Origin of the sequence: Parasphingopyxis sp. (assembly GCF_028279465.1) — a bacterium.
In the GTDB taxonomy this organism is placed as follows: domain Bacteria; phylum Pseudomonadota; class Alphaproteobacteria; order Sphingomonadales; family Sphingomonadaceae; genus Parasphingopyxis.
This window is the reverse complement of sequence record NZ_JANQNS010000018.1, coordinates 1-115,343: the sequence shown is the minus strand read 5'-3', so window position 1 is coordinate 115,343 and position 115,343 is coordinate 1. Positions and strand designations below refer to the sequence as shown.

The 115,343-nt window shown below is 60.5% G+C and carries 103 protein-coding genes, 1 tRNA gene and 1 riboswitch (1 of these 105 running past the window's edge); of the genes, 45 read left to right on the top strand and 59 right to left on the bottom strand.

The features are described from left to right. The 6 genes from nagZ to tatC form a co-directional block, all read left to right on the top strand. Positions 1–800, top strand: the 3' portion of a protein-coding gene (gene nagZ / locus Q0974_RS14770; protein ID WP_299329195.1) for a beta-N-acetylhexosaminidase. The gene continues 208 nt to the left of window position 1, outside the view; only the last 800 of its 1,008 coding nucleotides appear in the window; the start codon falls outside the window, past its left edge; it ends in the stop codon at positions 798–800. After that, positions 797–1,567, top strand: a complete 771-nt coding sequence (locus Q0974_RS14765) for a ScpA family protein (protein WP_299329194.1) — start codon at positions 797–799, stop codon at positions 1,565–1,567. The genes nagZ and Q0974_RS14765 overlap by 4 nt, the downstream gene beginning before the upstream one ends. Beyond that, positions 1,564–2,142: an SMC-Scp complex subunit ScpB gene (gene scpB, locus Q0974_RS14760; RefSeq protein ID WP_299329193.1), complete on the top strand. Its 579-nt coding sequence runs from the start codon at positions 1,564–1,566 to the stop codon at positions 2,140–2,142. The genes Q0974_RS14765 and scpB overlap by 4 nt, the downstream gene beginning before the upstream one ends. A gap of 26 nt (positions 2,143–2,168) precedes the next feature. Beyond that, positions 2,169–2,426 carry a twin-arginine translocase TatA/TatE family subunit gene (gene tatA / locus Q0974_RS14755; RefSeq protein ID WP_299329191.1) on the top strand — a complete coding sequence of 86 codons (258 nt, stop codon included), beginning with the start codon at positions 2,169–2,171 and terminating at the stop codon, positions 2,424–2,426. A gap of 63 nt (positions 2,427–2,489) precedes the next feature. Continuing rightward, positions 2,490–2,930, top strand: coding sequence for a Sec-independent protein translocase protein TatB (gene tatB / locus Q0974_RS14750; RefSeq protein WP_299329189.1), 441 nt, complete (start codon positions 2,490–2,492; stop codon positions 2,928–2,930). Then, positions 2,927–3,709, top strand: a complete 783-nt coding sequence (gene tatC / locus Q0974_RS14745; RefSeq protein ID WP_299329188.1) for a twin-arginine translocase subunit TatC — start codon at positions 2,927–2,929, stop codon at positions 3,707–3,709. The genes tatB and tatC overlap by 4 nt, the downstream gene beginning before the upstream one ends. Positions 3,710–3,731: 22 nt before the next feature. Here the strand turns inward: tatC and Q0974_RS14740 are convergent, their stop codons facing one another. The 3 genes from Q0974_RS14740 to Q0974_RS14730 all read right to left on the bottom strand — a co-directional run bounded on the left by Q0974_RS14740 (position 3,732) and on the right by Q0974_RS14730 (position 5,932). Further along, positions 3,732–3,857: an entericidin A/B family lipoprotein gene (locus Q0974_RS14740; protein ID WP_299329186.1), complete on the bottom strand. Its 126-nt coding sequence runs from the start codon at positions 3,855–3,857 to the stop codon at positions 3,732–3,734. Positions 3,858–4,169: 312 nt separating this feature from the next. Beyond that, positions 4,170–5,732, bottom strand: a complete 1,563-nt coding sequence (locus Q0974_RS14735) for a sensor histidine kinase (protein ID WP_299329184.1) — start codon at positions 5,730–5,732, stop codon at positions 4,170–4,172. A gap of 32 nt (positions 5,733–5,764) precedes the next feature. Further along, positions 5,765–5,932 carry a NepR family anti-sigma factor gene (locus Q0974_RS14730; RefSeq protein WP_299329182.1) on the bottom strand — a complete coding sequence of 56 codons (168 nt, stop codon included), beginning with the start codon at positions 5,930–5,932 and terminating at the stop codon, positions 5,765–5,767. A 220-nt stretch (positions 5,933–6,152) separates the two neighbouring features. On the opposite strand from Q0974_RS14730, the gene Q0974_RS14725 reads away from it, so the two are divergent. From Q0974_RS14725 to Q0974_RS14715, 3 genes are all read left to right on the top strand, one after another. Beyond that, complete coding sequence (locus tag Q0974_RS14725; RefSeq protein ID WP_299329180.1) at positions 6,153–6,956, top strand: response regulator; 804 nt, start codon at positions 6,153–6,155, stop codon at positions 6,954–6,956. A 62-nt stretch (positions 6,957–7,018) separates the two neighbouring features. After that, positions 7,019–7,153: a hypothetical protein gene (locus Q0974_RS14720; protein ID WP_299329179.1), complete on the top strand. Its 135-nt coding sequence runs from the start codon at positions 7,019–7,021 to the stop codon at positions 7,151–7,153. Between the two features lie 99 nt (positions 7,154–7,252). After that, positions 7,253–7,888 (top strand): sigma-70 family RNA polymerase sigma factor, encoded by a 636-nt coding sequence (locus Q0974_RS14715; RefSeq protein ID WP_299329177.1) that lies wholly within the window; start codon positions 7,253–7,255, stop codon positions 7,886–7,888. Positions 7,889–7,900: 12 nt separating this feature from the next. Here Q0974_RS14715 and Q0974_RS14710 read toward each other — a convergent pair whose 3' ends face one another. Next, positions 7,901–8,083 carry a hypothetical protein gene (locus Q0974_RS14710; protein WP_299329175.1) on the bottom strand — a complete coding sequence of 61 codons (183 nt, stop codon included), beginning with the start codon at positions 8,081–8,083 and terminating at the stop codon, positions 7,901–7,903. A gap of 70 nt (positions 8,084–8,153) precedes the next feature. Here Q0974_RS14710 and Q0974_RS14705 point away from each other — a divergent pair, with 70 nt between their 5' ends. The 5 genes from Q0974_RS14705 (at position 8,154) to erpA (ending at position 13,322) form a co-directional block, all read left to right on the top strand. Further along, entirely contained in the window at positions 8,154–10,862 is a 2,709-nt protein-coding gene (locus Q0974_RS14705) for a bifunctional [glutamine synthetase] adenylyltransferase/[glutamine synthetase]-adenylyl-L-tyrosine phosphorylase (protein ID WP_299329173.1), read from the top strand. Between the two features lie 2 nt (positions 10,863–10,864). Continuing rightward, complete coding sequence (bcp, locus tag Q0974_RS14700) at positions 10,865–11,329, top strand: thioredoxin-dependent thiol peroxidase (protein WP_299329437.1); 465 nt, start codon at positions 10,865–10,867, stop codon at positions 11,327–11,329. A gap of 4 nt (positions 11,330–11,333) precedes the next feature. Continuing rightward, a complete protein-coding gene (locus Q0974_RS14695; RefSeq protein ID WP_299329172.1) occupies positions 11,334–12,131 on the top strand; it encodes a ferritin-like domain-containing protein in 798 nt (265 codons plus the stop codon). A 129-nt stretch (positions 12,132–12,260) separates the two neighbouring features. Further along, positions 12,261–12,926, top strand: coding sequence for a M23 family metallopeptidase (locus tag Q0974_RS14690; protein WP_299329170.1), 666 nt, complete (start codon positions 12,261–12,263; stop codon positions 12,924–12,926). Between the two features lie 69 nt (positions 12,927–12,995). Next, positions 12,996–13,322 (top strand): iron-sulfur cluster insertion protein ErpA, encoded by a 327-nt coding sequence (gene erpA / locus Q0974_RS14685; RefSeq protein ID WP_299329435.1) that lies wholly within the window; start codon positions 12,996–12,998, stop codon positions 13,320–13,322. Here erpA and Q0974_RS14680 read toward each other — a convergent pair. Continuing rightward, positions 13,319–13,804 (bottom strand): GNAT family N-acetyltransferase, encoded by a 486-nt coding sequence (locus Q0974_RS14680; protein ID WP_299329167.1) that lies wholly within the window; start codon positions 13,802–13,804, stop codon positions 13,319–13,321. The genes erpA and Q0974_RS14680 overlap by 4 nt on opposite strands. A 61-nt stretch (positions 13,805–13,865) precedes the next feature. Between Q0974_RS14680 and xth the strand changes: the two genes are divergently transcribed. Continuing rightward, positions 13,866–14,639 (top strand): exodeoxyribonuclease III, encoded by a 774-nt coding sequence (gene xth / locus Q0974_RS14675; RefSeq protein ID WP_299329165.1) that lies wholly within the window; start codon positions 13,866–13,868, stop codon positions 14,637–14,639. Positions 14,640–15,389: 750 nt separating this feature from the next. Here xth and Q0974_RS14670 read toward each other — a convergent pair. From Q0974_RS14670 to lptF, 5 genes are all read right to left on the bottom strand, one after another. After that, the gene (locus Q0974_RS14670) at positions 15,390–16,544 is read right to left on the bottom strand and encodes an N-acetyltransferase (protein ID WP_299329163.1); all 1,155 of its coding nucleotides are present in this window, start codon (positions 16,542–16,544) and stop codon (positions 15,390–15,392) included. Between the two features lie 20 nt (positions 16,545–16,564). Then, on the bottom strand, positions 16,565–17,272 hold the full coding sequence (locus Q0974_RS14665) for a sterol desaturase family protein (protein ID WP_299329433.1): 708 nt from the start codon (positions 17,270–17,272) through the stop codon (positions 16,565–16,567). A gap of 207 nt (positions 17,273–17,479) precedes the next feature. Beyond that, positions 17,480–19,015, bottom strand: coding sequence for a polysaccharide biosynthesis protein (locus Q0974_RS14660; RefSeq protein ID WP_299329161.1), 1,536 nt, complete (start codon positions 19,013–19,015; stop codon positions 17,480–17,482). 204 nt (positions 19,016–19,219) lie between these two features. Further along, positions 19,220–20,323 (bottom strand): LPS export ABC transporter permease LptG, encoded by a 1,104-nt coding sequence (lptG, locus tag Q0974_RS14655; protein WP_299329159.1) that lies wholly within the window; start codon positions 20,321–20,323, stop codon positions 19,220–19,222. Positions 20,324–20,326: 3 nt separating this feature from the next. Then, positions 20,327–21,502, bottom strand: a complete 1,176-nt coding sequence (gene lptF, locus Q0974_RS14650; RefSeq protein ID WP_299329157.1) for an LPS export ABC transporter permease LptF — start codon at positions 21,500–21,502, stop codon at positions 20,327–20,329. A gap of 164 nt (positions 21,503–21,666) precedes the next feature. On the opposite strand from lptF, the gene Q0974_RS14645 reads away from it, so the two are divergent. The 3 genes from Q0974_RS14645 to Q0974_RS14635 are packed head-to-tail and all read left to right on the top strand — an operon-like array spanning position 21,667 to position 24,062. Further along, the gene (locus Q0974_RS14645; protein ID WP_299329156.1) at positions 21,667–22,179 is read left to right on the top strand and encodes a DUF2141 domain-containing protein; all 513 of its coding nucleotides are present in this window, start codon (positions 21,667–21,669) and stop codon (positions 22,177–22,179) included. Positions 22,180–22,182: 3 nt separating this feature from the next. Then, positions 22,183–23,157 (top strand): diacylglycerol kinase family protein, encoded by a 975-nt coding sequence (locus Q0974_RS14640; protein ID WP_299329154.1) that lies wholly within the window; start codon positions 22,183–22,185, stop codon positions 23,155–23,157. Between the two features lie 2 nt (positions 23,158–23,159). Then, positions 23,160–24,062, top strand: coding sequence for a hypothetical protein (locus tag Q0974_RS14635; protein WP_299329152.1), 903 nt, complete (start codon positions 23,160–23,162; stop codon positions 24,060–24,062). 8 nt (positions 24,063–24,070) lie between these two features. Here the strand turns inward: Q0974_RS14635 and Q0974_RS14630 are convergent, their stop codons facing one another. From Q0974_RS14630 to Q0974_RS14600, 7 genes are all read right to left on the bottom strand, one after another. Then, entirely contained in the window at positions 24,071–26,029 is a 1,959-nt protein-coding gene (locus tag Q0974_RS14630) for an ATP-binding protein (RefSeq protein WP_299329150.1), read from the bottom strand. Positions 26,030–26,123: 94 nt separating this feature from the next. Continuing rightward, entirely contained in the window at positions 26,124–27,374 is a 1,251-nt protein-coding gene (locus Q0974_RS14625) for an aminotransferase class I/II-fold pyridoxal phosphate-dependent enzyme (RefSeq protein WP_299329148.1), read from the bottom strand. After that, positions 27,374–27,613: an acyl carrier protein gene (locus Q0974_RS14620; protein ID WP_299329431.1), complete on the bottom strand. Its 240-nt coding sequence runs from the start codon at positions 27,611–27,613 to the stop codon at positions 27,374–27,376. The genes Q0974_RS14625 and Q0974_RS14620 overlap by 1 nt, the downstream gene beginning before the upstream one ends. Before the next feature lie 130 nt (positions 27,614–27,743). After that, positions 27,744–28,655 (bottom strand): NAD(P)-dependent oxidoreductase, encoded by a 912-nt coding sequence (locus tag Q0974_RS14615; protein ID WP_299329147.1) that lies wholly within the window; start codon positions 28,653–28,655, stop codon positions 27,744–27,746. Beyond that, positions 28,652–29,776: a glutamate 5-kinase gene (proB, locus tag Q0974_RS14610; protein WP_299329145.1), complete on the bottom strand. Its 1,125-nt coding sequence runs from the start codon at positions 29,774–29,776 to the stop codon at positions 28,652–28,654. Before proB ends, Q0974_RS14615 begins: the two co-directional genes overlap by 4 nt. Then, complete coding sequence (gene obgE, locus Q0974_RS14605; RefSeq protein ID WP_299329143.1) at positions 29,761–30,801, bottom strand: GTPase ObgE; 1,041 nt, start codon at positions 30,799–30,801, stop codon at positions 29,761–29,763. The genes proB and obgE overlap by 16 nt, the downstream gene beginning before the upstream one ends. A gap of 56 nt (positions 30,802–30,857) precedes the next feature. After that, positions 30,858–31,451, bottom strand: coding sequence for a TetR family transcriptional regulator (locus Q0974_RS14600; protein ID WP_299329141.1), 594 nt, complete (start codon positions 31,449–31,451; stop codon positions 30,858–30,860). A 49-nt stretch (positions 31,452–31,500) separates the two neighbouring features. Here Q0974_RS14600 and Q0974_RS14595 point away from each other — a divergent pair, with 49 nt between their 5' ends. After that, positions 31,501–32,367: a metal-dependent hydrolase gene (locus Q0974_RS14595; protein ID WP_299329139.1), complete on the top strand. Its 867-nt coding sequence runs from the start codon at positions 31,501–31,503 to the stop codon at positions 32,365–32,367. 49 nt (positions 32,368–32,416) lie between these two features. On the opposite strand, the gene Q0974_RS14590 is transcribed toward Q0974_RS14595, so the two are convergent. From Q0974_RS14590 to Q0974_RS14570, 5 genes are all read right to left on the bottom strand, one after another. Continuing rightward, entirely contained in the window at positions 32,417–32,965 is a 549-nt protein-coding gene (locus tag Q0974_RS14590; RefSeq protein WP_299329138.1) for a GNAT family protein, read from the bottom strand. A gap of 168 nt (positions 32,966–33,133) precedes the next feature. After that, complete coding sequence (rpmA, locus tag Q0974_RS14585; RefSeq protein ID WP_299329136.1) at positions 33,134–33,400, bottom strand: 50S ribosomal protein L27; 267 nt, start codon at positions 33,398–33,400, stop codon at positions 33,134–33,136. 2 nt (positions 33,401–33,402) lie between these two features. Then, on the bottom strand, positions 33,403–33,915 hold the full coding sequence (gene rplU, locus Q0974_RS14580; RefSeq protein ID WP_299329430.1) for a 50S ribosomal protein L21: 513 nt from the start codon (positions 33,913–33,915) through the stop codon (positions 33,403–33,405). Between the two features lie 307 nt (positions 33,916–34,222). Next, positions 34,223–35,071, bottom strand: coding sequence for an alpha/beta fold hydrolase (locus Q0974_RS14575; RefSeq protein ID WP_299329135.1), 849 nt, complete (start codon positions 35,069–35,071; stop codon positions 34,223–34,225). 191 nt (positions 35,072–35,262) lie between these two features. After that, positions 35,263–36,951, bottom strand: coding sequence for an alpha/beta fold hydrolase (locus Q0974_RS14570; protein ID WP_299329134.1), 1,689 nt, complete (start codon positions 36,949–36,951; stop codon positions 35,263–35,265). Positions 36,952–37,121: 170 nt separating this feature from the next. On the opposite strand from Q0974_RS14570, the gene Q0974_RS14565 reads away from it, so the two are divergent. From Q0974_RS14565 to Q0974_RS14555, 3 genes are all read left to right on the top strand, one after another. Next, a complete protein-coding gene (locus tag Q0974_RS14565) occupies positions 37,122–38,297 on the top strand; it encodes a crosslink repair DNA glycosylase YcaQ family protein (protein WP_299329133.1) in 1,176 nt (391 codons plus the stop codon). Next, positions 38,290–38,898 (top strand): N-acetyltransferase, encoded by a 609-nt coding sequence (locus tag Q0974_RS14560; RefSeq protein WP_299329131.1) that lies wholly within the window; start codon positions 38,290–38,292, stop codon positions 38,896–38,898. Before Q0974_RS14565 ends, Q0974_RS14560 begins: the two co-directional genes overlap by 8 nt. A gap of 144 nt (positions 38,899–39,042) precedes the next feature. Next, positions 39,043–40,533 (top strand): wax ester/triacylglycerol synthase family O-acyltransferase, encoded by a 1,491-nt coding sequence (locus tag Q0974_RS14555; protein ID WP_299329129.1) that lies wholly within the window; start codon positions 39,043–39,045, stop codon positions 40,531–40,533. Between the two features lie 2 nt (positions 40,534–40,535). On the opposite strand, the gene Q0974_RS14550 is transcribed toward Q0974_RS14555, so the two are convergent. Together Q0974_RS14550 and hspQ are read right to left on the bottom strand one after the other, a co-directional pair. Then, entirely contained in the window at positions 40,536–41,237 is a 702-nt protein-coding gene (locus tag Q0974_RS14550; RefSeq protein ID WP_299329128.1) for an alpha/beta hydrolase, read from the bottom strand. A gap of 166 nt (positions 41,238–41,403) precedes the next feature. Beyond that, positions 41,404–41,787, bottom strand: coding sequence for a heat shock protein HspQ (hspQ, locus tag Q0974_RS14545; protein WP_299329126.1), 384 nt, complete (start codon positions 41,785–41,787; stop codon positions 41,404–41,406). A 127-nt stretch (positions 41,788–41,914) separates the two neighbouring features. On the opposite strand from hspQ, the gene Q0974_RS14540 reads away from it, so the two are divergent. Next, positions 41,915–42,004, top strand: a tRNA-Ser gene (locus tag Q0974_RS14540). Between the two features lie 449 nt (positions 42,005–42,453). On the opposite strand, the gene Q0974_RS14535 is transcribed toward Q0974_RS14540, so the two are convergent. The 4 genes from Q0974_RS14535 to Q0974_RS14520 form a co-directional block, all read right to left on the bottom strand. After that, complete coding sequence (locus Q0974_RS14535) at positions 42,454–43,602, bottom strand: alanine racemase (RefSeq protein ID WP_299329124.1); 1,149 nt, start codon at positions 43,600–43,602, stop codon at positions 42,454–42,456. A gap of 173 nt (positions 43,603–43,775) precedes the next feature. Beyond that, positions 43,776–44,147 carry a LysR family transcriptional regulator gene (locus tag Q0974_RS14530; RefSeq protein WP_299329122.1) on the bottom strand — a complete coding sequence of 124 codons (372 nt, stop codon included), beginning with the start codon at positions 44,145–44,147 and terminating at the stop codon, positions 43,776–43,778. A 137-nt stretch (positions 44,148–44,284) separates the two neighbouring features. Then, a complete protein-coding gene (locus tag Q0974_RS14525; RefSeq protein WP_299329121.1) occupies positions 44,285–45,190 on the bottom strand; it encodes a hypothetical protein in 906 nt (301 codons plus the stop codon). A gap of 22 nt (positions 45,191–45,212) precedes the next feature. Further along, positions 45,213–48,194 carry a TonB-dependent siderophore receptor gene (locus Q0974_RS14520; protein ID WP_299329119.1) on the bottom strand — a complete coding sequence of 994 codons (2,982 nt, stop codon included), beginning with the start codon at positions 48,192–48,194 and terminating at the stop codon, positions 45,213–45,215. Positions 48,195–48,451: 257 nt separating this feature from the next. On the opposite strand from Q0974_RS14520, the gene Q0974_RS14515 reads away from it, so the two are divergent. After that, positions 48,452–49,345, top strand: a complete 894-nt coding sequence (locus Q0974_RS14515) for a LysR family transcriptional regulator (protein ID WP_299329117.1) — start codon at positions 48,452–48,454, stop codon at positions 49,343–49,345. Between the two features lie 50 nt (positions 49,346–49,395). Here the strand turns inward: Q0974_RS14515 and Q0974_RS14510 are convergent, their stop codons facing one another. The 9 genes from Q0974_RS14510 to Q0974_RS14470 form a co-directional block, all read right to left on the bottom strand. Continuing rightward, entirely contained in the window at positions 49,396–51,420 is a 2,025-nt protein-coding gene (locus tag Q0974_RS14510) for a prolyl oligopeptidase family serine peptidase (protein ID WP_299329115.1), read from the bottom strand. Between the two features lie 742 nt (positions 51,421–52,162). Next, positions 52,163–54,505 (bottom strand): serine/threonine-protein kinase, encoded by a 2,343-nt coding sequence (locus Q0974_RS14505; RefSeq protein WP_299329113.1) that lies wholly within the window; start codon positions 54,503–54,505, stop codon positions 52,163–52,165. Between the two features lie 2 nt (positions 54,506–54,507). Then, positions 54,508–55,044, bottom strand: coding sequence for an ECF-type sigma factor (locus Q0974_RS14500; RefSeq protein WP_299329112.1), 537 nt, complete (start codon positions 55,042–55,044; stop codon positions 54,508–54,510). A gap of 74 nt (positions 55,045–55,118) precedes the next feature. After that, complete coding sequence (locus tag Q0974_RS14495; RefSeq protein WP_299329110.1) at positions 55,119–55,292, bottom strand: hypothetical protein; 174 nt, start codon at positions 55,290–55,292, stop codon at positions 55,119–55,121. Between the two features lie 27 nt (positions 55,293–55,319). After that, on the bottom strand, positions 55,320–61,850 hold the full coding sequence (locus tag Q0974_RS14490; RefSeq protein ID WP_299329108.1) for an autotransporter domain-containing protein: 6,531 nt from the start codon (positions 61,848–61,850) through the stop codon (positions 55,320–55,322). A gap of 74 nt (positions 61,851–61,924) precedes the next feature. Beyond that, positions 61,925–62,050, bottom strand: coding sequence for a hypothetical protein (locus Q0974_RS14485; RefSeq protein ID WP_299329107.1), 126 nt, complete (start codon positions 62,048–62,050; stop codon positions 61,925–61,927). 15 nt (positions 62,051–62,065) lie between these two features. After that, positions 62,066–62,872 carry an alpha/beta fold hydrolase gene (locus Q0974_RS14480; protein ID WP_299329105.1) on the bottom strand — a complete coding sequence of 269 codons (807 nt, stop codon included), beginning with the start codon at positions 62,870–62,872 and terminating at the stop codon, positions 62,066–62,068. A gap of 51 nt (positions 62,873–62,923) precedes the next feature. Further along, the gene (locus Q0974_RS14475; protein ID WP_299329104.1) at positions 62,924–64,078 is read right to left on the bottom strand and encodes a HAMP domain-containing sensor histidine kinase; all 1,155 of its coding nucleotides are present in this window, start codon (positions 64,076–64,078) and stop codon (positions 62,924–62,926) included. A gap of 74 nt (positions 64,079–64,152) precedes the next feature. Further along, on the bottom strand, positions 64,153–64,830 hold the full coding sequence (locus tag Q0974_RS14470) for a response regulator transcription factor (protein ID WP_299329102.1): 678 nt from the start codon (positions 64,828–64,830) through the stop codon (positions 64,153–64,155). A gap of 135 nt (positions 64,831–64,965) precedes the next feature. Between Q0974_RS14470 and Q0974_RS14465 the strand changes: the two genes are divergently transcribed. From Q0974_RS14465 to Q0974_RS14455, 3 genes are all read left to right on the top strand, one after another. Then, complete coding sequence (locus Q0974_RS14465; RefSeq protein WP_299329100.1) at positions 64,966–65,625, top strand: ABC transporter ATP-binding protein; 660 nt, start codon at positions 64,966–64,968, stop codon at positions 65,623–65,625. Beyond that, positions 65,622–68,099, top strand: a complete 2,478-nt coding sequence (locus Q0974_RS14460) for an FtsX-like permease family protein (protein WP_299329099.1) — start codon at positions 65,622–65,624, stop codon at positions 68,097–68,099. Before Q0974_RS14465 ends, Q0974_RS14460 begins: the two co-directional genes overlap by 4 nt. Before the next feature lie 513 nt (positions 68,100–68,612). Then, complete coding sequence (locus Q0974_RS14455; RefSeq protein ID WP_299329097.1) at positions 68,613–69,446, top strand: MaoC/PaaZ C-terminal domain-containing protein; 834 nt, start codon at positions 68,613–68,615, stop codon at positions 69,444–69,446. 134 nt (positions 69,447–69,580) lie between these two features. Here Q0974_RS14455 and Q0974_RS14450 read toward each other — a convergent pair whose 3' ends face one another. Then, complete coding sequence (locus Q0974_RS14450; protein ID WP_299329095.1) at positions 69,581–70,387, bottom strand: alpha/beta hydrolase; 807 nt, start codon at positions 70,385–70,387, stop codon at positions 69,581–69,583. Positions 70,388–70,596: 209 nt separating this feature from the next. Here Q0974_RS14450 and Q0974_RS14445 point away from each other — a divergent pair, with 209 nt between their 5' ends. After that, positions 70,597–71,661, top strand: a complete 1,065-nt coding sequence (locus Q0974_RS14445) for a hypothetical protein (RefSeq protein ID WP_299329093.1) — start codon at positions 70,597–70,599, stop codon at positions 71,659–71,661. A 64-nt stretch (positions 71,662–71,725) separates the two neighbouring features. Here the strand turns inward: Q0974_RS14445 and Q0974_RS14440 are convergent, their stop codons facing one another. The 3 genes from Q0974_RS14440 to Q0974_RS14430 all read right to left on the bottom strand — a co-directional run bounded on the left by Q0974_RS14440 (position 71,726) and on the right by Q0974_RS14430 (position 74,567). Then, a complete protein-coding gene (locus tag Q0974_RS14440) occupies positions 71,726–72,124 on the bottom strand; it encodes an EF-hand domain-containing protein (protein WP_299329092.1) in 399 nt (132 codons plus the stop codon). A gap of 13 nt (positions 72,125–72,137) precedes the next feature. Next, on the bottom strand, positions 72,138–73,181 hold the full coding sequence (locus Q0974_RS14435) for a TauD/TfdA family dioxygenase (protein WP_299329091.1): 1,044 nt from the start codon (positions 73,179–73,181) through the stop codon (positions 72,138–72,140). An 84-nt stretch (positions 73,182–73,265) separates the two neighbouring features. Then, positions 73,266–74,567, bottom strand: a complete 1,302-nt coding sequence (locus tag Q0974_RS14430) for an MFS transporter (protein WP_299329089.1) — start codon at positions 74,565–74,567, stop codon at positions 73,266–73,268. Between the two features lie 230 nt (positions 74,568–74,797). Between Q0974_RS14430 and Q0974_RS14425 the strand changes: the two genes are divergently transcribed. After that, complete coding sequence (locus tag Q0974_RS14425; RefSeq protein WP_299329087.1) at positions 74,798–75,145, top strand: zinc ribbon domain-containing protein; 348 nt, start codon at positions 74,798–74,800, stop codon at positions 75,143–75,145. Continuing rightward, a complete protein-coding gene (locus tag Q0974_RS14420) occupies positions 75,138–76,280 on the top strand; it encodes a thiolase family protein (protein ID WP_299329085.1) in 1,143 nt (380 codons plus the stop codon). The genes Q0974_RS14425 and Q0974_RS14420 overlap by 8 nt, the downstream gene beginning before the upstream one ends. A gap of 21 nt (positions 76,281–76,301) precedes the next feature. Here the strand turns inward: Q0974_RS14420 and Q0974_RS14415 are convergent, their stop codons facing one another. Further along, the gene (locus Q0974_RS14415; protein ID WP_299329084.1) at positions 76,302–77,987 is read right to left on the bottom strand and encodes a carboxylesterase family protein; all 1,686 of its coding nucleotides are present in this window, start codon (positions 77,985–77,987) and stop codon (positions 76,302–76,304) included. A 167-nt stretch (positions 77,988–78,154) separates the two neighbouring features. Between Q0974_RS14415 and Q0974_RS14410 the strand changes: the two genes are divergently transcribed. The 4 genes from Q0974_RS14410 (at position 78,155) to Q0974_RS14395 (ending at position 83,863) form a co-directional block, all read left to right on the top strand. Then, positions 78,155–79,684 carry an AMP-binding protein gene (locus Q0974_RS14410; protein WP_299329083.1) on the top strand — a complete coding sequence of 510 codons (1,530 nt, stop codon included), beginning with the start codon at positions 78,155–78,157 and terminating at the stop codon, positions 79,682–79,684. A 119-nt stretch (positions 79,685–79,803) separates the two neighbouring features. Further along, the gene (locus Q0974_RS14405) at positions 79,804–81,108 is read left to right on the top strand and encodes a ferritin-like domain-containing protein (RefSeq protein ID WP_299329081.1); all 1,305 of its coding nucleotides are present in this window, start codon (positions 79,804–79,806) and stop codon (positions 81,106–81,108) included. 127 nt (positions 81,109–81,235) lie between these two features. Further along, entirely contained in the window at positions 81,236–82,600 is a 1,365-nt protein-coding gene (locus Q0974_RS14400; protein WP_299329079.1) for a DUF1800 domain-containing protein, read from the top strand. 3 nt (positions 82,601–82,603) lie between these two features. Then, a complete protein-coding gene (locus Q0974_RS14395; protein WP_299329077.1) occupies positions 82,604–83,863 on the top strand; it encodes a DUF1501 domain-containing protein in 1,260 nt (419 codons plus the stop codon). Between the two features lie 72 nt (positions 83,864–83,935). On the opposite strand, the gene Q0974_RS14390 is transcribed toward Q0974_RS14395, so the two are convergent. Beyond that, on the bottom strand, positions 83,936–84,511 hold the full coding sequence (locus Q0974_RS14390; protein WP_299329075.1) for a TetR/AcrR family transcriptional regulator: 576 nt from the start codon (positions 84,509–84,511) through the stop codon (positions 83,936–83,938). Positions 84,512–84,513: 2 nt separating this feature from the next. On the opposite strand from Q0974_RS14390, the gene Q0974_RS14385 reads away from it, so the two are divergent. Both Q0974_RS14385 and Q0974_RS14380 read left to right on the top strand, forming a co-directional pair. Further along, positions 84,514–85,458 carry an SDR family NAD(P)-dependent oxidoreductase gene (locus tag Q0974_RS14385; protein ID WP_299329073.1) on the top strand — a complete coding sequence of 315 codons (945 nt, stop codon included), beginning with the start codon at positions 84,514–84,516 and terminating at the stop codon, positions 85,456–85,458. A gap of 131 nt (positions 85,459–85,589) precedes the next feature. Then, positions 85,590–87,824 (top strand): TonB-dependent receptor, encoded by a 2,235-nt coding sequence (locus tag Q0974_RS14380; RefSeq protein WP_299329072.1) that lies wholly within the window; start codon positions 85,590–85,592, stop codon positions 87,822–87,824. A 74-nt stretch (positions 87,825–87,898) separates the two neighbouring features. On the opposite strand, the gene Q0974_RS14375 is transcribed toward Q0974_RS14380, so the two are convergent. The 3 genes from Q0974_RS14375 to Q0974_RS14365 all read right to left on the bottom strand — a co-directional run bounded on the left by Q0974_RS14375 (position 87,899) and on the right by Q0974_RS14365 (position 89,674). Then, entirely contained in the window at positions 87,899–88,045 is a 147-nt protein-coding gene (locus Q0974_RS14375) for a hypothetical protein (protein WP_299329070.1), read from the bottom strand. Between the two features lie 160 nt (positions 88,046–88,205). Next, complete coding sequence (locus Q0974_RS14370) at positions 88,206–88,766, bottom strand: TetR/AcrR family transcriptional regulator (RefSeq protein ID WP_299329069.1); 561 nt, start codon at positions 88,764–88,766, stop codon at positions 88,206–88,208. Positions 88,767–88,852: 86 nt separating this feature from the next. Next, positions 88,853–89,674 carry an alpha/beta hydrolase gene (locus tag Q0974_RS14365; protein ID WP_299329068.1) on the bottom strand — a complete coding sequence of 274 codons (822 nt, stop codon included), beginning with the start codon at positions 89,672–89,674 and terminating at the stop codon, positions 88,853–88,855. A gap of 221 nt (positions 89,675–89,895) precedes the next feature. Between Q0974_RS14365 and Q0974_RS14360 the strand changes: the two genes are divergently transcribed. The 4 genes from Q0974_RS14360 (at position 89,896) to Q0974_RS14345 (ending at position 93,939) form a co-directional block, all read left to right on the top strand. Then, positions 89,896–91,290 (top strand): DUF1254 domain-containing protein, encoded by a 1,395-nt coding sequence (locus Q0974_RS14360; RefSeq protein WP_299329066.1) that lies wholly within the window; start codon positions 89,896–89,898, stop codon positions 91,288–91,290. A gap of 99 nt (positions 91,291–91,389) precedes the next feature. Further along, positions 91,390–91,698, top strand: a complete 309-nt coding sequence (locus Q0974_RS14355; protein ID WP_299329065.1) for a hypothetical protein — start codon at positions 91,390–91,392, stop codon at positions 91,696–91,698. Next, entirely contained in the window at positions 91,653–92,666 is a 1,014-nt protein-coding gene (locus Q0974_RS14350; protein WP_299329063.1) for a putative sulfate exporter family transporter, read from the top strand. The genes Q0974_RS14355 and Q0974_RS14350 overlap by 46 nt, the downstream gene beginning before the upstream one ends. A 700-nt stretch (positions 92,667–93,366) precedes the next feature. Next, entirely contained in the window at positions 93,367–93,939 is a 573-nt protein-coding gene (locus Q0974_RS14345) for a TetR/AcrR family transcriptional regulator (RefSeq protein WP_299329061.1), read from the top strand. Positions 93,940–94,030: 91 nt separating this feature from the next. On the opposite strand, the gene Q0974_RS14340 is transcribed toward Q0974_RS14345, so the two are convergent. After that, complete coding sequence (locus Q0974_RS14340; protein WP_299329059.1) at positions 94,031–96,466, bottom strand: TonB-dependent receptor; 2,436 nt, start codon at positions 96,464–96,466, stop codon at positions 94,031–94,033. A gap of 206 nt (positions 96,467–96,672) precedes the next feature. Here Q0974_RS14340 and Q0974_RS14335 point away from each other — a divergent pair, with 206 nt between their 5' ends. The 5 genes from Q0974_RS14335 to cobU all read left to right on the top strand — a co-directional run bounded on the left by Q0974_RS14335 (position 96,673) and on the right by cobU (position 101,977). Next, positions 96,673–97,731: a VOC family protein gene (locus Q0974_RS14335; RefSeq protein ID WP_299329057.1), complete on the top strand. Its 1,059-nt coding sequence runs from the start codon at positions 96,673–96,675 to the stop codon at positions 97,729–97,731. Positions 97,732–97,736: 5 nt separating this feature from the next. Beyond that, a complete protein-coding gene (locus Q0974_RS14330; protein ID WP_299329056.1) occupies positions 97,737–98,498 on the top strand; it encodes an SDR family NAD(P)-dependent oxidoreductase in 762 nt (253 codons plus the stop codon). Positions 98,499–98,560: 62 nt separating this feature from the next. After that, positions 98,561–101,029, top strand: a complete 2,469-nt coding sequence (locus Q0974_RS14325) for a membrane-bound PQQ-dependent dehydrogenase, glucose/quinate/shikimate family (RefSeq protein ID WP_299329055.1) — start codon at positions 98,561–98,563, stop codon at positions 101,027–101,029. 250 nt (positions 101,030–101,279) lie between these two features. Then, a complete protein-coding gene (locus Q0974_RS14320) occupies positions 101,280–101,474 on the top strand; it encodes a DUF1289 domain-containing protein (RefSeq protein WP_299329053.1) in 195 nt (64 codons plus the stop codon). Positions 101,475–101,482: 8 nt separating this feature from the next. Then, complete coding sequence (gene cobU / locus Q0974_RS14315; protein ID WP_366943604.1) at positions 101,483–101,977, top strand: bifunctional adenosylcobinamide kinase/adenosylcobinamide-phosphate guanylyltransferase; 495 nt, start codon at positions 101,483–101,485, stop codon at positions 101,975–101,977. Here cobU and cobD read toward each other — a convergent pair. The 12 genes from cobD to Q0974_RS14255 form a co-directional block, all read right to left on the bottom strand. Beyond that, the gene (gene cobD / locus Q0974_RS14310; protein ID WP_299329052.1) at positions 101,967–102,968 is read right to left on the bottom strand and encodes a threonine-phosphate decarboxylase CobD; all 1,002 of its coding nucleotides are present in this window, start codon (positions 102,966–102,968) and stop codon (positions 101,967–101,969) included. The genes cobU and cobD overlap by 11 nt on opposite strands. Continuing rightward, positions 102,965–103,912, bottom strand: a complete 948-nt coding sequence (cbiB, locus tag Q0974_RS14305; RefSeq protein ID WP_299329050.1) for an adenosylcobinamide-phosphate synthase CbiB — start codon at positions 103,910–103,912, stop codon at positions 102,965–102,967. Before cbiB ends, cobD begins: the two co-directional genes overlap by 4 nt. Beyond that, positions 103,909–105,369 (bottom strand): cobyric acid synthase, encoded by a 1,461-nt coding sequence (locus Q0974_RS14300; RefSeq protein ID WP_299329048.1) that lies wholly within the window; start codon positions 105,367–105,369, stop codon positions 103,909–103,911. The genes cbiB and Q0974_RS14300 overlap by 4 nt, the downstream gene beginning before the upstream one ends. Positions 105,370–105,376: 7 nt before the next feature. Continuing rightward, positions 105,377–106,150, bottom strand: a complete 774-nt coding sequence (locus tag Q0974_RS14295; RefSeq protein ID WP_299329047.1) for an ABC transporter ATP-binding protein — start codon at positions 106,148–106,150, stop codon at positions 105,377–105,379. Further along, positions 106,147–107,127 carry an iron ABC transporter permease gene (locus Q0974_RS14290; RefSeq protein WP_299329046.1) on the bottom strand — a complete coding sequence of 327 codons (981 nt, stop codon included), beginning with the start codon at positions 107,125–107,127 and terminating at the stop codon, positions 106,147–106,149. Before Q0974_RS14290 ends, Q0974_RS14295 begins: the two co-directional genes overlap by 4 nt. Further along, a complete protein-coding gene (locus Q0974_RS14285; RefSeq protein WP_299329044.1) occupies positions 107,124–107,954 on the bottom strand; it encodes an ABC transporter substrate-binding protein in 831 nt (276 codons plus the stop codon). Before Q0974_RS14285 ends, Q0974_RS14290 begins: the two co-directional genes overlap by 4 nt. Further along, a complete protein-coding gene (locus Q0974_RS14280; protein ID WP_299329043.1) occupies positions 107,951–109,885 on the bottom strand; it encodes a TonB-dependent siderophore receptor in 1,935 nt (644 codons plus the stop codon). Before Q0974_RS14280 ends, Q0974_RS14285 begins: the two co-directional genes overlap by 4 nt. Positions 109,886–110,048: 163 nt before the next feature. Next, positions 110,049–110,261, bottom strand: a riboswitch (cobalamin riboswitch). A gap of 32 nt (positions 110,262–110,293) precedes the next feature. Beyond that, on the bottom strand, positions 110,294–110,899 hold the full coding sequence (gene cobO, locus Q0974_RS14275; RefSeq protein ID WP_299329040.1) for a cob(I)yrinic acid a,c-diamide adenosyltransferase: 606 nt from the start codon (positions 110,897–110,899) through the stop codon (positions 110,294–110,296). Next, positions 110,896–111,429, bottom strand: coding sequence for a histidine phosphatase family protein (locus Q0974_RS14270; protein WP_299329037.1), 534 nt, complete (start codon positions 111,427–111,429; stop codon positions 110,896–110,898). Before Q0974_RS14270 ends, cobO begins: the two co-directional genes overlap by 4 nt. Next, a complete protein-coding gene (gene cobS / locus Q0974_RS14265) occupies positions 111,420–112,172 on the bottom strand; it encodes an adenosylcobinamide-GDP ribazoletransferase (protein ID WP_299329034.1) in 753 nt (250 codons plus the stop codon). The genes Q0974_RS14270 and cobS overlap by 10 nt, the downstream gene beginning before the upstream one ends. Further along, entirely contained in the window at positions 112,169–113,167 is a 999-nt protein-coding gene (gene cobT, locus Q0974_RS14260; RefSeq protein WP_299329032.1) for a nicotinate-nucleotide--dimethylbenzimidazole phosphoribosyltransferase, read from the bottom strand. Before cobT ends, cobS begins: the two co-directional genes overlap by 4 nt. A gap of 567 nt (positions 113,168–113,734) precedes the next feature. Continuing rightward, a partial coding sequence (locus tag Q0974_RS14255; RefSeq protein WP_299329029.1) for a helix-turn-helix transcriptional regulator occupies positions 113,735–115,343 on the bottom strand: 1,609 nt, incomplete at its 5' end.

Here is a 115,343-nt window from a genome sequence, read left to right as displayed (position 1 = left end):
CCCGTATGAAACCGCCTGTCTGGCCCGAATTTCCGGCTTGGGCGAAATTCGACGCGCTATACGAGAAAGCGCCGATTTCGGCGATTGAGGCGGCGCGGAGCAACGCCCATGCGATCGGCCTGACGCTGGCCGAATGCGGGATCACCGTCGATTGCCTGCCGCTGCTCGATGTCCGCCAGCCCGGCGCGCATGACGTGATCGGCGACCGCGCACTGGGCTTCGAACCGATGCGCGTCGCGGCGCTCGGCCGCGCGGTGCTCGACGGGCTTGCCGAGGCGGGCATCGCGGGTGTGATCAAGCATATTCCGGGCCATGGCCGGGCGATGGTCGATACGCACAAAGCGCTGCCCCGCGTTACGGCGTCGGCCGAGGAACTCGCCACCGATGTCGCGCCGTTCAAGACACTCTCCGGCGCGTCGATGGCGATGACCGCGCATATCGTGTTCGAGGCATGGGACGCCGACCGCTGCGCCACCCTTTCGCCCACGGTGATCGACGAGATCATTCGGAGCGAGATCGGGTTCGATGGCCTGCTCTTTTCCGACGATCTCGACATGCAGGCGCTTGATGGCGATCCGTCCGACCGGGCGGTCAATGTCGTCGCGGCCGGCTGCGATATCGCGCTCAATTGCTGGGGGCGGATGGACGAGATGAAGCGGACGGTCGAGAAGCTCGACGATATCTCGGACGTATCCCGCGCGCGTCTCGACCGCGCGATGGCGGACATCCGGCCCGCCGCGACCACTGATGCGCTCGATGCGCTGATCGAGAAGCGCGACACGCTTCTGGCGCTGGCATGAACGAGGCGGATACGGATATCTTCGAAGAGGCGCCCGAGATCGCCGAGGCCGAACGGCTGACGCTCGATCTCGATGGCTGGGAAGGGCCGCTCGATCTGCTGCTCAGCCTCGCCCGCACCCAGAAGGTCGATCTGCGCGAAATCTCTATCCTCGAACTGGTTGAGCAATATCTGGCGTTCATCGCCGACGCCAAGGCGCTCAAGCTGGAGATTGCGGCCGATTATCTCGTGATGGCGGCCTGGCTCGCCTATCTCAAATCCTGCCTACTCCTGCCCAAGGAAGAGCAGGAGGATCCCAGTCCCGAGGAACTCGCGCTGCGGCTGCAGCTCAGGTTGCAGCGGCTCAATGCGATGCGCGAGGCGGGCGCGCGGTTGATGGCGCGCGACCGGATCGGGCGGGACATATTTCTGCGCGGTGCGCCCGAGGGCATCCGCGTAATCCGGAAAAGCAAATGGCAGGCCGAGCTTTACGATCTGATCGCCGCTTATGGCCAATTGCGCGCGCGGACAGAGCCGGCTGTACATATCATCGCGCACCGGCCGGTGATGACGCTCGAAGAGGCGCTGGAGCGGCTCGAGAAACTGGTCGGGCAATCGCTCGATTGGGCGACGCTGGAGAGCTTCCTGCCAAACAGCGCGGATGGCGCCTATCGCAAATCGGCCCTGGCATCCAGTTTCGTCGCCGCGCTCGAACTCGCCCGGCAGGGCAAGGCCGAGTTGCAGCAGGACGAGCATTTTTCCGATTTGTTGGTGAGACCAGGTACATGACCGAGATCAGCGACGATGTCCGCGCCGTGGAGGCCGCGCTGTTCGCGGCCGAAGAACCGCTGACGCTCAACGATATCGCACAGGCGGTCGGCGAGGATGTCGATGTCCGCGCGGCCCTGACGGACCTCACCGATCATTATGCCGGACGCGGCATCGGTCTCGTCGAGCGGGGCAAGCGCTGGCATTTTCAGACCGCGCCGGACATGGCGCATGTCCTGCGCCGCGAGCGCGAGGAGCCGCGCAAACTGAGCCGGGCGGCGACGGAAACGCTGGCTATCATCGCCTATCACGAACCGGTTAGCCGGGCGGAAATCGAGGCTATTCGCGGCGTGCAAATCTCCAAGGGCACGCTCGATGTGCTGATGGAGGCGGGATGGGTGCGCCCGGCCGGACGCCGGGAAACGCCAGGAAGACCGTTAATTTATGCCACAACCCCTGTTTTTCTCCAGCATTTCGGGTTACAGAATCGGCGCGACCTACCCGGTCTTGATGATCTCAAAGCTGCCGGGCTGCTCGATCCTGTGGATACCGCGCTCGAAGAGCTCGAACTGGAATCCGCTGAACAGGATGACTAACTAGGCCGCGGATAAGGAGAAATTTCATGGCTTTAGGTCCGTGGCAAATAGTCATTATTGTATTGCTCATCGTCCTGTTTTTCGGGCGTGGGCGCATTTCCGACATGATGGGCGATCTCGCCAAGGGGATCACCAGCTTCAAAAAGGGCTTGCGTGACGACGAGAATGAGGGCGAGCAATCGTCTTCGTCGTCGGAACCGCCGCGCATCGCGCCGCAGCCTGCGCCGCCCGCGCCGCCGTCCGACACGACGGTCGAAGCGAAGCGCGAGGATAGCGCCAGCTAATATCTTCGTGCCCGGCCGCAACGGCCGGTCATGTTTTTCGCGCTTTGAGGGTGGTCGGCGCCTATGTTCGATATCGGTGCAATAGAGCTGTTGCTTGTCGCGGCCGTGGCGCTCATCATTATCGGTCCCAAGGATTTGCCGATCGCGATGCGCACGGCGGGACGCTGGCTCGGCCAGTTGCGCGCCATGACCGGGCATTTCAAGGTCGGCATCGACGCGATGATCCGCGAGGCCGAGATCGAGGAACAGGAGAAGGTTTGGGCCGAGAAAAACGCCCAGATCATGCGCGATCATCCGCCGGAAAAATATCAGGACAAGGCGGGCGGCGAGCACTCCGACGACGCCCAGATGAAGCCGCTTGAAAAACCGCAAGCCGCAGAGGCCGCAGCGGAGGCTGAGGGCACCGCAAATCCTGAGACGCCGGCTGCGCGCGATGAGACGGACGAAGCCGAATCCCAACTGCCACTGCTGCCCGACGAACCGGATCCGGATCGCAAGGCATGAACAAGGAAACCGAAATCGATGAAAGCAGCGCGCCGCTGATCGATCATCTGATCGAACTGCGCAACCGGTTGCTTTGGTGTTTTCTGGGTCTCGCGATTGCCTTCGGCGTCTGCTTCTATTTCGCGACCGAGATCTTCGAGTTCCTTGTCCAGCCTTTGACCGAAGCATTCGGGGACGGCCAGGGCCAGCTCATCTATACGCAACTGTACGAAGCCTTTTTTGTCGAGATCAAGGTGGCCGTTTTCGGCGCATTCGTTATCGCGTTCCCGCTGATCGCAAACCAGATCTGGGCTTTCGTCGCGCCCGGGCTATACAAGAACGAAAAAGGCGCGTTTCTGCCATTTCTCTTTGCGACACCGGTGCTTTTCACGCTCGGCGCGGCGCTCGCTTATTATATCGTGATGCCCGTCGCGTTCCGCTTCTTCCTCGGATATCAGGGCGAAGTCGGGGGGCTGGATCAGGAGGCGCTGCCGGCGGTCGGCAGCTATCTCTCGCTGGTCATGCGCTTCATCATCATTTTCGGGATCGCATTCCTTTTGCCCGTGCTGATCCTGCTCTTGAACCGGGCCGGGCTCGTCGATCGCGCGCAACTCGTCCGGGCGCGCAAATATATTATCGTCGGCGCATTCATCATCGCCGCGATCTTCACCCCGCCCGATCCCGTTACCCAGCTCATGCTGGGCATACCGTTATGCCTGCTGTTTGAGCTGACGCTGGTGATCATCTGGTTCACCGACAAACGGCGTCAGAAGAAGGACGCAGAGAAGAAAACCGCCTGAAGAACCCGGGCGATCGTCTGGCCTATTCGGCGACTTCTTCGACCGTTTCGCCAACACTCTGCACATCGCGCCCAATCCCGGCGACGGTGTTGCAGGCGGACAGCGCGAAGCTCGCCACGACCAGCGATGCGATGATGAATTTCGGCATAGGGCGTCTCCGATGATTACAATGCGGCAATGCCGCGCACAGGATGAATAATGGCTGAAACGGCGCCGCGTTCCGCCGGCAGATGAGAATATCGCGCGATCGGAGCGCGTGCCAAATTATTAAGCCCGGAAACGCCTTCCGGGGGGATGGAGACGTTTCCGGGCTAAATGTTTGGACAGCGAGAGCGGGGGGCAAAAAGGTCGCTATCCGAACTACAAAACGACGGGCGGGGCATTTGGTTCCCGAAAAAATCGCCGATAGCGAAAAAAATCGCGAAATCCAATTAAATCAGTAACTTGTGTGTGCGAAAAACTAGGGATTTTCCAGGGTTGGGATCACGACGGTGAATAATGTGCCGGATTCCTCTTCGTCGAGACTGGATTGTAACTGCCGCGCCATGCCGGTGAGGACGCGCCGGTAGCGGGAAAATTCCTCCCGTTTCGAAGCCTCGGCCAGGGCGGCGGAGCGAACCGACAGCCGGGCGCACTGCGCGTCGAGCGCCGTGACGGCAATGGCGATTTCGGCGCGCTCCTCGCTGAGCATCGCGAGTTCGACCAGTTCGGTGACGAGGAAACAGGCCGGCGCGGCGATATCCTGTCCGACGCGGATCGGATCGATATCGAGCGTAATCGCGATTTCGACACTCGCAGGCGCGCTTTGTTGCAGGCCCGATGCGAGCTCGGCAAGAACCGGGCGCAGCGGCAGCCCCGCCTCCTTTTCGAGTTCGGCGAACAGATTGCGCTGGACGATTGCCAGCGCATCCACGCGCCGTTGGATGGACGCATAGGCAGCGGCGCTATCGTCGGACTTGGCCGCCCGCGCATGCAGATTGAGGAGGCTGGCGATGATCTGCAGATTGTTCTTGACCCGGTGATGGACTTCGCGGGTCAGGCGCGTTTGTTCCTTCAGGCCCTCGGCGAGCTGCTCCTCATGGCTTTGCAGTTTTTCAAACGCATCTTCGAACGCATGGCCGAGCTGCTGAATCTCGACCGCCGACACCGGAAGATCGGGTGTTGCGAAGGTCGCAACGCCATCGGCATGCGCGACCACCGCCTCGCGCAATTGACGCAGCGGCCGGATCAACAGGAGTGTGATAGCAATCCAGCCGAGAATGGCGGCAATCGCCCACATGATCACCGGCAGAGCTATCGTGAACAGTTCGGTTGCGGTTAGCGGGGCATTTTCAAAACGGGCGGTGAGTATGAGGCCGGTCTGGCCGATGGGCTTTTCCGCGACGACGACGCGATCGTCCGGAACATGATCGGTCCATGGCCGCACGATGATCGTCTCGTCATTGCGCGAGAGCGTTATCTGATAATTTCTGGCGAGCGCCGCTGGCTGGGGCAACGGGGCAAGCGATTCACGGGTGAGCTCCATCAATCCTGTGACGCTACCCTGCTCAGCGGATGCGGACAGGATCAGCGCGGGCCGTTCGGTATCGAATGCGATCTGCGTCTCCCCCGGGGCGGTTGCAGACGTCGACACCGCGTTCGCGCTCTCTTCGCCGATTACGCACAGGATCTCGTTTGTCTGATCGGATATGGTCAGTCTGGCGACATTCGGTTCGGCGCCGAAAATATCGGCCAGAACCGACCCGCAATTCTCCTCTGGCGCGCTTGTGTCTGCGATACGCGTCAGCGCCGTTTGCAGGTCTTCGCTATGCTCCGAAATCGCCCGATCGAGATGATTGGCGCCGACTTCGGTGAGCAGATTGACTTCGGCGTGGCGATGTTCGCGGGCATCGTTCGCATGATCGATGGAATCGAATATGGCGACGATCCCGAGCGGCAGCAGCGCCAGCCCTAGAAGCATTAAGGTCTTGAGTCCGGTCGGGAGCTTGCGAAAGCGTTTTTCCACGGGTTGTGAAGCGCTCATGCCATTTTCCGTTCGAAAACGGCCCTGTCCGTTCAGTCCAACTTTCCGAGCAGGTCGAGCATTTCCGCCGGGATATCTTCCTTGACGGCGTCCTCATAGGCGGAGCGCAATGCGTCCCCGATATCGGATTTGGATGGATCGCCAGAACCGCCTTGAGGCCGATCGTCAGGCTTGCCCGGTGTCTTGCCGCCAGAAGCCAATCTGTTTCCCTCGAAAATTCCCCCGACCCAAGGCATTACTAGTCACATATGGCCGGATTTCGCAACTCTGAAATTCCGGCTACCGCTGCGCAGCGCCCCATGCGGCGCGCTACGTCCGGGAAGTTCTGCTGGCCGCGCACGGGAACCGCAGCTTTGGTCTTGAGTTATGTTCCCTGTAGCGCGTACGCAGACATGACGCAGGTCCGAGGAGACGATAACCATGGCATCACTGGGCGAACAGCTTGCCCCGCATCTTGCGATGCTGCGGCGCTTTTCCCGCGCCCTGACTGGTAATCAGGAACAGGGCGATGCCTTTGTGCGGCTGACCCTGGAATCGATCGTCGCCGCGCCGGAGCGCTTTCCGAGCGACTTCGATCCGCGTTTGGCGCTCTACAAGAATTTTCTGGAGGTATGGACGTCCACGGACATCGCCGATGTGGCAGCGCCTAGGCATGCCGATGAGCATGCGCGCGAGGCTATTGCCAGCGCGCGGCTCGCGATGATCGATAAAGTCTCCCGCCAGGCGCTGTTGCTCTCCGATGTCGAAGGCTTTGATCGCCGCGATATCGGCTATCTGCTGGAGCGTCCGGCCGATGCGATCGAACCGCTGATCGCCGAGGCGCGCGCCGATATCGAACGTCAGTTGAAGACTGGCGTGCTGATCATCGAAGACGAGCCGATCATCGCCATGGACTTGGAGGCCATCGTTCGCGATCTCGGCCATGATGTGACGGGGATTGCGGTGACTCGGGACGAAGCTGTCCGGGAAGCCGAGCTGCGCGCTCCGGGCCTTGTGCTCGCCGATATTCAGCTTGCCGACGACAGTTCGGGCATAGATGCCGTTCAGGACATATTGAACGAAATGGACGTTCCGGTCATTTTCATCACGGCGTTTCCCGAACGGCTCTTAACCGGCGAACGTCCGGAGCCGGCCTTTCTGATCACGAAGCCGTTTCAGAATGCGACGGTGAAGACGGCGATTGCGCAGGCGCTGTTTTTCAATCAGACCACGGTACCGGCTTAGACGCCGGACGAATTTCGAATGCGGCCGCAGATAACGAGCGGCCAGGACAAGAAGGATATGGAATGACCGACGATCGACCAAATCTCTCCGAGGACCGCGTGCGCGCCGGGAGAACCGTGCCGATGATGCGCGTCATTCTGATCGTGTCGATGCTGCTGGTCATTGTTATATTCGGCCTGTTGTTCTGGAACGGATAGAATTGCCTGCGGATTATATGGCCCTTCCGATACGAATAGGCTAAGTTGTTGGTATTCCAGTCGCATCGGATGTCGGTCGACTGGCGCAGGGGCGCATGAATGGCGGATAAGCCGAATGAGGCAAAGCAATCGCGCGAAACGGACGAGACGCCGAGCCCGCTCAGTGATGCCGAATTCAAGGATCAGCTCGCCCAGGTGATTCCGCATTTGCGTGCGTTCGGCCGGTCCCTGTCCGGCAATCGCGATACGGCCGACGACCTCGTACAGGAAACCCTGCTCAAGGCATGGGCCGCGCGCGAGCGCTTCCAGGCGGGCACCAATATGCGCGCTTGGACTTTCATCATCCTGCGCAATCTCTTCCTCTCCCAGATGCGCCGCTCGAAATTCAAAGGCGAATGGGATGATCTGACCGCCGACAAGCTTCTCGCCGCGCCGGCGAGCCAGGATCGTCATGTCGAGCTGGGCGATATGCAGCGGGCGCTGATGGAGCTACCCGAAACCCAGCGCGAGGCGCTCATTCTCGTCGGCGCTGGCGGCTTTGCTTATGACGAAGCGGCCGAAATTTGCGGCTGCGCCGTCGGCACGATCAAGAGCCGCGTCGCGCGTGGCCGGGCGGCGCTTGAAGCGATCATGGAAGATGGGAAGCTCAAGCCGCGCGAGCAGCATGATAGCGACGATGAAAAAACGGTGTTGCAGGAAATCATGAACGAGGTGGACGATCTCAGCAATCGCTGAGCCTGTTGCAGCCTAAGCCAGCGTCTTCAGCAGTCTTGCAAACTCTTCAGGCACGTCTTCGTCGATATCGTCCTGAAAAGCCTTGCGCAGACAGACACTGACGACGTCCGATCTTTTCGCGCCAAACCCGAGATCGAGATGGCCGTCCGAGCCGCTATGCGTGTCAGCGCTGTCCAGAGACGGGCGTTCGTTCATGCGGATAAAACGCCGGGTTGGCACAAAAAGTTGCATAAAATTGCGATTTGCCGGATTTGCGGGAGCGGCCATGACGCAAGCTGATGACAAAAGCCGTATCGCCGCCGCGCTCGACCGGGCCCGTGCCAATGCGCCGTTTCTCAAAAGACTGATCGACCGCCATCCCGAATTTGCATCGGGCATCGCGCAGGGTTCGCTGTCCGCACATTTCGATGGTTTTGCATCTTACCTTGAGACGGACCGGTCTGATATCGACCGCGCGCTAAGGCGCGATCGGCAGAAACTCGCGCTCTATGCCGCTATCGGCGATCTATCGGGCGCGTTCGATCTCGTCGAAACCGTTACACTGCTGTCCGACTTCGCCGATTACGCCCTCGAAGCGGCGATCCGGGCGGCCTTTGCCGAGCGTCTGCCGGACGCGGAGCCCGTGGGCTTCGCCGCGATCGCGCTCGGCAAACACGGCAGCCGCGAGCTCAACTATTCGTCCGATATCGATCTCATTTTCCTGTTCGATCCGGAAACTTTGCCCTGTCGGGAACGGGAGGATCCGCAGCAATCGGCCTTGCGTCTCGGTCGGCGCGTGGTCGAGATACTGCATGACCATACCGGCGACGGATATGTGTTTCGCGTGGACCTGCGGCTCCGGCCGTCCCCAGAAATCACGCCGATGGCGCTCTCCCTCGGCGCTGCGATCGCGCATTATGAGACGAGCGCGGAACGCTGGGAGCGCGCCGTGTTCATCCGCGCGCGCGCTGTTGCCGGAGACATCGAGCTTGGCCGCCGTTTTTTGAAAGCCATCGAACCCTTCGTCTGGCGTCGTTCGCTCGATTTCGGCGCGATCAAGGCAATCCGGGCGATGTCGCACCGGATTCGCGATCATTATGCACAGGGGCAAAAATTCGGCCCCGGTTATGATTTGAAGCGCGGTCGTGGCGGCATTCGCGAAATCGAATTCTACGCCCAGATTCATCAACTCATTCATGGCGGGCGCGAGCCCGCGTTGCGCGCGCCAGCGACGCTGGATGCGCTCTCGGGGCTGGCCGCCCATGGTCATATCGCCACCGAGGAGGCCGAGCGGCTCGGCGATGCCTATCGATTGTTCCGGACGATTGAGCACCGGCTGCAGATGATCGAGGATCAACAGACGCACAGCCTGCCCGAACAGGCCTCCGCGCTCGATCAGGTCGCCCGCCTGCACGGCATGGCGGATGGCGGCGCGCTGCTCGATAGCTTGTCGGGTCCGGTCACCTATGTCGGCGCGGTCTATGACGAGCTTGAGGATGAGGAGGAGAGCCGGCTGCCGGCCGATCGGGAACGACTTGAGGACATTCTGGAACGGTGCGGTTTCACGGCGCCGGACGATGCGCGCCGCCGGATCGAGGGGTGGCGCGCGGGCCGGCTGCGGTCGACGCAATCGGCGGTCGCGCGCGAGGCGCTGGAAGCGGTTCTGCCCGCGCTGATGACTGAGATGGGCCGCTCGCCCGATCCGATCGGCGCGATCAACCGCTTCGATGTGCTGCTGGACCGGCTGCCGAGCGCCGTGAACCTTTTCACGCTGCTCGATGCGCGCCCCGGTCTCGGGCGGATGCTCGTTGCCGTGCTGAGCCACGCACCGGCGCTGGCTGACGAGCTTGCGCGACATGCCGAGCTGTTCGACGGGCTGATCGACGCAAGCGCGCTCGACCCGCCCGAACCGCTCGATGAACTTGTCGAGCTGCTGCGGTCACGCGGCGCTTCGGACGATTATCAGATCATGCTCGACCGGATGCGCCAGCTGGTCGGCGAAGAACGTTTTGCGCTCGGAGTCCAGCTGATCGAGGGGCGGGGCGATCCGCTAGAGGTGGCTGGCGGATATGCGCGGGTTGCCGAGGCGGCGTTGACGGTGCTGACCGATGCGGCGATTGCGGAATTCGAGGCGGTGCACGGCACGATAGACGGATGTGATCTCGTGATCCTCGCGCTCGGCAGGCTCGGCGGCGAGGCGTTGACCCACGCGTCCGATCTCGATCTCGTCTATCTCTTCACCGGCGATCATGCGGTCCGGTCGGACGGGGATCGGCCGCTCGGTGCGACGACCTATTTCCAGCGGCTCGCTCAGCGGGTCACGGCCGCGCTCAGCGTCCCGACGGCGGCCGGTCCCCTGTACGAGATCGATACGCGGCTGCGCCCATCGGGCGCGCAGGGCCTGCTGGCCGTCTCGTTCGACAGCTTCGCGGCCTATTACCGCGATAACGCCTGGACATGGGAGCATATGGCGCTCGCCCGCGCTAGGCCCGTCTACGGACCGGAGGAGGCGCAGAAGGAGCTGCGCCACATGATTGGCGAGGCCCTGCACCGGGATCGCGATCCGGCGAAGCTCGTCGCCGATGTCTGGGCCATGCGCGCCGAAATGGCCGAACATAAGCCGCCGGCAGGCCCCTATGACGTCAAACTCGTCGATGGCGGGCTCGTCGATCTCGAATTCTGCGTCCATCTGTTGCAGCTGCGTGAGCGTATCGGGCTGCATCCGCAATTGCCCGCGGCGATTGCCGAACTTGTCGAGGCCGGGCTGCTCGATCCGGGTTTCGCGGACGCGCATGACCTGTTGACGCGAATGCTCGTGACCCTGCGCCTCGTCGCGCCGTCGTCGCAGAGCATTGCCGAGGCGAGCCTCGCGCTCGTCGCCGAACGATGCGGCGCGGAAAATTGGGACGCGCTGGTTGCAGACTATGATGGGGCACGGCAATGCGTGAGCAGCGAATGGCGCAGGCTCGCGCCGATTCAGGACGAAGGAGAATGATGATGATCGAGGAAGGTCAGGCCGCGCCCGATGTGACGCTGCAACTGCCCGACGAGAGCGAGGCGCAACTCAGCGACTATCGCGGCAAGCCGCTTGTGCTCTATTTCTATCCCAAGGACGATACACCGGGCTGCACCAAGGAGGCGATCGCCTTTACTGATCTTGCCGGCGATTTCGAAAAGGCCGGCGCCAAGGTCGTTGGCGTGTCGAAGGACCCGCCTGCGAAGCATGTGAAATTCGCTGACAAGCACGATCTGAAGGTCGATCTCGCCACCGATGCCGATGGATCGGTGACCGAGGCATTCGGCGTCTGGGTCGAGAAGAATATGTATGGCCGCAAATATATGGGTATCCAGCGCGCCACTTTCCTGATCGACGCGGACGGGACGGTCGCCAAGGTGTGGCCGAAGGTGAAAGTCGCCGGTCATGCCGAAGCCGTGCTCGAGGAAGTGAAAGCGCTCGGATAAGCCGATGGCGCAGACGAGCGTCGCCTCTGCCGCTGCGGCCGTGCTGCGTGCGGCGCAGCCGCGCGACAAGATATTTGCCGCCCGAACCGCGGTACGGGACTGGCGGTTCGGGCGGCTCGCGCATGTTTTCGATGAAGCGATGCCGGACCGCCCCGCGCGGCCCGATCGGCCCGAACTGTTGCCGCCGTCGCAGATGCCGCGCCGGGGCAAGGGCGGTTCGGAGCGCGGGCGCATCGCGATGTTGCATGCGCTTGCCCATATCGAGTTCGTCGCGATCGATCTCGCCTTCGACATGGTCGGGCGGTTCGGTGACGCGTTTCCGTCGGAGTTTACCGACGACTGGATGCGCGTCGGTGCGGAAGAGGCGATGCATTTCGCTTTGCTCGACCGGCGCCTCGCGTCGCTTGGGTCCGGTTACGGCGCATTGCCGGCCCATGACGGCCTGTGGGAGTCGGCGGAAGCCACTGCGCACGATCCGCTCGCGCGGCTTGCCATCGTGCCGATGGTCCTGGAAGCGCGCGGCCTCGATGTGACGCCGGCGACGATCGAGCGGTTCGAGCGGGCAGGGGATAGCGCTTCGGCGCGGATTTTGGCGCGGATTATGGACGATGAGGTCCGTCATGTGGCTTTCGGCGTCAAATGGTTCGAATCCCGGTGCAAAACGCTCGATATTGCACCGCACCAAACCTGGCAGACGCTCGTCGAACGGTATTTTGGCGGTCGTCTGAAGCCGCCATTCAACGACTCGGCGCGTCGACAAGCCGGTTTGACCCGAGATTTCTATATGACGCTTGCGAGATAGACAGTTCATTAACAATGTCGGCTCAGAACGGGGGGTGAGAGGCGATTTTGCTCTCATCCGCACAGGGTTTCATTCGATTTGCGCGCATTTTTCGGCTGCAAATCGGCAATAACGGGTCGCAAAACCGCTATGATTTCGAATATTCTTAACGCTCCCAAGCATTTTGTTTCGACGTTCGGATATGCAATTGTCGCGATTTTCGCGACATTTGCCGTAGCGGTTCCCGCTTCCGCGCAGAGCCATGCCGGAGCTTCGGAAACGTCCGAAGTCCGTGCGCTGTTCGCGAACTGGCGTCAGGACGAACGGCAGCGTCGCGGTGTTATGGCGATTCCTTCGGTCGAACCGGTTACAGATCGCTATCGCTTGAGCAGCAATTTCGGCATGCGCACGCATCCGATACTCGGCGGCCGGCGGATGCATAATGGCGTCGATATGGCGGCTCCGATCGGTACGCCGATCTATGCAACGGCCGATGGTATCGTTGGCCGCGCACAATGGCTTGGCGGCTACGGCAAATATGTCGAGATCAATCATGGCGGTGGAATCCAGACGCGATACGGCCATCTTTCTCGCATCCTCGTCGAGCCGGGTGCTCGGGTGACGCGCGGCCAGATGATCGGCCATATGGGCTCCACAGGCCGCTCCACGGGCAGCCATCTCCATTACGAAGTGCGCATTTCCGGTCGCGCGGTTAACCCGATGCCGTTTATGACGTCCGACAATTATCTGGCGCAGATGGCGGCGGCCGATACAGCCACCGAAACGTCCGGTGCCGGGGTTGGCGGCAGCCAGTAAATTTGCGCGCCTGCGGGCGGCTAACTTGTCGCCGGTGCCAGTCTCACCTATCTTAATCGCATGACAGACGTGATCGATATCGATCTGACGCCCTCCGCCGCCGAGCGGGTGGCTGCGATTGCCGAACGACAGGGCAAACCCGCCATCTTGCGGCTGGCGGTCGATGGCGGCGGCTGTGCGGGCTTTCAGTACCGGTTTGAACTGGCCGATAGCGTCGAGGACGACGATGTGCTGGCCGAGCGCGACGGTGTGAAGCTCGTCGTCGATACGATCAGCCTCGATCTCGTGCGCGGCTGTTCTGTCGATTTCGTCGAAAATCTCGGCGGCGCGGCGTTCCAAGTCAACAATCCGAACGCCCAGTCCGGCTGTGGCTGCGGCACCAGCTTTTCGGTCTAATCCGCTTCTAACAGCATCGCGACGCGTGTTTCGGGATCGAACCCGTCCGCATATTCGTCGTCGAGTTCGGCCTGGATGCCGGGCGAGGGATCCGGCCATTCCGCAAAACCGAGCGATGCGTAGAAGGGCATGTTCCAGGGAAGTAATCGGTCGGTGATCAGTGTGAGCGCTGTACCATGCTCGCCTGCATGGGCGATGGCGTGTTGCATAAGCTTGCGACCGATACCGCGACCCTGAAAATCGGCGCCGACGGCGAGCTGGTCGATATAGATCAGATCGTCCACGGCATGGGCGCAGACGAAACCGGCAATCCGGTCCGCCTCTTCCCAGACCCATAGCCGGTCCTCGCCGAGGCTTCGTTCGTAGCGATCGCGCGGCGGTGGCCATTTGCCGATCGCCCATTCCAGATGCGTGCCGCGAAACAGCGTATCGGCCGATTCTTCGACCGCGCCGATCGCGTCCAGTTCCCCTTTGCGCGCCAAGCGTATCAAATCTTGCCTCCCGGCTGGCACCATCACCGCTATCGGGGCATAAGGCCTTCCCATGAAGATCGCGACCTATAATGTGAACGGCATCAACGCCCGGCTGCCCCGGCTCGTCGAATGGCTCGATGAGCAGAAACCCGATGTGGTGTGCCTGCAGGAGTTGAAAGGCGATGGAGACCGATTGCCCGTCAAGGCGATCGAGGAGGCCGGCTATACCGGCGTCTGGCTGGGTCAGAAGGGGTTTAACGGCGTTGCGATCCTGCGGCGCGGCGCGGAGCCGATCGAACATCAGCGCGGCCTGCCGGGTGACGATGCGGACGAGCAGAGCCGCTATATCGAAGCCGAGATCGGCGACCTGATCGTCGCCTCCATCTATCTGCCCAATGGCAATCCGCAGCCCGGCCCCAAATTCGACTACAAGCTCGCTTGGATGGAACGGTTGCTGACGCGCGCCGAAACGCTGTTCGCGACCGAACGGCCGGTGGTCCTTGCCGGCGACTATAACGTCATCCCGACCGACAATGATGTGCATTCCCCCGCCGCGATGGCAGACGATGCGCTGACCCAGCCCGAAAGCCGCGCGGCCTTCCGGCGGCTGGCCGCGATGGGCTGGACCGATGCGATCCGCGCGCGTTTCCCGAGCGCCAAAATCTGGACCTATTGGGACTATCAGGCCGGCGCCTGGCAGCGCGATGCGGGCCTCAGGATCGACCATCTGATGCTGAGCCCGGTGGCCGCCGACCGGCTCGTCGATGCGGGCGTGGACAAGGAGTATCGCGGCCGGGAGAAGGCGTCCGACCATACGCCGGTATGGATCGAGCTGGCGGAGTGAGCGCGTTGCGCCTTAAGTTCCCGTTAGGTTGACACGGAACCGGGTTGGGCCTGCGCAAAGTTCCCGCCTGTGTGACGCCCGCCGCTTTTCGCCGCCCGAGCACGCCATCCGCGTGGGACAGCGCGGCGCGCAATTGTCCACTCGGCAGTTTGGCATGATCGGGCGCGCGGCCCGGGATCGTATCGATATCGAGAAAAGCGGCCCGCCGCGCCTCCCGCCGCCGCGCGGCCGCCGCCCATTCCGCGGCGAAGGCCGGATTGCGGCGGCGCAGCTTCGTCACCGACCGCCGCGATAGCCCAAGCGCCGCGCAGGATGCCCCGACCCGGCCGCTGGCCTCGAACAGCGACAGAAAACACCGCATCCGCCGCACCGTCCAGCCCGATGCGCGGTTGCGGACGATAGCGGTGGCGAGAGGGTCGCTACACCGCAAATCGCCTCCGTCATTCCCGCGAAAGCGAGAATCCCGCTGCTTCCCCGCATTTTCCTGCAAAGCGGGACTCCCGCTTTCGCGGGAGTGACGAGGGGAGGGCGAGGCGGCGAGGCCCGATTTCGGTGACGTAGGCGTCCGATGTGTCATCCATCAGAATGGCACATGCTTTGTCCTACATTGCAAGAGGCTAGAGTTTTTCATCTTAAGGTAGAATCACGTCATGCCGGACTTGATCCGGCATCCAGAGCCAAGAGCGATATCGTTTGCTGCCCTGGACCCCGGATCAAGTCCGGGGTGACGCAACGTCAACCGGAGATATTCTACAGCCCCTTCTCATACACCGAATAGACCCGGTTATTATCCCCGTCGATCGCGTCCGCAATCGCCACCATTCCCTGATTGTCTTCGAGGATCCAGCCGACTTCGGCGATGCCGGCGTCCATCGTCCCGACGCCCCAGCGGCGGATATATTCGATCATCATGAAGGCGAGCTGGCTGGCGAGGCGGCTGTTCTGATGTTCGGGCAGCACGCCCATCAGCGGGACGCGGCCGATCTTCCAGCGTTTGCGTTTGAGCTTCCAGAGCAGCTTCGCCCAGCCGAAGGGCAGCAGCGAGCCGTTCATCTCGATCAGCGCTTCGTTGATATCGGGGAAGGCGAGCATGAAGGCCGCGGGCTTGCCCTCATAATAGGCGATCAGGTTGACCGGCGGGTAGATGACCGGTTTGAGCTTGCCCTTGATATATTGGACCTCGCGGTCTGTGATCGGGACGAAGCCCCAATTCTTGCTCCAGGCGCGATTGAGGATCGAGAGGATCAGCTCGGCCTCTTCGTCATAGCGGTTCATGTCGATCGGGCGGATTTCGATTTTCGCGTTGCGTTCGCCCGAGGCGACGATCCGGTTCACGATTTTCGGGAACCCATCGACGATCGGCACGCGATAGGTGAGTAGCTGTTTGACTTCGCTGTAACCGGCGGCCTCGATCCAGCCCTGATAGGCGGCATTGTGATGGCCCATCATGATCGTCGGCGGGTGGTCATGGCCCTTGGTCAAGAGGCCCGGCTCGTCCCATACGGACAGGCTCATCGGCGCGATGACGCGGGTCATGTCCTGACCTCTCAGCCAGTCTTCCGCGGCTGCGATGAGCGCGTGCATCACCGTTTCGTCGGCTGCCTCCATCATGCCCCAATTGCCGGTGCCGGGGCCCATGCCCTGATCGGCCGGCTGTTCGAGCGCGAGATGATCGTAATGCGCCGAGATGCGCCCGACCGGCTCGTTTCCGCGCCAGGCGAGGAAGAGCTGGACGGTGGCGTGTTCGTAGAAGGGATTCTTGTCGCGGTTCAGCAGCTCGTACACGTCCGAGCGCAACGGCGGGACCCAATGCGGGTCGCCGCTGTTGAGCCGATAGGCGATGTCGACGAACGTCTTGAGCTCCGCCTTGCCGGTGACCGGGCGGACGGCGATGTCTGCGGTCATGGTCGGGGTGACAGTTCCGGTCAGTCCTTGGCGCGCTGCGTCGGGTGTCCGGTGGCGACGCCGCCCGACAGTTCCGCGACCCAGGGATAGCGCTCGGCCGTCTCGGGCGTATAGCCGAGGTTGAACACCGTCTCGCTCTTCTCCTTGCGGTCCGGCCGCTCGTAGAAGGTGCCGAAAACCTTGTCCCAGAAGAAGTTGGTGATCCCGAAATTGCCGCTCTCGTCATGGAAATGATGGGCCATGTGGCGGGCCTTCATCTGTGCGAGCCATTTGTTGCGCGGCTTGTACTTCAGATGCTGCACACAGTGGCAGAATTCGTAGAAGCATGTCGTCAACAGGCCCGCGCCGACCGCCGCGGCCGCGCCGCCGACACCGCCGATGGCCCAGCCGATGGGCGCGAGGATGACGACGATCGTCGGCAGAGTCGTGGTGAGCGAGCCGAACAGCACTTCGAGATGGTTCGGGTCCTGATGGTGATCGTAATGGATGCGCTTCCAGACCGGAGCGAGAATCTTCACCTTGTACATCCACTGGCTGTGCAGCACCCAGCGGTGCAGCATGTACCAGGCGAGCGGATAAGCCATCACGGCGACCGCGAGGCTCGCCGCGGTCTGTAACAGGGTCGCCGGCTGCCAGACATAGATGCCGAGCATCACGACAGACAAAGCCAGATAGGCGATGATCGCCGGATACTGAAAATAGGCGACGACCAGTTCCTTGAACGTCATCTTGTCGAGATAGTGCGACCGATTCCAGATACCGGGGCGCGCTGTAGCTGCGGCTCTCACGTCTAACTTCCTTTAATCTTTAAACTTGCGAATCTGATAGCGAAACGGCCCATTGCCGTAAGCCTGTCCATATGAACAGGCAATGAGGCAGCTTTGCGACGAAAATCGTGCGCTTCTTGTAGTGTTTTCGGGCAAAAGAGGCGCGACTCACACCAGCCTTGCTCGCTTCGCGAACGATCCTAGCGCGGCGCGATCGTCTAGGTCGAGCCCGAGCCGTAGCGTTACCCAGCATAAGGGCGCAAAGAGCAGGATCAGACCGACGGCGCGCACTGGTGCGCCCAACGGCTCGAGTACAGAGCCGGCCAATGCGAGCAGCGCGACACCAATCACGCCCGCGAAAAGCCCACGTAGAAAGGGGAGGTCGAAGGGCTGCAGATCGTCGCTGATCTTGAGTTCGACGACGGCCGCGAGTGCGATCGCCACCGCGCCGATACTCACCGCGATAGCCATGCCCGCCGCGCCGCGTTCCGGCGCGAAAAGCAGCGCAAGAGCAGTCCAGATGGCAATGCCGATCAGGCTGTTGACCAGCGGCAGGAGGCGATGGCCGATCATCTCGACGATCGGCGTGGCGGGCCCGACAATCGCTTCGCCCATCCGTCCGGCCGTCAGGATCACAAGCGCCATCAGCGCGGCGTCTACACCCGGGCCGAACAGGCTCAAAATGTCCGAGGCGAGGAGGATCAGCAGGCCACCTAGAGGCAGAACGAGCGCCGCCGAAAGACGCGATGAAAAGGCGTACAGCGGCGCGATGTCTTTCCGATCGAGTGCGGCCTGGGCGGAGCTGAGTGGCGCGAGGACGTAGAGAAAGGCTTGCCGCACGATCAGCGGGACGGAGGCTACTTTGCGCGCGATGCCGAACAGGCCGGCTGCGGTCGCGCCCTGGGTTCCCGGCAGCATGACATTGAGGATGATCGGCGGCAGGTCGTTCAATATCCGGCGGGCGATGGCGCTGGGCGACAGGGCGAAGCCCGATATCAGCACATTCGCGCGCAGCGGCTTCGGCACCGGAACCCGCAGCATCAGGCCGAGATCATAGTAACGGCCGAGCAGTCGTAGAGAGAGGATGGCGACCAGCGCGAGCGACAGGAGGTGAGCGAAGAGCAGGCCGCTGCTCGCAAATCCGGCAAAGAAAAAGCCGATAGCGAAAACGAGCCGCGCGCATTGCTCCCAAAAGATGCGCAGGCGGATCTCAGGGCCAAAGGCGCGCCGCGCCCGTGCGGCCGAGGTCGCGATCTCGACGAACGTCCAAAGCGGGAGCGCCCAGGCGAACAGGGCAATCATCTGCGGCAGCTGGGCCGCGTCTTCAGGCGAGGCCGATACCCATTGTGCGATGTCGGCCGAGAATAAGGTGACGGCGGCCGCGATCAGGCTGGCGGGGATTACCGTGACGAGCAGCGCGAATTTCACTGCCCCATGCGCCGCCTCTTCACCCTCGACAGGTACGATCCGCTGCAAGGCCTGGGTCAGCGACAGATCGACGATCTTCTCGGCCATGTTCACGGCCGACCAGAGGACGATGTAGAGCCCGTAGGTCGCGATGCCGAACAGCCATGTGTAGATCGGCTGGGCGATCACTTCGATCAGTGCGCCAAGCCGCGCCAGCGCCGCCATCCCCGCGCCATGGGCGACGTCGCCGCGCCGCACAGCGGCGGGTTTCGGGGAGGCTGGTGGTGTTTCGGCCATACGCCATCCCTATTCGTTTTAGGCTGGGTTTGTCGAAGTGCTGTGCGTTATTTTGTCAGAACATTGCTATCGCAATGTCGCGGCACCAGCCCTCACCCCCTCCCGACCTCCCACGAGTGTACCCTGAATGGGAGGTCGGGAGGGGGTGAGGGCTGGTGCGGCGCTCGACTAATAGGTCGAGTCTGACAAACAAAACTAATCGCTTCATTCCTCGGTTCGGATCAGCACGGCCTCGCCGATCAGCAAGAAGAGGAAGAAGGGCGCCCATGCCGCCAATACCGGCGGATAGGCGCCGATGTTGCCCATGGCGAGCGCGAAATTGTCGGCGACGAAATAGGTGAAACCCAGCGCCATCCCGATGATCGCGCGGATGAAAAGCTGGCCCGAGCGCGCAAGGCCGAAACCGGCCACTGCCCCGAGCAGCGGCATTAATATGGTCGATAAGGGCCCGGAAATCTTATGCCAGAGGCCGGCCTCCAGCGCGACGGTGGACCGGCCCGCGGCCTCTAGATCGGCGATCGCCTGGCGCAGTTCGAAGAAATTGAGTGCGCCGGCTTCGACATTGGCGAGCGTGAACTGATCGGGTGTCACATTCTCGGCGATTATCATCTCTTCCGGATTGGCCTGCTCGACTGCGGAAACGTCGAATTGCTGCGGATTTTCGAGCCGCCAGCCCGATCCGGTATAGGTCGCTCGTTCGGCGCTCACGAGATATTCGATCGTGCCACCCGTCCGGTCGTACACGGTCACGCCTTCGAGAACCGCGTCGTCTCCACGCCCCGACACGCTGCGCGCGTTGATCAGATCGTTCCCGTCGCGCACCCAGACATTGGTCGCACCGGCGCTTTGGTCCGGTATCGGGCCATAATCGACCGATTCCCAGGCGGCGAGCGTGGCATAAGCCGGCGCGACGACCCGCTCGTTGAAGATGAAAAGGCCAATGCTGATAATGAAGCCGGTCAAGATGAGCGGCGCGAGAATCTGGTGCGCCGAAGCCCCCGCCGCCTTCATCGATATGATCTCGCTATTCGCGTTCATCGAACTCAGCGCGATCAGCGTGCCGAGCAAGGCCGCGAAGGGCAGAAAGCGCTCGATCAGTTGCGGCACGCGTAGCGAGACATAGAACCAGAGCTCGGCCTCGCCATTGCCCTCAGGCGCCAAAATCTGTCCGGATTCGCCGAGCAGATCGAGCGTCATCAGGATGACGACGAGCCCGCCCAATACGGCGAATGTGCGCGTGACGAATATCTTCGCCATGTACAACGAGATCGTCCGCGATGGGAAGAATTGGAACTGCGGTCCGCGCACGGATCAGTTTCCGATCGGTCTTTGCCTGCGCAGGAACAGTTTTCTGACGCCCCCCGCGATTTTGGAAAAGCCTTTTTCGAGCGCGCCGATCGGCTGTCCGCCCGGCACATAGGCGATATGATAATACATCCAGATAATGAGCCCCGCGAAGACGACGAACGGCACCCATAAGGATATCAGCGGATCGACGCGGCCCAGCGCGGCAAGGTCTTCGCCATATTGGCAGATTTTATGGTAAGTCGTGATCATCACCACCGACAGGAACACCCCGAGCGCCGAAGTCGATCGCTTCGGCGGCACGGCGAGCGCCACAGCCAGTAAGGGCAGCAGGAACATCATCGCGATTTCGGCCAGGCGATAATGAAAGTTCGCCCGGCTCGCGAGCCGGAGATCTTCGGGAACGCTTTCGTCCCCGCCGACGCGGACCAGCTCGAAGAGGGTGAGTTCGCGATGTTCGCCGCCACGCCCCCTGAATTGTTCGATACGGGGCAGGTCGATGGGCAGGTCATGACTTTCGAAGCTCAGCACGCGCGGGCTTTCGAAATCGGCCTGGTTATGGATCAATCGGCCATTGGTCAGCCGGAGCAGGATCGTATCCTCCTCGTCGGTCGCCATGAACGTGCCATGGTCCGCCGACACGGAAAGCTCGCGGCCTTCGGGCGATGTCGTGCGGACGAATATGTCCGACAAGTCCCGCCCGTCATTCGTACTTTCCTCGACGCGCAGCGTCATATTGCTGCCGAGATTGTTGAATTCGCCGACATTGATCGACGCGCCGAGCGCGCCTGAGCGCAGCTCGAACTGGAGATTTTCGTACGAATAGCGCGCGATCGGCTGGAAATAGCTGACGATCAGGAGGTTCAGCAGGACAAAGCCGACCGTGAAGATATAGGGCACGAACAGCAGGCGCCGATAGCCGATCCCGCAGGCCTTGAACACGTCGAGTTCCGACGAGAGAGCGAGCTTGCGGAAGGCGAGCAATATGCCGAGCAGGAGCCCGACCGGGATCGCCAGCGACAGATATTCGGGCACCAGATTGGCCAGCATCTGCCACACGACATTCACCGGGCCGCCTTCGCGCGCGACGAAATCGAACAGCCGCAGCATCTTGTCGAGCACCAGCAGCATGGCCGCGATGACCAGCGTCGCCACGAGCGGGACGATGATCAGCCGGAACATATAGCGGTCGGTGGCAGTGAAGATTTGCAAAGTTCAGACGCTCCGTGACCATAATTTGGCCGCAAGCATTGGGGATATTTGTCTGAAATAGGGGATTAGTATGAATTTTGCCATGCCCGATCTGGGCAAACAGGCATGGCAGAACCTGTTGGAGTAAGTTTTCGATGCTGAAAAGCAAATATGTTACCGCAGCCGCCGCCCTGTCCGTCGCGGCCATCGCCAGTTCGGCCAATGCCGGCACACGCGTGTCGAACGATATGAGCCGGTGCCAGGCCGGCGCGTCGGGTTCGGCCGCGCTCGTGCGCGTGGTCGGCTTTCGCGATTCCAATGGCCGCGTTCGCGTGCAATCCTATCGCGGCGACAATAGCTGGCTCGAGCGTGGCGAGTGGCTGCACCGCGTCGATATTCCGGCACAGCCGCGCAACCGTAACATGACCGTATGCCTTCCGCTGCCCGGCCCGGGCACCTACGGGATCGCCGTGCGCCATGACAGCAACGGTAACAATCGGTCCGACCGGCGCGATGGCGGTGGTTTCTCCGGCAACCCGGATATCTCCTTTCCGTTCAATCTCGAACCCGATGTCGACGAGGTCCGCTTTCGCGCAGGCCCCGGCGTGACCCGGGTGAACATCGTGCTCAACTATATGCAGGGCACATCGATAGAGCCGATCAGCTAGTCTATGGTCTGTGTCGCCCTTCTCTCCAATCCCCGCTCGACGGGAAATGTCGCGATGCTGCCGCAGATACGCAAATTCTGCGCGCAGCGGCGCGACATCTTCCATTACGAGGTCGAGGATGTGAGCCAGATCGGCGAAGCGCTGGAGACGATCGCGCGCGTCAATCCGCAGATCCTCGTGATCAATGGCGGGGACGGAACGGTGCAGGCCGCGCTGACCGAGCTGCATCATGGCCGGCATTTCGCCGATGCGCCGCCGCCCGTTGCCGTGCTGCCCAATGGCAAGACCAATCTGATTGCGCTGGACTTGGGCGCCGAGGGCGATCCCATCAAGGCGCTCGAACGGATCATGGAGATCGTGCGCACCGATCTTAGCGACCATATCGTTAGCCGCGAGCTGATTTCCCTGAGCGGCAGCGGTTCGGCCGACCGGCCCGTGCTCGGCATGTTTCTGGGCGGGGCGGGGCTTGCCGATTCGATCCTCTATTGCCGGCACAAAATATATCCGCTCGGCCTGCCCAACGGGTTCAGCCATTTCCTCACAGCCATAGCCGTGGTCCTGTCGGCGCTGTTCGGGATCAAGGCGCGCTTTCTCCCGCCCCAGGCGCGGCCGATCAGTGTCTCGGTCATCCATCAGGGCGAAATTCAGGGCAAGTTCGCGCTGCTCATGGTGACGACGTTGGAGCGTCTGCTGCTCAAGAGCCAGACAGCGCTCGGGTCGTCGGCGTCCGGTCCGCTGAAGCTCATGATGGTCGAACAGAAGCCGCTGACATTGTTGCGGGCGCTATGGGCGAGCATGTTCGGCAGGCTCGACAGAACACCGCTGGCCGGCGTGCATCTGAGCCAGGGCGATGAAATCCGCATCGAGGGCGATCAGTCGAGCGTGATCCTCGATGGCGAGCTTTTCGAGGCGCGGAACGAACAGCCGATCGTGCTCACCCCGACAACGCCTGTTCCGTTCCTCTCGCTCGCGGCCTGATCATGCTCCGGGAGTTGGTGAAGGCGGAGCTTGAAACGCCCGTGGACCCGCGTGTTTCGGCCTTTGCCGATCATGTTGCTGGCTTGTTCGGTGATTCGGCCCGTGCGGTCCTGTTCTATGGCTCCTGCCTGCGGACGAGCGAACTCGACGGGCAGATGCTCGATTTCTACGTCATCGTGTCCGATTATCGCTCGGCCTATGACAAACGCTGGCTCGCGACGGCCAACCGGTTGCTGCCACCCAATGTGTTTCCGGTCCAGCATGGCGGGCTGCAAGCCAAATATGCGGTGCTCAGCGAAGAAGATTTTGCCCGGCTGGCGTCGTCGCGAACCCGCAACGTTTCCGTCTGGGCTCGCTTCGCACAACCGGCAAGACTGGTGTGGAGCAAGAATTCGGATGCGGCCGACCGGGCTATCGATGCCGTGGCGCATGCTGCGCCGGCCTTGCTCGATGCGGCGCTGCCGATGCTCGACGAGACGGTCGCACCGCTCGATATGTGGCGCGGCGCTTTCGCACTGACCTATTCGGCCGAGCTGCGCGCCGAGCGTCAGGGTCGCGCGGCTTCGGTCGTCGATTTCGATCCAGACCGCTATCGGGCATTTACCGGGCCGGCTCTGGCCGCGCTCGGTATCGCGGCTGATACGCACGCCGAGCATATCGCCAATCCGCGGGCAGGCGGCGCGCGCTGGCAATGGGCACGTCGACGCCTTGAAGGCAAGCTGCTCACGATTGCGCGTCTCGCCAAGGCCAGCGCGACCTATGCGGGCGGCGTCGATTATCTGGCTTGGAAGATCAATCGCCATGCGGGCACCGAGATTACGGTGCGGCCGTGGCAGCGCCGTTGGCCATTGCTGGGCGCGCTCGTCCTGCTGCCGCGGCTGATCGCCCGGGGCGCGGTGCGCTGAGGGTCTAGTCAGGCGGTTTCGGTTTGCCGCGCGGGCACGGCGCTGTCGACGGCTTCCGCAAGGGCGTTGATCGTGAAGGGCTTGCGCAGGATCGCGTGTCCGGCGAACTGTTCGCCATCGATCGCATCCCGGGCATAGCCGGTCACGAAGATCACCGGCATATCCGGCCGGTCGGCGACGATCTCCCCGGCCAGCTCCGGCCCGGTCATTTCCGGCATGACGACATCGGTCAGCAACAGATCGATCTCCGGCCGCTCGGCCAGAATGGCCAGGGCTTCGCGCCCGCTGGCACAGGCGAATATCGCATGCCCCAATTCTTCGAGGCCGGCGGCGGTTGACCGCCGCACACGGTCGTCGTCCTCGACCATCAGGATCGTGCGCGCGTGCCGATTGCGTTCGATAGCTTCGGTCACAGCACCGCCGCGTCCATCATGGGCGACATGACCAACGAAACGCGGCAGGAACAGCGAGACGGTGGTTCCCGAACCGACGGTGGAATCGATCCAGATATCGCCGCCCGATTGCCGGACAAAGCCGAATATCTGGCTCAGCCCCAACCCGGTGCCTTTGCCCACCGGCTTGGTCGTGAAAAAGGGCTCAAACACATGCTCGATCGTCTCGGCGTCCATCCCCGTGCCGGTGTCGGTGACGGCGATGCAGACATAATCGCCGGGCGCGATCTCGCCGATTTCGTCGGCGTCGAGAGTCCGGTTACCGATATCGATCTTCAGATCGCCCCGCCCATCCATCGCGTCCCGCGCGTTGACGGCGAGATTGAGCACGGCGTTTTCGAGTTGATGCGGGTCGACCCAGATCGGCCAGATATCGTCTCCCGCGTCAATCGACACCGCAATCTGCTCGCCAATCGCGCGGTGCAGCAAGTCTGCCATGGAATCGATCTGAGCGACCGGGTCTATGCCTTTGGGAAGGAAGGGTTCTGCGCGCGCGAACGTTAGCAGCCGTCGGGTGAGCGTGGCCGCCCGGTTCGCCCCTTCGAGCGCGTGATCGATATGATCCGAGGCGCGGTCCGGGTCGGCCTCGATCTTGCGCTTTGCCATGTCGAGTCCGCCAATAACAACGGCCAGCATATTATTGAAATCATGGGCGATACCACCAGTCAGCTGACCGACGGCCTCAAGCTTCTGCGCCTGTTGCAGTTTCTGTTCCGCTGCTGCCCGGTCGGCCGCTTCGGCGCGCAGTTCGGCGTTCAGAAGTTCGAGTTCGGCGGTCCGTTCGGCGACCGCATCTTCGAGTTCCTGTGCGCGCTGGTCGGCATCGGAGCGCTGGCGGAATGCGCTGAACGTCGCATAGGCGAGGATGAGCGCGGCAATGGCGAGGATGATGCCCGCAAGCGTGAGCAAAGTGGCGAGCAGCCGGGCGCGCTCATTGGTCTCGACGCGCGCCGCCGAACGATCGCTGAGCAGGGCGCGTTCGCTGTCGATGATCTCTTCGAGAATGCGGTTCGCGGTCACACCGTTCTGGCTGTTGGCGATGCTGTTGTAGCGGGCGAGCGCCTCGAAATTCTCGCCGGCCGCGGCGAGCCGCGCGGCGACGGCCAGTTCGCCGCTATAATCGCGCAATACTGTTTCGAGTTCGGCGGCCCGCGCCGTTTGGTCGGGATTGGCGCGCACGATCCGCTGCAGGCGCTGGACATGCCGGGCAGCGGCGCGGCGCTCGTTGCGGTAGATGGTGGCCGGCGCGCTGTCGCCATTGATGATGAAACGCCCCAGCGCCACTTCGGCCCGCGCCAGCGATTCCTCAATGCTGCGAGCGGCCATGATCGATTCGAAGCTCTGCCGTTCGCTCAGCGCTGCGGCATCGCGTTCGTCGTTGGACTCGACCACGAGATAGATGAGCACGCCAAAGAGCAGGGCGAGTACGAGCGCCCCTGCACTGGCAAATCCGCGACCCCAGACCTCCTTGTCGGAAGATCCGGTCAGGCCGGTCGTTCCTTCTCGGTCCGTCATGACCGCAAAACTATATCGCGCTCAAACGGGCACGAATAGCGATGGGTCGCCGTTCGTCCCGTGATTCGTTTCGGTTGGGCGCGGGTGCTGGCAGTTAGATTGCGCCGGTCGCCTTGCCGGCCGCTTCGAACATGCCGAGAATCTGCTCGACCTGCTCGGATGTATGCTCGGCGCAAAGCGAGCAGCGCAGGAGATAGACACCGACCGGTGTTGCTGGCGGACGCGCCATATTCACATACAGACCCTGTTCGAGCAGCGCCTGCCACATCAGCACGGCCTTTTCCTGATCGGGTAGCAGCACCGCGAGGATAGCGCTTTCCGGCTCGTCCGTGGCGAGCTTGAATCCGAGATCGCGCAGGCCCTGGTGCAGGCGTTTGCTGTTTTCCCAGAGATGCGCGCGCTTGTTCCCTGCATACATGAGTTTGCGGATCGAGGTCGTTGCGGTCGCCACTACCGACGGCGGGAGCGAGGCCGTAAACGTATAGGGCCGGCAGACGAGGCGCAGGAAATCGGTCTGTGGGTGGTTCGACACGCAAAAACCGCCGACCGTGCCGACGCTCTTGGAGAAGGTGCCGATGATGAAATCGACCTGATCGATCACGCCCTGCGCTTCGGCGACGCCCCGGCCATTCTCGCCGAAGAAGCCCATCGAATGGGCTTCGTCGACCAGCACCATCGCGCCATATTTTTTCGCGATCGGCACCATCTGATCGAGCGGCGCGATATCGCCGAGCATCGAATAGACGCCTTCGAGCACGACGAGCTTGCCGGCTTCGGGCGGCAGCTTGGCGAGGCGTTTTTCGAGATTCTCGACATTGTTGTGACGGAAGCGGACGATATCCGCATTGCCGAGGAAGCAGCCATCATAGATGGAGGCGTGGCTATCGGCGTCGAGGATCACATAATCGCCCTTGCCGGCGAGCGTCGACACGATGCCGAGATTGGCCTGATAGCCGGTCGAAAAGACCATGGCATGGTCCATATCGTAAAATTCTTCGAGCGCTTCCTCGCAGGCCTTGTGGCCCTGATAGGTGCCATTGAGGACGCGGCTGCCGGTTGTGCCCGAGCCGAACTTGTCGAGCGCGTCCTTGCCCGCCGCGATCACGTCCGGATCGAAGGTCATGCCCATATAATTATACGTGCCGAGCAGGATCGTGTCCTTGCCCTCGATCACCGCCTCGGTCGGCGATTTCACCTCGTCCATCACGATGGCGAAAGGATCGCGTACGCCGGCCGCAAGGAGATTGTCCCGCTCTTTGACCAGCGGCGCGAACTTGGCGAACAGATCGGGAGCCTGCGGTGCTTCGGTTTCCGGCTCTATGGCCTGCGATGTCGTGGCGTTCATTACTTCAACTCCTGGACGGCATCGACGAGCTGGCCCACCGTTTCGATCTCGGCCTGCTGGTTCATTGTGATGACGATATCGAACTCGTCTTCGATCGAGGCCACGAAATCCATGACGGTCAGGCTGTCCCACTCGAGATCGCCTGCAAATGTCGTATTTTCCGTGAGCTCTACGCCCTTGGCGTTGAACGGTTCGATAAGTGTCTTCACCGAAGCGAAGGTCGTCGCGCGGTCTGTCATCATGCGTCCCTAAAAACTATCGAAACGGCTTGGCAAGGGAATGCGGCGGTAAAACGGCAAAGACTTGTCGAATTGAGCGCGTGAGGAAACACGAATACGAGCTGAAAGCGCCCAATTCCGCCGATTCCAGCTATGTGAGCCAGCGTTGGTCGAGATACCAGCGCGCGGTGTCCGCAAGACCCGATTCATGCGGGATTTGGGGGGACCATAGGGTTTCGGGGGGTTTCAGCGCCGGGTTCGCGACCCAGTCCGGGTGACAGAAATAGCGGGCCCGGTCGGGTGTCAGCTTGGCGTCATCGCCCCGGAAAAGCCCATCGAGTCTAGCGCCCAGTCGCACTAGCGGCGCGGGCATTGATACGGTCCGAACCGATTTTTCGACCGCGCGACCCAGTGCTTCGGCGAAGGCGACATGGCTAAGCCCGTTCGTCGTGTCGTCATCGGGCTCGTAAGTGGCGTCGATCGCCGTCTCCGCCTCGATGGCCGCTAGTATCAGTGCGCACAGGTCGCGCACATGGATCAGCGACGTCCGGCCTTGAGGCGGCAGTATCACCAGCCCGCGTTTCGCCATTGCGAACAGATCGAGCGTTTCGCCATCGCCGGGTCCGTATACTGCGGGCGGCCGGATGATCGTCCAGTCGAGGCCGGACTCCTGCACGACTGTTTCGGACTCGGCCTTTGACCAGCCATAGTCGGACAGGTCCGGTTCCCGCGCGGCGAGCGAGGAAATATGGATGAAGCGCCGGATGCCCGCATCGCGCGCAGCCGCGATCATGTGGCGTGTGCCTTCGATATTTGGCGCGGCGAAACCGGCGCGATCGGCCGCGCGGATCGCGCCGGCGATATGGATGATCGTGCTTGCGCCTTGCGCCAATTCTTCGAGGCTGGCCGGATCGCTGAGGCGCCCGGATACCCATTGGATGCCGTCGACGGGCGGGCGGTCCTTGCGGGTCAGCGCCCGGATACTTTGGCCGGCCTCGACCGCCATCTGCAGCAGATGGCCGCCGACAAAGCCGGTGCCGCCTGTCACCGCGAGCACGCTCACAGGAGGACCATATGATTGCGGTGGACGAGCGCAGGGCGGGGCGCATAGCCGAGGATCGCTTCGAGCTCGCCGGTCTTGCGGCCCTTGATGCGCTCGGCAGCGGCGCTGTCATATTCGGCAAGGCCGCGGGCGATCGTCGTGCCTTTTTCGTCGAGAATATCGATGACGTCGCCGCGATCGAACGCGCCGGATATATGCGTCACGCCGGCCGGCAAAAGGCTGTTGCCGTCCCGCAGTGCCTGTGCTGCGCCCGCATCGATGGCGACGCTGCCAGTGGCCGTCAGGCGTCCAGCCATCCAGGATTCTCGTGCCGATGGCGCACGGTCGGCGGCGAATATCGTGCCCTGTCCAGTCTCCTCAAAGGCGCTTAACGGGTTGTTCTGTTCGCCAGAAACGATGGCAAGCGGTATCCCGGCTGCCGTTGCGATCCGCGCCGCCTGGATCTTCGCGGTCATGCCGCCCGAGCCCATGTCCGACGCGCCTTCTGCCATTGCGGCGACCGTGTCGTCGATCGTGTCGATGGACGGGATCAGTTCGGCGGTGTCGTCGCGTTTGGGATCGGCCGTGTAGAGCCCGGCGACATTGGACAGGAGGATGATGCCGTCCGCGCGCGCCGCCTGGCCGATCCGCGCTGCGAGCCGGTCATTATCGCCGAAGCGGATTTCCTCGGTTGCGACGGAATCATTTTCATTGATCAGCGGAATGGCATCGAGCCGTAACAGGCGGTCCAGCGTCGCTGCGGCGTTGAGATAGCGCCGCCGGTCTTCGAGATCGCCGAGCGTCACCAATATCTGCGCGGCGGTCAGGCCCTCAGCGCCGAGCAGCTCCGCCCAGCATTGCGACAGCGCGATCTGGCCTGCCGCCGCCGCGGCCTGCGCATCGTCCAGGCTCTTCCGCCCGCCGCCCTTCAATCCGAGCCGGCGCGCGCCAAGAGCGATCGCGCCGGAGGAGACCAGCACGATCTTCTGCCCGGCCCGTTGACGCTCCGCGATGTCGGCGACAAGCGTCGCCAGCCAGTCCTCTCGCACCGTGCCGTCCTCGGCGACCAACAGCGATGAGCCGATCTTGACGACGAGACGCGGACATTCGGACGGCGAAAAGGCGCTCACAGCGGCGACCATGTCTCTTCGTCCTCGGTGTCCGCCTGTTCGTCCGGCGTTCGCTCGCCAATGGCTTCGATCACATGATCGAGCACGGTTTCCAGCCCATCTCCGGTCGCGCCCGATAGTGGCAGAACGGTTGCGCCCGTCGTCTCGGCCAGCTCGGCGCCCAGCGCATCCATCAGCTCCGCGTCGAGGAGATCGGCCTTGTTGAGTGCGACGATCTCGGGCTTTTCAGCCAGCCCCGCGCCATATCGCTTCAGCTCCTCGCGCACCGTGCGCCAGGCGGCTACGGGATCCTCGCCGGTCGCATCGACAAGATGCAGCAGAACGCGGCACCGCTCGATATGGCCGAGAAACCGGTCGCCGATCCCCGCGCCCTCGGCCGCGCCTTCGATCAGCCCGGGAATGTCCGCCATCACGAAATCGCGCCCCTTATGCTCGACGACGCCGAGCTTGGGGTGGATCGTAGTGAATGGATAGGCACCGACCTTGGCCTTGGCATTCGATACCGCATTGAGAAAAGTGGATTTGCCGGCATTGGGCAGGCCAAGCAGCCCGGCATCGGCGATCAGCTTCAAGCGCAGCCAGACCCACATCTCCTCGCCCGGTTCGCCCGGCTGGTGCTGGCGCGGCGCGCGGTTGGTCGAGCTTTTGTAGGAGAGGTTGCCGCGTCCGCCGATCCCACCTTCGAGCATTGTCTTCCGCTGGCCGACTTTCGTGAAATCGGCGAGCACGACTTCCTTGTCTTCCGAGAGGATTTGCGTGCCGACCGGCACCTTGATGACGAGATCCTTGCCGCCCGCGCCGGTCTGTTGCTTGCCCGCGCCGCCCTTGCCGCGCGGCGCCTTGAAATGCTGGGCGTAGCGAAAGTCGATCAGCGTATTGAGGCCCTCGACCGCCTCGAACACGATGTCGCCGCCCTTGCCGCCATCGCCGCCGTCCGGGCCGCCATATTCGATATATTTCTCGCGCCGGAAGCTGACGGCCCCGGGGCCGCCCGCGCCCGAGCGAATATAGATTTTGGCCTGGTCGAGAAAATGCATGGGGGATGTGTAGGGATTGAGGTCGGGTGCCGCTAGGGCCGACGGTCAGGTGCCATTTAGCGGTCGTTCGCAAATCCATAGGCTTCCCGGGACGCTCTGAGCTGTTCGGCAGCCATGTCGCGCGCCGTTTCGCGCGGCAGGCCCAGCGATTTGGCGAGCGGTCCGCCGAGCAGCGCATCGCCGAGCGCCCAGATCACCAGGTTCAGCGTATCCTTGTGCATCGCCATATCGTCATGGCCTCCGCCCAGCTGGTCGACGAGTTTGTCGATCGTTTCGACGATCGGATTCAGCGCGTCCTCATTGCCGGTCAGGATCATCCAGCTCGCAAGTGCGCCGGCGCCTTCCTTGTCGAACGCGTCGAACGTCAGATCGACGATTTCGCGCGGATCGCCTTCGCCTGACCGTGCCTTGAGTACTACTTTACCGATCGTCTCGCAGACATTTTCGGCGAGGCTGCGGGCGAGTTCGCGCTGCAGGCCCGATGCCGAACCGAAATGGTGGAGCAGATTGGCATGAGTACGGCCGATCCGCCCGGCAACCGCTTTCAGCGTTACCGCCTGCGGCCCGGCTTCGATGAGAATCTCGCGCGCGGCCTGCAATGCGGCGGTTCGGCTCTCTTCGGGGGTAAGGCGCTTTCTCGCTATTGACATTGATGTAAGTAACCTTCAAATTCTGTCGAAATTGCAATGGAGTCGCACCATGGCCAAAGACAAGACACCTGTCGACCTTGAGATTACCCCGCGCGATCGCCGTTTCGGACGCGATACGAAGCAGGATCGCTGGTGGTTCAATAACGATCCGATCGGCACCGCCTTTTTCAACGCATTATCGGTGACGTTTCCGCGCGGGGAAGCCTATTTCATCGAAGCCGTGAAGGCGCATCGCGATGGTGTGCCGCCGAAACTGGCGCGCGAAATCCGCGCCTTTGTGCAACAGGAAGTGATGCACACGCGCGAGCATGTCGCATTCAACCGGAAGGTGTCCGAAACCGGCTACGACATTAGCCCGCTTGAAAAAGTGGTCGAAGAATCGCTGGAAAAGACCAAGGACCGGCCCGCCATCGTCGATCTGGCTGTTACCATGGCGCTCGAACATTATACGGCTCTGCTCGCCCAACAGATACTGACTAACGGCGAGGCGTTCGAAAACGCCGACCCCGAATGGGCCGATCTGTGGCGGTGGCACGCGATCGAAGAGATTGAGCATAAAGGCGTCGCCTATGACACCTGGCTGCACGCGACGAAGGATTGGTCGCGCTGGCAGCGCTGGAAGCTCAAATCGCGTGTCATGTTGCTCGTCACGATGATGTTCTGGCCGAAGCGCGTGCGCGGCATGAAGACGCTGCTCGCGCAGGACGGGATCACCGGTGCGCGGGCCATGGGCCGCATTCTCTGGTTCATGTTCGGCAAGCCCGGCATGCTGCGCAAGGCGCTGCCGCAATGGCTCGCCTATTTCCTGCCCGGCTTCCATCCCTGGAATCACGATGATCGCGAGCTGATCCGCTTGGCGGACAGCGACTATAGCGACGCGGTGATGCCGGCGGCCGAACAGGCCGTCGCCACCTGAGCCACAGGGTTATGCGCCGAGGCGGCACGACCCTTCGGCCAGTTGAACGCTAGGCGGCGAGCGCGGACGGCACGGTTTGTGCCGCATCCTCCTCTTCCAGCGTGAACATCACGCAATCGACATCCCGGTTGCGGGCCCGCGAGAAACGTGGCGCGATCCGGCCGGTCCGCCGGAAGCCGAGCTTCTCCAGAACCCGACCGGAGGCCGGATTGTCGACAAAGTGTCCGGCCTCGATCCGCCCATAGCCGAGTGAGGAGCGGACTGCGGCAATCGCCGCCTGTGCGGCTTCGGTCGCATAGCCGTGTCCCCAGCTGTCGGGCCGTATCCAATAGCCGAGTTCGGGCGCGTCTTCGCCTTCCATGAAGCCGATGCCGCCGATCATCCGCACGGGATCGACCGTCCGGTCGATGATCTGGAAGCTGGGATAATCGGGATCGGGTTCGCGCGAGAGATATTCTTCCGCGTCTTCGAGGCGGTACGGCCAGGGCATCCGCGCCGTATTCCGGGCGATGCGCTTGTCGGCGATCGCTTCGGTCAGGGCAGGGGCCTCTTCTATCCAGCCGGGCCTGAGTAACAGTCTCTTCGTAACCGCGAACATGTCTCTCTCCATGCCGCCCCCCGCTGCGCCCTGTACGCACTTTGGGTGACGGTTATATGAGGGAGACCATAAAAAAGGGAGATCGGGTCAGCCCGTCTCCCTCATTCGGTCCCGTTTCCGGAACTCTCGGGCTGCCCTCCCAGAGGACAGCCCTTTATCGACTGTCCTTTATTCCGCCGCTTGCGCCATCTCCACGCCCACATAGGTGCGGTTGTTACGGCCTTTCTTAAATCGGACCACGCCGTCACAAAGCGCAAAAATCGTGTGGTCGCGGCCGAGACCGACATTGTCTGCCGGAATCCATTTGGTGCCGCGCTGACGCACGATAATGTTGCCGGCTACGACGCTTTCGCCGCCGAACTTCTTGACGCCCAGGTATTTCGGGTTGGAGTCGCGACCGTTGCGCGACGAACCGCCTGCTTTCTTATGTGCCATGGTTACGCGTCCTTATCGTCTGTCTTGTCTTCAGCCTTGGGCGCAGCCTTTTTGGCGGGCGCTTTCTTGGCCGGTGCCTTTTTGGCAGCCGTTTTCGTGGTCGCGGCCTTTTTGGCCGGAGCCTTTTTCGCGGGCGCCTTCTTCGCCGGTGCGGCCTTTGCCGTCTCGCCGTCTTCGGCCTTAGCCGCGGCTTTTTTCGGCGCGGCCTTCTTCTTAGCGCCACCGATGCCCGTGATCTTGATCTGGGTCAGCAGCTGGCGATGGCCGTTCTTGCGGCGATAATTGTGGCGCCGCTTCTTTTTGAAGACGATGACCTTCTCGCCCTTGCCCTGTTCGACGATTTCGCCGGACACGGTGAGGCCCTTCGTGTCCTTCAGGTCGGCGCCTTCGCCGGCCATCAGAACATCGTCGAACGAGACCGCATCGCCAGCTTCGCCAGCGATCTTCTCGACCGTAATTACATCACCTTCGGCGACGCGATATTGTTTGCCGCCCGTGCGCACGACTGCGAACATGGTACCAACTTTCATCAATTTTGCGATCCGCACAGGAAAAAGGCCACGGCCAAGCCCCCGCGCGGGAAAGCGCGCCAAATATGGGATGCTGGCGCTTATGTCAACCGATATACCCGCCCTCTCCCCTTGCGGGAGAGGGATGTGCAGTCTTAACGACGAAGGAGTTTAGACGAAGCTGGGAGAGGGGTAAGCACTCGCATGGCGAGTGCGCGGAACGACGTTCCGCTTACCCCCTCTCCAACTATGCTTAGGCTCCTGCGTCGCCAAAGCTCCGTATCCTCTCCCGCAAGGGGAGAGGAATTTCTGCTCACGCCGCTTCGGCACTTTCCTCAATCTGATCGCGGTCGAGAAATTCGCGGACGAGATCGATAAATTCCTGCGCGTGGCTCAGCATGAACAGATGCCCGCCATCTTCGATAACGACAAGCTCGCTGCCCGGGATCAGCATATTGAGGATCTGCCCGTTGATCGGCTGGACGATCGGATCGCGATCGCCCGTGAGGATCAGCGTCGGTTTGCGCAGGAAAGGCAGGGCGGGCGCGCTCGTCCAGCCCAGCATCGCGAAAAGCTGGTAGAAATAACCGATCTTTGACGGCGGTTTGATCCGGTGGATATGGCCGTCCGACCCCTCGGTCGAGCCGCCGTACAGCGTCTCGAAATGCGTCTCCATGAACTTGGGATCGATATAGCGGCGCGGATCGACCATTTTCGACAGCGCGGAGAATTTGCCAGGCACCATCACCATGCCGGCGGTCGTTGCGACAAGGATCAGCCGGTTCGTGCGGTTGCCATGCTGAAGCGCGAAATGCTGGGCCATGCCGCCGCCCCAGCTCACGCCCATCACATCGACGATCGGCATCTCGTAACGATCGAGCAACTCACTGGTGATCCAGGACATGATGAACGGGTTATAAGGGATCGCCGGGTCCGGGGATTCTCCAACCCCGGGCATGTCGAAGGTAATGAAATCGCGATCGTCGAGCATCGTCGGCAGCGGCGAAGCGACTTCGGTATTGGCACCGATCCCGTTGAAGAACAGCAAAGGCGGCTTGCCGTTGGGCGGCCCCGAATAGCGCCAATAGGCGACCTGCAACTGACGTCCGGCTACTGTTTCAAGGGTGTAGACCGGGGCTTCCATATGGGGCGATTGGGACATGAATGACTTTCTACGTATTTCTTCTCCCCTTGTGGGAGAAGGATATGGAGCCTTGCGAGCGTGTCTCGCTAGGCGGAGTTGGATGAGGGGTTAAGGCCTATCGGAAAACGGGCTACCCCTCACCCAGCTTGGTCTAAGCTCGTTCCTCGCTAAGACCGCGCATCCCTCTCCCACAAGGGGAGAGGGTTTGATCATTCCAGCACATATGTCCCTGGCGCGGGGTCGCTGGGCTTGTTCGCCTTGCTGCCGAGTTTGGCCGGTGCCGGCTTTTCCTCGCCGGACCGGCTCTGGAGCCACTCCATCCAATAGGGCCACCAGCTGTTCTGCACTTCCTCGGTGTCTTCCATCCACTTTTCGACGGATGCGGGCGGCTTGGTTTTCTTCTTCGATTTGAAATATTTGGCCTTCGGGTTGCCGGGCGGGTTGAGGATCGCCTGCATATGGCCCGATTGCGACAGCACGAACTCTACATTTTTCGATCCGAACAATTGCGTCGAGCGATAACAGGCGCGCCATGGCGTGATATGGTCGGTCACGCCGCCGAGGATGAACATGTCGCTTTTGACATTCGTCAGATCGAGTGAGTGGCCGGCAATGTCGAAGGTGCCCGGTTCGGCATAGGCATTGGCCTCGAACAGATCGAGGAAGTCGCCCATCAGCGTCGCCGACAGGTTCGTTGCATCGGCATTCCAGAACAATACGTCGAACGCCGGCGGGTCCTCGCCCATCAGATAATTGTTGATGACATAGTTCCAGATGAGGTCGTTCGGCCGCAGCCAGGCAAAGCCGCGCGCCAGCGAACTCGCTTCGATCACGCCCTGGCGCTTGGCACGCTGTTTGGCGAGCGCGATCCCGTTTTCCGAGATCAGCGAGCTGGCCTCGGTATCGCCGGGCTTGGGCTCGAGCACGCAGACCATCATCGTCGCCGCGCCGATCCGGTCGTCCTTTTCCGCGGCGAGCTTGGAAAGCAGCACCGACATGGTCTGCCCGCCCGAACAGCCGCCCGACACGTTGACCGTGTCCGATCCGGTAATCTCCTGCACGGCATCGAGCGCGCGGACACAGGCATCGACATATTCGTCCATGCCCCACACGCCCATATTCTCGCTGGGATTGCGCCAGCTGATGACGAAAGTCTGGATGCCGTTATCGACCTGGAATTTCACCACGCTCTTTTCGGGCGAGAGGTCGTTGATATACATTTTGTTGATCTGGGGCGGGATAGTCAGCTGCGGAATCTCATATACTTCTTCGGTGCTTGGCTGATACTGGATCAGCTCGAACATCTCGTCGCGATAGACGACCGCGCCGGGCGAGGTTGCGATATTCTCGCCCAGTTCGAAGGGCTTCTTATCGACCTGGCTGACCATGAAGTCGTTATTGACCATGTCGTCATAGGCGTTTCTCAGGCCCTTCACGAGCGAGAGGCCGCCGCTGTCGATCGCCCGTTTCTGCGCCATCGGATTGAGGGCGAAGCTGTTGGTCGGCGCCAGCGCGTCGATGATGATCTGGGAAATAAAGCTCGCCCGGTCGCGTTCGAGCGCATCGAGTTCGAGGTCCTCGATCCAGCGCTTCGTGCCTTTTTCGACGGCGAGGAAATACTGCATCCCGGCCTTGTAGAAAGGGTTGAAGCTGAAGGCCGGGTCCATGAAGCGCCGGTCCTTGGGGTTGGGCGCGAGTTCGGACTTGCCGGTCATGATCTGCACGACATCTTCGGAAAAGCTCTGGGCGTGTTTGAAGGCGCGTCCCGGATCGCTTGCGGTTTCGCGGAGCAGCATCGCGATGGCGCCGACAAAATCCTCGCGCGCCAGGCCGACCAGCGGCCCCAATGCCATTGTTACTTCCGGTTCGCCCTCGAGCGTCGGTCCGTCCTGCGCCATTCACTTCCCTCCGGCTTTTTCTTCTCAGCGTGGCGCGTGATGGGCGGGAATGTCAATCATTTTGCCTGTTCCGATTTGGGAACCTTGGCAACGCGCGGCGATCTGCCGGTGTGAACAGATTCGCACCTGTCTATCTTCCCCTTTTGTTCTCTTTCGTGCAGATAGTCCGTATGGCCTTGCAAATCTCCAACCGCGACGCCCGCCGGCTCTGGCTCGATGCCCAAGGGCTTTCGGCGACGCCGACCGGTTCGCTCGATGTGATGGCGATCATCCGCGATCTCGGCTTCGTTCAGCTCGACACGATCCAGGCCGTCGCCCGCGCGCATCATCATATCCTCTGGTCGCGCAACCAGAATTACCGCGAACCGATGCTGGACCGTCTGCTCGCCGAGGATCGCGCGATCTTCGAGCATTTTACCCACGACGCCTCCGTGCTGCCCATCGAGCATTTCCCCTATTGGCAGCGCCAGTTCCGGCGGCTCGGCGAGAAGACCGCGCGCTGGGAGCAGAGCCGGGCCATGCTGGATGCCGACGGCCGCGCCGCGATCCGGGCGCGGATCGCGGAAGAGGGGCCGCTCTCGACCCACGCCTTCGACACCAAGGCACCATCCAGCGAGATGTGGGCGCGCCCGCCGCACAAAATGGCGCTCGACCATATGTGGTATGCGGGCGAACTGGCGACCTCGCATCGCGAGAATTTCACCAAATATTACGATATCAGCGAACGCGTGATCCCCGACCATCTGCGCGAGACGGAGATAGAAGATGCAGCGCAGATCGACTGGCTGTGCCGATCCGCGCTCGACCGGCTGGGCTTCGGCAGCGAAGGCGATGTCATGCGCTTCTGGGCTGCGGCGGCGCTCGGCGAGGTCAAGACATGGCGTATGGCGCGGGGCCGCGATCTTGTGGAGGTCGAAGTCGCCTGCGCCGATCGCACCACGCTTAAGGCATGGGCCCCGCCCGATATCGAAGAACGGCTGGCGAACCTGCCCGCGCCGACATCGCGTCTGCGTATCCTCAATCCCTTCGATCCGGCGGTGCGCGACCGCAAGCGGCTGGCGCGCCTGTTCGGCTTCGATTTCCGGATCGAGATTTTCGTCCCCGCCGCCCAGCGCAAATGGGGCTATTATGTCATGCCGATCCTCGAAAGGGACCGTTTTGTCGGCCGGATCGAAGCCAAGGCCGATCGCAAGGCAGGCGTGCTGACCGTCTCTAACGTCTGGCCCGAACCGTGTGTAAAATGGGGCCAGGCACGATGGGATAAGCTGGACGCCGAACTTGACCGGCTCGGCCGCTTCGTCGGATGCCGTACGGTGATTTGGGAAGAGGGTGCGCGCAATGGCTGAACTGTTGGTCCGGCTGCCGGAAGAGCTGCGTCAGGCGAAACGCGAAGACTGGCGCATGCTCGGCGCGATTATCGGAGACGCCTTTCAGGACGATCCCGTGTCGCGCTGGATTTTCGGCGGCAAGCGCGCAATGCCGGGCACGTTCGGCCGCCAGGCGCGCCATCTCTATCTGCAGCGCGGTATCTGCCATCTCGCCGGCGAAAGCGGGGCGACGATGTGGCTGCTGCCCGATGCAAACAAGAGCATTTCCGTGTTCGGCACGCTCGATATCGGCTGGCACATGGCGCGGACGGCGGGCATCGCCGCTGTGCGCCGCGGGATGGCCGCCGAGGCGGAAATGACGCGCAAACGGCCGGACGCGCCGCATGCCTATCTGTACACAATCGGTGTTCGGTCACAGGCGCAAGGGACCGGACTCGGCCATCGGCTGCTTGCACCGATGCTCGAAGCCTGCGACCGCGCGGGGCTGCCGGCCTATCTCGAAAACTCCAATCCCCGCAATCATAGCTTCTATGCGGGCCATGGCTTTGCCCATATGGAGCATTTCGAACCTGCACCCGGCGCACCGCCGCTCGAAGCGATGTGGCGCGAGCCGCGCTAACCGGAACCATTCGCCGCCTGTATCGTTTCGGGATAGGAACGACCCATAAAAGTTGCGGCGGTATCAAAAATACCCAAATTGCCGTAACGTCACCGCAAACAGATACAGCGATCCGGACGAACCGGGCGTACAGAGGAGATAGTCATGCAGCAATTGAGCCCGATGGACGCGGCCTTCGTTTACATGGAAACGCCGTCGACACCGATGCATATTGGGTCGCTCGCGATATACGATCCGTCGACATCGCCCAATGGCAAGCTGCGGTTCAAGGAAGTGTTGAGCTTTATCGAAAGCCGTCTGGACGGGGCCTGGGCCTTCCGCCGCCGTCTCGTGCGCGTGCCCTTCGATCTCGATCATCCCTATTGGATCGAGGACCCCGATTTCGATCTCGAATATCATGTCCGCCATATCGCCTTGCCTGAGCCCGGCGACTGGCGGCAGCTCTGCATTCTGGCCGCCCGCCTGCATTCGCGCCCCCTCGATCTGAACAAGCCGCTTTGGGAGTTCACGGTCATTGAAGGCCTCGACAATATCGAAGGGCTGCCCAAAGGCTGTATCGCGATCCTCTCCAAGGTCCATCACGCTGCGATCGACGGCATGTCGGGCGTCGAGATCACAACTGCGGTGCATGACGTTACGCCTGACGTGCCAGAGCGCGAATTCGACATGAACTGGCGGCCCGACAGTAAGCCAGCCGATGCCGAACTGCTGATCCGCGCGCAGATCAATGCGGTACGCCAGCCGTTCAAGATGGCCGATATCATGGCGCGCAGTATTCCTGGTCTCGCCAAGGCGAGCGCGGGCCTCTTGACGCGGGACCTCAAGCTGCCGGCGACGGGCACCGCGCCCAACACGCTGTTCAACCAGACCGTATCCTCGCACCGCGTGTTCGATGGCGTGCGCTTCGATCTGGATGAGATCAAAGCGGTGAAGGCGGAGATGGATGGCGCGACCGTGAATGATGTCGTTCTGTCCGTATTCGGGGGGGGGCTGCGCAAATATCTGCTGTCGAAGAACGATTTGCCGAAGGACGATATGACGGCGATGGCGCCGATCTCGGTCCGGTCCGAGGACGAGAAAAAGGATCTCGGCAACCAGGTGTCGGCGATGATCGTCGGCCTCGGCACGCATATCGAAGACCCGGTCGAGCGGCTCGAATATGTGCATGGACGCGCGCAGAATTCGAAAGAGCTGACCAGCGCGATCGGTGCGCGCAACCTCTCCCGCATGAGCGGGATGACGCCGGGCGCGCTGATGGGTCTCGGCGCGCGTCTATACGCCCGGGCCGGTCTCGCGAACGCGCATGCCCCGGCATACAACTGTGTCGTCACCAATGTGCCCGGCCCGCCGATGGACATCTATTTTGCTGGCGCCCGGCTCGTCGAGCAATTCGGCGTCGGCCCGATTTTCGACGGTATGGGTCTCATCAACATCGTCTACAGTTCGGGCGGCACGCTGACATTGTCCTTCACCGCCGATCGCGATGCGGTCAGCGATCCGGAAAATTATGCGGCGGCGCTGCGCGAATCCTTCGACGAATTGAAGGCGGCGATGGCCAAGCGCAAAGGCAAGCCCGCGCGCAAGAAAGCGCCCGCGAAAAAGCCGGCCAAGAAAAAGGCTAAAGCTAAGGCCTGACCCTAGTGCGTCGAAGGGAAAATCGCATGTTCGATGCCCTTGGCCTCGAACGGCTCCCACTCGTCGGCCGGCTGCGCCAGCCGGTTGGCGATCAGATAGAGCACCGTGCCGTTGACGCCGAGGCCGCAATGGCTGCCATAGACGCGCAGATTTTCCGAATGATCGCTCTCGGTCACCCGGCAGTTCTGCCACGGCACGACCCCGTCCGCCTTTGAATAGACGGCCGTGGTCGGCACTTTCGGTGCCGCCGATATTTCCGCCATCTGTTCGCGGACTTTGTCGCTGCTGACCCGCTCGCCCGTTGCGGCTTCGTAGACGCGCCAGACGGTCGTCGATTGTGCGCGCCCGCGCAGCGGCGAACCCAGCGTGATGACCTGGCGGACCTTGTCGGGGGCCCGCTGGCCGAGCTGTGCGGACATCGATCCGCCAAGGCTCCAGCCGACAAGGCTGACCTTCTGGCCCGTGGCCGCATATATCTGGTCGAGCTTGTCGATCAGATGCTCGCCATCGACGCCGACCGCGCGCGGGCCGAGATTGCGGCCGAGATCCCAGCGATAGGTGTCATAGCCAAGCCGCGTCAGATAGCGGCGCAATATCCGGGTCGACCGGTCGCTCGTCATGAAACCGGGCAAGACCATCACCGGATGCCCGTCGCCGCGTGGCGCGGAATAGAGCAAGGGCGATGAGAGCGGCAAAGTCGCCATCTCGAACACCGCCCGATGAATCTCCGAATATGTCCAAAGACGCGAAGGCTTCGGAACCATATGTGGCGGTTCCGCCGATACTCTTGCTGCTGTTGCCAAAACTAAATTCCCCTCCCGCTCATGTGGTATCTTATTATGTCCTGTCGCTTCCACATGTCGGCAGGATTTAGTGCCTGTGTTCGGGCCGTAGCGTGTAGCGGCCTTGTTCGATGCCGTCGAATATGCCCGATATCGCGGGATGATCGACGGGTTCGTCGCTTTCGTCATGCAGTAGGTTCTGCTGGCTGACATAGGCGACATAGCTGCTCTCGGCATTTTCGGCGAGCAGATGATAAAAGGGCTGATCCTTGCGGGGGCGGATATCCTCCGGGATAGCCTGATACCAATCCTCGCTGTTCGCGAAGACCGGATCGATATCGAAGATGACGCCGCGGAAATCGAACATGCGATGCTTCACGATATCGCCGATCGTGAAAGATGCATGGGCGACGGGAGGTGCATCTTTGGCCAATTCGCTGCGTTCACGCGGGGAGGGGATATCGGGATCCATTACCAAATAATGTAGGTCCGCCCGACTCTCGTGGCAAGCACCGTCTTGGCAAGCGCTGTGAGGTAAGCTAGAGCGCGCCGCTCGAACGGCCCGCCCGGCGCATGGCGCCGGTGCACCAGATTCATGCGGAGAGGTGCCGGAGTGGTCGAACGGGGCGGTCTCGAAAACCGTTGTGCCTTTCGGGGTACCGTGGGTTCGAATCCCACCCTCTCCGCCAGAGACCTATCGTTTCCGCATCGCAGCGTAACCGTGGTGCCAGTATTGCGCCTTGTCAGGCAAGACGACGTCAAACGGCGCAAGAGCGGCTATCTGTGATAATAATGCGATCAGGGGTCGGTTAACTTAGCGGAGAGATAGTCAGGCTAGAAATCGCCCCGGAAGAGTATCGGTCCACTCGCGATCCGCAAGGTACTGCTGTCGTAGAACAGCAACCCGAGACGCTTCGCGCATGCAAAAATGGTCCGCCACCGGGCCGCTCGCAGATACTTCGCGCGCTGCATCGGAACTGGCATCCATGCGAGAGATGCTCGGGCGTTGCGCGTAGCCTTAAACGCCTTCGCCGACATCTTCGATCACACTAGCGAAATCCATCCCGAGGATGCAGGCAGGCCTGGTGAAGTTGGCGCGAGAAGCGCCGCGATTGACGATGGCGCCCGTCAGCCGCGCTCACCAACCATTTGTGCGTCTCCAAACAATGATCGCGGATGAGTCGCGCCCGATCACATGGTAGCGATCATGGGCCGCTGCCGTCATATCTGCATGGTTAGGCAATATGCGAAGCTGTGTGCCGACACGAAAATGATCCATGTCGACGACGGCGCCCGACTTGCTGGTTACCAGGCCAAGCTCCTGGCTCACTTCAGATACAATGAGATCACCGATCGGCCGACCGGATCCCACATCGCACGCCACGCCGTAACCTGCATCGAAGGCATGACCGGCCGTACTGCGGTCCTTTGACAGAGCGAGCCCGCCAGCATCGATGACCAGGCGATTGTGGCTTGGCTGGCAGGCAATCACCGTGGAGAGCACCGACAACGCAATATCATCGATTCTTGCCGCACCGATTCCAGCCTGAAACAGATCCTGAAACATAAAGATGCCGCATCGCGTCTCGGTCACGCCGGGGAGCTGCCGGGCATGAAGAATGGCGGGCGTCGACCCAAAACTGACCATCGGGCAAACGAGATCCGCCTCGGCAAGCCGAGTCTCGACCGACGCTAGCGCTTCGACATGCCGTTCGGCGAGCGCTGCGGCGCCTGCCGGGGTGCAGCCATAAGATGCACCGCCATACGACATTATACCGGCGAAAGATGTAGCGGTGGACCGGTCGAAGGCACGCGCCGCCTCGATGAGTTCGAGGCCCGCCATGTCGGCACCTGACCGATAACCGTCAACATCGACTTCGAGCGCAAAGGGCACAGGCTTGTCGTTGTTGCAAGCTTCTGCGGCGGCGATACAGGCTTTCGCGCCCTCGAGGCTATCGGTCATCAATGTCAGCGCACATCCTTTTGCGATCAGAGCCGATGCGCGCGGCATCTTCGCCGGAGCAAAGGGAACGCAATAGAAGAGATCGTGATGATCAGCCGCGAAGAAATATTCGGCCTCGCGCAACGTCGACACGCAAAAACCGTTGGCTCCGGCATCTGCCAACATCTGCGCCACAGGCGCGGATTTCGGAGTCTTAAGATGGGGACGAAGCGCCACGCCGAGCTCGTCCGCACGAGCAGCCATGCGGACGATATTGGCGGCGAGCTTGGCGTGGTCGAGGATCAGGGCCGGTGTTTCGATATCGCCGATCGCGTTCACGTTCATCAGAGTTCCTCGCCGGCATAGATAGCGGTACGCGAAACCGGGCCCTCGGCGGCGATGCTGGGGTACATGCCGCGATCGTTCATCGAAGACACGACGCGTCCGGATGGATGAGCGTAATCACCGCACCGCTGCTGTCGACATCGCTAAGCTTTGCATGACAATATTGGAAACCATCACAAATCAGAAAGGGCAGTCGGTGGATAACTGGTCTCGAGGTCTTGCCAAATATTGGACACCAACGAACTGCTATTGTCTGCAGATCGGTAGATTCGGGCCGCCAGGTGCGTGGAAAAATCATCTGATACCAATATCAAGCGCTGATCGGAAGGATCGCCCGCGACCACGGTTTCCATGAGGTCTTCGCCGGCCGCCGTCAGCGTGATCGGGTGAACGGCCCGGTCGAAGAGCGGCGCGCCGATCCACAGTTCCAGCGACTGGATGCGGCGACTCAGCGCCGATGGCGTAACGAAACGGTGATCGGCCGCGCGTGCGAAATGCCCCTTTTCCGCCGCGCAGATAAAGTCCTCCAGCCATTTCAGTTCCAAAAAACCGCCTTTCCTTCAACGTCTGGCGGTCTTCGCATCCTGTTTTGCCGATTTGGAATTTGAAGGCGCATTTCGATCCTCTTCATGCTTTTCAGGCGCCGGGACGACTGCCGGGACCGGTAGAGGTCGTCGGCCGTTTAATCGATAAATTCAGCGGCCGCGCCGGACATCAGGTCGTTGCTGTGCGCGGCACCGATCACGACATGAGTGCGCCAGTTGAAGGGGATGCCCCGTTCCGCCGCGGCGCGGCGCGCCTGTTCGACAAAGGACACGCCCCGGGAAAAGCGGTGAGAGCCTTGGCGCATGGCCTCCGGCGTCCGCCGGAGCTGGTCATGGTCCGTATCGATATCGAGATCGCCGAGCAGGACGACAACGTCCCGGCTCAACATGCTGTGCAACGCCTCTTCGGTGACGCCGGACCCGCTCAGGCCATAGGGAAAGGCCTCACTGAAATCGGGCATCGTATACCAGCCGGCATTGGCGGCGAGGGTGCGAATGACGCGGGCGTCCGGCTTGAAAGCCAGGAAGCGGTGGACGAACTGCGAGCCGGCTGAGTGACCGTAGAGATAGTAGCCTGACTGCTGACCGCCCAACGATGAGACGATCGTATCGAACAGTGGTTCTATGACTGAGAAGCTCCAGCGCTCTTCGGGAACGGGCAAGCCGTCGGCATCTTCCCGGTTGCCGAGATTATAGGACCGCGATCCGGGAAAGGCGTCGCGGGAAAATTCGGGAGCGATCATGACATAACCCTCGCGCTCGGCAGTCTCCGTCCAGGCGCTCAGATAGCGTTGCGGGCCGCGGCCCGCGCCGTGCATGACGAAGACGACCGGCGCATCCGCGCCCGCACGGCTAGAGCGGAAGGTCCAGACCGGAATGGCCTGCCCGGCCCAGTCATCGAAGGTGAATCCGCCTTCGCCGACCGCGATCTCGACAGATGTCGGCAGCGGCGCGGCCATCTGGCCATAGGCCGGCATGGCCAGCAGCGCCGCATATAGGGCAAATCCGGCAAAAACCCGCTGGACGGCAGTTATGGTCGCCATGATCATCGGTGTATACCTCAGCCTAGAACCGCGCCCGGAAACCGACCCAGAACTCGCGGCCGATCGAATCGTTCAGGTCGGATACGATATTGCGTGAATTTCCGTCGTCCGTGCCGCTCGGATATAGCGGCCCATAATTGTTGAAGATGTTATTCACGCCTGCCGAAATCCGGTAGTTATTGTCGGGTCCGAAGCTGTACCGCGCCGAGATGCGGTGGAAATCCTGCCCGTCGACCCGGAAGAACCGGTCGTTCGACGGGAAGGGGTCGTTCACGAGATCGTCGATGCCGCCAGCTTCATAAGTAATGATATAGGCGAGCCGGAAGCCGCCGTTCCGATATCCGAGGCGTAGCCGCCACTCATCGCGCCCGTCTTCGATCTCGCCGAGCGGGCTGTTCACGATAGGCTGACCGCCCAGCCCGATAAAGGTCGTCTGCTGTTTGAAATAGCGCGAATAGCGGAAATTGATGTCGAATTCGCCTGGAATGATCGAGAATTCAATATCCTCCCAGTTCAGCGCGAAATCGATACCTTCTACGAGTTCCTGTTCCAGATTTTCCTGGAAATTGATGACTTCCACAACTTCGCCGTTGAACGGGTTGCGCGATATGACGTCGCAGAATCTGTTGTTCGGAAAATCGTCCGCCGCATAGCAGAGGTCGACATTGTTCTGCGTGCTGATCGATGTGATCGCGTCGCTGATCTCGATCCGGTAGTAATCGGCGATCAGCGTCAGGCCCGGCGCGAAAGGCGGGGTAAACACGGCACCGAATGTGTATGTATTGGCCGTTTCTTCCTGAACATTCGGATTGCCTGAATTGGGACCCTGGACGCTGCCGTCGAATTCAAAAGCTTCACCTGCATTATCAGGATCGGCGAAGAAAGCCTGAATGCCCGGTTCAGAGAGACAATTCGCTGCAACTGTCGCAAGACTGACTGCCTCGCCGCCCACGCTTTCCGGCGCGGACAAGCCCGAACCGTTCGGCAGGAGACCGTCGCACGGGTCCCTCAGATCGTCGCTGTCGGGTCGCGGTGGCGAGAATATCTCGGTGATGTTCGGCGCACGTTGCGAACGGGAATATTGGGCTCGGAATCGGAGTGCATCGGCGGCCTGCCAGACCGCGCCGATATTGTAGCTGAAAATGGTTCCGACCGTGCTATACTCGGACACCCTGACAGCGCCTTGCAAGAACAACTCGTTGGCGATGATCGGAATGTCGATCTCTGCAAAGGCCTCAACAACATCAAAGCTGGCTTCGAGACTCGGAAATGTCGCCAGGGATGTCAGGAACGCGTCATCGGTCGTCGGATCGCCATCCTGGCCGCCGATAGGATCGCCGTCTGGGTCGCCCTCGGTCGATTGCTCTTCCCGCCGATATTCGATACCGGCCGCGAACTTGACGTCGCCATCGCCGAGCCGGAACAGATCGCCGCGGATGAAGCCGCCAGCCGTATATTGGGTGCGCGATTGGGTCGCGAAACCGTTATATCGGATATAGTCGGCCGCCGCCTGGGACACGGTGCCCTCGCCGAAAATATTGAGCGGTACACAACCATCGGCGCGTGCGCCCGCATCGGCACACTGGAAGCCGCCGGCGCCGTCTTCCTCGATATCCAGCGCGAATTGGGCGTTTCGGAAGTTGATTTCGTTTGGATTCCACTGATCCTGTTCGAACCGGCCATAGGTGCCGAAAACCGTCCAGTCGATGCTGTCGGTCAGCGACCCTTCCAGATCGGCCATGATCCGGATCGTATCGCGGCGGTTGATCCGTGCCTGCTCACCCAGTTCGATTAGACGGCGATCGAAGGATACCGAACCGCTTCTGGTTTCTTCGACCTCGGGCGGAATGAACGGATGATCGCTGGCAATATTGCCGACCTCGAACGCATCGAGGAGACCGAACGCATCATCGTCATTGAGGGTCTCAACGCCGCTGCGCGTTTCCGAATCGACGCGTGAGAACAGGCCGACCACTGAAAACTCGACCGCCGGCGAGAATTCGTAGCTCGCGTGCAGGCCGATGTTCAATATCTCCCGCGATCCCTGAAGCGTGCGTCCGGGCCGGATATTGAAGCCGTCGAAATCGGCAAGGAAGTCCTGACTGCCAGTCCGGTCCGGGGGCTGCAGCGACTGATCGTTGAACCACTGACCATCCTTGAACCAGGCATCGCCCCCTTCGAAAACGCCGCCCGGCGTCGTGCCGCTGAACGACGGTAGCAGGCAGTGTCGATCTTCATTGTCGGGATCGCAGCCGGGCGTATTGATCTCGTCGGCGAACGTATCGTTCGAACCGGTGGCCGGATCGTCGAACTCCACCGCGAGAACCGAAAGCGGCCGGCTGTCGTCGGCGAGCACCTCATTCTCGTCGCGATAGCTGACGGCTGCCATTACATAGCCGCGGTCTTCGGCAAATCTCAGGCCGATCCGTCCGTTGATCCGATATTCCTCACCGCCGCTTGCTTCGGGTGTCGAGTAGCGCGCATCGATCTCATAGCCTTCGAAAGAATCGTTGAGCACGAAGTTTGCGACGCCCGCAATCGCATCCGAGCCGTAGATCGCTGATGCGCCACCTGTCGTTACTTCGGTCCGCTGGACGAAACCGACGGGAATCGTGCTGAGGCTCACGCGATCGGAATTGCCTGAGTTCGATACGGCGCGCCGGCCGTTGATGAGAACAAGAGTGCGATCATCGCCGAGCCGCCGCAAGCTGATGGTGGATAGGCCAGCCGTTTGAATGTCGCTGTTGCTGTCCTGAACCGACACCCCTTCGCTGATACCGGGAAGCTGCTGGATCGCTTCAGCCAGATCTGTCGATCCGATATCTTCGAAATCCTCTGTACCGAAAACCTGCAACGGGACGGCCGACTCTTCGGCCGTACGTTCGATCCGCGATCCGGTGACGACGATCGTCGCGCCACGGCTACCCGCCTCGGCAGTCTGCGTCGGCAGGGTTTGGGCCGTACTTTCGTCAACTTGCGCATGTGCGGCTGTTGACGCTAGCAAGATTGCGCTGAAAGAAGCACCTGCCAAATAATATTTCTTGTTATGTTGCATGTCGGACCCCCTGAAAAACAGTGTATCGATGATGTCAGTTGTATTGCGCCGCCGTTGAGTTAGGTTTCCCCGGAACGCCCGATCAGCGTCACACGAGGGGCCCTCCCTGTTGCAGCGCAGAAAAGCTTGAAGCGAAAATCACGGCAAATTCATAATCGGCATATTGCAATGCAGGAAATGCAAGACATTGATTAGGATGTGAAATTTTGGAACTAAAGTGGCTTGAAGACTTTATTTGTGTTGCGGAGAAGGGACACTTTGCGCAGGCTGCGGAAAGCCGGCTCGTCACGCAATCCGCTTTGAGTCGCCGTATTCAGTCTCTCGAGCTATGGATTGGGGCCAGCCTGTTCGACCGATCCGAACATCCAATCAGGCTGACTACGGCCGGCGAGGAGTTCATCAAGACAGCCCGGGAAATCGTCGATCAGTCCTACGAAGCGCGCGCATTTGCGAACAAATATTCGCGCATGGGCGATGACAGCATCACGATCTCCTGCCTTCACACGCTGGCTCTCAGATTCATCCCTGAGCTGATCAATACTCTGCAACAGAAAACTCGGCCCTTCTCCACATCGATCATTGCCGAAACGCGGACTGTAGAGGAGTATCTGACGGCGCTGAGCATTGGCACGTGCGACTTCTTCATTTGCTACGATCATCCGTCAATATCCTTCGATATCGATCCGGTGCAATATCCCAGCATCGAGATCGCTAGCCACCACATCCGGCCCTATCAAAGCTTGGACCGGGAGCCGATCGATTTGAACGACAGCTCGGGTGATGCAATCCCGCATATCGAATATGCCGGAACCTCTTTTATGTCCCGCGTGTTCGAACAGCTCTTTCGCAAGGCGCCGTTCAAGAAACGCCTGCGCGTCGTCTACCGGGCCTCTCTGGCCGAAAGCATGCTTGCGGCGGCACAGAAGGGTTTCGGCGTTGCATGGTTGCCGGAAACGGTTGTGCCTGTAGATCCGGCCGAACTCGGGCTGCGCCTCGTATCGGAGGAATCCTCGACTTTGCTCTCGATCAGGGCGTATCGGTCGATGAGCAACAGCAGTCAGCTCGTCGGCGAAATCTGGGAGGCGTTGACCGAGATGTGATTCTCGGTCGCCGGTCGCTAAGGACCGAGATTTCGGCCCATGAGCGACGATCACTGTGCTTCCGTTGGCTCTCCGACGGTTTCTTTGACCTCATCGGCCTCCGCCTCGTCTGGCTCCGGATCGGGCACCAGCGGCAACACCGGCTGATACTCGGGCAGACCCAGATGACGGGCATACCATTGCAACTCGGCGTTGATCTTGAACAGGCGGTTGCGCGGCTCTCGAAAGTTGTGCGGCTCGCCATCGGCGATATAGAGTTCAGTCGGAGTGCCTGCCGCACGGACGGCCCGATACATCAAGATGCCTTGTGTCGGCGGGACGCGTTCGTCATCCTCGCCGGTGAAGAAGAGAGTTGGCGTACGTACGTTCCAGGCACCTGCCAAGGGGGATTGTGCGCGATACGCATCGAGGGGCGCACCTTCTTCCCACGGGCTGCCGCCGAACCACGGCGTTCGGTTGCGGCGGCGGTCGCTTTCGCCATAGAGCGACACCCAATCGGCCACGCCCGCGCCGGAAGACGCAGCCGCGAAACGATCGGTTATCGTGATCAGCCGGTTAGTCATATGGCCGCCGGCGCTCCAGCCCATCTTCACGAGCCGATCCGGATCGGCGAGGCCGCGTTCGACGAGCGCGTCTATGCCGGAAAGCACATCGAGATGCGCGTTGCGAAAATAGTTGCCGACCATGTCGCGCATGAAGGCGTCGCCATAGCCGGTTCCACCGCGATGATTGGGCAGCAGAACACCATAGCCCTGCCCGGCAAGTACCGGCACGTAGCGCGATGCGTTCCAGCTCCCGAACTGTGACGACGAACGTGGGCCGCCATGGGTGATGGTCACTAGCGGGAAGCGCTGTCCGGGTTCGTAACCGATGGGATATACGAGCAGTCCCTCGATCTCATATCCGTCGTCGCTGCGCCAGCGCACTGCTTCCTGGCGCGGCAGTCGGAAACGCTCGGGCCAGTCGGCATAGTGGCTGGTCAGCGCGCGCAGCGAACCGGTCCCGGGATCGATCTCGTAGACCTCGCCCGGATTACCCGCGGTTGCGACCGTTGCGACATGGCGGTCGAGAATGGGATCATAGTGCCAGTCGTCGATCACATGATCGCCTTGGGTTGCCCGATCGAGACTTCGGTGCGCCAGGTCGTAGCGGAACAATTCCGTTCGTAGCCCGATATTGCCCAGCACCCAGAGCGCGGCGCCGTCCGCCGACCAAGCAAAATCGAGCACCTCGATCGGTGTATCTGCGAACAGCAGTTCCGGTTCGAGGCTACCGACCTGCTGCAGGAACAGATTATCCTCATAATAGGGTTCGCCAGCGGCATTGACCGTGGCGATAAAGGCGAAGCTTTGACTGTCCGGCGACAATTTGGCCCGGCTCTCATTATAGCTGTTCACGGTGAGCCTGACGGGTTCCCCGCCAGCAAGCGCCAGAAGCCACAATTCGTTCAGGTCGCTGCGGTCCGGATCACTCGTTTCGCGTCGCTGATACAGGATATGATTGCCGTCGCGCGACAAGGTATAGTTGGCGATGAAGGATCCATCGTCGACCAGAGTCGCGACCGCATTGTCTTCGAACCGATATTGGTAGATCGCATCGGGTCTCGTGAAATCATACGGCCGGATTTGCCAGTCCGCATCGGAATCGTCAGGCCTGTTGCTGGTGAAGAGGAAAGACTGGCCATCGGGCAGCCAACTCACGTCGTCGACATCGTCGTGATGGTCGGTAAGCCTTACGATCTCGCCGGTAGCGGGCGTGACGAGATAGGCCTGATCATGTTCGTCGCCATTCCCGTTCTCATCCCCATTTTCGTTGTCCGCCGCTTCCCGTTCACCAGTCGCAAGAAACGCTTGGTGGCCGGGCCGCCAGTGCACGGATTCCTCAAGCAGCTCCGCGATACCGAGCACGGCGAGATCGAGCAGCGCGGCGCTGGTGAGATCGCGAATCTCGATCGTATCGTCGATCTCATTGTCCGCCCAATCGATCTGCGAGACATCATAGGCTAGCCAGCGACCATCACTCGATAGCGTCGGCGTACCCAGCCGTGAGATCTCGACCATGTCGACGGCTGTCATCGGCCGAGGCTCGGACAATACTGCACTTGTATCCAAAGGCCGGGCCTCCGCCAGTGCCATCTGTGAGGCGCCTGCAATCGCTGCGATGGCGATCCAGTAATGATATTGAATCGAAATGACCACGCTCACGCGTCTGCCCCCTTATTCGTCGACGAGTTGCAACCCGGTGATCCGTGAGACACCATGATTGGTCGTCATTTCAAATTCCGTTTTCGCAAACCGTAATGCGAAATGCGCAAAACCCTGAGTTACCAGCCGCTATTGAACTGAGATCGATGTCTAGATTGTCTGTGTCGTACAAGCCGGTTCGTTAGGTGATGCGCTATGACGAGTCTTCCCTCGTTGGGAAGCTAGCTGGCGGAGCCAAAGTTTGAGAGGCGATGGTTGCCAATCAAGAAGGCAGATTTTTCGATCTAGATGGATACTTCATCCGTGGACGGAAATGGCAGGAAATAGTCTCATCGTGAAGAATAGGTCCGGCGTGGTATCAAACATGGTGCTGGACGTATGGAAACATGAGTAATTTTTTATGTCAATGTCTTGTTCTTCTATTTCGAATCTCACCCTCTCCGCCAAAAATATTTAATAAAATCAATACTTTAATGGAATTTTTCGGTTGATCATCGGTCAACTCGCCACTGATGCGCGCTAGTCGAATGTCCGCCAGCTTTGGCATTGTGCCCGCTTTGCGCCCGAGGCGGGCTCATTTAGCTACAGATTGTGTTTATCCGGAAAAACAATGTCACGAGCATGATGCAAGCCGCTCTTCCATCGGCGCAATGCGATATCGGAGCGATGTCATCGGCAGGTCGTTGTGCTCGGCATAGCCGCGATAGAGAGATGCTGCGCGACGCATTGTGTTGCAGGCCTGCGCCATTTGGCCGTTAGCCCAATAGGCTTCCGAAGCCTCCTGTAGCCGGTGTGCATAGTTGAGCGTTGGCCCTGTGCCCGGGCCGCCTGACCTCTCGCTCAGCCGTGCCAGTCTGAGGCCCTGCTCGATGTCGCGCGTTGCCGCCTCGCGTTCGCCGTTCTCCGCTGTAACCCAGCCGCGCGCTATACTTGTTATCGCCAGCCGGCGTTGCAGGTCATTGTCTTCGGGATCGGCTCGATACGAACGCAGTGCGCGCTGATAGGTCGGTTCGATGATACGACCAGCTTCCTCGCTGCGATCCAGCTGCAGCAATGTTCGCGCCAGATTGGTTGCTATGGTCGCCTCCAGCCGGTGATCGACGGGCAGTCCCGTCTCGGTGGCGAGTCGCCGCTGAGCAGCCAACGCCCTTCGGAACGGCGCGACACCATCCGCATAGCTGCCCATGACGATCCGGAAACCAGCCGACATATTCACAAGATCATTATAGGCGCGCCGAACATCTATGTCGGCACGAACGTCGGCGGGCGCGTTCTCGATACGCGAGATAGCATGCTGGATCGCGCGATTGCCGCCTACTACATCGTCGTTGCAACAGGCCAGTGCATTGGCAAGGTATCGCTCTGCGCGTGTATACTCGGCGATCACCTCCGCAGACGGTGAGGCAATCTCCAGCAACAGTGCGCGAGCCCGTTCGGCGTGCGCCGGGGCTGCCTGCGTATCGATAAAAGTAAGCAACTTGTCGCGCGCGAGTCCGATATGGCTGCGCGCAAGGGCGAGGCGAACAGCGTCGCTCTGCCTTTCTTCATAAAGATCCTCGAGTATTGATGCGGACCGTTCGTACAGCGCTATGCCGCCTGACAGATCGCCGGCATTGGCTGCACCCAAAGTACCTGTCGCGGTGGCAAGACGGTAAAAGCCTCGCCCTGCCGCAAGCCGCGCTTCATAAGACGCGTCCGGATCGCTTGCCAACGCCTCGAGATGGCGCTGCGCATTTCTGGCGAGCATCAAGCGCGCCTCTGAATTCCCTGGTCGATTGCTGACTTCGTCGAACACGTCGAACATCATCGCGCTCGCCAGTTCGCGGGTATCGGCAAGGTTCGCTTCGGCTTCCGCCCTGGCCAGCTCGGTCTGCCGATAAGCCAGACTAACAAGGATGAGCGCTGTCAAAACAGCCAGCGCCACCACTAAAGTTGCAATTGCAACCAGGCGCTGCCGCCGCACGAATTTGCCGAACAGATAGGCTGGCCCGCCATGCATGGCGGAAACAGGTCTCGATGTTCGATGGTTTTCAATATCTTCGGTGAGAGCGGAAACTGACGGGTAGCGCCTATCGGTATTCTCGGATGCAGCTTTGTTCGCGATCGCTATCAGCTCGCGCGGTGCATCGGCACCGGCGAGCAATTCAAGAAGCTTTCCAAGTGCATAGATATCCGAAAGCGTCGTTGCCTCGCCGCCATCGCGCTGTTCGGGCGCAGCAAAGCCAGGCGTATAAGCCGAATTGGCGCCATCTTGCGCCGCATCTCCATCATCTGGGCGCGCGATGCCGAAATCGATCAGCTTCACGATTCCGGCATCCGTGATCAGCACATTGGGCGGTGTCAGATCCCGATGAATGACGAGGCGCTGATGGGCCGCTTCTACGGCGTCGCAAATCTGCTCGAAGACAGCGATCCGGCTTTCGATCGGCCTGTCAGTCCCTTCGAGCCACTGGTCTACAGGCTCGCCATCGATATATTCCATCACGAAATAGGGCGCGCCGTCTTCGGTTTCGCCTCCATCGAAAAGCCGGGCGATATTGGGATGATTCAGATCAGCCAGAATTTGCCGCTCGCGTCGAAAGCGCTCGACCATTTCTCGCGTTGTGAGCCGCTGTTTGATCAGCTTGATTGCGACGACGAAATCGAAATCGTCCGTCGCCCTTTCGGCTAGATAGACATTACCCATCCCGCCGCGACCGATAAGGCGCAGCACTCGGTATGACCCGATATCTTCGGGGTCTTCGTCTTCATCGTCGAGCAAAGCCGCGCCGCCCGTCATCAGCCTGCCTGTTGCCACCGGTTTCTTCGCGAGCAGTTCGATGGCGCGCGAGCGGGCGCGTTTGCTTATACTTCCATGGGATTGCAGATAATCGCCGCGTTCATTCGATGGCCGATCCAGCGCCTCTTCGACAGCGGCCATCGCCTCCCGCTCGATTTCCGGATCGCGGCGATCCATCGTCAGTGACTGAGCCTGTCATGGAGCCAGATGCGCGAAACCTGCCATCGCCGCCTTACCGTCGCCACAGAGATATCGAGCACGGTTGAAATGTCCGTCATCGACATGCCGCCGAAAAAGCGCATCTCCACGATATTGGCGCGTTGCGGATCGATGGCCCGCAGCTCCTCCAAATGCATATCGAGCGCCAGCAGTTCGACCGGCAACTGCCATTCGCCGATATTGGTCTGCAGCGTCACCTTGGTGTGATAGCGCTTGTCGGCATCGCGGCGGCGGGCCTGGTCGACAAGGATCTGCCGCATGATCCGCGACGCCAGAGCGAGGATATGCGCGCGGCTTTTGAATTCCATCCGGTCGAGACGGGAAAGGCGGATCACCGCTTCGTTTATTAGGTCGCCCGTGGACAGCGACGAGCGGGCTTCCTGCGCCAGCTTGGCCGCGGCAATGGCTTCCAGTTCGCGATGGATATCGCGAATGACGGAGTCGCCGGCATCGGTATCGCCGGACTGCCAGTCGGCCATGAGCGCGCTGTGATCCATGAACACCCCCCTGAATCGCGACCTTTACAAGAATAATCAGAGATTTTTCGAGATTCCAAGGGATTTAGCGCGCCCTACAACCCTCTGCGCTTGGCAAAGGCCACCAGGTCCTCGACCCGCTGCCCGACCAGCTCCCGCTCCTTCAACTTCAGCGCCAGCCATGTCTTGCGCTTATCCTCGGGTTGTTCGAGCGCCTCCTCGAGCAGCTTGAGAACCTCTCGTTCGATCGTTGGATTGGGTGCGGCCATGCCCGTTCTCCGCTCGTGCCCGATCAATCAGAACCGCCAGTCGATAGTGGCCGAACCGGCGATGCTCTGTTCTTCGCCGAGCAGGCCACGCAACTCGCCGCCGATCGACCATCCATTGCCGATTTCGTAGCGACCCGCGGCCGTGAATAGCCCGGCCGAGCCGTTGACGCGCGGATTACGGACCGAAAAGATCGTGCCGGGCCCGCCTGCAAACGCCATGTTCGCCTGCGCGACATTGCTGTGGCCGTCGACATATTGCGCGCTGAAATCGACGCCGCCGCGCGCACCCTGCCAGTTGGCGAAGAGGCCGCCGCCGAAGCGCGTGATCTCATCCGAAGCATCGGCGCTGACCAGGCTGATATCGCCTGCGCCTGTTTCTGCGAACCGGCCGAGATCGGCGCTCGCATGGTGGATCGAGGCGATCGGTCCCGCTGTCCAGCCATTGCCGATCGGGATACCGTAGCGAGCCTCGCCGGAAATCGCGAAGGTCTCGACATCGACGCTCGCACGCGCGTGGCGGTCGAACGTGTTGACGCGGATACGGCGATCGACGCTCGCATCGGTCTCTGCATAGTCGATTGCGCCGGCGATGGTGACACCCGCGCCGCCACTGCCGTAGCGCGCATAGGCGCCGAGATGCCAGCCATCATATTCGGCATCGCTGAGCCGATCGTCGACATCGACGCCGCCATCGATATAACCAAGCGCCGCGCCCGCCGCCCAGCGATTGCCCGCGCCACGATAATCGATGCCGATATCGAAGCCGTAATCATTATGCTCGACATCCGCGCCATTGCCGTCGCCATCGACCGAACCGTCGCTGCCGACGATGCTCGTCCACAGGCCCCAGCCTTCGCCATAGGGTTCGTGCGCCCGGGCGACCAGCCGCTGCGACCGCGTCAGCCCGTCGCTCGCCGCCTGGCTGAGCAGCGCGGCGTAAATCTCGCCTGAGGCCGTATCGAACGCGGTCAGCGCCTGGCTCGTGTTCGAGAAGATCAGCTGGTCGATGACAGCGGCGAGATCGCCTGTCGCACCCGCTTCCAGCCGGTCGAACGCGCCGGCGACCGATGCCTGGTTCGGCGTTTGCGCGACGCTGGCAAAGGCGACCGGGGCAGGGGGCGGGGGTGTCGGTCCGCCCGTTGGCGGCGGCGGAGGCGGTGTTGGTGTCATCGCGCGTTCGGCGGCGAGCCGCACATTGTCCGCACCATGCTCAAGGCTCAGTGTCAGAAAGGGAAGATCGTCCTCGATACCGTCGAACATGCCGGTCACGCCGCCCGTCGCCGAAAGGACCTGGAACTCGGTGCGCGAGCCGAAATCTTCTTCGGGCGTCATCGAGGAGACGACGACTGTGCCGCCGTTCAGCTTCGCGCTACCGTTCACCTCCAGCCGGTCGGATGCGCCGGTATTCGCCAGCGCGCCATCGGCCAGGTTGCCGTCGATATCGACGAGGAAGCGCGAGCCTGCTTCGAAGACCAGCGCGCTGCCGATCGAAGTGACCTGCAACGGCCCGTCGCCGCCCGGCGCGATATCGCCTTCGATGGTGATCGCATTGCCATCGCCGAGCAGAATCTCGTCGAGCGAGTTGAAAACTCCGCCCGCGCGCACGAAGATCGCATTCGCGCCGCCGCCCATATCGATATTGCCGGTGAAGATACCCGAGCTGTCGAACACATCGTCGCCGCCGCCGAAGATCACATCACCGTCGATTTCGCCTGCGTTGAGGACGGTTTGCCCCTCATCCACCGCGGAGAAGTTGAGCGCAAAGCCATTGGCGGACGTGACGCTGCCATCCTCGGTGATTTGGAAGTCGTTGATGAGGCTTGAGGAGACAATCCCGTCCGATCCTGCGCCGGAGACGTCGATAATCCCCTCGACACTAATCGAAGCAAAGCGGTTTGAACCCGGCTCAAGAAAGTTGGTGTCCGAATTCGCATCGCCCCAACCGCTGCCGATCACCACGCCATGCGCGCCATCGCCGCTGGTGGTGATCGTGCGGGAGAGAATTGTGAGCGTGAGGGAGGTATTGTCGGCCACATCAAACGCCGGAACATCGCCGATCTGGATGCCGTGCGAACCGTCGCCCTCAGTCGAAAGCGATAGCGGTGCAAAGGACATACTGAGTATCGGCCTTACATCAGTCGCGGCGCTATCGACAAACACCCCTTCGACACCGCCGAATAGGATGCCGATAGCATTGTCGCCGCGCGTCTGGATCGTGCTTCCGGCCTCAACGATATCGACAATACCGTCGACGAAATCGCCAGTGACCGTCGCATATTCCATCCCGTGCGACCGCGCGCCAGATGTCACGATGACATTGTCTCCAGTGAAGATCAGCGCATCACCAGTCGACAAACCGTCCATGTTGAAGTCATCGGCGACAAAGCCATCACGAATGGCGCCGTAGAAAATCCCGCGGCTATCATCTCCGGTGGTCATGATCTCCGTTTGGCCAATGGATGTCGTTTGCGAGGAACCGACCCTCCCGACAGCGGCCTGGGTGCCGATGCTGATCGCATCGCTGTTCGCGCCTGCCGTCGAAACCTGGTTGTCGCTGATCGTGATGACGGTCGTCGAGTTATCGCCCGCTAATGTCGCGACATCTATGCCGCGGCTGTTGCCGCCAAGCGTTCTGATCGTGCTAGTCGCAATGTCGAATGTGGAGATCGACAAATTCGCTGGGTCGATCACATCGAACACGCTGCCATCGTTGAACGTAAGAGCTGTGCTGTTTGCGCCCTCCGTTCTGAAGACACTGTCGACTATGGAGAGCGATGTCGCGCTGCCTTCGCCCAGCGCCTCTGCAAAGAGACTACGGCTGTTATCGCCGACGGTGTTGAAGCTGCTGTTGGTGATGGTGGTAGTGCTGACACTGTCGCTCAAGATCGAACCTGCGAAGAACGCGTCGCTGTTCGCACCCAGCGTTGAGAACTCAGTTGCGTCGAGAGTGTAGGAGATGAACGTGGCACCCGTTCCGCCTGCGTCACCAGCGGTGCGTTCGAACGAAAGGGCATCGGCCTCATCTCCTTCGGTCGCGATGCTGCTTTCGCCGATAAAGAATGTCATTGAGGAGCCGCCCGTCGATTGGTCACTTTCGACATCAATCCCGCCCGAACCATCGCCAGAGCTGCTCAGCGTTCCTCCGATCATCACGAGACTGCCAACGTTCGTTCCTTCACGTCCAGCAACCCGCACCAATACACTCTCATCACCTGCGCTGGTTAGCTCGGAATCGGCGACGATGAAGGTGTAGTCGCTGAGCCCGCCGGTGTTGAGCCGCACCACGTCGCTGCCGTTGCCGGTCGTACTCACAAGCGCGTCGAGCAGTTCCAGACTGGTCGATCCGGCATTACCAGTGTTGAGCAGGATGGCCGCAGCATCAGCGCCAGCCGTTGATATCTCGCTGCGGCTGATCGCACCGGTGAAGGTCGAACCATCGGGCGCGTCAAAGCTGATCGCGGAGGACCCGTCGCCCGTGGTTGAAACCACGCTGGGGTCGGCAAGGTCGTTCGCGGTCAGGAACAGCGCGCCAATGCTGTCCGACACCCCGCCGCCCAGCGCCAAGGCATCGCTGTTCGCGCCGGTGGTCGTGGCCGTGATATCGGTCATCGCTGCGTAGAAGCCGGTGCCATCACCCGCATTGAGTTCGGTGAGGCGGAACAGCGGCGCGCTATCGCCCACGCTGGAGAAGGTCGTATCGCTGGCGACCAGCGCAATCGCTTCGCTGGCGGAGATGACTGCCGCATCATCGCCGCCCGTGCGAATAATCGCACCATTCGACGTCCCCAGCGCCAGTGGAGACGCGCTGACAATCGCGCCCGCGCCCATCATGGATTCGACCGTGGCACCGTCCACTTCCATCAGTTGGTTGAACGGTGTGAAGTCGAACGGATCGACCGTAATCGGATCGGCTCCCGATGCGCCGCCACCGACGGCAGAGGGCGTCTGCACACCAACACTGTTGATATAGGTGGTGATCAGGTTCATCGCCCGGTCGGAAAGCCGCGCTTTCAGGACAGTCGTTTCGGCCTCGACCGCATCGAGCAACCCGTCATTGTTGCTGGCTTCCAGCAACCGGATCGCCACCGCATCGCCTGTTCCGCCCGATATGGTCGCGCCGTTATTGACCAGAATCGCTGTACGCCCGGCATTGACGATGCGAATAGCGTCGGAATTAGCACCAGCGGCGGTGATGTTTTCGCTCGCCCCGATCGTGATCTCCGTCGCGTCTCGCACCGCACCAGGATCGCGATTGCGCAAGCCAAGGATTTCGATCGCGTGAGAATCAGTGCCAAGAGTGGCGGCTTCAGTGCCGGTCAGGAGGATCGAGAACAGCGAATCGGTCACGCCGTCCATCTGGCTGTCGACGGAGATGCCGACACTTCGATCCCCGTCAGTTGTCACGGTTGAGTCGTTGATGGTGATGGTTTGTACCGAGGGATCGATCGGCCCCGAAGCGGCGGAGCCAACAATGATGGCACCGCTGTCATCGCCCGAGGTCGAAAAGTCCGATCGACCGATTGTCAAAACCCCGACAGAATCGTTCTGAATAAAGGACTCGATAATGAAGGCCGCGCTGTTATCGCCCAGTGTTGACAGCGAGTTGTCGAGCAGGTTCACATTGATCGTGGAAGTCTGGCCCTCGATTCCTCCGATCTGCACCGCGTCACTGTTAGGGCCGCCTCCAGTGGAGATCGTCGAGTTGCTGATGTTAAAGGTAAAGGCGCTGCCTTCGCCGATGGCGTCGATATTGACCGCTTTGGCATTGGGGCCACCGGCAAAGATAATCGAGTTGTTGATGACCAATTCAGCGGCGCTTCTGGAATCCAGTTGCTCCACCAACACACCATTGCTTTCAGTGCCCGCGGTGGTGAGCACGACCGTGTCCAGAACCAGACGCAGGTTGGAATTGTCGGTCAGAGGTTCGATCACAATCCCCTTGGACTCGTTGCCTTCAGCGCCAAGGATGGTCTGAACAAAGGTCGCGTCAATTTGCGCAGGCCCTCCGGCGCTTCCGAGCCGGACGATATCGGATTGATCGCCTGTCGTGATCAGCGCTCCGGCGTTGTCGATCAAGTTCACTTGATCCGCACGAGCCGCAATCGCCACGCCCGCGCCCATATCGATCCGGCCGCTATTGGTGATCGTCACTATGCTGTCGCCATCGCCCGTAGCGGTCGCGTCAGCCTCGCCAAAGCTGGCGGCGATGCCGATCGATTGTACGTCAGTCGTCGCGCTCAGATCGATATTGCCGCTAGTATTGATGGTCGCATCGATGGCATCATCGCGCGTCGCAAAGGCGGTGATGCCAAAACCCAGCGGCGCATCGAGCGTGATGTCGCCCTCATTGGTGATATCGAAGATGTAGTCGCCCGTATTGGACGCATCGGCGGTCGATGCGTCGATGCCGCGCAGCGTATCCCCTGTGCCGGTGATCGTGCCTTGGTTGATAACTTCCAACCGGCCCGCATCGGCCTGGTTCAGAAGGAATATGCCTGTCGATGCGCCGCCCGTAGCGGTCATGTCGATGGCGCTGTTGTTTGTTACCGAAAGGACGACAATATCGCCGCGCCCCTGCGCCAAAATGCCAAAACTGCCGATACCGTCGGTCGAAATCGAGGTATCGTCAGGCGCATTACCGCTGACAATGAGAGCCTGGGCAGGCGAGTTGAGATCGTTTGATTCAACAAAGCCAACGATCCCGTGAGTCTGCGGGCCAATCGCCGATAGATTTCCGGTGTTCGAGATGCTCGAGCCCTGATTGGTGGCAAATGCAATGCCGACGATGGCCCCTGCAATACCGTTGAAATCCGTATCGAATGTGCCCACTCCGGTTTCCACCGAGATGTTGCCTAGGTCATTTAGAATCGTAAAGTTTCCGCCATTTGCGATTGCAAGAATTCCGGCCGTGGCGGCGTCACGCTCTCCAATACCATTGGATCTTGCAGTCAAGTTTCCGCCGGAGTTGCTTACGAATACGCTTACCCCACGCCCCTGTAGCGCTATCGCGCTGTCACCCGTCGTGACAGCCTCGATATCTCCGTTCTGGTTGATCAGATCGACCCTGCCACCACCTTGCGCTACTGCTTCAATGCCAAGTGCTGCCATGCCATTACCATCCGCCGTAATATCGGCCGCTGACTCAAGGCGCAGATCGAACCCGTTCTGCGCAATCGCGACAATGCCCTGCGCCGGGCCGGCAATGCCCGGATCGTCGAACACATTGATGACCACGCCCTCTTCGATCAGGATATCGAGATCGCCATTGTCTTTGAGGATATCGATGCCCGCATAGCCGGGAGGCGCGATCGGGGTTGTCGGGTTGCGCACAACGATCCTGTCGAAATCCGGGTCGGTCGGCCTGCTGATCACGCCGTCTTCGAGATCGCCTTCGCAGATCGCTTCGCCGGCGACGATCGGGCAGTTGCCGCTCGTTCCGGGCACCGTTTGCTGCGCCGACGCCGCGCCCGGCGCGATTGCCAATGCCGCCCCGATCGCCGCCAATGCCGCGCCCTGATTTAGCGATGCCCGAAATCCCAGTTTCCCGCCGATAATCATGCCTTGTCCTCCCGGTCCGGCACCGAGAAAAACGGCGCCTCACCAAGAACGGCGCAATCGGGAGGAAAAACTGCTCAAATATTTTTCAGAAAATTCAGGCTGCGGGGTTGCGGCAGACGAAACGGAATGGAGAAGCCATTGTGTTGTAGCGTCCGCTTTCGGTCATTGGCGGCAAATTTACTGACCAGATAAGCAGGCATTCCGCCCTCCCGGGACTAATCGTTGCTGTCAATATTCGACCGCGGGTCATGCTCGTGCAACCATGCTTCGATGACGCCGATATAGGTCTGGGGCAGGCGATGTCCGCTTTCGAAGGACACCTGCGTGACCATTTCCCCGCCCGCTTCGGCCAGGGCCATGTTCTGTTCCGGGGTTGCGAAGACATCGTCGGTCGCTGTTATCAGCAGCCACGGTCGATCGACACGGGGCGCGGCGGCCAGCGGGGCGACCTCGGGCACATTCGCGACGGCCGGGGGCACGAGAGTGACGACATGGGTGACGCGTGGATCCTCGGCGGCCAGCCAAGTCGCCATCTGCGCGCCCATGCTGTAGCCGACCACAAGGACATTGGTCGGCCCGCCCGCCTCTTCGTCCATCAAGTCGAGCAACTGGCGGTAATCGCCGATCGTTTCAGTGATCATTTCGCGATAGGCTCCGGTGTCGCCTTCGCGCGCAGCCATGACGCGGGCGATGGGGTTGGCGCTTTCGGGACGCGCGCCGTGCGCGCGGGCATCGAGCGCGGCAACCCGATAGCCGCGCCGCAGCAGCATCAGCGCCAGTTCATCGCCATAGCTGCGATTGTCGGTGGCGAGCCATTGCAGGGCCGAGCCGGTAAGGCCGTGCATCAGCAGGGCGACGGGAGCGTCGTCGGGGGTTTCGGCGTCGCGGTAGAAGAAGCCGGTGACGGGCGCGCCGTCTTCGGCTTCATAGGCTAGCTGCAGGATACGGGTTTGCGCCGAGGCCGGCGTTACCGCGACCAACGCGGGGGCGAGAAACAGGAAAAGGCTAATCAGTAAACGCATGGCAAATCTCCTTCTGGAGAGCGGCCTAGCGGTCGTGCGGTCAAATGCGCGTCAAATGGCGGGTGGCCATTGCAGCACCGCGTCGGTCCCGCCTTCGGGGCGCGCGCGGATCGACAGGGTCACGCCGAAATGGTCGCCGAGGCGTTGCACCAGCGAGAGGCCGATGCCGAAGCCTTCCTGTCCCTTGTCGGTCTGGCCGAACCCGCTACCGCTGTCACGCACCGTGATGCTACGGGTTTCGATCAGCACTTTGATCGGTCCATCTTGCGAATAGCTCACGGCATTGCGCACGAGGTTCCCGATCAGGACAAGGCCGACCTCCAGAGGAACAGGCATCGAGACCGCGTTGCCCCCGTCGTCGCGGATATCGCATGGACGATCGCGCAGCAGATGGCGATGCGCGTCGATCGAGGCTTGCACTGCCGAGCGGGCGTCGCATCTCTCGCCGCCGTTCGGCTCCCGCCCCAGCCAAAGGATACCGTCGACGAGACGTTGCATGTCGGCAAGTGCGGTTCGCAGACGCGACAAAGCTCTCGACTCGTCTGATTTTTCCTCGATCAACTCCAATGCTCCCACCGCCACCGCGAGAGGCGTGCGCAATTCGTGGCTGGCGTCACGGTTGAAGGCACGTTCGCGGTCCAGCAGGCCCGCAATGCGCCGATCGCGCGCATGCAGCGCTTCGGCGAGAAGGTGCACTTCTTCGGGCGCCTTGTCCGCAACCGGGTAGGGCACGGCGAGATCCGCAGTGGTCCAGGATATGCGCGAGGACAGCTTTTCCAGGGGCTCGGAAAGGCTGGCGATCATCCGGCGCAGGAACAGCAGCGATACGAGGAATGCCAAGAGCGCCATCACCAGTGCGATCAACAAATAGGAAGCGAGCTGCGGTGTCGAACGAATGAAGGGGCGCGCATCGAACAGCACGTAAAGCCGCTGGCCGTTTTCCAACGTGCGCGTGACAAGGTGAAAATGACCCCGCTCCTCGGCAAATATCTCGCCGCGTTCGGCGTCCTGCCTCACCGGAGCGCTCTCCAGCAACCATTCGGGCATATCCACACGCCCCACATAATAGGTCATGTCGAGTGCGGAGACCGTTCCTGAGCCTTGCAATTCCCGCATGTCGCTTGCGGCGAGACGGTCGGCCGCGCTCGCGACCTGGTCGTCGAAAATGTCGTCCTCGAGATCGAACCCGAACAGCGCGATCAGCAACAGGAAAATTATGGCATTGGTGAGAGCCGAGGCAAGGAATGTGGCGAAGACAAGTCGGCGGACGGGACGGCGCATTATCCGCTCCTCTCGGGCGCAAGCGCGTAACCCTTGCCGCGCACGGTCTCGATCCGGTCGGCCATGCCGATCTGCGCAAGCGCGCGACGCAGGTGGTAGACATGCGTCCGCAGTGCCCCGGAATCGGGCGGTTCGTCCTTCCACAAGGCATAAGCGATACGATCGCTTGCCACCGGATCAGGTGCGTTTTCCATCATCAGTTCCAGCATCTGCGCTGCCTTCGCGTGTAGATGCACCGAACCGGCGGGGCCTGAGACCGTGTTGCGCGTGCGATCGAGCGTCAGGTCATCGACGGTCAATTTCGTGGAGGCTTGGGGCTTCGGACGGCGGGCCAGCGCCTCGATCCGTATGCGCAATTCCCTGAGCGAGAAGGGCTTGACGAGATAATCGTCAGCGCCAGCTGCAAAACCGGCCTCCTTGTCCTCGATCGTGTCACGTGCAGTCAACATGATGATCGCCGCCTGCTGGCACGCAGCCCGGCGATATGCCTGGCACACATCGATCCCGTCGCGTCCCGGCAGCTTCAGGTCGAGGACGATGACATCGTAGAAATTCGTCGTTGCCAGATCGAGCCCCTGATCCCCTGAATAGGCAAAATCGAGATCCATCTCATGCTCGAGATATTCGGCGATATTCGCCTGCAGATCGAGATTGTCCTCGACCACGAGCACTCGCATGCGCCTTCTCCCCAGACAAGCAGTCCCACGCTGTCGGATCGAATGTCAAATACATGTCAAAAACCGTCAACCTCACGGCTTTGACGCGCATTTGACATGGCCCCGGCTAACCGCTTTCCGGGAAGGGAAGTCACCATGCAGAATCGCATCAAACTGTCCGATGTCGGCCATTTCTTCGACACCGGGACCGATCGCATCGACCTGTTCGAGAATGTGTCGCTCGAACTTCAAGCGGGCCGCAGCCATGCGATCGTGGGCCCGTCGGGCGCGGGCAAGTCCAGCCTGCTCACGATCATGGCCGGGCTCGACGAGCCGAGACGGGGCGCGGTCACCTTCCATGTCGATGGCAGGCAGGTCGATGCGGTTGGCCTGAGGGCGCGCAGCGGCTTTGTGTTCCAGCAATTCCACCTGATGCCCGAGCTCGACGCGCTCGCCAATCTTGCCCTGCCGCTGCGCCTCAAGGGGGATCCCGATGCGCAGGACAAGGCACGCAACTGGCTGGCGCGGGTCGGGCTGGAGGGTCGGGCCGGACACCAGCCCTCTCGGCTGAGCGGCGGCGAACAGCAGCGCGCGGCCATCGCGCGCGCTTTCATCAGCGAGCCAGCCTTCCTCTTCGCCGACGAACCGACCGGAAATCTCGATGCGGTGACGTCCACCGCGGTGAGCGACCTGATGTTCGACTGCGCACGTGAGAGCGGCTGCTGCATGGTCGTCGTCACTCATAGCGAGGCGCTCGCCAGCCGCACGGATACCGGCTGGATGCTGCGCGATAAGCGGCTGGAGCCAATTCGATGACCTCGGCATCGCTCATCCTGGAAAATGTGCGCAGCGACCTGAAGAGCGGCGATGGGCGGATCGCTTTCGCAGTGCAGGGGTTGATCGCATTCTTCCTGCTCTCGCTCACGCTCGCCAGCGCCTCGATCCAGTCCTATCTCAATGACAATCTCGATCAGATGCTCGGCGCGGACGTCGTGCTGGAGAGCTTCGTGCCGCTTTCCACTGTCCAAATGGAAGAGCTTGCCCGGCACACCGAAAGCCTGTCGCGCACGGCGACCATGCAAGTCGTGTTGACCCATGGCGAGCAATGGGAGCGCGCGCAGCTCAAGATCGTCGACGATGCCTATCCGGTGCAAGGCGAAGTCACCGTCAGCCGTGTCCTCGGTGGCGCCACCGATCGGGCCACCCATCCGCAGCCCGGAGCGATATGGCTCGGTCCGCGGCTTGCAGGGGTACTACGGGCACGGGTCGGAGAGACGATCACGTTCGGCGATACCGCCCTTCGGGTCGATGCGATCCTCGAACACGAACCGGACCGGCTGATGGAAGGTCATAGCGTGGCGATGCGCGCCATGGTGCACGAACGCACCTTCGATAGCGCATCGGCCGGTATGCAAGGCGAGCGGTTTCGCTATCTGATCGGTGCGAGCGAGGCGCAGGAATCGGCCATTCGCGACTGGCAGCGCAGTGAATTGTCGGCCGCACGCCTCCTCAGTAAACGCGGCGGAGACCATCCGCTCGCCAGTTTCTGGCAGCGCGTCGAAAACCTCTTCGGCTTGCTTTCGGTCACTTTCGTCATTCTCGGCGCGGTCGCGCTCGACATGACCAACAGGCGCTGGCTCGAAGCGATGCAATATCGCCTCGCGCTCTACCAGAGCTTCGGCGTGACACTCCGCTGCGGTATAGCGATGATGCTGGCGCAATGGGCGATCGGCTTTCTCTGCGCCTGCCTGGTCGCAGCCGTTCTCGCGGCGGTCGGGCAGCTGGCGCTGCTCGACATCCTTGACGATACCTTCCCCGGCATCGCGCCAGTCTGGCCGGTTGCCGCGCTGGCGCAGACGGTTGGCTTGCTGGCCCTGCTCGCCATCCTTTTACAGTTGCCTTTCATCCTCCCCCTGATGCGCGCCTCTGTCTCGAGCCTGATTCGCTCCGAAGGCCGGTTGACACCGGCCACGCTGCGTTTGGTTTCAGGGGCTGCCGCCGTGTCGGCCGTCGCGCTGGCCTATACCGACAACTGGTTGCTGACGGTGATGATCCTTGCCGCCGTTGCCGCCGGGATCGTGTTGCTCGTCCTCGTGACCTGGTCCGCACTGTGGCTGGGAGATCGCCTGTTTGGCCGCAGGGGCGGATTGCTGCCCTTCGTCGTGTTCCTCATGCGGCGCAGGATCACATCGAAGACCGCGCAAGTCGTCGGGCTTGGAGCGAGCGCGCTGCTATTGCTTGTCACACTAATGTTGCTCGGTCAGATCGGCGAACGGCTCGAAGAGCAGCGCCGCACGCATGACGGCAATCTCGTCATCGCCGAGGCGAGCGAGGCGCATGTGGCGGCGCTGAACGAATGGGCGCGCGAGACCGGCAGCGAGATACGCAGCCTGCGCCCCTTTGTCCGCGCCCAGCTCGTTCGCGTCAACGATCGCCCGCTTGCCGATCATGCCGGCGGGCCGAGCGAGACGCTTGCGACGATGCAGGAGCCCATTCGCCTCCACTGGACCGATCCGCTGCCTGCTAACAATCGCGTGGTCGCCGGATCGTGGTGGGATGCGGGCACTGCCTCGTGGGACCGGATTTCGGTGGAGGAGGAGGTCATGACCGACCTGCGTCTCGAACTGGGCGATGCGCTGGACTTCAGCGTGGACGGCGAAATGCGCCGCTTCACCTTGGTCTCCAGCCATGTCTACCAACCGGGTGCCAGCTCGATCACATTCTGGTTCCAAGTTCCCGAAACCGCACGCCCGCACATTCCCGGCACCACACTGTTCATGGGCACGATGGAATTGCCCGAAACCGCATGGGACGCGTTGCCCGGCCTGTGGGTGCAGCATCCGGAGCTGATACTCGAGCCAATTCAGGAGATAACCGAACGCTTCGATCGCATCGTTGCGTTGGTCAAACGGGTATCGGTCGGTTTTTCCGCCTTCGTGCTGCTGCTCACCATGCTTGTCATCGCCGCGTCGGTGAGAGGGTTCGAAGCCGATGACCGCCTGCGCGACGGTCTGCTGCAAACGATGGGTTTTGACAGGCGCGACGTCGCGCGGCTCAGCTTGTCAGAATGGTCCCTGACCGGTGCGCTGGCGGCTTTCGGCGCGATCGGCGGCGCGTGGCTTGCCGGGACGCTGATCTTCGAAAGTCAGTTCGGCTTGCCCTTCCGCTTCTCGCCCCTCTGGGTAGCAGGGACATTGGCGGCGATCGCTCTCATGTTGTTCATCTTCATGGCGCTTGCTGGCAGCTTCAGTCGGAGGGGATCAATTCAAGAATTGCTACAAGGACAATAGTCCAACGGCCGCGTCAGCTGATCATATCAGCAGGTTAAGGTGCGGGTTCGAGTGCTGCACTATCAAGTATCCGGAACCGTGCTCGGGTGCTTCGAACTGGCGATCCTAAGGGCCTCATCAAGGATTCTGGCGGATCTTCTTTTAGGCACGATTTTGGTGTGGGAATTGCCCTCTAGCCTGAGATAATGTTTCATCGGGTTTTGGTCCGTTGATGATCGCCTATGATGGGAAGCATCAAACCCGTTGCAGGCGAACCTTGGCGACAGCTTCGTGACCCTGTTTCGCCGATGGTATAATGCCTGAGGCGATAAACGGGTGCGACGCTCGCGCGCAATCCTTTGGCGGCCTTGCCAATGTCTACTGGAAGCCGGCAAGCAGACCTTTGCGTGCATCACTTCAGGCGATCGTCGGGTTATTGCATGGTGACTTTACGACGATGCGCTGTTGCGTCTTGAGCTTAAATTTTCGAACAAGTGCAGCGTTGATATCTTCTGTTCAGCCATAAGGGTCTAGATGCCACTCAATCCCGACATCGTTGGTACGAAGCTCGTTCCCGTCGAAGTCGCGCTGACGCAGCGTATGACACTCGCTTTCGCGGCTGGCATAGACGAGGTGGTCGAGCTGGAGGAGCGCGCGGCAAATGCTTCGCCGCTCCAGGCCGTGGCGCTCGAATGGCGGCTCGTCATCGCTGCCGGCCATGCGCATCTCGGGCTCGATGGCGAGGCGCGGCTGCGGATCGTCCATGCCGGCCAGTCCTCGCGTTTTCCTGGCACATTGCATGCCGGGCGTACCTATCGGGTTGAGGCTGAGATCACCGGCGCGTACAACAGCAGTGCGGGCGGCGTTGTCGAAACGACGATGACGACTTGTGATGCCGAGACGAATGAAATCGTGGTGGAGACGGTGTCCACCGCCCTGTGCCGGGGCTCCGACTTTCAGGGTAAGCCGACAAGGGTTCGGCAGCGGCCCGCACCGCGGCAATTCGATGGCGAGATCGCGCTGCCGATCGACCGCTGGCTGCCGCATCGCTACACGGAGTGTTCGGGCATCTGGAACCCGATCCATACTGAACCCGCCATCGCCCGTGCGGCCAGTCTGCCGGGCATTATTGTGCATGGGACGGCGACCTGGGCGCTTGCAGGCAAGGCTATCGCCGCGCATTTCGCCGATACTCACACGGGCGTGCTCGAAGCGCTGTCTGGCCGCTTCACGGGCATGGCTTTTCCCGGTTCGATGCTGCGCCTGCACTATGTATCGCCATCGTCGGACGGCGCTATTGTGTTCGCGGTCGTCGATGCTCAGGGCAGCACGGTCATCGCGGATGGTGAGGCGCGGTTGCGCAGCTGATCTTTGCGGTGTGCGCCATGCGCTAGACGAGCTGATCGCATCTCGAGCGATTGTAGATGGTGTTCTACCGTCTTACGGTGTAACCTAGGAAACCCAGCAGGCTATGCCGGAGGGCATGCAAGGCTGTGCGTGCGTTAATCGACAATTCTGTTGAGCTGCTTGTTCAGCAGAGCCGAGAAGCGGCGAGGCCTTTCGATTGGCGGACAATGGCCGACCTTGGCCATACTTTGGTAGCGCGCGTTCTGCATTTCCTCGGCCAAAGTCATGGCAGACTCCTCCGGGATGTTATCATCGTCTTCGCCACGTACGACCAGTGCCGGCGCGGCGATCGCTGATAACTCGGTGCTTCGATCAGGCCTTTCTGCCAGCGCTTTGGCAATCGACAAGAGGCCCGCGCGATTCGACGCCGCAACAGTTGCGGACCATTTGCGGATCTCGTCCGGTCGGCTCTCGGTAAAGACGGGCGAAAACATCGCCGCGGCGACGCCTTGCGCGATCTCGTCTGACCAGTCGCCGCCGATCGCTTTGACGAAATCGACAAACCCCGAGCGCTCTTCCTCGCTCCATGGCGCGCCATGCATGCCAATCAGGCATAGCGATCTGACGCGCTCCGGAAACTGCACCGACGCTTCGAGCGCCAGCAGGCCGCCCATCGAATGGCCGACGAGATGGGCAGCCTCGCTCCCGGTTGCGTCGAGGATGTCGACCAGCCAGCGAACCCAATCGTCCATTGCAAAACCATCCGGCGCGGCGTCAGCATCGCCATGTCCCGGTTGGGCCGGCACGACCGCACTGAAGCCGTCCGGTAAATGGTTGGCACTGTGTTGCCACATGGTGGGCGACATCAGAAAGCCGTGAAGAAATATGACTGCCTCGCCCGAGCCCGTAATTTCGACCGGTGTCGACAGGTTATTGTCGGTTTTCACGTCGTGAATGGTCAAAATCGATTCTCCTTGGCACGCGACTTGGCCGTTTGCCTGTTGCAATGACATTGCTGCATTCGGTCTTGTGGACATCTCGGCACTGAAGCGATAATCTACGTATACGTATATTATATGATATTGCAAATGGCGGATATTGCGCCTCTGCGTGATATTTCGAAGGCTCGGCCGCCTGTATCGGCCCGCCGCGGCGCATAGGGAGAGAGAATATGATCTTCGATCGATTTGCCGACATATTGGCAAAGACAAGGGCTGTGGCGGTGCTGCTGTTGCTGGTCTTTGCTTGGCCTTCCAGTCCGGCTGCGGCCCAGGATGAGCCATCGGTCGAGGCATCGGCTATTGATCACGTCATCATCGGGGTGCGCGATATCGACGCAGCGAGTGGGGCGTTCGCGGAGCTGCTAGGCACCAGTTTCTACTCAATCGTACCGGTTGGAATGACGCCGCTCGGCATCGCGGATATGCGGATCGACAGCAGCGGGTTCGCACTGGCCGAGATTGCGGATGATGGCGGCCTGCTGAGCCGGATGATCGACAGTGACGGTCATGCTCCGATTGGCTTGGCGTTCAGAGTCCCCAATATGGATCGTGCAGTCACCGCGATGGCGGCGCACAATATACCGCTGCTCGCAAGGGAGAGCGGCACTACGCGTGAAGTTGCTATTTTCGATCCGCGCGCGACTTATGGCGTACTCGTCGCGCTCGTCACCTACCGGGCGAACTATCCAGTTGCGAACTCAGACATCGCCGGGCTTTGGCGCCAGCGCGAGGGTCTCGAAGGGCCCGGCGCCTATGATCCGCCGGCCAGTTCGATCGGCGCAATCGAGGTTGATCATGTCCTCATCTATGTGTCGGACATTGATGGAGCCACATCGCTTTTCCAGCGTTTTTTGGGATCGAGCTTCTCCGGCCCGCATGACCGACCTAATAACCATCGGCTCAGCGTCGATGGTCTAGGTGTTGAGTTCATCAGCGCGGCTGGCGCCGATGCGCGGATCAATCGCCTTGTTCGTGAACGGCGCAACGGCGATCTTTCCGGCGAGGGGATCGACGCAGTTTCCGTGCGCGTTGGCGATTACCGTCAGGCAATGAATGTGCTTGCGGCTCGCGGTGTCGAACCGTTTCTGACTCGCAACACGCCCGTCCGAGACGTCGCACTCGTGGCGAGTGGTGGTGAGGTTGGCATCGGCTTCGAGATCATCGAGTATGACGCGATCGTCCATCCGATAGCCGCGCTGGAGATGCTCCACACCTTGCTCGAGGACAATCGCTGACGCGCCACAAGAAATGCGAACCTATTCGCGCGGGCCGTGTTTTATTATGTTCTGTCGATGCCCGTTATCGGCGGCGCTGCATAATCTGTCGATATTCCTCGAAGGTCAGCGCATCATTCTCGTCCTGATCGAGATGGGTGCGAAATACATAAGCATTGAACAGGATAAACTCGTTCCGGCCGAGCAGCCCGTCCTCGTCGCGGTCGAAGGAACGGAATACCGCAGCGGCATTGTTCGCTGCTCCCTGGCGCTGGGTACCGCGAAACTCCTCGGCCGTCAGGCTGCCATCGCCGTCGGCATCGGCCCTGGCGAGCTGGCCGAGGCGATAGCCGAGATATTCGCGGATACTGACATTGCCGTCGCTATCCTGGTCAAGCGCGTTGAAGCCGGCCTCCAGTGATGTCTGCGCCGGAGCGTCCTCGGCGAAGGTGACAAGCGCGATGCCGGCGAGGATGTGTTTCAAATGTATCATTGTCTCACTCAGCTGCATGTATCTTGGTTGATGACGTCTTCGTCGCCGGAACCCCGCCGCGTGCGATGCCGAGCACACTTTCGGGAAGCGGTCTCGGCTCGTCGACATTAAGCCATAGTCGCAACATCAGCCGCTTCCGGTCCGCATCGTCATAATCGGTATAGGCATGGCGCGAATGCAGGACGGTGCGGTTATTCGCAAACAGAATGTCTCCCGGCCTGAGTGTGGTTTCTAATTCGAGATCGTCGCGTTTCGATGTCTCTTCGAACAGGTCAAGAAAGGCGATTTCGTCCTCGCCCAGCGCCGGCGCCCCTTTCAGCGGCGCGTTGCGGATCGTCTTGGCGTTATAGCCTGCCGAAAGCCAGCCTTGCTCGTAAACGAATACCGGCCATTTCTCGCGCGAATACCGCCCTTCATTCTCGACCACCGATTCCTGTCTTAGGTCGTGGTGGAAGCCGCGAAAGGCAATCGGCAAAAGATCGGGTCTCTGGCTCAGGATTTCGTTATAGATCGACATCGAGCTGACGAGCATGCTTTCGCCACCCTGTTTGGCTTGCCGAACGCAAAAAAGCGCGAGGACGTCGCAGGCATCGGCATGCGGCATTAACTCCTGTGAGGAGGTATAGCCGCGTGCGTCGGGATCACCGGCGAAGTCCGAATTGAGGTCGGTTACATGGCCGACGATGTCGCCGTTGGCATTCTGGCTGGTCGCATCGCCCATGCACGATCCGAGTGCAGTGAGCGCGCGCTCACATTCGCCAACCGAATAGCGATCGACCGGCAAACCCGACAATATGACGAAGCCCAAGCCATCCTCGACCTCGGCAAGTACCTTCTTGCACAGGTCGGGCAGTGCGGCATCGGAGTCCCATTCATAGTCGCGTAGTGCCGACCAGTCGTCAAAGTTGATGGTTGGATCGCCGACGATGCGATCCAGATCCTCTATTGCCCGCGCTGACAGGGACTTCTGCCAGCTATTGTTTTCTTGCAGATCGTAGACCGTCCAGGCCGACTTGTCGGTGATCGGCGATTTCGGATAGTCTGTCATTTGTTTCTCCTCGCTCGACGCTCCGCCTTGGAAGACGCCGTCACTATAATATACGTATACGTATATATAGCGTGCGCGCGAAGGTCAAACTGGCGCCGGAGGATTCCGTGTTTCGGTATCGCCACGCTCTTGAATAGCGGTATCGCTGGCCAAGGCATGCGCCGCACGAAAGAAAAGGATGACCGACAAGGGCGCCAGCGCCAACGTTGCCAACAATGCGAAGCGCAACGAGTCTTCTCCAGCCAAAGGCTGGATCAGGTCGCTCAGAGCACCAACAGCGAGTGGTCCGAGGCCGAAACCCACGAGGTTGATGGTGAAAATCAGCACTGCGGCGGCGGTGGCGCGCATGCGTAGCGGCGCAACAGTCTGAATGATCGCGAAGGTCGGAGCCTGCCACGCGGACCAGAACAGCGATACGATGGCGAGGAGCAAGAGTGCATGCATCGTCTGAGGGACCAGGAAACCGGCTATGGCGAGTGGCAGCCCGGCAAATATACTCCACGCTGGCAGTTTCAGATACCAGGCGATGTCGCTGCGCCCGAGTCGGTCGGCGAGCGCGCCGCCGGCGAAGGCCCCGATCCCGCCAAAGATCGCTGTCAGACTGCCAAACCACAATCCGATCGTCGCCAGATCCCAGTCATGACTGCGCAGAAAGAAAGGGATTGCCCAGATGCCAACGCCATAAAGTATAAAGGCGTGTAAACTGCTTGCGAACATCAGGTTTCGAAACGTTTTCATTTGCCAGACTGTGCGCGCGACGACGCCGATCGGTGGCGGATCATCGCGTGCCGTCAGACCGTCGATCGCGCCGCGTTTCGGCTCCTTGACCGACAAACGGAAAAGCAATGCGAGCAACAGGCCCGGAATGCCGAAAGCGAAAAAGGCCACCCGCCAGCCATAGGTCGCGGCGATCATGCCGCCGATCGTTACCGCGGCAAACTGACCGAAGGGCGATCCGAGCGAATAGACGGCCATGGCGAAACCGCGGCGCGTGCGCGGAAAATAGTCGGCGATCAGCGAATGGGTGGCCGGTGTGAAACCGGCCTCGCCGACCGCTACGCCAAGCCGCCCGCCGAGTAGTTGGAGGAAATTCAACGCCATCCCGCATAGTGCCGTCGAGAGACTCCACAGGCCGAGGCATGCGGAGATCAGGTTGCGACGGTTAGAGCGGTCTGCAAGCCGCGCGAGCGGAAGGCCTAGAATGCTGTAGACGACGGCAAACGCCAAGCCCGACAGGAAGCCGAGCTGGGTATCGGACAGGCCGAATTCGGCTTTGATCTGCTCGATTAACACACCGAGGATCATCTTGTCGGCGACATTCAGAATGTTGATCAGGAAGATCAGACCGAGCAGGTAATAGGGATACCAAAGGGTACGGCTTGCCATGCTAGCTGGCACTCCATGCGGTGCGGTCTTCGCGCGGTCGCCGTAAGGCTGTTCCCATCGGCTTTATTCCCATCCGCCACCGTTGACATATACGGCTACGTATTCGTATATCAATCGCATGGCCTGTCAATCTTATTGTCGTTTCTCGACCCAAGCTGATATTCTTCTCCACGGCCGGGCTGGCAGCTCTGCCTTTGTACCGGGCGTCTGTCTGCGGATCGGTCGATAGCGTGCCGGAATTTTTTGAGCGCAAGCAGCTCTTCACCGATGATGGCGGGCAATTGCTGGGCTCGCAGTGCAAACAGTGCGGTGTCAGGCAGTTTCCGCCGACAGCGATCTGCCGTTATTGCGGTCATGACGAGCTGGACGAGATCGTCCTCGCGAAGACTGGCAAGGTCAAGGCTTTCTCCTTCGATCGGCAATTCGCCATTGGCGATGTTGAACTCCTCGACGGGATTACCGTTTTCGGGCGAATAGAGCCGCTCGATCCTGAGCGGCTAGCTGTTGGCGTGCCGGTGACATTGACGCCACTCGAAACCGAAGATGGGCGGATCATAAGGTTTGTGATGGATGACTAATGTAGCGGTGATCGGTGTGGGCATGACGCGCTTCACGCGTCAGTCGGAACGCGGTTATGACGGCATGGCGCGCGAAGCCGTGACCAAGGCACTCGACGATGCCGGGCTGGAAACTGGAGCGATCGAGGCGATCTTCTGCGGCGAAACCATCGCCGGGATAGGTGCCGGCCAGCGTATGCTCAAGGACTTCGCCTTTGGCGGTGTGCCCGTGACGAATATCGAGAATGCCTGTGCGTCGAGCAGTTCGGCGATGATCGAGGCCTGTGCCTGGATCAAGGCCGGGCTTTGCGACGTGGCGCTCGCGCTGGGCGCGGAAGTGCTCTCTCCCGCGCCCAAGGGGCCGCTCGAAGTGTCCAAGGAAAACTGGATGTTCGCGGCGGGAATGAATCTGCCGATGTGGTATGCGATGCAGGCGCATCGGCATATGCATGAATATGGTCTCACTCGCGAACAGCTCGCGCAGGTCGTCGTCAAGAGCCGCACGGTCGCCCAGCATAACGAAGTGGCGCATTTCCGCGAACCGACGAGCGTGGAGGAGGTGCTCGGCTCCGCGCTGATTGCCGACCCACTTACCCTGTTCCAATGTTGTCCGAAGACGGACGGCGCGTCCGCTGTCATCCTGGCCTCGGAGCGGGTCGTGCGGAAGGGCGATCATCGCCCGGTATGGATCCGTGGAGCGAAGCTGCAATCGGGTACAGCCGTCTATTCCGATCATCCGATCGAGATCGGGACTGCACGGCGCTCGGCGCAGATGGCGCTTGAGGAAGCCGGGGTCGAGCCAACGGACCTTGACGTTGCCGAGGTCCACGACGCCTTCAGCATCGGTGAGATACTCTACACCGAAGCGCTCGGCATCTGCGGCGAAGGGGAGGCGGGCCACTATGTGGAGGCCGGCCATTCACTCCCCTCGACCGACAGGACTGCAATCAACACAAGCGGTGGGCTACTGTCTCGCGGTCATCCGCTCGCTGCCAGCGGCCTCGCCATGATCAACGAGATCGTATTGCAACTGCGCGGTGAAGCGGGCGCGCGTCAGAAGGAAGGTGCGCGTCTCGGCGCCGCGCACAATATGGGTGCGAGCGACTTCCAGATTGACGGCAATGTCTGTTCGGTCTTCGTCCTCGAAGCCGGCTAGGACGCCGCCGCCCTGCCGCGATCAGTTCTGGTTCAACAGCCGCGGATTTATGAAGTCACATTGCTCCTGCCGGCGAAAGGGTTGCGCCGCGGAAACGATATCGAACTCCATGTGTCGTTCGCCGTCCGCCGAAACGAAGCCGGGCCAATGCGGCGCGCCCTCATGGTTAGGATCGCCGTCGGCGGCGAAGGAAATCAGATAACCAATCATCAAGTCGCTGACCCGGCGGTCATCTGCATTGAGCTGATGGCGTTCGGCAAAATTGCCGAACCAGTATCCGAGATCAACGCCGTGCGAGGCGTCGATGCCGATCTCGGCGGCATAGTCGGGCACGCGGGCGAATTCGTAGAAAAAGGTGCTTTGTTCGCGCCCGGCATTGGCGCGGGCGACGAGGCGCATCTGGCAGTTGAGCACGTCGGTGAGAAATTCCGCATAGGCAGCCTTGGCGCTGTCTGTGTCGACGCCGGCTGGGTAGAGCCGTAGTGCCGTCTCGGCATCGTCGCCCAGCAGATTGCGCATGACCTCTTCGTAGCGGGCAGGCGAATCGATCTGCGCCGCATTGAGGAACGCGGTGCCTTCGTCGGCGGTGGCACCAATCAGCAATGGCACGGAGCGAAACCGTCCCTGTTGCAAAGCTTGTCCCGGCGCTTCGGTGATCAGAGTTCCGTCGATAGCAAGATGGTCGCGCGTTCCGTCGCCCAGATTTCGACCGGAGGCGAAGGAAGCTTCCAGAACCTCATCGGGTGTTGCGCGGCGCATCTGCTCGAGAATATCGGGACTGTCCTCCTCGCCGACCAGCGCTTGTGCGAAGCGCTGGCCGAGCGTCTCCAGCGATTCGAAACCGGGGCCGCCGTTACGGCTTCGGTGACGCAGGCTCAACGAAGGGCCGCCGCTCAAGATGAAAGCCTTGTCGAACAGCCCGTCGGCTTCGGGCAGCGCCATCATCGTGCCGACGATGACGGCACCTGCCGACTGGCCGAAGATCGTCACATTGTCTGCGTCGCCGCCGAAACTGGCGACATTGTCTTCAACCCACTGCAAAGCCGCTATCACGTCGTGCAGGCCATAATTGCCTGATACGCCATCAGGCGATTCGGCACTGAGCGCCGGATGCGCGAGGAAGCCAAGCCGGCCGATCCGGTAGTTGATCGTCACCACTATCGCGTTGCGGCTCGCCAGCCGCGCGCCATCATAGGTCTCGGTTGCCGAGGTGCCGATATAGAAGCCGCCACCATAGATCCAGAACAGGACCGGCAGCGGTCCGTCCGGGGCATTGGCGGGTCGCCATATGTTGAGATGGAGGCAATCCTCCGAAATGTCGTTCGGCGGAGCGAATGATCGTACTATCGTGCGTTGCGGACAGGAATCGCCGAATGACTGGGCCCGATAGACCGTCTCGATCCGCGGCAGCGCTTCGGGTGTGCGCCAACGGAGCGAGCCCACTGGTGATCGCGCATAGGGGATGCCCAAAAACGCATCGACTCCGTCCTGCCTCAAGCCCTGAAACGTACCGGCCGGAGCCGAAACCTGAGGATCACGCGTTTCGAGCTGATCGAATGACATCGCCGCCGATGCGCTGCTGTGCAGGACGCCGAATCCGACAGCTGTAAGCAGCGATAGCCCGAACAGGACCACGGCTGCTGCCTTTCGGCCAGCGCGCAACATCGTAAATGTCCGGACGGGTCCCAAGTCGAAAGAATTTGCCATATCAGTTCCCGCCGCTGTTATTGCTAATCTACGTAACCGTAGATAATGAGGTCTTCGGATGCAAGTGGGCAGGACGCGGTGCCGTCATAGATGTGGCAAGCACGTCGTCGGCCGAAGAAGAGGACAAGGCGATGAACGCGGATTACGGACCAGGGACCAGTGTTTCTATGGTAGAACTTCTGAGGCGCGCTTTCGCGCACCGGAAGGACGATGTCGCTTTCGTTCACGGGGCGACGCGGACAACCTATGGTGAAATTGCCGCGACGACCTATGCCTTTGCGCGCGCCTTGCGAACCATCGGACTCGGCTCTGGCGATAGCGTGTCCATCCTCAGCCCCAACCGGCCGGAAGTTTTCGCCATCTCGGCGGCGGTGCAGTTTGCCGGCGGCCGATATACGCCGCTGAACCCCTATGCGTCGGCCGCCGACCAGGCGTTTATCCTCGATGATTCTGAAGCGCGGATCGTCGTTTATCATTCCAGCCTCGCCGAGCGCGCTGAAGAATTGCGCGAGCTTGGCGTGGAGGCGGCCTTCGTTCCGTTCGAAACAGACGACCGGCGGACGGGTCTGGTCGAGCAGGCGCGGCAGGAGTCGGACTCGCCTATCGCTGGCACGAGACATCCCGACGAACTGGCCGTGCTCAACTATTCCGGTGGAACAACGGGCACCCCTAAGGGGATCATGCTCTCGCATCGCGCCGTGACCCGCAGTGTCACCACCATGCTCAGCGAATGGCAACTGCCCGCGAACATCCGCATCCTGCTCTGCTCTCCGCTCAGCCATGCTGCCGGAGCGCTGGTCATCCCGACGATGATTCGGGGTGGCACCGTTCATGTGCACGAGAAGTTCGATCCGGGCGCGGTTCTCGACGCGATTGAAAATGATGGCGTGAACATGCTGATCGGTGTGCCGACCATGCTCTATGCCTTGCTCGATGCGCTCAAGGCAGAGGACCGCGATATCAGCGGGCTTGAAACCTTTGCCTATGGTTCCGCTCCTGTCTCGCCGGCGCGGCTTGCGGAGGGGATCGAGCGTTTCGGCAATGTGTTCATGCAGCATTATGCCCAGGGCGAAGCGCCAATGACGGTAACGATGCTGCCAAAAGAGGATCACGACCTCGATCGCCCCGAACTGCTGAGATCCTGCGGTACGCCGACCATCGGCACTCGGCTGGCGTTGCTCGATGATGAGGGCGATCCCGTTCCTGCCGGAGAGGAAGGCGAGATTTGCGTGCAAGGCGATCTGGTGATGGATGGATATTGGAAGCGGTCCGAGGAGACCGCTGCTGCGTTGCGCGGCGGCTGGCTGCGCACCGGCGACGTCGCGAAGCAGGATGACGAAGGTTATGTCTACATCGTCGACCGCAAGAAGGACATGATCATATCGGGCGGCTTCAACGTCTATTCACGCGAGGTCGAGGATGTCCTGACATCGCACCACGCGGTTCGTCAGGCAGCGGTCATCGGCGTTCCGGACAGTCGCTGGGGCGAGATGGTCCATGCCGTCATCGTGGTCGAGGACGGCGCCGAGATTGCCGATAATGAAATCATCGATCTCGTCCGCCGTGAGAAGGGGGCGGTCCATGCGCCGAAAACCATGGTCAGGGTCGACAGCCTGCCGATGACGGCAGTGGGCAAGATCGACAAGAAGCGGTTGCGCGCCGAACATTGGGGTGATGCAAGCCGTCAGGTGAACTAAGGTTCAGCCACCTTCATACGGACACAAACTTGACATATACGTAGCCGTAGGTATTGGATGTGTTTCGCAGCCAATAGCTCCAGGCCTCTCATGCAACTCACCGACCCGATCTGAATCTGATGGCCGACGAGACGCGCAGTAATCCGGGACGACCCAGGGTCGGGTCTGCAGAGCCGGACCGCAAGAGACGAGATCTCCTGCTGTTGGCCGCTGGTGGTACTGCGGTGGCCGCAGGCGCCGCGACCGTCTCCTCATTAGTGACCCGCTCGGTCATCGAATCACAAGATGCCGAATCTTCGTTAGAACATTCCGGTGTTGTTCCGCGGGGTATCGTCCGCGACTTCGCCGATCCGTTGCTCGAAGTGGTGCGGCTGCTTAACGAGGCTGCCGAGATCGAACATGATCTGATGCTGCAATATATCTATGCAGCCTATTCGCTCAAACCCGGTTATGAGGATATTCTCGGTTACGGTTTGCCTGACAGCCACAGCCTGTTGGGCGTCGCCATCCAGGAGATGCAGCATCTCAAGGCCGTGAACGAACTGCTCGTCGCGCTGGGCGCTTCGCCGGTCCTTCGCCGCCAGGACTTTCCCTATGAAGTCGACATATATCCGTTTCCGTTCATGCTCGAACCGCTCAGTCGGCATAGCCTGGCCAAATATCTCTATTGCGAGGCGCCGCCCGGGGCGTTTGACGACGGCAGCGGCACGGATCCCGCCTACACCGCAGACGTGATCCGCGCGCTGGACGGCGATCCGCGTCCGAACCATGTCGGCAGCCTCTACGCTGCTGTGGCCGATCTGTTAATCGAGATGAATGAGAGCGGTGAGAGTCCGCTCACCGATACTGCGCACTGGCTCGAGGTCATCGCCCATATTCGCGAAGAGGGTGAAGAAGACCATTATGGCTTCTTCCGTGACCTGTTTCTCGGTCGCCATCGCTTGCTGGGTAATCGCAAAACGGTCTGGGACCTGTCGCCGGACGATGACGATTATCCGGTCCGGTCCGGCATCCCGTTTAATCCGACCGCCTATAGCGGCCATCCCAATTCGCTGACTGACCCCGATGTCCGTAATCTCGCCTGGCAAGGAAACCTTTGCTACTGGGCAATGCTCTTGCTGCTCGATCTCGCCTATCGCGGGCAGGCGGGCGAGGCCGCACTCGTACTTTCCCGGCAGCTTATGCAGGGGCCGCTATGGTCGCTCGCCAGGGAAATGCCAAAACGGGGCGCGGGGTTACCCTTTGATCCGTTGAGCATGGCGTTCAACCTTGGCGACAATCGGCAAGCGACGCTGTTATATCTGCGGCGTCTTCTCGACGAATCGATCAGCCATTTCGATGATCACCAACTGCTCTTCCCACCCGATTTCGACATTTCGCTCATCGCTGAGATCGCCGTTTTGGCTGGAGAGGACAGTGTCTAGAAGGCTCCGCTTTTTTACTTGACCAACAACACTACGCATACGTATATGTATATCAAAGACAGCCGATCGTGAAATGGGGTCATGAAAATGGCCGATCGCTCGCGCTGAAGCCGAAAGGAGAGGATCGATGAGTCTCGTGTTGGCGGCGATTGCCTGTAACCGGTTCGGCTATGGCGCACAGCCTGGCGAGTTGCGCGCGGTCTCGGGAGACCCGAGAGGCTGGTTACTCGAACAGGTGGCGGGCGAGCCGCATATTCCAACCGAGCTCGCGTCCACACCGGCCCAGGGTAGGCGCTGGTTAGATTATGTCGAGGTGCGCAACAGGCCCGATGGCTCGCAGGATCCCGAGGCGGTTCGCAACTTGCTCATGACAACATCGGGCCCGCGCCGGCGCACCGATACCTTTCTGCGCACCCATGCAGCGGTGCAGAGCGACAAGCCCTTCGAGGAGCGTTGGGTTCATTTCTGGTCCAATCATTTCACAGCCGCCGCGACCCGTGCCGTGATGGTCAACATCGCCGGTGGATACGAGCACGAGACCATCAGGCCGCATATCTATGGTTCATTCACCGACATGCTGTTAGCGGTCAGCCAGAGCGTTGGCATGCTGACCTATCTCGATAATATCGTCAGCGCCGGTCCGAATTCGCCAATCGCCAGAACCGGCGCATACGGTCTGAACGAGAATCTTGGGCGCGAGATACTCGAACTCCACACGCTCGGCGTTGAGGGCGGCTATACCCAGAGAGATGTCCGCGCGCTGGCGATGTTGATCAGCGGCTGGGGCGTCGGCACACCGACCGACGCGCGGCCGGGAGAGTTCAGGGTGCTTGCCGACGCGCAGGAGCCCGGAGAGATCGAACTGCTCGGCAAGACATATGAGCAAACGATCGGTTCGCCTGCAGCTGGCGAAGAGGCATTACGTGATCTCGCCCGACATCCGTCGACGGTGGAATTCGTCTCGTTCAAGCTCGCTCAGCATTTTGTGTCTGACGATCCGCCGCGTTCGGCGGTCGAGCAACTGAAGGCCGTTTTCGTCGAAACGGGTGGTGATCTACGGCGGCTTGCGCAGGCGGTCGTTGGGCTCGACGAGGCCTGGGATCGCGAGAATGTGAAAATCAGGCCGCCCAACGATTTCGTGATCGCGGCGTTCCGGGCCACCGGGGCCGAGGACGAGATTCGCGATGACTATACAAGCATCGCCTTCGACGCGTTGACTTCGCTGAACCAGCCGGCCTTTCGCCAGCCCGGTCCGGACGGCTGGAAAGATACGGCCGATGCGTGGATCGCACCCGAGGCGACGGTGCGGCGAATAAGCTGGGCGCATGAATTCGCCTATCGCATGGCGAGCCCCCCCGATCCGCGCGCGCTTGCCGAACAGACTATCGGGCCGCTGGCCTCGGTGAGTTCGCTCAGCGAAATCGCTCGCGCTGCCGACCGGGCCGAGGGCATTGCGTTGCTACTCGTCAGCCCCGAGTTCCAAAGGAGATAAGTGATGCACACCAACCGCAGATCACTGGTCAAGGGCGTGGCAGCAACGGCTCTGCTGGCCGGCCTGCCTATGAACTTCGCATTCGCCGCCGCACCGACGGAAAAGCGCTTCATCTTCGTCATCCTGCGCGGCGGGATGGACGGACTTGGCGTCATCGTACCTTATGCCGACCCCGATTATCAGGAGGCCCGCGGCGGCCCGCCCAATCTCGATGAATTCTATGATGGCGGTTTGGCCATGCCGGACCCAGCGGAGCGTGGCGGCCCGATCGACCTTGACGGCTTTTTCGGACTCCAGCCAGCTCTCGAACCGCTCAAGGCCTGGTATGACGAAGGCTCGATGATGGCTGTCCATGCCGTTGCATCCGATTATCGGGACCGGTCACACTTTGACGGCCAGGACTTGCTTGAAAACGGTTCAGGCCGTGTACGCGGTCTCCATACCGGCTGGCTCAACCGGGCACTGGGCATGATGGAACAGCCGGACGGTCGGCGCAACGGCCTAGTCATGGGTCTGAACACGCCGCTCGCGATGCGCGGCGATGTGCGCGTTGCTTCTTGGGCGCCGCCGACTAACCCCGATCCGGGCAAGGACTTCTTCGAACGTGTGGAGCGTATGTACAGCGAAGATCCGCTGCTATCCGCGCCGCTCGACGAAGGGCTCATCGCGGCAGAAATGGCGGAAACGGCGATCGGCAGCGGTGACGCGATGTCTGGTATGATGATGAACGCGAATACACCCAATTCCGAGGTAATCAGTAGTCTGGCTCATGCCGGCGGTCGGTTGATGGCGGCGCCGGATGGCGCGCGTATCGCGACGTTCGAGATGGGCGGTTGGGACACACATTCCCAGCAAGGTGCGTTCCGTGGCCGTCTTTCCGCCAATCTCGAAGTGTTCGCATCGGCAATGCTCGGAATGCGGGAAGGTCTTGGTGACGCGTGGAGCGATACCGTGATCGTTGCGGCAACAGAGTTTGGGCGGACCGTACATATCAATGGCAGTGCGGGCACCGACCACGGGACGGGCGGCGTCGCGTTGATGTTCGGTGGTGCGATTGAAGGCGGCCGTGTGCTTGCGGACTGGCCGGGCCTCTCGGTCACCAATCAGTATGAAGGACGCGATCTGGCGCCGACCACCAACACCAACTCAATCTTCAAGGCGGTGCTGGCAGAGCATATCGGGTTGCCCATCGCCGATATCAATCAGCATGTCTTCCCGAACAGCGCTGACGTCAGGCCTATGCGGGATCTGGTGCGAGTTTAAAGCACATGCCGTCATCGTGCGTGATGTGCCAGGCAATCGGCCACAACGACCAGGCCGATAGCCGCGCTTTGTTTAGGAAGGCTTGTTCTGAATACCCTGCAGCAACGAGATCGCCATCTCCATCTGCATCGATCGGACGAATGCTTCTTTCTCGGGGTGTTTGATCAGATATGACGCTGCTGCTTCCAGTGACGCTCGATAGATATAGCCGATATATTCGGCGTCCTCGCGATCGATATCGTAGAATTTCGTTATCAGATCGGCCGAGCGATCAACGACTGCTTTTTCACGCTGTTGTAGCTTTTCATCGACTAGGGGATCCTCGGTGATCTTGTGCATCATCTCGCGAAGCGGGGTGTCGTTGGACAGCACCAGCGAAAAATACATTCCTGTTGACCGTTTCGTATATTCCTCGAAACTCTCTCCGTTGTCAGGCTCTTGTGGGATTTTCCGATCCATTGTCGCCCAATATTGTTCGAAAAGAGCGACGAGAAGCTCGCTGCGATTGCCGAAATGACTATAGACTACAGGCTTGCTGATCGAAGCGGCTTCGGCCAGCCGCTCCATGGTCAAACCCTTGGCGCCCTCACGTATGAGTATGGTGTTGGCGGCGCGCATAAGCTGATCGCGACGTTTCTCGCGCGCCATGCGTGGGCGAGTCCGCGATCGTTTCCGGATATCGTTCTGCTTCGTGGCTGCCATATCATCCGAGGTTTCGACGCCTCAGCCCCTTTGATCCTTTACTGTGGTTCAGCGACACAGGCACGTCAACCAATGATGTCGCCATATCGCTTTGGGCGATCAGCTATACGGTTCGGAAAACGCTGATGGCGGTTTTTTGCCTCGACGGAAAGACCGCACTCGTAACTGGTTCGAGCCGGGGCATAGGACAGGCCATCGCGGTGTCGATGGCCGAGGCTGGGGCACGGACCGTGATCAGCGGGCGCAACGTCGATACCTGCGAATCGGTTGCCCGGTCGATCCGCGAAGATGGCGGGCATGCGATGGCTGCGACCGCCGATATCGGTGACGAGCCGTCGCTCGAACTGCTCGTCCAGCAGGTTGAGCGGGAATTCGGTACGATAGACATCCTCATATGCAATGCTGCCAGCAACAGCCATTTCGGTTCGCTGCTCGATTTCAATGCCGAGGCCTTTCGCAAGATGATGGACAATAATGTTGCAAGCGCCCTGACGCTTGCCAAGCTATGTGTGCCGGCCATGAAGGCGCAGCGCGACGGTGTCATCATCCTGATTAGCAGTTTAGCAGGCCTGTTCGGCTTTCGCGACCTCGGCCCTTATGGCCTTTCCAAAGCTGCGGATATCTCGCTGGTCCAGCACCTCGCAGTCGAGCTGGGCGAACATAATATTCGCGCCAACGCCATTGCTCCAGGGGTCGTGAAAACCGAATTCGCTCGCCCGATGTGGGATGACCGCCAGCGCGCGGCGCCGATGTTGGCGGCGACCCCGCTGGGACGTTTGGGCGAGCCCGCCGACATTGCCGGTGCGGTGACCTTTCTGGCGTCCGATGCAGCCAGCTTCATCACCGGTCAGACGCTGGTGATCGACGGCGGCTTGTCTGCCTCCGGGGTTTAGCCGGAGCAGGTAATTGACACCGGCGGGCATTTTTTGCTTGATAATCTACGCCTACGTATATTATGGTTATTGCTGCCGCAGTGAGAAATTCCTGAAAAAGGAAATGTCCGGCACAGGGGAGGAGAGGGGGAATGACAGGTTTCAAATACCTATTGGGCACAGGGTTGCTGGCAGCGACGGTTCTGACGAGTCCCGTTGCCGCACAAGCTGATGACCAGGCGGACGCAGAAAGCAATTCGCAGGACGAGACCCGTACGCGTGCCAATCAAGAAGCCGTTTCGGCAGAGGTGCCCGATATCGTCGTGACTGCACGGCGCCGCGAAGAACGGCTGTCGGATGTGCCGGTATCGGCCTTTGCGGTCACCAACGACGATCTGTTCGCTGCCCAAGCAGACGAGTTGAGCGAGGTGCTGCGGCAAATACCCGGCGTTGCCTATGTCACCAGCGCGGGTGAGTTTCAGGACGACATCGTCATTCGCGGTGCTGGCGTGGGCCGGATAGAGGTATCTCCGTCCGCCACCGGGCTGTATCGCAACGGCATATTCATTGCCGGCGGCGTATTCGGCCGCCGCCTGACCCGTCTCGACTATTTCGACTTCGAGCGTTTCGAGGTGTTGCGCGGGCCGCAGGGCGCGCTGTTCGGCCGCAATGCTGCGGGCGGCGCCGTCAATATAGTGTCAACGCGGCCCAGGCATCGGTTCGAGATGCGTGGCCGTGCCCGCTATGAAGTCGAACAGGACGCACGGCTCTTCGAGGCCATCGTCAACGTACCGCTGGTCGAAGACAGCATGGCGATCCGTGTTGGCGGTTTCTACGAGGACGTGCAAGGCGGCCTGTATCGCGTCGACGATCCCGGCAGCCCTCTGGACGGCCGCGCCGTGGATCAGGCGGAATATCTGGGAATCCGCGGTTCGATCTTAATGGAGCCGAGCGACCGGTTCCAGTTCGTTGCCACGATCGAGCATCTCGATCAGGATACGCCATCCTATGATTTTACCTCTTTCGTGCCAGCGCGCGGCGATACCAGCCGGTTCGACGGCAAACGCAATATCGACGATATCGGACAGGGGACGCATGTCGAGCAGACGACTGTAATTCTCGAGGGCGAATATGATTTTGATTTCGCGACGCTTAGTCTGGTCGGCCTGCATCTTGCGCGCGATTTCTTCTCTTTGACCGATGCCGACGCGGCCTTTCCGAGCAGCTTCCTGCCCTTTGGCCTCACCACGTCGACCTTTTCGCGTGCCACCGATTATTCGAAGTCCGGTGCCGAGTTGATCCTCTCTTCGGCAGATGATGGGCCGATCCAATGGCTGATAGGTGCCGATTACCAGATCTCGTCGGACGTTTTTCAGGATGAGATCGTGCTTAACAACCCGGCCGACAGTTTTTTGCGTAACTCGATCCGCCGGTCGCGCTTCGAGGCGGAATCCTACTCGGCTTTCGGTTCGCTCGGCTGGGATATCACGCCTAATTTGAACCTGACGGGCGAAGCGCGGTGGACACGCAACGAGACCGATGGGTCTATATTGCGGGTCGACATCACACGGATTCCGTTCTTCTTCGAAAATGTGCTCGTAGATCGTCCACGGGGAACCGTTATCGACGACGAGATCAGTCCGGTGGTGACGCTGTCCTACAACACTCATGCCGGCCACCTTTTCTACGGGCGGTTCGCGACCGGTTTCAGACCGGGCGGCTTCGATCAGCGCTCGCCGTCGGAAGCGGGTGTATTCGGCGCTGAGACTTTGCGGGCCTATGAAGTCGGCGCTAAAGGAGAGTTTCTTGATCGGCGTATCCGCTATGAGATCGCGGCCTTCTATACAGATCACAGCAATTTCCAGGCCCAGTCCACGATCCTTGATCCCGACACCGGCACGCCGACTGTCTCAATCACCAATGTCGGCGATGCCTGGACAGTGGGTGGTGAAGCGGCGATCAGGACGGCCTGGAATGTCGGCAACGGTCGCCTTGGTTTCAACGTCGGCTATGCCTTCACCTATGGCAAGATGCAGGATGGTCCGCAGGCCGGAAACCGGTTGCCGCGGACGCGCGACTATTCTTTCACCGTCAGCGCCAACTATTCGGTGCCACTTAGCGATAACGGCCCACGGCTTTTCTTGAACGCGAACTTCTCCGCCGATGGGGGAGGGTTCGAAAATCCCGGCAATACGCAAGAGTTTGATGATTTTGAGATACTTGATCTGACGGCCGGCCTTCGCGGCGACAACTGGCGCGCCACAGCGTTCGTCCGCAACGTGTTCAACCAGATCTATATCACCGAAGACCTGCAACTGGGCGGGGTCAGCACCTTCTTCCTGAACCGGCCGCGTACCTTCGGGCTCGAAATCCGCTTCGACTATTAACCGGCACGTCGCGCGGTCTGGCCTTGCCGCGCGACGTTAAGCGCACCAAAATCGAACCCCACGCTTGGGCCGTCCTAGATATCGCTATCATCGTCTGCCAACCGCTGTACGCCAGTTTCAGCGACGGCTGGACCGACCTCCACCATCCAGTAGCGGTACTCTTCCAGATCGCGAACATGCCACGCCGCTTCATCGCTGACCGGCCGTTTCGGAATATTCATATTCTGCAATCCAAACCAAGTGCCATCAATATATACGTTACCGTATATTGAGCAAGATTGAAGAGGCAGGCGATTGCTTAACCGACCGAGCTATCTTCCTGATTGCCCCTGTGCTTGGTCAGGTGCCCGGGCCCTCGAGTGGTACGAGACCATGCTAAAGTCAGTTGAGCCTTAGCAGCCGGTCGCTCACTGCAATGTAAGCGGCTTTGAGTGTCTCGGTACGGGCCGGGTCCGCGGCGGCGGCGACCGATGCCGCCCGTAGTGCTCCAAGCGATACCGTTGCCGCCGCCTGGGCCTCGGTTTCGTTCAGCCCACCATGCTCAACGGCGAAGGTGGCCAACTGTGCGACCACCTCGTTTTCGCGCTGTGCGACGATATGGGCGATTGCCGGATCGTCGAACGAACGGCGGATCAGTTGCCGGATCGGATGACTGCGACTGGTGACGAACTCGAAATGGGCGTCGGTCGATCGTCGGGTGAAGTCCGCGATATTCTCTCCTGGTTCGGGCTCGCTCGGCACATAGGCGTCGTGTTCGCGCCAATAAGCCTGAATGAGCTGGCCTAGTAAGTCGTTGCGATCGACGAAATGGCTATACACGACCGGCTTGGAAATTTTGGCTTTGGTTGCAAGTCCTTCCATCGTCAGTGCCCCAATCCCGTCTTCAACAACGATCCGGCTGGCAACCTCTATGAGCTGTGCGTAGCGATCCTCGCGCAGCATGCGCTGGCGTTTTTTAGGCGGTTCACCACGTAGCCTGGTCTTGGGCATGGCGCTGTTTTATAGGCGCATAGCCCGATCCATGCCAGCTATGGGTTTGCGTCCCGGACGCCGGTCGCATCATTTCGGCGCCAGAAATCGAAGGCTGGAGCAAGAGCTGCGTCGGGATCTTCGAATAGCATCATTGCGCCGAGCCCCTCTACAACAGCCAGTTCGGCATCGGGTAATTCAGCTGCAAGGTTGTGGGCAACGCTGAGCGGCGGCCAGACACCGAAACCGGGTTCGAGCAGCAGCACCGGGCAGCCGATCCGATTTGCTTCCTCGCGTGCAATGGTCGTCGCGAGTTGTGCGTCGATCCAATGGATGACTCGCTCTCCGTCGAGGCGACCCTCGTCTGCCTCAAGCCGCCGGCGAACAAGGGTGTCGATCAGTTCGGTATTGCGGTCGTAAAAATCAGGAGTGAGGCCCGAAGCGATCCAGTACCGCGTATAAAATTCGAGCGAAGCCTCCCGCAGGACGAGCCGCACGACATCGGCGGCGAGCGTCATCATCGGCGATTGTGCGGGTTCGAAAAGCCCGCCTGTCGACACAACGGTCCGCACCGCTCCGGCATGGCGAAGCGCGCATTTGAGCGCCACTTGGGCGCCGCCGGTCCAGCCATAAAGATGGAACTGGTCGATACCCCTCTCGGCGAGCGAGGCGCAAAGGTCGTCCGCATAGCGCGCGAGCGGGTCTGCTTCAGCGGGATCAAGCAGGACCGCGGGTGCCAGCTCTACAAAAGCGAGCCGGAAATCGCGTTCGAGTAACGTCGCCGCACGCTCCCACAGACCCATCTCGGGTGCCGCCATCCGAACAAGGGCCAGCACCGGATTGCCAGTTTCTTCCGTCAATTTGATTTCTGCGCTGGTCATGCCCTTCTCCTTGCCTGTGACCGGTTACATCTATATACGTATACGTATATAGTGAAGGGGGGGCAGCCGCCCGAGCCCGATCGGTTCGTATGTGACCGAACTGGTGACCGGTTAGTTCGACTCGTAGATATTGACGGACCGGGGTCATTGGCTGGTGGACGTAGTGCTGTGTGGAAAAAGATGGGTTCTGTGATCTTTCGGTTTTCGGCAGGAGATGCCAGATGACCGGTAACTTCCAAGTGACGGATACAGGTCGGGCGTTTTCGTTGTCGCGGCGCGGTGTCATCGGCTGTGCCACTGCCATGCTGATGCTGGCTCATGTACGAAAACTCCGGGCGGCGACATCGACCGATCCGCGCGAAGCGATACGAGACGCCTTCCTGTTCGGCTTTCCTGTCTACGAGATGGTCAGGACGAAATACCGCGCCTATCGCCGCGCGCTGGATGTCGGCCGTCCCGCGATCAACTTTCTCGCCCATCGGCGCGTTCTCGCCGACCATCGCCACCGCAACGTTACGACACCGAATAACGACACGCTCTATGCAGGTGGGTGGTTGGACCTGCGCGACGGGCCGGTCGCGGTAACGATTCCGCCGCTCGATCGTTACCATTCGCTCGCACTGCTTGACCTGTCGACCGACAACTTCGCCGTGCTGCGCCATGACCCGGAAGAGGGCGGGCGCTATCTCATCGTTGGTCCCGAATGGCGTGGGCCGTTTCCTGAAGACCGTGCCATCGTTCGTGCGCGGACCAACGATGTTTGGGCGATCTGGCGCGTGCTTGTGCGCGGTACGGACGATCTCGATGCGGCACTGTCCGCGCAGACGCGCATCGCGTTGGCGCCAGTCGGAGAACGGACTGCGCAGACAGATTGGGATATGCCATTGCCGGTCGATAGCCGGGATCCGGAAAATCTGCTCGCCATCTTCAACGCCGCACTTGCCCGTGCCCCTTTGCCGTCCGGCTGGATCGATCGGCTGGCGCCGCTCGCACATGTCGGCCTTGATCCGCGCGGCGCCGGCTTCGGTGGGCTGGATGGCGAACTACAGGTCATGTGGCGCACCTTGCTGCCGCAACTCCATGACGAGATATCCGGTGGGATAGCGGCGACCGGTACGTCTGATCGCGGCTGGCTTTATCCGGCACCTGGTATGGGCGACTTCGGCGAGGATGATCTCTACCGTGCGCGTGTTGCCCTTGGTGGCCTCGGTGCATTGCCGCGTGAGGAGGCAATCTACATATCCTCGACCGAGGACGCCGGCGGGGTCGCATTGGATGGCGAGCGCCGTTACCGGTTGCGCCTGCCGCGAGATATTCCGGTCGACGCCTTCTGGTCGATGAGCATGTATCGGATCGAGCCGGGCGGCCGGCTATTCTTCGTCGAAAATCCGCTCGACCGATATGCGATAGGCTCGTTTACTCCGGGTGCCGGCAACACCGGCGAGGGACCGATCGACATCCGCATACAAACCGATCAGCCAGCCGATGCCAACAGCCTGTGGTTGCCGGCGCCGGATGGTCCGTTCCGCCTTGTTTTCCGAGCTTATCGGCCGCGTGGCACGTTGCTAGACGGCGGTTTCCGACTGCCCGCGATCGAGCCACTCATGCCGTCCTAAAGCCATCCTGCCAGAGCATCATATTCCAACATATCCCGGAAAAGCGGACCACTTCGAAGGTTAGAGAGCCGGCCAATGTGGTCTGAGAGGAGTCGACAAATGGATTATATATCCGGCGATGTCTTGTGGCCTGATAAGCATATCAAGTCATTTGAAGCGCTCAAGGGCGTGCCATGCGGATTTGGCCATATCCGCACGGTCAAGCCAGAGGTTGAGACGCTTGCAGTCGGCGGACCTGGCTTCGCGGTCCCCAATCGCCCTCCTGTAGTCAGGTTGCTGGGTAGCTTTTGCGACAAAGCCGGCTCTTTTCTTGACGCCCCCGATGTGTTCCAGGTCTCCGGCTCGTTCTCCAAAAAACGCGAATGCCCTCAATCCCCGCAGCTTTGCAAGCAGCGCGCCATCCTGTGAGAGTCCTTCCCGGACTGACTGTCTGCGCTGGCATAGCGCTGCTTGCCGAGTTATTCGATCGGCTGACGAGCTGGCCTGCTATTCCCGCTGCGCTTGCCCTGGCAATACTGCTGGCTCCGCTGGTTTCTCGTCAGTCTCTACAAGAGGGATTCGATCTCTCCGGCACGACGATTTTGCGCCTTGGTATCGTGCTGCTAGGCGCCCAGCTTACCGTGGGTGAGATTGTTGGCATCGGTCCGCTAGCCATTGTCGTCATTTCGTTGACGACATTGATGTCGCTTGGTCTCGGTATGGCGATTGGGCGGCGATTGAAACTGGACTATTCGACATCACTCTTGGGCTCCGTAGGGGTAGCGATCTGCGGGGCTTCGGCGATTCTTGCCGTATCGGCTACATTGAAAAACAGTCGCAACCGCCAGAATGAAATTGCGGTCATCATTGCTATCGTAACGATCGTCGGCAGCATCGCGATGCTTGCATATCCGGAGATAGCTGAAGCTCTGTCACTGAACCCGACATCGGCGGGACTGTTCTTCGGTACCTCTCTGCATGAAATGGTACACGCTGTCGGCGCAGGCCTGATTTTCGGAAGCGGCACGGAGGAGATATCAACTACCGCCAAGTTACTGCGGATACTGTGGCTTGCGCCCATTCTCTATTTTTTTATTCAGCGCTCTGGCCACTCCTCGAACCATGTGCAGTTTCGATACCCGATTCCCAGTTTCTTAGTCGGATTTCTTATAATGGCGGGGATTTCCTCGACAGGAAAGGTGCCAACGGAGCTTCTGTATTTTCTCCGAGAAGTCGCGCATTTTTGCTTTCTGATGGCTATAGCAGGAATTGGCTTGAGAATGGATATAAGGAATTCTTTGTTTTCAAGTTCAAAAATACTTATACAAATCAGCATAGTTTCGCTTTTTTCTTTATTCTGTTCTATCATCTTTGTGTATGTTTTTAACATTCACTGACGGAAGGCCATGGCACTGAAACTGGGGCCGTTACATCCGCACGCGGATCATCGCGTTTGATTATATTGTTCTAACGCTGGTGAAGTTGACAATCGTCATCCGCGACAATCTACTATTCTGGAAAACTCGACGTTGAGCACGGAGATACTACGCACATGAGCCTTGCTTGCCGAACTCATCCGCGCCCGGAAGCCGGAAGTATCTGGCTTAGGTAGTTTCTGTCCAAAGTGGTAGAGTGTTTATCCGTCTTTAGTCAAACAGCGTTAAACCGAGGCACATCAACAATTGGTTCTCATCTTGCGGAAGGGAACATCACGGTCTCACCAAAAAAAGTCTAACGTGGTATCGAATATGGCATTGAGCCAACAGTAGATATAGATAGCGGTTCTATTTCAATGGTGTAGCTGCCAATTGTGAATCCCACCCTCTCCGCCAGACCCTTATCATTTCGGTATCACCGCGTAATCCTAACGCGAGCCATATGCTCAAGCGGGTCCTGCATCAGAAATAGCATTTGTTCCGATCCGCCGGCCATTGATGGGCTGTTCGATAGGCGGGTCAATCAACGGTCATATTGCCAACAAGTTCTGCCGAGTGCTACCGATTGACTCATCATCGGAATGGCAATCAGAACCTACTGTTGATGGCTAGCAGTAAAGCGAAACCGCAGAGGCGATTCTCGCCGGAAGTCAGGCGCTCGATGATCCTTGACGCCGCAGCCGATATGGTCGAGCGGGAGGGTATCTGGCAACTGACCATGGAGCGTGTGGCAAAACATGCGGGTGTAAGCAAATCTCTGATCTACAAGTATTTCGAGAGTATCAACGAACTGCTAAGAGAGTTGCTCGAGCGGGAATTGTCGGTGCTGCGCCGGACGCAGTTCGCCGCCGCCGAAGCAGCTGAAACCTTCGAGGAACTCGTTCGCGGCATCACTAAAACCTATCTTGGTAATATCGCAAAAAAGGGCCTGTTGATCGAACGGCTTCAGGCCGATCCCGCCATATCGGAAACCGCCGATCCAACCGATTTCGATCGCGAAACGTCGGTCGAATATCTCGCAACGATCGTGAACAAGAACTTCGATATTCCGATGGCGACGGCCCGTGCGGTGACCGATATTTCTTTCGGTGTGCCATCCGCAGCGGGATCCTATCTGCTGCGCCACGAGATCGACATGGAGGAGCTGGTGGACATCACGGTCTCGATGATCATCGGCTCCGTCAACGGTATCCGCGACGATTACATGATCCGCAAACGCAAGTTGAAACGCTAGCCACGCCGGCGCACGTGACCGCTATCGTCCAAAAAAGAACCCGGCTACAAAGGCCGGGTCCGAGGGGAGCATTTTTCGGGGCGCCCAGCTGTCAGAAGCGGATCGTCGCCTCGATGCCATAGGTGCGCGGTTCGAGGATCACGACTTCGCGGAACCGCCCGACCAGCCGGCCGGCAGGCAGGACCCGCGTGATGTCGTCATTGTTGAAGAGATTCTTCACATAGCCGCGAATTTCCCATCGCCCGTCGTTCGAAGCCAGCAGCAGCTTGACGTCAGTCTGGCTGTACCCGTCGAATTCATCGACAGGCTTGTTGAATATCGAAGAGGTGAACGCGCTTTGCATATAATGGTCGATACGCGGCGTCAGCGTCCAGTCGCCGATCGGTATCTCATATTGCACGCCGATCGCGAGCGAAAAGTCCGGCGAGAATGGTAGCGCGTTGCCATCGAGATTCTGTAGCGCGCCGGCCGGTGTGACCTCCGCAACAACCGCTCCGGGTGCTGTCGCGAGCGGATCGGTCTCGTCGATCGACTGAAAATCGATCACCTCGGTATTGAGATAGGAGATGCTGCCGTCCAACTGCCAACGATCGCTGGGGCGGACGACGAACTCCGCTTCCACGCCGAAGACCTCGGCGTCGCTGTTGACGGTCAGTGCCGCCGACCGGGATGTCTGGCCGATCTGCAGGTCTTCATAGTCATAGTAGAAGGCCGAGACATTGGCGCTGAACGAACCGTCGCTCGTCGTGCCGCGCAGCCCGACTTCGAAGGCATTGAGGAACTCGGGGTCGAAACCGGCGGTTTCCACGCCGACTTCGCCCGGGTTGATACCGCCCGCCTTGTAGCCGCGCGACAGGCTTACATAGCCGAGCAAATCGGGTGAGAAGCGGTGATCGAGCACGGCGCGACCCGTGAACACGCCGCGCTGGAACTCGCCGAAAGTGAAGGGCGGCGCGCTGCCATCGGGTTGCGGGTTGAAGAAGATCTGGCGGGTCTGGATCGTCTTGTCGTCATGCGAATAGCGCAGACCTCCGGTGAAACGGGTGTCGTCGGACAGGTCGACATAGATTTCGCCGAAGATCCCAAAGGATTCGGTTGTGACTGGATTGGATTCGATCAGTACGGAATCGAACACATCGCTGAGGCCGAGCTGCTGCTGCCGGGCGGCGATCGTCACATGCGTAAAGTCCGCTGAAGACGAGCTGCGCCGGTCATAATAGTTGCCGCCGATCAGGAAGTTAAACGGCCCGGTGAAATCGGAAGCCAGGCGCAGTTCCTGAAAATATTGCCGCCCCTCGCTCATGTCTCGGCGGCCCGCCAGAATGCTGTTCGTGGTGATCGGGTTGCCATTGGCGAAAAAGTCGAATGTGACCGGCCCCGTCAAACCCAGCGACGGAACGAACCGGTCGAAATCCTTAAACGCTTCGCGTTCGATTTCCTGATAGCCCGTCAAAGAGGTCAGGGTGAGGTCGCCGAAATCATGGCTGATCTCAAGCGATGCGTTCCACTCCTCGACGAAATAAGTCGGATCGACATCCTCGTTGAGCAATCGGGTATCGGAGGGGTTGAAGCTGTCCGCGTAGAAATTGACTGCGGCCGGCCCAAAGCCCGTAGCGATGGTGCCCGTGAGCGCACCCAATGTGTTGTACAGTGTGTTACGCGAATCGGGTACACCGAACCCGACCTGCAGGGGTGAACAACCGAGCGCCAGATCGGGTTCGCACAGAACCTTGGTGCGCGGCAGCCGCCGGTCATTCTCTCGGAAATAGGAGACGATCAGGTCGGCGCGCGTGTCACCGAACTCAAGCCGGGTGCTGCTGCGAATACCGTACATGTCCCGATCGTCCACATCGTTGCCGGTAAACAGGTTCGTCGCATAGCCGTCCCGGTTCAGATAGAAGCCCGCGACGCGCGTCGCGAACCCGTCGGCCAGCGGCACGTTGATCGCACCACGGACATCGACCGAGTTGAAATTGCCATAGCCGGCCGTGACATAGCCTTCGAACTCGTCGGTCGGCCGACGTGTGATGATGTTGAGAACGCCGGCTGTCGTATTGCGGCCGTAGAGCGTGCCCTGCGGCCCGCGCAGCACCTCGATCCGCTCGATATCGAAATATTCGGCCTCGGTGGCGGCGTTGCCGATATAGACGCCGTTGACATGGTAGCCGAGGCCGGATTCCGACGTCGCGGAGATCGCCAGATTGCCGACACCGCGAAGCGAAGCGCCGAACGTGTCGAGCGTGAGATTCGGAACCGAAAAGCTCAGATCGACCGCATCATCGATCACTTTGTCATCGATGATATCGCTGCTGAACGCGGAAATCGCGATCGGAACATCCTGAATGTCCTCATCCCGTTTCTGCGCCGTCACGATGATGACGTTGGAATTTGCCGATGCGAGCGATGAATCCGCTACATCGGCGCCGCCGGTCTGCGCAAATGCAGGCGTCGCATAGGCGGTGAAGGACAGCGCTGCGGCACTGCCAAGTAGAGAAAATTTCGCTGTTTTTTTGCCGATGATGGTCATGACCCCTCCCAGAATCTTAATGGACTATTTGTCCCTTTAAGTCGGTCTATATACATTTTTACCGGTTTGAAAAGCTTTTAATTTGACTAATAGTGCATTTCATGATTATTGAGACGCGGTTTGCGCAGCCCGTTGCGAAATTTGCCCGTCCGGCGCAGACCGGCATGGCGGCCTCGACAGACAGGAAGGGCGGGGAGAGGGACAGAATGACTATTTTGAGAAAGGCGATCGCTCTTTCCGCGAGCTTCGTGCTCGCAGGATGCGGAATGCTGAGCGGCCAGCCCGCGCCATGGGAACCGGATCCGGTTATTCGCGGCGTCAGCTATATCGGCGTGACCGTGGACGATCTCGACGCGGCCGAAGCCTATTATCGGGACTCCGTGTCAGCCGAGACGCTCGACGACAGCAGTTTGGCGGCGGGCAATGCGCTGGCGAGCCTGCCGGGCGCCGGCGATGGAGCGATCGAAACGCGACTGCTGCGCAGGACCAACACCCAGTTGCGCCTGATGGCCTTTACTGGGCGCTCACGCGAGGGCGCAGCTGCATCCGCAGTGCCGGTGCAAGGCCCCGGCATCGCCCATATATGCTTTCAGGTCGCCCAGGAAACTAACGTCTATGCACGCATTCTCGCGGCCGGCGCTACACCGATCGGACATGAGGACCTTGTCCAGCTCAACGACGAGAACCCGGTCCGCTACGGCTATGTCACGGACCCCAGCGGGATCATCACCGAGATCGAAGAGGTTGATCTCGCGGCCCTGGCCCTGCCCGAGCCGCCGAGAAACGACTATCGCGTGCGGCATGTTTCGCTGGCCACCCCCGACCTCGATCGCATGATCGATTTCTATTCGGCCTTTCTCGGCGGGCAGGAGCCGCGCCATGTCGGCTGGCTCCGGGCCGTTTCGGGCGAGACCATAGACATGGTGTCGGGCCTCGCGGGCAGCGAGCTGGAAATGGCTTGGTTCCAGCTGCGCAACCTCGAAATCGAGATTTTCCAATATCATAGCCACCCTACCGAGCGGCCGTCTGAACCCCGGCCGCTGGACGCACCCGGTTACAACATGATCGTGTTCGATGTTTCGGACATCGACGCCGCGCGTGAGCGCCTGGTAGACGCGGGCGGCGAGATCGTTACCGAAGCGGCGCCGCTCGACGGCGGGGAGATAATCTTCGGCCGCGATCCGGACGGCAATCTGATCGGTCTGCAAACGCTTCCGGCGGATTCGGTCTTTTCGGCGCAGAACTTCCCGGACAACGGAACATAGGAATCATGATGTTCGATCTTGCGGGCAAGGTCGCCCTCGTAACGGGCGGCAATGGCGGACTGGGCCTTGCCTATGGCCGAGGCCTCGTGAAATGCGGCGCCAAGGTCGCGCTCTGGGGGCGGAATGCCGACAAGAATCAGGGCGCCGCTGAAGAATTGCGGGCGATGGGTGGCGACGCCGAGGCTTTCGCATGCGACGTTACCGACGAAAGCCAGATCGCCGAGGCATTCACGCAGACGATCACGCGCTTCGGCCAGGTCGACAGTTGCTTCGCCAATGCGGGGGGCGGCGGATTTCGCGGCATGTCCCACCTGACCGATCGGGAGACCTGGTTGCGCACCATCGATCTCAATCTGATGAGCGTGGTGCAGACCTGGCGGCCCGTTACCGAGCATCTTCTCGCGCGGCAATCGGGCGGGCGGCTCGTCGTCACGTCCTCGGTCGCCGCACTGATGGGAACGGGCGGAGCCGCCGGTTATTCGACCACCAAGGCGGCGGTGCGCGGCCTCGTACAGGCGCTCGCCGTGGAGCTCGGCCAAGCGGGAATCCGCGTGAACGCGATCCTGCCCGGCTTTATCGAGACCGAAATGTCGACGGACACGCCGCAGGAATTCCAGGACGCCTGCCGCAGACGATCGGTCATCGGCCGGATCGGCGTACTCGAAGATATGGAAGGCGTGGCCGTGTTTCTCGCCTCCGACCATAGCGATTTTATGACCGGCCAGAGCATTGTGCTCGATGGCGGGCACACGATTTTCCCGATGTAACCGATGACGAGCGATACCCCGCACTCTGTCGATCGTCCCGCGAAACAAGGCGGCGCCAGCCTATGATCTTCTCCAAAATCGCGCATTGGATTTATATCGTCCTGCTGCTGCTTATCGGCCTGCTCTTGACCGTGCCCGGCGGATTTCTCGTCTATCTCGGCGGCAGCCCCTATTACGTCCTGGCCGGCATCGCGACACTTACCACTGCCGTGCTGATGATCCGGCGCAAACCGTCTGCCATCGCGGTTTACAGTACCATTCTCGCCCTCACTGTCATCTGGTCGCTGTTCGAGGCGGGCTTCGATTTCCTCGCGCTTCTACCGCGCATCGCAGCTTGGCTGGTCCTCGGCCTGTGGTTCCTCACCCCATGGTACCGCCAGTCGCTCGCGCGTGGAGGGGATGATGCCGATAGCGAGCCCAAAACCCCCAATCGCTGGTTTGTCGGCGGCCCAAGCCTCGCCGCAGTCGCCCTGCTGCTGATCGCCAGCCTGCAGGGCTATGTCCAGAATGGCACCGGTACGGTGCGCGACGGCGAGCCGGAACAACTCACCACGGATTGGCCGCATTATGGCAACACGGCCGGCGGCACGCGCTTCGCCGCGATCGAACAGATCAACACGGAAACGGTCGGCGATCTGCGGGAAATCTGGCGCTACCGCACGGGTGTCGAGGAAGATTTCAAAGCGACACCACTTGCGATCGGCGACCGGCTTTATCTCTGCGCGGCTCTCAACGTGATGATCGCGCTCGACGCGGAAACCGGCGAAGAGGTGTGGCGGCACACGCCCGACATCACCCCGCCCGACAATCATCAATATGCGATCACCTGCCGCGGCGTCGCCTATCACCAAGCACCGGAAGATTATGAAGGCCAGTGTCCGACCCGGATCGTGACTGCCACAGTGGATGCCAGCCTGATTGCCGTCGATGCTGAAACCGGCGAACCGTGCGAGGATTTCGGCGCGAACGGCATCGTCAATCTGCGCGAGGGCATGGGCGAGCATCTGCGCAAGGAATATTACCATACCTCGCCCCCGCTGGTCGCCGGCGACAATCTGGTGGTCGGCGGCCTCGTCCTCGATTCGCAGGATCTCGGCCTGCCGTCCGGCGTCGTGCGCGCCTTCGATGCCATGAGCGGCGAACTCGCATGGGCGTGGGATCTGGGCAACCCGGACAATCGCGGCGCACCCGAAGAGGGCGAGACTTATACGCCCGGCACGCCTAATGTCTGGTCGATCATGAGCTACGATCCCGAGCTCGACCTGATCTATGCGCCGACCGGCAATGCCAATCCTGACTATTTCGGCGGCGCGCGGCGACCGTTCGACGATGAATGGTCCTCCGCGATCGTCGCCATCGACGGTAGCACCGGCGAGGCGCGCTGGCGCTTCCAGACCGTGCATCACGATATCTGGGATTACGATCTTCCCGCGCAGCCGGTTCTGGTCGATGTGACCCGCGACGGCGAGCGCGTCCCGTCCGTCGTCGTCCCGACGAAAATGGGCGAGATATTCCTGCTCGACCGGCGCGACGGAACGCCGGTCTTCCCGATCGAGGAACGCCCCGTTCCGCAGGACCCCGAAATCGGCGAATATCTGTCGCCGACCCAGCCCTTCTCGTCCTTACCCAATTTCCATCCCTATCGGCATGAGCGGGACATGTGGGGCCTTACGCCGATCGACCAGATGGTCTGCCGGATCGAATATCGCATGATGCGCTACGAAGGGATGTACACGCCACCGACGCGCGGCGGTACGTTGATCGCTCCCGGGAATTTCGGCGGTTTCAACTGGGGCAGCGTCTCGGTCGATGCGGACAATGGCCTGCTCGTTGCCGCCCCGATGCTGCTCGCGCACCGGCTGCTACTCATCACGCCCGAGCAGATCGCCGAAGCGGGGCCGCGCGGTGCACTGCTCCTCGGCGAGCAGCATCCGGCCGTGCGGATGGACGAGGATGCGCCGATGCCTGAACCGCGCGAACCGCGGGCCGACGATCCTTATGACCATGCGCGGATCCGCTATTTCGGTCTGCCTATGCCGTTCATGTCGCGGCTGGGGACCATGACCCCCTGTTTCGAACCGCCCTGGTCGCGGATCGCAGTCATCGATCTCAACACCCAGGAACTACTGTGGAGCCGCCCGGTCGGCAGCATGCGCGATTCCGGGCCGTTCAACATGCGGCTCGGCCTGCCTTTCCAGGTCGGCACCGCGGTCCGCGCCGGTACCATGACGACCCGCGGCGGGCTCACCTTTATCAGCTCGACCATGGACCGGACCGTGCGCGCCTTCGATCTGCGGACGGGCGAAGTGCGCTGGTCAGCCGACTTGCCAGGCCATGGCCAGGCGACGCCGATGACATACGTTTCGGAACGGTCCGGCCGCCAGATTCTGATCGTCACCGTCCCCAATCCCAGTTGGCGCTATCCACGCGATCCGGCGACGGGCGAATATCTCGATTCCCAGAGCATCCGCGATGGTGAGGGCGGGTATGTGATCGCCTATGCCTTGGATGACGTGAACGAATCGCAATAATGGCGGACGCGAAGCACTAACTCGAACCAAGACGGATCTGTGTGACAGAATGCCTGCTTGATCGCGGGTAACGCTTTCGCGCGGTGCGTCTTCCAACTTTGCGATGTATGGAAATTTTGCGGTGGAGAGCTGCGCAGATGCGGTCGGAAGCCGAGGTTTGCTGGTAGCAGAAGAGGGTGGGCTGGTCACAAAATCTCGACAAGTAAACGAGAACTTTGCTCTGACGGCTCGTTACAGCTAGCGTTTCACTATGTCACCGCCGATTGAGCAACCTGTGACTTCGCCATGCCAAGCCGTGTGCCGCTTGTCGCAAGACGGATCGATCTGCATTGGGTGCGGACGTACACTCGACGAAATCGGTCGTTGGTCGCAGGCCGGTTTGGCCGAGCAACAGGAAATCGCCCGACTGGCAGCCGTACGCCTTGCCCTGAGGGAGAAAACATAATCGGGCCGGTGTTGATTCTCGGTGGAGCTCGGTCCGGAAAGAGCCGTCATGCGCTAGAGCTTGCGAAAAAAATGCCTGCTCCGTACGTATTTGTGGCTACCGCCGAAGCGCATGATGCTGAAATGAAGGAAAGAATATGCCGTCATCGCTCCGAACGCGGCAGTGAATGGCGAACGATCGAGGCTCCCATCGCGTTGGCAGACGCGATTGACCAAGCGCCAACAGCCACCGTCTTGATCGATTGCTGCACAATCTGGCTGTCCAACATCATGCTCGCGGGGCGGGATACAGATGGCGATATGAAAAGGCTCATTGCAGCTATTCGCGGCTCCGCCAATCCGATCGTCATGGTAAGCAACGAGGTCGGTTACGGCATAGTCCCGGATACGCCGCTGGGTCGGCGCTTCCGCGATGTCCATGGACGCATGAACCAACGTCTTGCCGAGATAAGCGAAACAGTCGAACTGGTCGTTGCTGGGATTCCGCTCCGCATCAAAGGCTGAGTGCTGCACGAAGGCGGGCCAAGGAGCGGTCGGTTCCGGGCAGGCCGATGCGAACATGATGTAGATCTCCGGCGAACCGTCGGATTGCAATGCCCTGTTCCGCAAGTTGCCGCCACAACAACCCGGCATCTGAAGTAAACGCAAATCGAAACAGGTCGGTGCCGCCAATGTCTCGAAGTTCGGTCGATGCCAACATTTCACGCAAAGAGAGCGATGCGTCGCGAAGCCGTTCACGGGTCGCTTCTTGCCAGTCACGATCCCTATATGCGGCAGCGCCCACGCTGAGCGCGGGTCCCGAAACATCCCAGTCGCCAAGCCGCGCATCGAGCCGTTCCAACAGCCCGGACGGCGCGAGCACCGCGCCGAGGCGGATGCCGGCCAGGCCGAAGAACTTGCCAAAGGAGCGAAGAACGACAAGGCCTTCCTTTCCAGCGGCTGCCGCCATGCTCCTTTTCGGTTCGAGATCGGCATAAGCCTCGTCAACGATCAGCCAACCATTCCGTGCGGCGAGGGTTTCACGTGCAGCCTCGATCCGATCCAGCGGCCATCGATACCCGTCCGGATTGTTGGGATTGACGATCACGATCGCATCCACTTCACTGGCCATGGCGAGCGGCTCCGATACCGACAGGATCTCGGCCCCGGCCGCGCCCCAAGCCAAAGCATGATCGATATAACTCGGCGTGCGCAGCGCTACCCGGCGCGCGCCGAGGACCGCAGGTAACTGCCGGATGACGATCTCGGTTCCCGCAACGGCTCGGCATACTGCCGGATCGCAACCAAAGGTCGATACCATAGATCGCTCGCAAGCGTCGCGCGCCGAAGCCGTCGGCAGGCGTTCCCATGCGTCTTGCGCGATCGCCGGCAACGGATAGGTAAATGGACTGATCCCGGTCGAAAGGTCGATCCAGGGCAGGGGGGCATCCGGAAACGCTCTGGCCATCGCGTTGATCCGGCCGCCATGCCCGGTGATCAGGTCATCTTCTGTCATAGAAATAGCGTCAAACCGGCGATTGCGAGCAGGAGGGCAATCATGAAGACGACCCGGCGGTATAACGACAGACCCGATGCAAGGTCCGTCATCGCAGGATCGCGCGCGCCTTCATTCAGCCAAGGGTCACCCGTCATTCCGTCACCATAGCAGCGCGGCCCCGAAAGACGCACATTGAGTGCGCCCGCCATCGCGGCCTCGGGCCAGCCGGCGTTCGGCGAGCGATGCTTGCCGGCGTCGCGCGCCATGGTCCAAAATGCGTGTGAGGAGCGCGCACAAAGGGCGAACAACAGCCCCGTAAGGCGTGCAGGGATGAGGTTGGCGATATCATCGAGCATCGCCGCTGCCTTGCCGAATGCTTCGTAGCGCTCGTTTTTGTGGCCGATCATCGAGTCGAGCGTATTGATCGCCTTATAGGCGAACAGGCCCGGAAGCCCGAGCAAAGCCCCCCAGAAAAGTGGCGCGGTCACGCCATCGGAGGCGTTCTCGGCAAGGCTTTCGATCGCAGCGCGCGCGACGCCCGCTTCATCAAGCGAGGCTGTTTCGCGACCGACGATATCCCCGAGCGCGTTGCGTGCGGCCTCAAGTCCTTCATTTGCGAACCCCGTGCAGACGGCCGAGACATGTTCGTGCAGCGAGCGTGCGGCAATCAAGCTCCATGCTACCAGAACCGCAAGCGCGAAACCCGCGATCCCGTCTGGCAAAAGACGAGCGAGAGCCACTCCAATAGTTCCCGCCAATGCCACCAGCACGAGTGCGGCGACAGCGCCCAAGGCGATCCGCGCATATCTTGGAAACTGATCGTGGTTGGTTAGCTGTTCGGCTTGCGAAACCAGCCAACCGAACCAGCGTACCGGATGGCCGATCCGCCGATCGAGGGCGTCAGGCCATGTGAAAAACACTTCCAACGCCAATGCGGCCAGCATGATCCAAAGCGCCATCATCGCGCCAGCGCGAACAGAGCATCGATATCGAGCGCCTCTTCCACTCCGTCAGCGAGTTCGTCGAGCGCGCGCTCGACGCCGTGTTCGTAGTCCAACGTGCTTGTCCAGCCTTTCCTGAGACTGCCCAGCCACCGTGTTCGAAAGGCATCGCTGGCGAAAACGCCATGGAGATAGGTCCCGATCAACCGCCCGCCGGCGCCGATGGCGCCATCGGGTTCGCCGCTATCCAATCTACAAAAGGGCTTGGCGAGCGCTCTCCCATGCGAACGTCCTGTATGGATCTCGTATCCTCTGACGGAATCTCCATGCGCAAGCGTTGTCCCCCGGGCTGGTCGGACGCATTTTTCCCCGCTCATCGTGGTGACCATGTCGAACAGTCCCAACCCCTCGGCGCTGCCTCGCGCGCCATCCGCGCCATCGAGATCCTCGACCCGCGTGCCGAGAAGCTGAAAACCTCCGCACAGACCGATGATGTGCGCTCCAGACCGATAGGCTGCGATAACATCATGATCCCATCCTTCCGCGCGGAGCATCGCGAGATCGGCAATGGTGGATTTCGTGCCCGTGACGACGACTGCATCCGCGTCGCGTGGCAAGGCTTGGCCCGGCGGTATGAAGCGGACCTCGACCTTATTTTCGGCGCGTAACGGATCAAGATCGTCGAAATTGCTGATCCGCGACAGCATGGGTACGGCAACAAGAATATCGCCGCTCGCGCTTTGCCGAAGATCGAGCACGACAGCGTCTTCGGCTGGCAGGCGCGCAGCACATGACAGCCAGGGCACGACGCCGAAACAGGGCCAGCCCGTCTTGCGCTCGAGAAAATCTATGCCATCCGAAAACAAAGCCATGTCGCCGCGAAAACGGTTGATTGCAAATCCGGCGATCATCGCCGCGTCTTCGGGTGCGATAACCGCCTTTGTTCCGACGATCGATGCAATCACGCCGCCACGATCGATATCGCCGACAAGCACGACCGGAACGTCCGCCGCCCGCGCGAAACCCATATTGGCGATGTCGCCCCGGCGTAGATTAACCTCGGATGGGCTCCCGGCTCCTTCCACAATAACGAGGTCGTACGTTTCGCGAAGCCGCTCAAATGCATCCAGAACATGCGGAAGCAGACTGCCGCGCTCGGCCATGTAGCGCGCTGCCTCTGCCCGCCGCAGCGCGAAGCCATTGAGAATGATTTGGGCGCAGCGATCGGTTTCGGGTTTCAGGAGCACCGGATTCATGTCCGTGGTCGGATCGAGGCCCGCCGCCCGCGCCTGCAGCGCTTGAGCACGCCCGATCTCACCACCGCCGGGGCAGGCGGCAGCATTGTTCGACATGTTCTGCGGCTTGAATGGGGCCACGCGAATGCCGCGCTTTCGAGCAATCCGGCACAATGCGGCCACGAGCAGCGATTTGCCGACATCGGAGCCAGTGCCTTGCAACATCAGTGCGCCGGACATCATAGCCTTTCTATGCGGGACCGGAGATATCGAGCCGCACGGCGCTTCCCTCTCTGCGCACCTCCGCGTTAACGCCGAATACTGCGTCCAGACGATCGGTGGAGAAGGTGTCGAGCGGTGAGCCCTCGGCGACAATCCGCCCCTCCTTCATCCACAAGACATGATCGGCATATCGCGCTGCAAGGGCAAGATCGTGCACGACGGTCAACACGCCGCGTCCTTCGGCGGCGACTTTGCGGAATATCCGCATGGCTTCATGCTGGAAACGCGGATCGAGGGCTGCCACCGGCTCGTCGGCGACGATCAGCGGTGTCTCGCCAGCCAGCGCGCGGGCCAGATGCACCCGCGACAATTCGCCGCCCGACAGAGTGTCAGCCGCGCGTTCCTCAAAACCCTCAAGGCTGCAGGACGCGATGGCCTGATTGACAGCCGCTGAATCGGTGGCCGATAGCCGACCGGGCGCCGCGCCGTAAGCGAACCGGCCGAGAGCGACGATATCACGTACTGGCTGGGGCCAGACGAGCGGCCGCATTTGCGGCAAGTAGGCGATCTGGCGGGCCCGCGCCACCGGCGTCAGTTCGGTTACCGACAAACCGTCGATCAGCGCCGTGCCGTCATCGGCAGCGAGGAGGCCGAGCGCCAGACGAAGCAGCGTTGTCTTGCCCGAGCCGTTTGGTCCGATCAGCGCGGTCACCATACCGCGCTCCAAATCGAAACTCGCATCCGCTACGAGGTGACGATCTTCGACCGCATAGCTGAGGACTTCGGCTCTGAGCAGACTCACGCCAACCTCCTCCTTGCCGCGATCCAGACGAAAATCGGGGCGCCGATTAGCGAGGCGACGACCCCGAGCTTCAATTCAGAATCGGTCGGAAGGAGCCGAACGCCGATATCGGCAACGACGAGTATGAACGCGCCAAGCAGCGCTGAGGGAACCAGCAGTCGCGCCGGATCGTAACGCAGAAAAGGTCGAACGATATGCGGCGCTACGATGCCGACAAAACCGATCGAGCCAGCTATCGCGACAGCGGCACCGGTTGCAAGGCCCGCACCGAGGATGATCGCAAGACGCTGCTTCTTCAAATTGAGACCCAATCCTTCGGCTGCCTCATCACCGAGAGACAGCGCAGCGAGGCCGCGTCCCGCCGCGAGCAGGATCGCGACGCCCGCGACAAGAAACGGCGCAGCGAAGGCGAGGTTTTCGAAACTGCGATTGGCGACCGTCCCGAGCATCCAGTTGACCATATCGGCGAGGCTGAAGGGATTGGGCGCGAGGTTCATCAGAAGCGCCATGACCGCCACCGAAAAGCTCGATAGACCGACGCCGATCAGGATCAGCGTGACCACCGAACGTGTTCGCAGAGCAGCGGCAGCGACCAGCAGCGTCGCGATCAGCGCGCCGCCGACCGCCGCTAACGGAAGGACGAGCGGCCCTGCGGTCGCAATACCAAAATAGATCGTGAATGTGGCGAACAGCGCTGCCGTAGCGGACACACCGAGAATGCCGGGTTCAGCGAGCGGGTTGCGCAAAAGGCCCTGTAATGCGGCGCCGCTCATGCCCAATGCCGCACCAACCAGAGCAGCCGCCAGCGCGCGCGGGAGCCGGATTTGCCAGACGACAAGCATGTCTCCTGGTACGGCTTGTCCCGCGAGCGCAGCAATCACTCTATCCAGCGGCAGAGAAACGGAGCCGATCAGCAAAGCAAGTAAAATGGCGGCCAGCAGTGCAGCGCCGATGAGAGCGTTGATCCGAAGTGTCACTGTGCGGATTCCCACTGGGCGAGCGCTTCGACCGCATCGATGAGGAACCAGCCGCCGCACGATGTCCATGCCCCTTCGATTGGCACGACAGGCAATTGTTCAATCTGCGCCTGGGCGACAGGATGCTGCGCCGCGCTCCAACTATCGACATGATTGGTGGCACCAAAAAAGGCCAGTGCGATGAGGGCCGGACGATCATAGGCGAGCCGCTCGAGAGGGATCGGATTCCAGCCCGGTCGATCCTGGAAATTTGTAACGCCAGCAGCCAGCAATAACTCATGTACCAACGTGCCTTCGCCCGTCGTCACGCCCGCTGATGTCATATAGAGCGTTGCAGCTGGCGTGCCGCGCCGCTCCGAAATCGCCGCGAGCCGGCGGTCCATCTCGGTTGCGACGCGCTGTGCGGTGTCCGCAGATCCAAGCTCCGCGCCGACGCGAAGCACCTCTTCCCTTACTTCACCGATTGTTTGCGGGAAACCGATCTGAACTACCCGTACCCCCGAGCGTTCCATGAAATCCGTCACGCCCGGTCCGCCACCATAGGATCGCACGACGAGATCGGGCTGCAATGCCAGAACGTCTGCGGTGCGCGGGCGAACTGTCGGAAGGCCGGTCGCCGCTTCCCGCATATAAGAAAAGCGTTTTGCTGCATCTGGAGAAAGGGCCAATATATCCTCGCGATCGGCGAAGCGAAGGACATATTGGTCGGCGCAATAATCGAGACTTACGATCCGCTGCGCATCGCCGCGCTCGGGCTGCCGCGCCTCAGTACAGGCGTGGAGCAGGAGCGCGGCGAGCGCCACGGCAATTGCGCCCCAAGGTTTCACATCCGGAACCGCAGACCCCCGAACACAGCGCGTCCGGGCTGTCCATAACGAAAGATCGTTTCATATTCCGCATCGAACAGATTCTCTATGCGTCCAAAGATTTCGATACTTTCGGTGATACCGTAGCTCGCTCTTACATCGGCAACAACATAGCCATCTAGTGCACGAGTGTTCGAAGCGTTGTCAAAGCTGTCACCAACCATCAGGATCGTCATCCCCAAGCCAAGCCCGTTCGTCATCCTGTAGTCCGCGACAAGACTCACCGTGTTCTTGGCGCGCCGCGCAAGCCGATTGCCGGTTGTCTCGTCAAAAGCGTCGATAATCGTGTAGTTGAGCGCAACGTCGAATCCGTCCACCGGTCTCAAGGCCAAGCCGAATTCCCAGCCGTCTGCGCTCGCCAGCGCGATGTTGTCGTACGTTCCAAAAGGCGGATTGGCGACTTGGCAGGGCGGAAGGGGATTCTGGAAACAGGATACGAAAGCAATTAAGTTCTCGGAATCACGCTCGAAATAGGTCACGCCAACCTGTGCTCGGCCATCGAGAAAGCTGTGCGTGACACCAACATCCCAGCTTTCGGACTCTTCTGGCAGAAGCGCGGTGTTGCCAAAATCGCTGAACAGCTGAAACAATGCGGGTGCCTTGAAACCCTCGCCGAAACTCGCCCGCAGCACGGTATCGCCACCGTTTGGCGAATAGGCTCCGCTCGCTGCGAAGGTTGTCTCCCCACCATAGGTTTCGTGATCGTCGTATCGAATACCGCCGGTCAAAGAGAGGCCGTCTAAGGGGGTCAGGTTGAGCTGGCTATATACGGAATTGATCCATACATCATCGCCAGTTGCGGGCGCGCCGAAGCTTGAGCTGCGATATTCCGACTCTTCGCGTTCCGCACCGAAAACAAGCTCGGCGAATTCTGCGGCATCAAACACGCCCTGATATTCGAAACGGCGATTCTCGCCATTGGCATCGAAGGTCTCCGTTTCCGTCCCGCCGGTAAAATCGACGTTGCGCCGGTCGATATTTGTGTAGGCAAAGCCGAGGCGGTTACGAAAGCGACCGTCCAGGAAAGAGGCATTGATCCCGACATATCCCACGAAATCCTCGCGGTAAGAAACCTCTGGCGTGTCGGCGAAGGCGAATAAAGGTGGCGGAAAACCGTCAATATCTGTTTCGCTATCGGCATAGAAGCCGCGCAGGTCGAGCGAAACATTGTCGGTAATGGCGATGTCGAGCGTGCCGTTGAAGCCCAGGCTTTCGAAACCGTCCCGCTCGGTGCCGCCGCGCGCCTCGCTGAACGCGGATATGCCGTCCGTCCGCAGATAGGTCGTGCCAATGCTGGCTCCGACGGGCCCAAGGCGCCCCGACACGTTGCCGACAAACTGTGCGGTATCGCGCCCGCCATATTCCGCGCGGGCGAAGACGCCAAGCTCCTCGGTCGGCTCACGGGTGATCAGGTTGACCACGCCGCCGATCGCCTGGCTGCCATACAGGACGGATTGCGAGCCGCGAACGACCTCGACCCGGGCGATGTTGCCGGTGAGCAAAGGTCCGAAATTAAAGCCGCCCCCGGGCGAGGCGGGGTCATTGAGTTTTATTCCGTCGATCAGGACCACGGTCTGGTCGCTCTCCGCACCGCGAATCGAAACACCGGCATTCGTTCCGATCCCGCCATTCCGGTTGAAGGTGACCCCCGGAATCGTCCGCAGGATATCGATCGCGTCGCTCGGCTGGCGATTGACGATTTCTTCTTCGTCGACGACCGTTACGGACTCGCCGACCTGCGAAATGGCGCGCGCCGTGCGGTTGGCCGTGACCACGATAATCTCCGAACGGTTTTCCTGATCTGCCCGGAGATCGGCTGACTGCGCATAGGCGGAAGTTGCCGACAGTGCGGAAAATGACACTGCGGCAAGAAGAATAGGTACAGACTTCATAATATATATCCAAAGTGCAGCCTGGCGGAGGTCCCGGGTTCCGCAAGGCATGACAGTTCGGGCCCCGCTCCACCGCACGAAACGGCGAGCGCCGGCAACCGGCCCTTGTTGCTGTCGTTACTTCGGAAAAGCGTGTTTCCTGTCCCGCTGGCTGGACCCGGCCTCGGACGAACGACGCGACGGCAGGTTTCCTGGCTTGCCGATCATCGCCTGCGAACCGTCTTCCCGGCTTGGTCCGAACGGGACCTTTGCCAGTGACTATGATTGGTTCGAGGCTCCTGGCTCACAGTTGCGGGCACAGCGCCGGTTTCGCACCGGCTTCCCTCTTAGCTCCAAGCGCGTTCGCACCTGCAGCACCGTCTGCCAGCGCTCATGCTTTCAGCGGACTGGCTTGTCAATATTCTTGGTTCAGAAGTCGATGCCTTGCTGGGCACGAATTCCGGCATGGAAAGCATGCTTGTTTTCGGTCATCTCGGTGACGGTATCTGCATATTCGATCAGTTCCAGTTTCGCATCGCGTCCGGTCAGGATGACGTGTGTCGGCCCACGCTGCTCCAGGGCGTCGATCACCGCCGATGTGTCGAGATAATCGTAGCGCATCGCTATGTGGACTTCATCGAGCACGATGAGCGCATATTCACCGCTGGCAATCAATTCCTGCGCCTTGCCCAATGCTTTTTCAGCCGCTTCTATGTCCCGTTTTCGGTCTTGTGTGTCCCATGTGAACCCGTCACCCATGACATGCCAGTCGATAAGATCGGGGAAACGGGTGAAGAATTGCTTCTCCCCGGTTTTCCACTTGCCCTTGATGAACTGAACCACGGCGACCTTTTTTCCCCAGCCGAGTGCCCGAGCGATGACACCGAAGGCAGAACTCGATTTTCCTTTGCCGTTCCCGGTATGGACCAGCACCAGTCCGCGCTCGGGATCACGAAGCTCGCGCCTGCGCTCCGCCTGAGCCTGTTGTAGCTTGCGCATTTTGGCCTTGTGTGTGTCTGGGGTTGAGCTACTCATCTTCCTACTTTCGGTTCGATAGCTAGAAATTCGCCATAGCCCAGCATTAGCTCAAATGCATTCGTTTGCCCGAGAGCTGCATTGGCGCACCGGACCACGCCAAGATGAGTAACGCAGAGAATATTCCCTTTCGCGTTAGCATAGTCTTCGAGATATGCCCGCACGCGATGTGTCATCTCCCGAACCGTCTCGCCGTCATGCGGCCGAGCTCCTCGGACGTCTGCCGCCCAAAGGTCGATCTCATGACGTGGAATTTGATCCCAAGCTCGCATTTCCCATTTACCGAAATCGAGTTCGAGAAGGCGTGGCTCACGCCGAACGTCGAGACCCAGCACCATGCCGATTTGGTCGGCGAGGGTCGCACAGCGCGCAAGCGGACTCGTATGGATATCGCTGATAGGACGGGGCAGCGAGGCAATTAGCTTTGCCAGCCTGGCATCATCGACACTGCGCGCGGCAATGTCCGATCGGCCATAGCAGATCCCGGGCTCGACTTCAGGCGCGTTGTGACGGAGCAGGATCAGAGCCACGCGATGATCGCGAGATAGATGCCGAGCTCCGAAAGCTGCTGGACCGCGCCGAGGCAGTCGCCGGTGTAGCCGCCGAGCTTCCTCTCGAACAATAGGCGCGTAGCAACATGCCCCAGTATCAGTCCAGCCAAGGCGACAAGAGCGAGACCGCCCGACATCGCCAAGGCGAAAGCAACGAACGCAATGATGCCCGTTACCATTGCCACCGCTAGCGCGCCGCGCGAAATGCCCCACGCGACAGGTTTTGCCGCCCCTTCCTCTCGCACATAGCGACTGGTGGCAATCGCGACGACGGCCGACAAGCGAGAGAGACCATGGGCGAGCGGCAATACCGCGATCGCAAGCAAGAAAGGCATGGAAGCCAGTGCCGCAACCTTTAAGCCAAGCACGACGAACAGGGCGGAGGTGCCGAACGTCCCCAGCCGGCTGTCGCGCATTATTTCGAGCATATGCTCGCGGCTCGATGCGCCAAGGCCGTCGAACAGATCGGCAAGCCCATCTTCGTGGAAAGCGCCGGTTGCGAGAAGCGTTGCCGCCAGCGCGGCAAAGGCGGCGACGGTTTGTCCGGCCAGCCAGTTCCCGACGACATAGGCCGCGGCAGCGAGCGCGCCGATAATCAGACCGACTAGCGGATAATGGCGCGGCGCCTCAGCGAAATCGGCGTCGTCAAGCGCCAAACGCGGCAAAGGGATACGGGTCAGAAATATCCATGCAGCGCAAAAACGGGCGAAAGATCTGTTCATGAAGCGTCCGCGGTGCTGGTAGACACCCCGGCGTCGGCGAAACTCGCCATGTCGAAGAGCGACAAGGCAGCGCGCACGATTGGAACCGCGAGCAATGCTCCGGTTCCTTCGCCGAGGCGCATATCCATATCCAGTAGCGGTTCTGCCCCAAGCCAGTCGAGCAGAGCGCCATGACCATGTTCTACTGAACGGTGTGCGTAAATGAACGCACTGGCACAAGTGGGTTCTATGGCTCGTGCCAGCGCCGCCGCAGCAGTTGCGATAAATCCGTCGACCAAGACGATTCTTCTCGCGCCACCCGCGCCGATCATGGCGCCGGCCATCGTTCCTATCTCGAAGCCGCCCACCTCGGCCAAGGCCTCGATCGGCGTTAGCAGGCCGGTTCGTGCCGCGGCGCGTTCAAGTATTGTTTGTTTGTGTGCCAGACGCTCATTGTCGATTCCCGTTCCGCGGCCGACAAGATCGGCAACGGGTATCGCGCTCAGCTTGTGCGCCAGCAGCGTCGCAGCTGAACTGTTGGCGATGCCCATCTCGCCGAAGCAGGCGATGCCGTTCTCGATTGCCGCACCATAGGCGCGACCCTGCAGGACTGCCTTGTGCGCACATTCGACAGACATTGCTGGCTTGTGCGCGCTGTTCGCCGTGCCAGGCCCGAGACGCATGTCGACCAGACGATCTGCTGCTGGCGGTGGACGCGCCACCCCGCAATCGACAATCGTTACCGGCACACCAAGCTCTGCAGCCATCACATTCGCTGCCGCCCCGCCGGCCAGGAAATTGAGCACCATCTGCCCAGTGACTTCTTGGGGGAAGGCCGAAACACCCTCTTCGGCAATACCGTGATCCGCTGCGAAGATTGTTAGGGAAGCCGATGGCACTTTGCCGGTCCGGCCGAGAATGGAGGCAGCATGGACAGCCAGGTTTTCGAGCCGTCCGAGCGCGCCGATCGGCTTTGTCTTCGCGTCCAGAATTGCTTGGAGCTGCTTTGATCTCATATCTTAGTTCGTAGAGCGCCTAGCTTGCTATGCAACATTATGAGCGAATCCAGATCGTGGAAATGGTGACTGAGAAGGGAACGGATCGTCTGTGTCGGCTGGATCGAAAGCATGGTTTTCGATCAGGCCCAGCGCTAATTGCTGTTCGACCTCGAAAACTTGCGCGCGTCCCGACGGCAAACGTTATCGGAGCAATCGATGGAGCTGCTAACTCTCTACAAAACAATCGTGAATCTCGTGCGGAGGTGAGGAAGCGCTGGAGATGCATCGCGGGCCTCTGTTATCAGCCGAGTGCGTCCGCTTTCGACCAGAAGCCGACACGTTGTGATTGGCCGAAAGCGGCCTCATCACTAGGAAAAAGTTTGGCATGGCATTGAAGGTGGTATCTGGTGGATTGCAGTGGGAATATTCTTATTATGTCAATGCTTTAATCTGCAATTGCGAATTCCACTCTCTCCGCCAACTCATCTTGCTTGATAGCTCATGACCGCCCGCTGAGCACCCAGTTTTCTTGGTTTGTGCTGGTGCTCATATGCTACGGTAACGTCGATAATGATCGGTTTTGGTTCAAGGTATCAGGCTCAATTCCTTGGCTTTCTCCACTGCCTGGACCCGCTTGGTCACCTCCAACTTGCGGTAGATATTCCGGACGTGAAACTTGACCGTGTTGTCGGTGAGATCGAGGTCGCGCGCGATCTCTTTGTTGGATTGCCCATCGGCCAAACCCTGCAGGACCTCTTTCTCACGGACCGTGAAAAGCTCTTTAGAATAGGATGCCGTGAGCTTCCGGGCAAAATCCTTCACAACTACGCTTTGGTTTCCGCTAACAATCCGGTTGGCGGCCTCCCGCACGAGATCGGGTGTAACATCGCGGGTAAATGGTCTCGAACAGCCGATCCGCGCTGCATCTTCGATTGCGCTTGCCAGTGTTTGGATTGCCTCTTCGTCTCGCTGCATACGCACCAATAGCGAAGCTTTCAGAATCCTGCCTCTGACGCTTAAGAGGACGACATCGATCTGATTGACATCTTCCAAACCCTCTGCGACTTGACGTTGCGCTTCTTCATATCGGCCTGTTTCCAGTAGATAGCGCGCAAGTGCGTACGCGGCTGTGGTTCGGTGGAACCAACCATATTTGTCCAGTGTCTTTTCATCAGTATCAAGCCAGCCGCACACTTTTTTGAAGATCGGCCTAGCTTCGTCCAGGTTTTTGCGTGCAACAGCGCAATTTAGCCGCAGAAATTGCGCGAACTGCGCTACGCGTTCGTTGCCCAGTCTCTCATTACACTTTTTGAGTTTCTCTATAAGCTGCTCTGCTTCGTCGAACTCACTGCGGCAGATTTTGTCATGGATAATCGCGTCGAAACCGCTGCAGTAGATGTCAGCCCATGCGTCACCTTCCAACATGTTTAGAAGGGCGTGTTCGAGCTCATCAGGTGGAGTATCTTCAGTTTTGCTCTGCCAATAATTGATCGTTTGCAGAAAACTGTCGCAAATGAATTTCAGATTGCTCTGCTCGCCAGCGAATTGAATCACAGTATTCGCTGCATGTTGGAGATAGCGGCGCGCTTCATCCCAACGGTTTGTCCACAGGGCGATCGTACCGAAACCAAGCTGAGAATAGACAGGCGTAACGCCTACGATATCCTTGCAGTCGGCATAAGCTGCAGCGATCTGATCCCGAGCAATATCGAAATCGCCGTAAGCCAAACTATACATCGCAAGTGTGTTCCCGATCACGGCACAGAGAACCCGGGCCTCGGGATGTTCCTCTGCGTAGGTTGAGGCCTGATTGAGACGCTCTTTCAACCATCCGCCGCTTCTATCCGAGGCAATCTCGGCACGGGCGATGATCAGCGTTCCAACATGCAATCTATCTCGTAAGAGTTCGGGAGTGATTCCGTCCCTCTCGATTATGGCTTCAGCCAGGTTATGGTAGTGAAACGCCTTTTTTTGGTATCCTGCGAGCATACAGGCATAGCCCTTGGAGAAGAGCATGCGTGGATCTTTGGCGATCTCCTCCTCGGGAATATTCGCGAGGAGACCGTTGAGATAACCGACGCCGCCGAATCTTAGCGCCCGCATCCATTCGCAGTTATCGTTGATGATTTGTCTGCTGAGTTCATAGTCTTCGATGGCGTTGGCATAGTCGACGGCTTCGGCGATCATGCGGTGT

Coding starts and splice junctions, on each gene's coding strand:
- Q0974_RS14765 (WP_299329194.1), top strand. CDS start 797: ATGAACGAGGCGGATACGGATATCTTCGAAGAGGCGCCCGAGATCGCC.
- scpB (WP_299329193.1), top strand. CDS start 1,564: ATGACCGAGATCAGCGACGATGTCCGCGCCGTGGAGGCCGCGCTGTTC.
- tatA (WP_299329191.1), top strand. CDS start 2,169: ATGGCTTTAGGTCCGTGGCAAATAGTCATTATTGTATTGCTCATCGTC.
- tatB (WP_299329189.1), top strand. CDS start 2,490: ATGTTCGATATCGGTGCAATAGAGCTGTTGCTTGTCGCGGCCGTGGCG.
- tatC (WP_299329188.1), top strand. CDS start 2,927: ATGAACAAGGAAACCGAAATCGATGAAAGCAGCGCGCCGCTGATCGAT.
- Q0974_RS14740 (WP_299329186.1), bottom strand. CDS start 3,857: ATGCCGAAATTCATCATCGCATCGCTGGTCGTGGCGAGCTTCGCGCTG.
- Q0974_RS14735 (WP_299329184.1), bottom strand. CDS start 5,732: ATGAGCGCTTCACAACCCGTGGAAAAACGCTTTCGCAAGCTCCCGACC.
- Q0974_RS14725 (WP_299329180.1), top strand. CDS start 6,153: ATGGCATCACTGGGCGAACAGCTTGCCCCGCATCTTGCGATGCTGCGG.
- Q0974_RS14720 (WP_299329179.1), top strand. CDS start 7,019: ATGACCGACGATCGACCAAATCTCTCCGAGGACCGCGTGCGCGCCGGG.
- Q0974_RS14715 (WP_299329177.1), top strand. CDS start 7,253: ATGGCGGATAAGCCGAATGAGGCAAAGCAATCGCGCGAAACGGACGAG.
- Q0974_RS14710 (WP_299329175.1), bottom strand. CDS start 8,083: ATGAACGAACGCCCGTCTCTGGACAGCGCTGACACGCATAGCGGCTCG.
- Q0974_RS14705 (WP_299329173.1), top strand. CDS start 8,154: ATGACGCAAGCTGATGACAAAAGCCGTATCGCCGCCGCGCTCGACCGG.
- bcp (WP_299329437.1), top strand. CDS start 10,865: ATGATCGAGGAAGGTCAGGCCGCGCCCGATGTGACGCTGCAACTGCCC.
- Q0974_RS14695 (WP_299329172.1), top strand. CDS start 11,334: ATGGCGCAGACGAGCGTCGCCTCTGCCGCTGCGGCCGTGCTGCGTGCG.
- Q0974_RS14690 (WP_299329170.1), top strand. CDS start 12,261: ATGATTTCGAATATTCTTAACGCTCCCAAGCATTTTGTTTCGACGTTC.
- xth (WP_299329165.1), top strand. CDS start 13,866: ATGAAGATCGCGACCTATAATGTGAACGGCATCAACGCCCGGCTGCCC.
- Q0974_RS14670 (WP_299329163.1), bottom strand. CDS start 16,544: ATGACCGCAGACATCGCCGTCCGCCCGGTCACCGGCAAGGCGGAGCTC.
- Q0974_RS14665 (WP_299329433.1), bottom strand. CDS start 17,272: ATGACGTTCAAGGAACTGGTCGTCGCCTATTTTCAGTATCCGGCGATC.
- Q0974_RS14660 (WP_299329161.1), bottom strand. CDS start 19,015: ATGGCCGAAACACCACCAGCCTCCCCGAAACCCGCCGCTGTGCGGCGC.
- lptF (WP_299329157.1), bottom strand. CDS start 21,502: ATGTTCCGGCTGATCATCGTCCCGCTCGTGGCGACGCTGGTCATCGCG.
- Q0974_RS14645 (WP_299329156.1), top strand. CDS start 21,667: ATGCTGAAAAGCAAATATGTTACCGCAGCCGCCGCCCTGTCCGTCGCG.
- Q0974_RS14640 (WP_299329154.1), top strand. CDS start 22,183: ATGGTCTGTGTCGCCCTTCTCTCCAATCCCCGCTCGACGGGAAATGTC.
- Q0974_RS14635 (WP_299329152.1), top strand. CDS start 23,160: ATGCTCCGGGAGTTGGTGAAGGCGGAGCTTGAAACGCCCGTGGACCCG.
- Q0974_RS14630 (WP_299329150.1), bottom strand. CDS start 26,029: ATGACGGACCGAGAAGGAACGACCGGCCTGACCGGATCTTCCGACAAG.
- Q0974_RS14625 (WP_299329148.1), bottom strand. CDS start 27,374: ATGAACGCCACGACATCGCAGGCCATAGAGCCGGAAACCGAAGCACCG.
- Q0974_RS14620 (WP_299329431.1), bottom strand. CDS start 27,613: ATGACAGACCGCGCGACGACCTTCGCTTCGGTGAAGACACTTATCGAA.
- proB (WP_299329145.1), bottom strand. CDS start 29,776: ATGGTCGCCGCTGTGAGCGCCTTTTCGCCGTCCGAATGTCCGCGTCTC.
- obgE (WP_299329143.1), bottom strand. CDS start 30,801: ATGCATTTTCTCGACCAGGCCAAAATCTATATTCGCTCGGGCGCGGGC.
- Q0974_RS14600 (WP_299329141.1), bottom strand. CDS start 31,451: ATGTCAATAGCGAGAAAGCGCCTTACCCCCGAAGAGAGCCGAACCGCC.
- Q0974_RS14595 (WP_299329139.1), top strand. CDS start 31,501: ATGGCCAAAGACAAGACACCTGTCGACCTTGAGATTACCCCGCGCGAT.
- Q0974_RS14590 (WP_299329138.1), bottom strand. CDS start 32,965: ATGTTCGCGGTTACGAAGAGACTGTTACTCAGGCCCGGCTGGATAGAA.
- rpmA (WP_299329136.1), bottom strand. CDS start 33,400: ATGGCACATAAGAAAGCAGGCGGTTCGTCGCGCAACGGTCGCGACTCC.
- rplU (WP_299329430.1), bottom strand. CDS start 33,915: ATGTTCGCAGTCGTGCGCACGGGCGGCAAACAATATCGCGTCGCCGAA.
- Q0974_RS14575 (WP_299329135.1), bottom strand. CDS start 35,071: ATGTCCCAATCGCCCCATATGGAAGCCCCGGTCTACACCCTTGAAACA.
- Q0974_RS14570 (WP_299329134.1), bottom strand. CDS start 36,951: ATGGCGCAGGACGGACCGACGCTCGAGGGCGAACCGGAAGTAACAATG.
- Q0974_RS14565 (WP_299329133.1), top strand. CDS start 37,122: ATGGCCTTGCAAATCTCCAACCGCGACGCCCGCCGGCTCTGGCTCGAT.
- Q0974_RS14560 (WP_299329131.1), top strand. CDS start 38,290: ATGGCTGAACTGTTGGTCCGGCTGCCGGAAGAGCTGCGTCAGGCGAAA.
- Q0974_RS14555 (WP_299329129.1), top strand. CDS start 39,043: ATGCAGCAATTGAGCCCGATGGACGCGGCCTTCGTTTACATGGAAACG.
- Q0974_RS14550 (WP_299329128.1), bottom strand. CDS start 41,237: ATGGCGACTTTGCCGCTCTCATCGCCCTTGCTCTATTCCGCGCCACGC.
- hspQ (WP_299329126.1), bottom strand. CDS start 41,787: ATGGATCCCGATATCCCCTCCCCGCGTGAACGCAGCGAATTGGCCAAA.
- Q0974_RS14535 (WP_299329124.1), bottom strand. CDS start 43,602: ATGAACGTGAACGCGATCGGCGATATCGAAACACCGGCCCTGATCCTC.
- Q0974_RS14525 (WP_299329121.1), bottom strand. CDS start 45,190: ATGGCGACCATAACTGCCGTCCAGCGGGTTTTTGCCGGATTTGCCCTA.
- Q0974_RS14510 (WP_299329115.1), bottom strand. CDS start 51,420: ATGACAGCCGTCGACATGGTCGAGATCTCACGGCTGGGTACGCCGACG.
- Q0974_RS14505 (WP_299329113.1), bottom strand. CDS start 54,505: ATGGATCGCCGCGATCCGGAAATCGAGCGGGAGGCGATGGCCGCTGTC.
- Q0974_RS14500 (WP_299329112.1), bottom strand. CDS start 55,044: ATGGATCACAGCGCGCTCATGGCCGACTGGCAGTCCGGCGATACCGAT.
- Q0974_RS14495 (WP_299329110.1), bottom strand. CDS start 55,292: ATGGCCGCACCCAATCCAACGATCGAACGAGAGGTTCTCAAGCTGCTC.
- Q0974_RS14490 (WP_299329108.1), bottom strand. CDS start 61,850: ATGATTATCGGCGGGAAACTGGGATTTCGGGCATCGCTAAATCAGGGC.
- Q0974_RS14485 (WP_299329107.1), bottom strand. CDS start 62,050: ATGCCTGCTTATCTGGTCAGTAAATTTGCCGCCAATGACCGAAAGCGG.
- Q0974_RS14480 (WP_299329105.1), bottom strand. CDS start 62,872: ATGCGTTTACTGATTAGCCTTTTCCTGTTTCTCGCCCCCGCGTTGGTC.
- Q0974_RS14470 (WP_299329102.1), bottom strand. CDS start 64,830: ATGCGAGTGCTCGTGGTCGAGGACAATCTCGATCTGCAGGCGAATATC.
- Q0974_RS14465 (WP_299329100.1), top strand. CDS start 64,966: ATGCAGAATCGCATCAAACTGTCCGATGTCGGCCATTTCTTCGACACC.
- Q0974_RS14460 (WP_299329099.1), top strand. CDS start 65,622: ATGACCTCGGCATCGCTCATCCTGGAAAATGTGCGCAGCGACCTGAAG.
- Q0974_RS14455 (WP_299329097.1), top strand. CDS start 68,613: ATGCCACTCAATCCCGACATCGTTGGTACGAAGCTCGTTCCCGTCGAA.
- Q0974_RS14445 (WP_299329093.1), top strand. CDS start 70,597: ATGATCTTCGATCGATTTGCCGACATATTGGCAAAGACAAGGGCTGTG.
- Q0974_RS14435 (WP_299329091.1), bottom strand. CDS start 73,181: ATGACAGACTATCCGAAATCGCCGATCACCGACAAGTCGGCCTGGACG.
- Q0974_RS14430 (WP_299329089.1), bottom strand. CDS start 74,567: ATGGCAAGCCGTACCCTTTGGTATCCCTATTACCTGCTCGGTCTGATC.
- Q0974_RS14420 (WP_299329085.1), top strand. CDS start 75,138: ATGACTAATGTAGCGGTGATCGGTGTGGGCATGACGCGCTTCACGCGT.
- Q0974_RS14415 (WP_299329084.1), bottom strand. CDS start 77,987: ATGGCAAATTCTTTCGACTTGGGACCCGTCCGGACATTTACGATGTTG.
- Q0974_RS14410 (WP_299329083.1), top strand. CDS start 78,155: ATGGTAGAACTTCTGAGGCGCGCTTTCGCGCACCGGAAGGACGATGTC.
- Q0974_RS14405 (WP_299329081.1), top strand. CDS start 79,804: ATGGCCGACGAGACGCGCAGTAATCCGGGACGACCCAGGGTCGGGTCT.
- Q0974_RS14400 (WP_299329079.1), top strand. CDS start 81,236: ATGAGTCTCGTGTTGGCGGCGATTGCCTGTAACCGGTTCGGCTATGGC.
- Q0974_RS14395 (WP_299329077.1), top strand. CDS start 82,604: ATGCACACCAACCGCAGATCACTGGTCAAGGGCGTGGCAGCAACGGCT.
- Q0974_RS14390 (WP_299329075.1), bottom strand. CDS start 84,511: ATGGCGCGCGAGAAACGTCGCGATCAGCTTATGCGCGCCGCCAACACC.
- Q0974_RS14380 (WP_299329072.1), top strand. CDS start 85,590: ATGACAGGTTTCAAATACCTATTGGGCACAGGGTTGCTGGCAGCGACG.
- Q0974_RS14375 (WP_299329070.1), bottom strand. CDS start 88,045: ATGAATATTCCGAAACGGCCGGTCAGCGATGAAGCGGCGTGGCATGTT.
- Q0974_RS14370 (WP_299329069.1), bottom strand. CDS start 88,766: ATGCTGCGCGAGGATCGCTACGCACAGCTCATAGAGGTTGCCAGCCGG.
- Q0974_RS14365 (WP_299329068.1), bottom strand. CDS start 89,674: ATGACCAGCGCAGAAATCAAATTGACGGAAGAAACTGGCAATCCGGTG.
- Q0974_RS14360 (WP_299329066.1), top strand. CDS start 89,896: ATGACCGGTAACTTCCAAGTGACGGATACAGGTCGGGCGTTTTCGTTG.
- Q0974_RS14355 (WP_299329065.1), top strand. CDS start 91,390: ATGGATTATATATCCGGCGATGTCTTGTGGCCTGATAAGCATATCAAG.
- Q0974_RS14350 (WP_299329063.1), top strand. CDS start 91,653: ATGCCCTCAATCCCCGCAGCTTTGCAAGCAGCGCGCCATCCTGTGAGA.
- Q0974_RS14345 (WP_299329061.1), top strand. CDS start 93,367: ATGATCCTTGACGCCGCAGCCGATATGGTCGAGCGGGAGGGTATCTGG.
- Q0974_RS14340 (WP_299329059.1), bottom strand. CDS start 96,466: ATGACCATCATCGGCAAAAAAACAGCGAAATTTTCTCTACTTGGCAGT.
- Q0974_RS14335 (WP_299329057.1), top strand. CDS start 96,673: ATGACTATTTTGAGAAAGGCGATCGCTCTTTCCGCGAGCTTCGTGCTC.
- Q0974_RS14330 (WP_299329056.1), top strand. CDS start 97,737: ATGATGTTCGATCTTGCGGGCAAGGTCGCCCTCGTAACGGGCGGCAAT.
- Q0974_RS14325 (WP_299329055.1), top strand. CDS start 98,561: ATGATCTTCTCCAAAATCGCGCATTGGATTTATATCGTCCTGCTGCTG.
- Q0974_RS14320 (WP_299329053.1), top strand. CDS start 101,280: ATGTCACCGCCGATTGAGCAACCTGTGACTTCGCCATGCCAAGCCGTG.
- cobD (WP_299329052.1), bottom strand. CDS start 102,968: ATGACAGAAGATGACCTGATCACCGGGCATGGCGGCCGGATCAACGCG.
- cbiB (WP_299329050.1), bottom strand. CDS start 103,912: ATGATGGCGCTTTGGATCATGCTGGCCGCATTGGCGTTGGAAGTGTTT.
- Q0974_RS14300 (WP_299329048.1), bottom strand. CDS start 105,369: ATGATGTCCGGCGCACTGATGTTGCAAGGCACTGGCTCCGATGTCGGC.
- Q0974_RS14280 (WP_299329043.1), bottom strand. CDS start 109,885: ATGAAGTCTGTACCTATTCTTCTTGCCGCAGTGTCATTTTCCGCACTG.
- cobO (WP_299329040.1), bottom strand. CDS start 110,899: ATGAGTAGCTCAACCCCAGACACACACAAGGCCAAAATGCGCAAGCTA.
- cobS (WP_299329034.1), bottom strand. CDS start 112,172: ATGAACAGATCTTTCGCCCGTTTTTGCGCTGCATGGATATTTCTGACC.
- cobT (WP_299329032.1), bottom strand. CDS start 113,167: ATGAGATCAAAGCAGCTCCAAGCAATTCTGGACGCGAAGACAAAGCCG.